We start from the raw sequence: 115,343 nt of genomic DNA, 5'->3' as shown, positions 1-115,343 counted from the left end.
CCGAGGGCTATCGCGTGCAGACGCTGATTCCCTGGGGCACGCCGATCAATGGCGACATCCCTGAATTCGCCTATGACAACAGCGGCGCCGAGCAGGCCCAGCAGATCGGCAGCCACCACGACGGCATGCACTTCTTCCCCATCGAGGGCAGCTCGACGGATGGCCTGCTGGTGCTCAACCATGAATACGTCGAACCGCGCTACCTGCACGCCGCGGCGGCCGGACTGGCATTGAACCGGGATCAGTTCCTCCAGAACGACGACGGCTCACGCGACGCCGACCAGGTACTCAAGGAACTCAACGCCCATGGTGTCAGCATCGTGCGCATCCGTCAGGACGACAGCGGTCAATGGCAGGTCGTGCGCGACGCGTTCAACCGTCGCGTGACCGGCCTCACGCCCATGCACCTCGCCGGTCCGATAGCCGGCACGGCGCATGTCCAGACGAAATACAGCCCGGACGGCAGCATGGTACGCGGCACGCTCAATAACTGCGCGCATGGCGTCACGCCCTGGAACACCTATCTCGCCGCCGAGGAAAACTGGGCCGGCTACTTCGCCAACGCGGATACCGAGATCGACCGCCGCCAGACCCGTTACGGCATCGCCTCCCGCAGCGAGGGGCGCTACCAGTGGCACCGCGCCGACAGCAGCGCCGACGAATTCGTGCGTTTCGACGCCAGCAGCCATGGTGCCTCGGCCCATGACGACTACCGCAACGAGCCTCATGCCTTCGGTTACATGGTCGAGATCGACCCCTTCGACCCGGACGCCGTACCGATCAAGCATACCCACCTGGGGCGCTTCGCCCACGAGGGCGTGGTTTTCGCTCCCGCCGTCGAAGGCCAACCGGTGGTCTGCTATTCCGGTGACGACGCGCGCTTCGAGTACATCTACAAGTTCGTCTCCCGTCGACCTTACCATGCCGCGACGGCAGACGGCTCGCTGCTCGACGACGGTACCCTGTACGTTGCCCGGTTCCACGAGGATGGCAGCGGTGAATGGCTGGCGCTGGCTCCGGGAGAAAATGGCTTGACCCCAGAAAACGGTTTCGAGGATCTCGCCGACATCCTGGTCAATACCCGCAGCGCCGCCGACCATGTGGGCGCGACGAAGATGGATCGCCCGGAATGGGGTGCCGTCGACCCGGTGACCGGTCAGGTCTACTTCACCCTGACCAACAACACCAGCCGCGAGGCTGGCCAGGAGGACGCCGCCAATCCGCGCGCCGACAACAGCTTCGGCCATATCATTCGTTGGCGGGAAGACACGGCCCATGCCGCCGAGCGTTTCGAGTGGGATCTCTTCGTCTTGGCCGGGGACCGGAGCGACAGCCGTGACCTGTCGGGAGACACGCTGGGTGAGGAAGCCATCTTCGCCAGCCCCGACGGCCTGTGGATCGATCCGGATCGCCGCGTGTGGATCCAGAGCGACATCGGCGAGTCGGACATGAACCGGGGGATCTACGAAGTGTTCGGCAACAACCAGATGCTGGCTGCCGACCCGGACAGCGGTGAGATTCGCCGCTTCCTGACCGGCCCTATCGGCCAGGAAATCACCGGCGTGATCACCACCCCCGATCAGCGCACCATGTTCGTCAACGTCCAGCACCCCGGCGCGACCACCAGCGAGGAAGGTTTCGCCGCGGGCCGCCATCTCAGCCATTGGCCGGATGGCGGCGACGCCCTGCCACGCTCGGCGACCCTGGTCATCACCCGCGAGGATGGCGGCATCATCGGCGCCTGAGACAAGGCCGGCGTATCATGCAACGCCCTGTGAACGACGCGGCCCCGCCGAGGCGGGGCCGCTTGGCGAATGCAATCCACCTCTGACTCGCTTCTCGTTAGAAATGCCACTCCAGATTGAAGGAAAGTGCGTCGGTATCCACGCCTGGGTACTCAGGTCGAAACCGGTAGTCAGTGCAATATCACCAACGGACCCGAAGCCCAGTGGCTCGTCGAATACTTTGCCGTATTGCAACTAGTGACGATAGACCAGACCGTATAACGCGCAGTGGAGACGGGACGCCAAATTACGCTAAAGTAGAGTGCATGCCTGCTCGAAAGTCAGCCGAACATTACGGGACCGCAGCCTTTCCTCGTCGCCATATCCTATATTGCATAAAAAGTTGCTACGGTAACTGGGGTAGGTCTCGGAAAAGAAGAGACTATCCACTAGATCATTATCGAAGCCCGACAAGGGCCCGACATCCAGGCCAAGGGCTCGCGCAGCCAGAATGAAATACCCTCCCTGAAGGCTGCTATTGCGAAATGCCGTCTCCTCGCGATATGGTTCATTTCCCACAAACCATGTCTTGGCGTCGACATGAGGATAGAGGACCGGAAGATGATCGTGAAAGCGTCGGTCATAAGCCAGAATGGCAGTCACTGGAGACCCTTCTACTTTGCATCGATTTCCCTCATTCAAAGCCGGCATCAACCTCCCCTTGGCCTCCTGTGTGCGTAGAAACAAAATTCTCAGAGGACTACTGTTGACACTGGTCGGCGCCAACTTCACCAATTCATAAATCTCGCGCAGGACAGCATCGTCCACTGGCATATTACGCCAACAGGAATAGGTTCTCGCCTCGTGAAACAATTGATTCAGCGCCGCCTTACTCAATATATTGGACATCATGTCACTCACTCTCCATTTGTCAATATCGATAGGCAAGATAGGTAGAAAGTACGGGGAACAGCACTAGAATCAGCAGCACTGCCAACATACAAAAGAAGAACGGCGCCACCCCCTTGAATATCTCCATGACCGGTACTGTCTTGTCGTTAAGAGCCGCCTTCACCGTGTAAACTGAAATACCAAATGGTGGAGTGATCAGCCCTATTTCCACCGCGACCACGGTAATTACTCCGAACCAGATCATATCCATCCCGAAAAACTGGGCAATAGGCAGTACGATCGGCAACACGATCAGCATGATCGATACGGGATCGATGATGCAGCCCATTAGAATAATTACCAGCAGATAGAGAGCCAGGAAGTGATAAGCAGTCAGATCCATGGCAGTGACCCACTGGGCAATGGTCATCGGAAAACCAGTCAGCGCCAGCATGCGGCTATACAGCGAGGCCGCCAGAATCAAGAATAGGATCGAGACAGCCACGTGGCCGGTTTCGCCCAACACTTGATAAAGCTTGGCAGGACTCAGCCGGCGCTTCATCAGTGCCAGCAACAGCGCACCAAAGGCTCCCACCCCCCCTGCCTCGGTCGGGGTAAAGAACCCTGAATAGAGTCCTCCCAACACCAGTGTCATCAGCCCTAGAATCGGGACTAGCTTGAGGAATAGAGACAGTGGGGTCTCCTCCACCTCGGCGGACTCCTCCTGAGCCAGTGTCGACTTGTCCTGCATGATGAAGCGTGGATGTAGATACGGCAGCAGCAAAATGACCACACAGAAGATTACCGCCAGCAGGATGCCGGGAATGATGCCGGCAATGAACATGCGTCCTACTGACTGCTCAGCCAATACGCCATAAACGATCATCAGCAGCGACGGGGGAATCAGCATTCCCAGCACCGAGCTGCCGGCCACCACACCGACCGCGAACTTGGGGGTATAGCCATGTCGGCGCATTTCCGGCACCGCCACCTTGGTGAACACGGCAGCCGAAGCCACACTGATGCCGGTAATCGAAGCAAATATGGCATTGGCACCGACCGTGGCCACACCAAGCCCGCCACGGATCTTGCGCGTCAGCCACTGGAAGACGTCGAAGGTGTCGCGGCCGACGCCGGAGATCACCACCAGCATGCCCATCAGTACGAACAACGGAACCACGCCATACAGATAGCTGCTGAGTGAGTCATTGGCTGCTGCGGCCACCATACGTGTCGCCAGTTCGGGACTGCGCAGCGTCGAGATGGCGATGAACGAGGCCAGCATCAGGGCGATGCTGATATGCATGCCAAAGTAGATCAACGCCAGCATCAGGATAACCGCCACCACTCCCACTTCGATGCCGGTCATGGGGTTTCCTCCCCGTCCTCGGGCGAGCCGCCCTTGATAGCCCATACCAAGGATCGACCGCCATATAGCAGGTACTGCACCACGGTGATCAGCGCACAGGCGATCACTACCAGACGGATTGGCCATACCGGAAACGTGAAAACCCCCTCCACGCCCATAAACTGATGGCGCTCCCAGGCGCGCAGAAAGGTCGGCAGAGTCCCCTGGTAGACCACCATGAGCATGTATGCTCCGGCGAAGAAGAACAGCGACTGCAGGCCGTGCCCTAGTCGTGGGCGGCGCTCGGTGAAGCCTTGGATGAAAATGTCCGCCTGCGCCATGCGTCCATGACGCAGGGTGCTGGGCAGTTGCAGAAAGACGATTATCACGATCGAGGCTGCCACCATCTCTGCCACGCCAGCGATCGGCTGGTTGAACAGGTTTCGCGACAGCACATCGACCACGATCATGGCCATGATGGAAAAGATCAACAGCGACCCTACGGCACTCAAGCCGTCCACTAGATAACCGAACAGGCTATTGTGTTGCCCATGGCCTAGCCGACGCCCTAGCAAAAGGGTCTTGAAGGAAAACGTCATTGCTTATGACTCCTCAGGACCGGCCAGTCGATGCTGGCTGGGCCATTGCTAGACTCAGTTCTGGTCCCAGCTCAGTTCCGGCTCATGGCCCCGTTCACGCATAGCGTCCATATAGGTGCTGAGGAGTTCACGCGCTGGCAGGCCACGTCCTTCATTGCGCTCAACCCACTGCTGAGCGAGGTCTGGCATGCTATCGATCCACTGCTGGCGTTGCTCGTCGGATAGTGCATTCACCTGTACTGGAGTGCTCTGCTCGGCCCCCAGCTCCACCATCCGTTCAATCGAACTTCCATAGCGTTCGGCCATGTCACGGCCATGAGCCCGGGTATACGTCTGCCCTGCTTCGATGAGTGCATCCTGTACCGGTTCCGGCAAGCTATCCCAAGCGAACTGATTGATCGCCAGCCCCCCCGAGAACACCACTCCGAGATTGACTTGAGTGATATAGGGCGACACTTCATAGATGCGAGCCGAGAGATTACCCGTGGCCAGCCCGACCACTCCTTGCGAAACGCCGGTCTGAATATCGGTGTAATAGCTGGCTAGAGTGCCATCCACGGGCGCCGAGCCCACTGGCTCCAGCCACACTCCCAAGACACCCGGGGCGGAAATGCGTGCGCCTTTGAGATCATCCAGGCTCTCCACCGGGAAATTGGTGTAAATATCATAGGTATCTGACGCAGTGGCCCCTAGGAACACCACATCGTGCTCTTCCCATTCAGCCCGGAGTTCCGGCACCGAGCGCACCAGTTCGTTCATCACATCGAGCATCAGTTCAGGGTCACTGGTGGTGAACGGGGTATAGGCGCTGATCTGGGAAAGCGGCATTCGCGACGGCTCCATGTAGCTGAATACCCAGCCAATGTCGGCGATACCATCCTGGATCGAGGTGAGCGTGGCATTAGTGCCATAGAGCTGGCCTGCATAGGCTTCCGTCCATTTCACCTCATACTCACCTTCCTCCGCCAGAATCTCATTGACCTTGGGAATGAACACGTCGGGAATCATGCCCACCCAAGGGATGGTGGTCGGATGACTGGAGCCGATCGTCAGGTCGATGGTCTGCACTGCCGAGGCCGTGCCAGGCATCAGAGTGGCCGATAGCAACAGCGTGCCGAGGGCAGTGACAGGGAGAAAAGCGGTATGAACGGTGCGGGCCTTGCGTTGAAAGGTTGTCATGATATGGCGTCTCTTTTTTATGGAGGTTGTTGTTATCGTGAACTGTGAACTCAAGAATCGATGGGCGACTCCGGCAGACGTGATACGCCTGGAGAAAGGTCGAAATCAACGTCAAGGGTGCAGTAGCGCCCTCTCACATCGGGATCAGGAGCCTGTCCATCGTCATGCATGGGGAAGTCCATGGCGAGGTCGGCACTGGTCACGCCGAACACGCAATCCGACTCGATGAATAGATCGTCCTTGGGGAATATCTGGGTCACCAGAGTCTGATGATCCTTGGCCGATACCGCGAAATGTAGATGTGCCGCACGGAAGGGATGGCGATTCTGCGCCCGGAGCATGTCGCCCACGATGCCATGTGTCGGTATCGGATAGCTGGCCGGTCGAATGGTGCGGAAGTGATAGCGTCCCTGCCCATCGGTACGGAACTTGCCGCGCAGATTCATAGGTGGCTGGGAGTCATCCTGGTTCTCGTAGAGCCCTTCGGGAGAAGCGTGCCATACCTCCACTAGCGCCCCCGGCAGCGTCATGCCATCACGGCTCTTTACCATGCCTGAAACGAACAACGGAATATCGCCTTCCTTAGGCGTATCCCGCGAGATGTTGGTACCCAACGTATACTCCGGGTCCTTGCGGCTATAGAAAGGCCCCAGTAGCGCCGGTGATATCTGATCCACGGTACGCGCCTGGTTGAGGATCATCACCAGGGTGGAGAAACCCAGCGCATCGGACATCACCATGGTCTCGTTATGCCGATCCCTGGTCAGGTGGCCCAGACGAGTCACCGCATTGATTGCGGCCATGAATTCCTCATCGTTCAATTTCACATCGCACCCGAAAGCGTGCAGATGCCGCACCAACGATATGAGGATCTCGCGTAGTCGCTCGTCCTTGGTGTGACTCATCGCCTTGAGTACGATCTCGGTGATGTCGTCGGGAGTCTTAGGGATGCCGTGCGGGACAATGTCATCTTTATTAGGTAGTTCGAACATGACTCTCGCTCCTCAACAGGCCTGGGCACGAACTGCAGCAGGCCAAATATTATTGATTGTTCATATTCCGCATCATGTCAGGTCGTGGCCATCAGTCGTACCATCACGAATCACGTCGTAACGCCTTGACGATCTCCTCGTGATGCTCATCCAGCAACGGAGGTGCCACGACCTCTAGCGGCCTGACGCCATCGTAAGATACCGGCGAACGAATCGTTCGAAAGGTGCCACCACCAGGGTGCTCAGTACTCACCTCCAACTGCAGATGCTTGACCTGCGAGTCGGTCAGCACCTCATCGACGTCATACATCGGCGCATGGGGAACATCCTGTACTGCGAGACGCTCGCACCATGCATCGCGCTCGTACATCAGGAAGACCTGTTTGAGCACACCGATCATCTCTTCCTGATTGTCGATACGTCCTTCCCGGGTGGAGAAGCGTGGATCCTGCAACAGCTCCGGATGATCCATCGCGTTCGCCAGGCCTTGCCAGAATTTCTCTGGTGACGACATGTGCAGCGCTACCCATTTCCCATCGGCGCACTCCATGACGTAGGACTGAGATACTTGAGGGCGACTGTATGGACCCATCACCTCGTTTTCCGACAGGTAGTGAGTAAAGGCATCGAGATTGAAGTGACACATCGCCTCGAGCATGGAGACATCCACTCGCCGCCCCTTTCCGGTGCGGGATCGCTCGAACAGCGCACCCAGAATGCCGTAGGCAGCATAGAAACCCGACAGTGCATCTGCCATGGCCGGCCCCACCACGCGAGGGTTCTCGGGATTGATCAACAGCTTCAGAAAACCACTGGCAGCCTGGGCGACGGTGTCGTAGCTTGGTCGGTCGGCATGAGGTCCATCATTGCCGAAGCCGCTGATAGCGCAATAAATCAGACTTGGATTGAGTTCACGCAACCGCGCCTCCCCCGCCCCCAGCCGCTCGGCGGTGCCCGGGCGAAAATTCTGAATGTATATGTCAGCCCCACGGATCAACGCATCGAAGGTTTCCAGATCCCTTGCTTCCTTGGTATTAAGAGCAATGCTGCGCTTGTTGCGGTTGTAGGTCTGGTAGTGGGGGCTATACAGGCCTCCCTTGAAGGCTCGGAAAGGATCGCCCTTGCCGGGCATTTCGACCTTGATGACATTGGCTCCCAGGTCGGCCAGCAGCATGCCGGCAGCGGGCCCGGTGATGAAGGTGCCCTGTTCAATGACGGTGACACCCTCGAGTACCTTGATCATGGCTCTCTCCTTCGCACTGCTTAACTTTTGAAACCCGCTGGCACCACACCGGTATACTCCAGCTGCTGCGTAGCCTGGTAAGACAGCGCGAAACCGCAGGGCCGCTCCGACTCCTCGAGCAGGTGTGCGATCAGGCCCGCTGCGCGCGCCAATATCGGCACCCCACGCAGCGCCTTGATGGGAAAATCGACCCCCAGTAGTACGGCAGGAATGGCCGCAGACACATTGAGCTTGAGCGGCTTGCCTATCACCTCGAAAATCGCCGCCTCCACGGCCTCGGCGATCTCCACATAACGCATGTCGGCACCCGCCTCGCGGGCTACCGCGAACAGCGCCTCAACGCGTGGATCGCGTTCCTTGTGCAGGGGATGACCGTAGCCAGGGATTGACTGACGGGAAGCATGCAACTCCCCAACCACCCGCACGACCACCTCGTCGAGCGGCACTCCGTCATCGACCTGTCGAGCAATGCCATCGAACAGCTTGCCAGCCGTTTCCGATGCGCCCAGGATCACCGAACCGCAGCCCAGAATGCCTGCGGCTACCGCGCCCTGTAGCGCATCCGGCGCCGCGGCATACGTCATGCGACTGGCCTGTACGCTAGGCACGAAGCCATGTTCGGCAATGGCCACTAATGTGGCGTCAACCACGCACCGACGCGTCGCGTCCGCCGGCTTGCCGGTTAGCAGGAACAGGAAGTAGTCGGTAAATGAGGTCTGCCCAATCAGGTCCTGACAAAGGTTCTTGCCACGTACCACGATAGTGTGAGCATCCGAGGTACTAATGGCGGTTTTTGGTGTTGTTTCACGCCCGATTTTCATGCTGTTACTCCACAGTGGGTAAAAAGCGAGACGGGGCGAAAATAAAAGTGCCGTGCTCGCAAAGTGCGTAGCACTGACCATAGAGCTCGTTAACAATGCTTGAAAATGATAAATTCACATGATTACAATCGATGCCATCGATTGATCGTGGCACCAGCGGAGTCCCATCTCATGGAACTACGGCATCTGAGGTATTTTCTGGCGGTGGCCGAAACGCTCAACTTCACCCGTGCGGCAGACAAAGTGCATGTCACCCAATCCACTCTGTCGCATCAGATTCGCCAGTTGGAAGAAGAGTTGGGGCAAGAACTGTTCGCCCGGGTGGGAAAACGGGTAGTGACTACCGAAGCGGGGCAGACATTCTATGAACAAGTGGTGCCGATCCTGCGCAAGATCGACCAAGCGGTGGGGTCACTCAAGGAGGTGCCTCACGACCTGCGTGGCGAGTTACGTATCGCCGCCACCCACAGCTTCAATGTACAGCTGATTCCTTTATGCCTATCGGTATTCATCCAGCGGTTCCCGCTGATCAAGGTAGTGGTGGAAGAACTGTCCGGCGACCGGATTAGTGAAGAGTTGATTAACGGCAACCTGGATCTCGGCATTTCCTATCGCCCCTCTGTCCCACGCGGTCTACGCTTCGAGCCGCTTTACAACGAAGAACTCAAGCTGATCACGGCCAATGACCATCCACTGGCCGACCGCAAACGGGTGCGCATGGTAGAGCTCAATGGTCTACGCATGACCCTGCTGACAACCCTCTTCTCCACACGTCAGATGCTGGACGAATGCTTTGCCGCTGCGGGTGCCAGACCACAAATCGTCGCCGAGCTCAACGCCATCTCGCCAATGATCGAGCTGGTCCGGCGCACCGATTTGTGCAGTATCGTAGCCGACAACGCGCTCAAGGATGAGCCCAGTGTGCGCATCATTCCGCTGGAAAACCCCACCCCGGTACGCACTCCGGGGCTGCTATGGGCACAACAGGCCGACCGACCTGCCGCCAGCCGCTTCATGGCGGAAACGATTCGCCAATTGGTGATGCAAGGCCAAGCGGGTGCCGACAAGACATCCCGCAAGCATTCCCCCGGCATATCAAGCACCTAAACCAATGGCAGAGCCGAGCTGTGGGGCCAGGCCGCGTTACTCGAAACTGAAACGCGGTGCCGGCGCCCCGGGCAGCAAGGCCACACAAGTACGCACCTTGTCGAGCAACTCGGCGTGAGTGGGCGCCAGCAGGTTGACGTGCCCCAGCTTGCGCCCGAGCCGCTCGCTCTTGTCGTAGCGATGCAGGTGGGCGTCCGCTATCGCCAGAATAGCCGCAGGATCGCCCTCGCGGCCGATCACGTTGATCATGCAGGTCGGCATTCGCGCACGAGTATCGCCCAGCGGTAGTCCCTGGATCGCGCGCAGATGATTCTCGAACTGACTTGTCACCGCCCCATCCATGCTCCAGTGGCCGGAGTTGTGCACACGGGGCGCCATCTCGTTGGCCAGCAGGCTGCCATCGCGGGCCTGGAACAGTTCGAGGGTCAGCACGCCAACATAGTCGAGTTCGTCAAGCAGCGCACGGATATAGCCATCGGCGGTCAGCTGCACACTGTCGTCCAGGTCCGGCATCGGGGCGATGGAGTAACGCAGGATACCGTCCACATGGACGTTCTCCGCCATGGGGTAGAACACCACCTCCCCATCGCGGCCACGCACGGCAATGATCGACACCTCGCGCACGAAGTCGATGAAGGATTCGACGATCAGTCGCGGATGTCCGATGCTGCGCCACGCTTCCTGGGCTTCGCTCGGGTCACGCAATACCGCCTGGCCCTTGCCGTCATAGCCCTCGGTGACCGACTTGGCGACCACCGGGCAACCCAGCTCATGCGCGGCGGCCTCAAGTTCGGCGGCGCTCTCCACCAGGCGATAGGCCGGCGTCGGAATGCCCAGGCGGTCGAACAGCGCCTTCTCCCCGGCACGGTTCTGGCAAACACGGATTGCCTCGCTGGAGGGATAGACCGGCTTGACCTCCTCGATCGCGCTTACCAGTTCGACCGGCAGGTGCTCGAATTCATAGGTGACCAGGTCCACCTTGGCCAGGAAAGCGTCGAGATGACGGCGGTCGGTGTCGATCAGGACCTCGCCGATGCCCGCACTGGGATGACCGGTCGTATCGAGAAAGGTAAAGCGGTTGGCCAGCGGATAGCCCGCCAATGCCAGCATGCGGCCCAGTTGGCCGGCACCCAATACACCGATGTTCATGGCGCTCTCCTCATTCTCTCTCTCGGGCCTCAGTCGTCTCGCCATCAGGGCTGGGGGCGGGGGTCGGGATGATCGAGCACCGCCCGGGTCTGCTCGGCGCGGAACGCTTCCACCGCCGCACGCACCCCGGCATCGTGCAAGGCAACGATCTGCGCCGCCAGCAGGCCGGCGTTGGTAGCCCCGGCCTTGCCGATGGCCAGGGTCCCCACGGCGATGCCGCCAGGCATCTGCACGATGGAAAGCAGCGAGTCCAGTCCCTTGAGTGCCTTGGACTCCACCGGCACGCCGAGGACAGGCAGACTGGTTTGGGATGCCACCATGCCCGGCAGGTGGGCGGCACCACCGGCTCCGCCAATGATCACCTGCAGGCCACGTTCGGCCGCGCCCTTGGCGTAGTCGAACAGTAGATCCGGCGTCCGGTGGGCCGACACCACACGGGTTTCGTAGGGCACACCCAACCGCTCCAGCATCGCCACGGCGTGCTCCATTACCGGCCAGTCGGACTTCGAGCCCATGATCACGCCAACGCGTGGTGATTCCTCTAACGGTTGCATGGTTCCCCCGATCATCAACGGCTCTTCATCAGTATGCCCGGACAGGACCCGAGCCCACCTGAAAACCGCGCAGCATACCGCCATAACCCGGATGATGAAAGCGACACGTCCGGATACGCATGTACCCGTGCCGCCGCCCCGGGACGAGAACGCCTGGCTGCCAAGGCAGCCAGGCGTCGATGGAAGTGATTCATATCCTCACATCGGGTCCGTTATCTCACTGCCATGGCGACGACAGCTGACCCAGTTGATCGCCAGAACGACCACGATGGCCAGGAACCCCGCCATTTCGGTATACGGGCTGGGGAAGAACACCCCGACCGTCCCCGCCGCCAGAATCAAACGGGAGAGGATGTTCATGCGTGTGAACAGATACCCTTCCAGGCAGGCAGCAAACGCCAGCAAGGCCGCCATCGCGATCACGCCATTCCAGACGACCACCGGCACCGGCCCGCCGATGATGATCTCGGGGTTGTAGACCATGAACAGCGGGATCAGGTAGAGCCCCTTGGCAAATTTCCACGCCTGGAAGCTGGTAGCCATCGGCTTGCTGCCCGCTATCGCGGCGCCAGCGAAGCCGGCCAGCGCTATCGGTGGTGTCACGTTGGAGTCCTGGGAGTACCAGAAGACCACCAGATGCGCGATCAGCAGCGGAATGCCGAATTCGGCGGTCAGCGCAGGACCAACCAGCACGATCAGCACGATATAGCTGGCGGTGACCGGCAGGCCCATGCCCAGTATCAGGCTGGCCAGCACCACCATCAGCAGCGCCAGCAGCAGGTTACCGCCAGAGAAGGCCATCATCATCGATGAGAACTTGAGGCCAAGGCCGGTCAAGCCCACCACACCGACGATGATACCGGCCACGGCACAGGCCATGGAGACCGCCACGGCATTGCGCGCGCCAAGCTCGAGCCCCTGGACCAGCTTGACCAGCCCGGCCCAGATCATGCGCCTGGTGCTGGCAAAGGTCACCGCCTGGCCCTGCCGTGGCGCGATGAAGAAGAACCACAGCGCATAGCGCAGCACCGCCACGGCGACCATGGTCACCACGGCGTAGTAGCCCACCCGCATCGGGGACATATGCATCATCAGCAGCCACACCAGCACACCCAGCGGCAGCAGGAAGTGCCAGCCGTCGCGCATCACCTGGCGCATCTGCGGCAGTTCGCTCCTGGTCATGCCTTGCATGCCCTGCTTGAGCGCGATGATGTGGACGAACAGGTAGACGGTGGCGAAGTACATGATGGCCGGCAGGATGCTGATCTTGACGATCTCGATGTACGGCGTGTTGGTATATTCGGCAATCAGGAAGGCGCCTGCCCCCATCAGGGGGGGCATGATCTGCCCGCCGGTGGATGCCGCAGCCTCGATGCCGCCGGCCTGGTGGGACTTGTAGCCCAGCCTCTTCATCAGCGGGATGGTGAAGGCCCCCGTGGTCACCACGTTGGCGATGGCGCTGCCCGAGATCGACCCCATACCCGCCGAGGCCAGCACGGCCGCCTTGGCCGGGCCACCCCGCTGGCGCCCGGTGGCAGCATAGGCCATGTCAATGAAGAACTTGCCGGCCCCGGTGCATTCGAGAAAGGCGCCGAACAGTACGAAGATGAAGATATAGGTGGCCGCCACACCCAGCGGCAGGCCGAAGATGCCCTCCTGTCCCAGGTAGAGCTGTCCCATGACCCGGTCCAGGCCGTAGCCGCGGTGTTCGAGAATTCCCGGCATCCACTGGCCAAGCCAGGGCAACTCGCCGCGCGGGCCGGCAAAGGCATAGAGAATGGCGATGGCGCCGATCACCGTCATGCCGAAGCCCACGGCACGGCGACTCGCCTCGAGCACGGTCACCACCGCGATACAGGCGACCACGATATCGGTCTGGTTCCAGAAACCGGCCCGGGAGATGATCTCATCGAGATAGAAGAGCAGATACCCACCGGTAATCATGGCCCCGACGAAGAACACCAGGTCGATGATACCGCCTGCCACCCCGCGCTTGCGGTTGGGGCCGAAGGCCGGGAACATCAGGAAAGCCAGCATCATGATCAGCGCCAGGTGAATACTGCGCTGATAGAAAAGCCCTAGCGGTTGAATACCCGCCGAATAGAGTTGAAACAGGGAAAGCCCCACCGCCACGATGGTAATCAACCACAGAACGAATCGGGGCTGAATGGCGTTACCGCCCGGCACCACCACCGGTGGGTTTATGGACTCGCTCATGAATTCCTCGTCAGACGTCGTCTGGCTTGCTCAGGTATCGAGCTTGGTTAGTTGGATGGTGACCCGCTGACCGGCTGCCTGCTCGCTCAAGCTGAAACGATGTGCTTCGTCGCCAAGTTGCCACAGCAGTCGATGATCGACCTCGCGAGAGCCTACACGAAGCACATAGCGATTACCGGGCACGGGCTCGTTGATGTTCTCGATCCAGTAGCCACCCTCCCCGTCGGAGACCTGTTCGCCGCGCCCCGGTGTGTGGCCAAGCCCCGCGGCAAAATCCGGCTGATGGCTACGCTCGAGTTCCATGTTGCCGGCGTGATGGCGGTAGCAATCAAGCACGGTGAACTGCTTGACCGAATGGTTCCACCCCAGACACCAGCGCGCCCCTTCGGCCATCGCGACCTGAACAAGCACCTCGCCGTCCTCGGCCAGCACTTCGAGCCGAGTGCCACTGCCCGACGACGCCAATGCACTGTCCGATAGACAGCCGCTGACGAACAGCACACACGGCAGCAGGGCGAACAACGTGGTTCGCCCTGCTGCCAGGTACTTCTGCGCCGCACGATGCAACACGGTCAACCCGCTGACATCACTCGCTTGACCGATATCACGGACGCAGGTCGTCCGGAATATCGGCCTCGATTTCCTCGAAGTAGCGGATGGCACCGGGATGCAGCGGCACCGGGGTGGACTCCATGGTGAATTCCACGGTGGTGTCGTTGGCCGCCGGGTGCACGGCGATCAGGTCGTCGGTGCGCTCGAACAGCAGCTTGGTCAGCTCATAGGCCAGCTCTTCATCCATATCGGAGTTGACGACCAGCACGTTGGGAATGCTGATGGTCTGTACCGCCTCGTCCATGCCGTCGTACATGCCGGCACGTAGTTCATAGGCGGCAAATACCGGCTCTTCTTCCCGAGCGTTGTCGATCTCCTCGTCGGAGAAGCCGATCAGACGAATGTCGCGGGTCGCGGCCAGGTTGAGGATGGAACTGGTGGGCGGCCCCACGCTCCAGAAACCGGCATCGATGTCGCCGTCACGAATGGCATCGGCGGTTTCGTTGAAGTTCAGGCGCTGGGGCGTGAAATCCTCATAGGTGATGCCGTTGGCTTCCAGCAGGGCGCGGGCGTTCAGCTCGGTGCCGCTACCGGGAGCACCGACGGAAACACGCTTGCCCTTGAGGTCTTCCAGCGACTGGACGTCGGAGTCGGCCAGGACGACCAGTTGCACGGCATTGGGATAGACCGAAGCCAGAGCGCGGGTATTCTCGATCTGACGGCCTTCGAAATCACCGCTGCCGGACCAGGCCTGGTAGGCGGTATCGGCCAGCACCAGGGCCAGGTCGGCGTCACCGCGCATGATCAGGCCCATATTCTCCACCGAGGCACCCGTGACTTCCGCGGTCGCGCTGGCGCCCTCGATATGCTCGTTGATCATCTCGGCGAAACCGCCACCGATCGGATAGTACACACCACCCGTACCACCAGTGGCGATAGAGAGCTGCTGGGCGACAGCCAGCGGGGCCGCGGCCAGTAGCGAAGCTGCTACTGCATACTTGAGAGCGCGCATGGAACTCCTCCGTCCTGAGAGCCGGACTGTTTGTGATTGTGAACTCGTCTTCTTGACCATGCCTGGCAAACCCAGACACACCAGAAAGCTAGCATGGCCCCACACCGGGGGGCCACTTCATACTTTCTACGTTCGGGCAAAGTTTCGGAATTCCACAAAGGTCGGGCCCCCATGCCGCCGGCGCACCGCCACTTGCAAAACCCGCAAATCGATACTGGCAAAAACCCGAAAAAGCCCCCATGATGTACCTGTCGCAATCGCCCTATGGAGCATCATGAGTACGGCATATCGCACGACAAGCGCGGATCTCGACCCCCCGCGAAGTTGCCCTGGCCTCGATGTCAGGGATCTGGAAAAACGTACACGCCTCATGCGCATCGTGACCCGGCTGATCGCCGTGTCGGACCTGGGTTGCCGCGAGATCGCTCGCCGAGCCGGACTACCGACACAGAAGATCAGTGACCTGCTGGCCGGGCGCCTGGAGCACCTCTCGCTGGATGAACTGCAGCTTCTCTACCGCACCATCGATCCGGAAGGCGCCCCGCACTAGCTTCCGCGACACACCGGACCCATACCGAACGCCTCGTCCATGGGACGGGGCGCTTTCTTCCTGTCTTTCTTTCTGACTTTACCGGCAATGGCTGTTCATACCAAAGCCGGGCCGCCCAGCGCCTCACTCCGCCAGGTCGGTCACCGCGCCGGTGCTGGCCGAGCTGACCGTGCGGGCGTACTTGGACAGCACCCCTCGGGTATAGCGCGGTGCCGGCTGCCGCCAGCCTGCTCGACGCTGCGCTAACGCCTCTTCGCTCAGCGCCACCTCGATGGTATCGGCCTCGGCATCGATGGTGATCGTGTCGCCATCCTCCACCAGTGCCAGCGGGCCCCCGTCGAAGGCCTCGGGCGTCACGTGGCCCACCACGAAGCCATGGCTGCCGCCGGAGAAGCGGCCATCGGTGATCAGCGCCACGTCGTTGCCGAGCCCGCGTCCCATGATCGCCGAGGTGGGAGTCAGCATCTCGCGCATGCCGGGCCCGCCCTTCGGCCCCTCGTAGCGGATCACCACCACGTCGCCGGCCACCACGCCGCCGTCGTTGATGCGTGCCTGGGCCTCCTCTTCGGAGCCGAACACCCGCGCCGTGCCGGAGAAGCGGGTGCCCTCCTTGCCGGTGATCTTGGCCACCGCCCCTTCCGGCGCCAGGTTGCCATACAGAATCCGCAGGTGGCTCTCGGCCTTCAAGGGCTTGTCCAGCGGCGCGATGATCTTCTGTCCCTCCGGGTAATCGGCGACCCCGGCCAGGTTCTCGGCAAGGGTCCGCCCCGTTACCGTCAGGCAGTCGCCATGGAGCAGCCCGGCATCCAGCAACCGCTTCATCAGCGGCTGGATGCCTCCGATCTCGACCAGTTCGCTCATCATGTAATGCCCGCTGGGTCGCAGGTCGGCGAGCACCGGCACGCGCTTGCCAATGTCGGTGAAATCCGCAAGGCCAAGCCCCACCCCAACCGTGTTGGCCATGGCGATCAGGTGCAGCACGGCGTTGGTGGAACCGCCGAGAGCGATCACCACGGTGATGGCATTCTCGAAAGCCCGCCGGGTCATGATGTCCGAGGGCTTGATGTCACGCGCGAGCAGTTCGAGCACGGCGGCCCCGGCCGCTTCGCAGTCATCGTGCTTGGCCTGGGAGACGGCGTTCTGGGCCGAACTGCCCGGCAGGCTCATGCCCAGCGCCTCGATGGCCGATGCCATGGTATTGGCGGTGTACATGCCACCGCAGGAGCCGGGGCCGGGGATCGCCGTCTCCTCGATCTGCTTGAGCTCGATCAGGTCGATATCACCACGGCTATGGGCGCCCATGGCCTCGAACACCGACACGATGTCGGTGTGGCCCTTGCCGGGCAGGATGGTGCCGCCGTAGACGAACACGCCGGGACGGTTCAGCCGGGCCAGGCCCATCAGGCAACCCGGCATGTTCTTGTCGCAGCCACCGATGGCCACCAGCCCGTCGAAGCCCTCGCAGCCGGCCACCGTCTCGATGGAGTCGGCGATCACTTCCCGCGACACCAACGAGTACTTCATGCCCTCGGTGCCGTTGGCGATACCGTCGGAGATGGTGATGGTGTTGAAGATGACGCCCTTGCCACCGGCCGCATCGGCACCATTGCTGGCGGCCTCGGCCAAGCCGTTGATATGGCTGTTGCAGGGGGTGAGGTTGCTCCAGGTCGAGGCGATGCCCACCTGGGGCTTCGTGAAGTCTTCGTCACTGAAGCCCACGGCACGCAGCATGGCACGGCCGGCGGACTTGCCGACACCATCCACCACCGCGGCGGAATGGCGGCGACGGGGGTCTTCGGGCGTATCGCTCATGGTGGACTCCTCTGTAGATCGATCAGGGTGATCTACAGAGGGTGATCTCCCGAAGCCGGCATGGCAACACCTTGGCCAGACAACCCTTCCATCAAAAAATGCTGATAGGCATACTGGACAACTGGCTGTCGCCTTGCCACGACACAGCTGTAGCCTTGACGGGACACCGAGAACGAACCAATGACTTATAACGAAGCCAAGGAACACGCCCCCGGGCGGCTGCACGCCATCTTCGCCGACCCCTACACCGCTTTCGACAACCAGGTGATCGAACGGCAGCTGCACCTGCGGGTCGCCATCGATGTCCTGTTGCTGCAGCCCATGGCCAGAGGTCGACTCACGCTGAGAGTGATACATGGTTGGGAAAATGGTGGCTTCGAGCCAGCCGACCTGAAGCACAGCGACCGCCCCATCGGCTCACTGGAAGATCTCCGCCGGGTGACCGAGCACTATCGACAAGCCTTCGAAGCCCTGGAACCGCCTCCCCGGGACGAAACATCGCTGTTGGCCGAGCCCCTGGCCAACGCCATCGACGCCGCCGAAGCCAAGGGCCAGGCGGTGGATGAAGAGACCCGCACCATCCCCGCCCGCTGGCCTGCCTTCGAACATGGCCTCGCCCTCTACACCTTCTTCAAGGTCTATCACCGCCTGACCTATGGCGAAGACGACACCTACCGCTCGGCCCACTGCCTGACCCCGGACGGAGTTCGCGAGATTCATGAATTCCACTTGGAAGAAGGTGAATTCGCCGTGGCTGCACCGGCCGAAGGCTCAACGGACGATACGGTGCTGATCCTGCACAAAAGCCAGCTGAAGCCGGTGTTGCAGTTGCTGGAAGGGCGTCAGGCAAACGCCTGAGCCTGGTTTACGCTATCGCACCAGTTATTTCTTCTCCCTTGGCACGCGCCCCATCAGGTAGAACTCTTCGTTGGGCGGGGTGCCGGTCAGCGTGACCAGGCGATTGGAAAGCCCGAAGAAGGCGGTGATGGCGCCGATGTCCCAGATGTCGTCCTGGGTGAAGCCGACCCCGAGCAGCCGGGCCTGCCATTCGTCGGTGAGCTCGCCCACGTCCAGCCCGCAGTGGAAGGCGAAGTCGAGCATGAGCCGGTGGCGCTCGCCCAACGGGGCCGTGCGGTGGTTGACGGCGACCTGGTCGGCCAGCAGCGGGTCCCTGCTGTAGATGCGCACCAGGGCGCCGTGGGCCACCACGCAGTAGAGGCAATGATTGCGGGCGCTGGTGGCCACCACGATCATCTCTTTCTCGGCCTTGGTCAGCGTGTCCGACTCCCTCTCCATCAGCGCGTCATGGTAGGCGAAGAAAGCGCGGAACTCGGCCGGGCGGTGGGCCAGCATCAGGAACACGTTGGGCACGAAGCCCGCCTTCTCCTGCACCGCCAGCATGGCATCACGGATATCCTCGGGCAGGTCCTGGATCGATTCGGGAATCGGGAAGCGGCTGATGGGGGCGGGCATGGCTGGGCTCCTGGAAATCTTGTCGATATCGGTCGCGAAAAGCCCAGTTAACGTCAACGTCAAGCCATTGTCCATGCTCCTTCCCGCCGAGGCATTTCGAGAGTCGGGCCTTTTCAAGCAGGGCGCGGGAGATGACACGATCGCGGCCACAGGCCATGGTCAAGGTCGTCAACGCAAGCGACCCCGCCGGAAGGCGGGGTCGCGCTCGAAGCACTGGCTTCGATCAGCTCAGCGAGATGGTACTGTTGATGCCGCTGGAGACGTTCTCCGGCTCGAACCAGCGCGCGGTGACGGTCTTGGTCTGGGTCCAGAAGGCGATCGCCTGCTTGCCGTTGGGGCCCAGGTCGCCCAGCTTGGAACCGCGCGAGCCCGTGAAGCTGAAGTAGGCCACGGGCACCGGGATCGGCACGTTGATGCCCACTTGCCCGACGTCGATATCGCTCTCGAAGCGACGCGCCACCCAGCCGGAATTGGTGAAGATCGAGGTGCCGTTGCCGTTGGGGTTGGCGTTGATGAACTCGATCGCCTCGTCCAGGGTGTCGACGCCGACCACGCAGAGTACCGGGCCGAAGATCTCTTCCCGGTAGATGGTCATGTCGGCTTTCACATCGGCAAAGACGGTGGGGCCGACGAAGTTGCCGTCCGGGTAGCCCTCTACCTGGCAGCCACGGCCGTCGATCACCAGCTTGGCACCTTCCTGCTCACCGGCATCGATCAGGCGCACCACGCGATCGCGGGCAGCCCGGGAAACCAGCGGGCCGAGATCGGCATCACGCTGGGTGCCGGGCCCGACCTTCATGTTGCGCGCCCCTTCGACGATGTCGTCGAGCCACGTCTTGGCCTCGCCCACCAGCACCACCACGGAGTTGGCCATGCAACGCTGTCCCGCGGCACCGAAGGCGGAACCCAGCAGGTTGTTGATCGCCTGGCTGCGGTTGGCATCGGGCATGACGACGCAATGGTTCTTGGCCCCCATCATCGACTGCACGCGCTTGCCCGCCTCGCCGGCACGGCGATAGATGTGCGTGCCCACGTTGGTGGAACCGATGAACGAGACCGCCTTGATGTCGGGGTGATCGCAGATCTGGTTGGCCACGTCCGGGCCGCCGTGCACCACGTTGAGCACCCCGGCCGGCACGCCGGCTTCGTGGGCCAGCTCGACCAGACGCATGGTGGAACTCGGGTCCTGCTCGGAGGGCTTGAGCACGAAGGTATTGCCGGTGGCGATGGCCAGCGGGAACATGAAGCACGGCAACATGATCGGGAAGTTGAAGGCGGTGATGCCGGCGCCCACGCCCAGCGGCTGGTTGAGGGTATAGACGTCCACTTCGTTGGCGGCGTTCTCGGCCAGCTCGCCCAGCTGCAGCGAGGTGATCGAGCAGGCGTGTTCCACCACTTCCAGGCCGCGGCCCACTTCGCCCTCGGCGTCGGGCAGGGTCTTGCCGTGTTCTTCGGTGATCAGCGCGGCCAGTTCGGCGGTATTGTCACGGATCAGCGCCTGCAGCTTGAGCATGATGCGCATGCGCTTGCCCAGCGGCACCTTGCGCCAGGTCTTGAAGGCCTCCTTGGCGCTGGCGACGGCGCGGTCGACCTCCTCGGCGGAGCAGAACGGTACCCGTGCCACCACCTCCTGGGTCGCCGGATTGACCACGTCGCGCCACTCCTGGCTGGTGGACGGGACGGGCTTGCCGTCGATGTACATCGGAATCTCGCGAACGGACATGATGCGTGCTCCTCTCTCGTATCTTTTGCTTGTCATTGTGATGGTGTGAGTCGAACGGCTGCCCGAGGGCAGGCATTAGACTTTATGTGTATAAATACACCAATAAGCGTGTCGTCGAGTCTATCCAGAGGTCGGATTGCCTGACAACGGGTACTCAGGCACATTGTTTGTGCATTACCGCACAACCATGCTGCGCCCCGGGAGGTTTCCTCATGCTCGACTGGCAGGACATTCAGATCTTTCTGGAAGTCGCCCGCAGCGAGCGCCTCACCGATGCCGCCCGACGCCTGGGGCTGGACCACTCCACCCTGTCACGGCGTACCCGGCGTTTCGAGCAGAAACTCAATACCCAGCTCTTCGAGCGTAGCACCCACGGCTACCATCTGACCGAAGCCGGACAGCAATTGCTGGCCCATGCCGAGGAAATGGCCCGCCATGCCTTCGAGGCCGACGAGAGCCTCACCGACAAGAACCATCAGCTCAGCGGCCAGATTCGCCTGGGGGTCACCGAAGGCTTCGGCACCTGGGTGATCGCACCGCTGCTCTCCGTGTTCTGTGAACGCCACCCCGGCATCACGCTGGACCTGCTGGCGCTGCCACGGGTGGTCAACCTGAGCCGCCATGAAGCGGACCTCGCCATTACCGTGGAGCGACCGGTCAGCCCCGGCATGGTAACGTCGCGGCTATGCGACTACCGCCTGCGGCTCTACGGCAGCCGCGGCTATCTCGAGCGCCACGGCACGCCATCGAGGCTCGCCGAACTCGGCCGGCACCGGCTGATCGGCTATGTGGACGACCTGATCTTCAGCGAGCAGCTCAACTACCTCGACCCACTGCTCGACCCCGCCGTGGTCGGGCAGCCAGGGCCACACTTCTCGATACGCAGCACCAGCGTGACCACCCAGCATGCCGCCGCCCTTCGCGGCGCCGGGCTCGCCGTGCTGCCCTGCTTCATGGCCAAGACCAGTGAGGGACTGGAAAGTGTTCTGGATGACGAGGTCGCCATCGTGCGCCAGTTCTGGATCACCGCACGTCAGGAGCAGCGGCGCCTGGCCCGAGTGCGGCTGCTGTGGGACTTCCTGCGCGAAGCGCTGGAGGCCAACCACGCCTTCCTCATGGGAGAAGCACGGAAATTGGTCATACCCGCGACTTGAAGTTCAGGCGGCGTCGCCCCGCAGCAATTGACGCGCCGCCTCGCGACCGGCAATGGCGCCCATCACCACGGCGCTGAGCAGGCCGTTGCCCGATAGATAGCCGCTGTCGTTCGACCCCGAGACGCCACGCGCCGCCCCACCGGCAGCGAACAGGTTGGGGAAGACGCCCCCCTCCTGCCCCATCACCCGTGCGCTGGTGTCTATCTCGAGGCCACCCTGGGTATGGAACAGCGCCCCGGTCACGCGAATGGCATAGTAGGGAGGTTCGAGCAGGGTCTCGGGCGAGAAACCGCGCCCGAAGGAATCGCCCCCGCCATCCTCGGCCAGCGCACGCATCTCGGTAAAGGTATCGCGCAGGGCATCCAGCGGCAGATCCAGCCCCTTCGACAGCGTTTCCAGGCTGTCGAAGGCTCGCACCGCTCCGGCGATGTGCGCGTTGCGGTAGTCCTCGAACTCCCGCGCCGTCTGATGGATACGGGCATCGAACAGGTTCCAGGCGACCTGGCCGGGCTGGGCCAGCACCTTGGCCGCCTGCTCCGAATAGCCGCCGTGCTCGTTGGAGAAGCGCCGCCCTTCCAGGTTGACCTGAATACCGCCACGCATCATCAGCGCCCAGCTGATCAGGGTCTGGTGCGGCGTGGCCAGAGAGCCATGTCCCTGACAGGCGCCAAGGTCCTTGAGGCTCACCCCCATGGCCTCGCCCCACAGCAGGGCGTCGCCCTGGTTGCCTTCATGGCCATGGTAGAGGGCATCCTTCAGCGACGGCAGGTAGCGCGCCACCAGTTCAGGATTACCGCCATAGCCGTTACAGGCCAGGATCAGCACGTCGCAGCCGATGCTCTCGCGGCTGCCGTCGGGGCGCTCCAGGGTGACCCCACGTACCCGTCGGGCGTCATCCACATGCAGGTCGATCACCCGCGCCCGGGTGAGAATATCGACGCCCGTCGTCTCGGCGGCCGTCAGCAGGCACCCCATCAGCTCCTCTCCGGTTCGCCGCGGCGTGGCATGCATGCGCATGCGGCTGTGGCCGGGGTAGAGAAAGCCATCGACCAGATCGAACGGCACGCCGTGGGTGTCGGCGAGCCACTCCACCACCCGCCCCGAGTAGTCAGTTAGCGCCTGCACGATGGCCGGATCGGCCTCGTGGCCGTTCTTGGCCTGGATATCGCTCGCCATCAGTCGGGGGGAGTCGTCCACGCGCTTCTCGGCCTGGAAGCGGGTTCCGGCGGCGGGAATGAAACCCGAGGACATGAAGGTACTGCCCCGGGGCAGCGCATCCCGCTCCAGCACCGCCAGTTCGATACCGCACTCCCGGGCGGCCAGCGCCGCCACCAGGCCGCAGGCTCCCGCGCCGATGATCAGCAGCGGCAGGTGCGCCTCGAAGGTATCGCCCTCGCGAAGGGCCACGATTCCCATCAGCGTGTCTCCCTCACGCCGGCGCTCTGGAAGGCATCGAGGATCTCGCCGGCCGGCGCCTGCCAGACCTCGTCATGGCCGGTGATATGAGCCAGCACCTCCTCGAGGCAGCCGATACGGTGGGGCTGCCCCACCAGCCAGGGGTGCAGGCTGAGCGCCAGCATGCGTCCGCCCTGCTCTTTCGACTCTTGCAGCAGGAAGTCGAAGGCATCCTGGACCTGCTCGACCCAGGAATCCTCCGAATGGAGGTTCTGGCACATCACGAACTGGTCCTCGATCTCGGTGGAGAGCGGCATCATGGCAAGCGGCCCGCTGTCCGTGGCGAAGGCGTAGGGCATGTCGTCGTTGACCCAGTCGGCACAGTAAGCGATGCCGTTCTCGGCCAGCAGGTCAGGCGTGTTCCAGCTCTGGGAGCGGGCCGGGCTGAGCCAGCCGCGAATGGGCTGTCCGGTAAGCCGGTGCAGGGTCTCCACCGAGCGCTTGACGATGGCGGCCTCCTCGTCGCGGCCCTGGCCGCCATGGTGGAGATGGTCCATGTTCCAGCCGTGGCAGAGGAACTCTCCACCCTGGGCCTTGAGGCGCTCCAGCAGGTAGGGCGTCTGCTCGGCCAACTGGGCGTTGATGGCGAAGGTGGGCCGCACCTCGAAGCGCTCGAAGGCTTCCAGCAGGCGATAGATACCCACCCGGTTGCCATAGTCGCGTAGCGAGTAGTGGCGCAGGTCCGGGTAGGGCATGGTCATGCCGTTGGGCACCTTGAAGGGCACCCCGCGCTGGTTCAGCGGATAGAACTGCAGGGAGACGTTGATCCACACCGCCAGGGACTTGCCGCCCGGCCACTGGACCGGCGGCCGCTTGGCCAGCATCGACCAGTCGTAGCGGTCGTGGTCGTAGCCGTGGCGACGCCAGGGATAGGTGAGGTAGTCCTGGTCGAGAGACATGGGCCTAGCTCCTCCTGGCCGCGGCGGCCCTGGCATCGATGTCGCGCAGGGCCTCGTCATAGTGGTGGTCGAGATAGTGCTGGGCGATCTCGCGGCCGGTCGCCACCCACACGTCGCCATGGCCGGTGATGTATTCCAGCGCTTCCTCGAAGGCCTTGATGCGGTGCGGGCAGCTGATCTGGTAATTGTGGGTGGGAATGCACATCACCGTGCCCGACTCGGCGCCTTCGGCGTAGAGCCGATCGAAATGACGCTTGAGCATCTTCAGGTAGTGGCGTGGCTCCACCCTGTTCACCGCGTAGACGATGGTGTCGTTCATCTCCAGCGAATAGGGCATGGAGACGAAGCGGCGTCCCGAACGCAGCCGGATCGGCGTGGGCTGATCATCGTGGAACAGGTCGCAGGTGTAGAGGCCGGCCTCGTCACCGAACAGCTCCTGCCCCACCTCGGCGAACAGATCCAGCGTCCGCTCCGAGTGGGAGAGCGCCGGCGCCAGGTAGCCGGCGCACTTCTGGCCGGTGTGACGGTGAATGGTCCCGATGCCGTCGCGAATCATCTCCCGCTCCTGGGCCTCGCTCATGCCATAGGTGTAGCGGGTGTTGTAGATACCATGGCTGAAGAACTCCCAGTCACGCTCGCGGCACATCTCGATGATCTCGGGATGGTGCTCGCACAGCGCCACCGACAGCGACACCGAGCCGCGAATGCCGTACTTGTCGAGCAGGGCCATCTGGCGCTGGTGACCGACCCGGTTGCCGTAGTCGCGAATGGCGTAGCCGGGCACCGACGGGTGCGGTGTCGGCCACGGCTTGCGCTGCGGGTTCAGGGGCGGATCGAGCTCGTAGTATTCGATGTTGGGGGCCACCCAGAAGGCGACCCGAGCGCCACCCGGCCAGGTGATCTTCGGGCGATTCTCGTAGGGCCAGTAGTCATAGGCGCCAAGCGTTTCCTTCATGTTGCACACTCCTCTTCCACTCGCGCGGCAGGTGGTCAAGCCCGCTCGGCGCTACGCGACTCGAGCCAGCTCAGCACGTCCGCCACCGGCATCACGTCGGCGTACTTGAGGTGCAGGTCGGTGAGGTTGGCATAGTGGTAGCTCTCGTGCTTGTCGGCCACGCACTCCATCGGAACGATGGTGCGATAGCCGCGAGAGAGGCTTTCCACCGCGGTGGCGCGGATGCAGCCGGAGGTGGAGCCGCCGGTGACGATCACCGTATCGACCTGATGCCACACCAGCAGCGACTGCAACGGGGTCTCGAAGAAGGCCGACGGCATCCGCTTGGTGTAGACGACGTCGCTCGGGTCGATCTCCGCCCGCTCGTCGAATTCGGCGCGCTCGGAGCCGTACTTGATGTTCTGCAGCGAGTCGGGGGTATCGGTGCGCGTGCCCCACACGCCCGCATCCTCGGCGGAGTCGAGGAAGGCCACGTGGGTCCATACCACCGGCCAGCCCAGTTGGCGGAACGAACGCGCCAGCCGGTTCACGTGGTCGAGCTGGTTGGGGTCGGTTTCGTAGGCGGTCTTGTAGAGGTCGGTACGGGTATAGGCCTTCTGGGGATCGACGTTGACCAGCACCGCCTTCCTGCCGAAGCCGAAGGGGACTCGCTGGGGGTTGGCCATGACCTCGTGAAAGAGCTCCTTGGCGGTCTTGTCGGTGGTGATCATGAAACATCTCCTGAGCGAAAACGGTTGAACGAAGCGTCAGCGGTTGACCACGACATCAATGGCTGCAATGGCCATCGTATTTCTGGCCCAGCTCCAGCATCGACGTTGTCCCGAGGTAGTCGTTGAGCTGCCGGAAGTCGAGCATGCGGTCACGGAAGGCGTCCGTGGTGCCATCGCGGCGCAGGGTAGCGAAGAACTGGCTGGCCATGTGGGTGACGGCACGCACCAGGGCACCCGGAAAGATCACCAGCGAGAAGCCCTGCGCCTGCAGCGCCTCGGCGTTCTGCAGCGGCGTATCGCCCCCTTCCACCATGTTGGCCATGATCGGCACCTGGCCGCGGAACTCCCCCATGATCCGCTCGATGTCGGTATCGCTGCGGATGCCTTCGATGAACAGCATGTCGACCCCGGCGTCGCGATAGGCCCGCGCCCGTTCCATGGCGCCGTCGGCGCCTTCCACCGCCAGGGCGTCGGTGCGGCCGATGATCAGGGTCCGGTCGCTTGCGCGGGCGTCCAGTGCCGCCTTCAGCTTTCCGACCATCTCGCCGGTGGGCACCAGGGTCTTGCCGCGCAGGTGGCCACAACGCTTGGGGTAGGTCTGGTCCTCGAGCTGGATCGCGTTGGCACCGGCTCGCTCCAGCATGCGCACGCTGCGCATGACGTTCATGGCATTGCCGAAGCCGGTATCGCAGTCCACCACGACGGAGAGGCCGGTGCGCTCACGGATGTGCGACATGGCATCGCTGATCTCGGTGAGGCTCAGCAGGCCGATATCGGGGCGCCCCAACTGGGTATAGGCGAGACTGGCACCGGAGAGATAGACGGTATCGAAGCCCGCCTGTTCGGCCAGCGAGGCGCCCAGGGCGTCATAGATGCCGGGTGCGACGACGATATCGGGGGCATTGAGCTGCGCTTTCAAACCGGAACGTGTCATGACAAGAGAATTCCTTGGATGTCGGTAAGTCGGTAGGGCTGCCGCATGGCCTCACGGGCCCGCCAGCGTCAGGTCACGACAGGCATGGGCTGTTCTCCGTCGGGTTGTTATCGTTATCGTTCATGGCACATCAAGCTGTACTATGCATAATACATTTCTATGTCTACTTGGCTATCGACGTCAAGTTTCTTGGAACGAGTCAGGATATGCGCGATGAACAAGAATCATGCGACCTCCGTGGGCGGCACCAAATCCCATCGCATCTTCCTGCTGCTCAAGGATGCGATCCTCAGCGGGCGCCTCCCCGCCGGCAGCAAGCTACCCGGCGAGAACAAGCTCGCCGAGCAGCACGGGGTCTCCCGCGTTACCGTTCGGCGCGCCATGGAGGCGCTGCGGGAGACGGGGCTGGTGGACCGCAGGCCGGGCCTGGGCACCGTGGTACTGGAGCAGCCCCTCGACGCCACGGTGATGACGGCCAGCGTCTCCAACCTGCTGCCCAACATGGTCAAGATGAGCCAGGCATCCCGGGTCAGGCTGCTGGAGTTCTGCTACGTGAAACCGCCGGAGTCGGTGCGGGAGAGCCTGGGCCTGCGTGACGGCGAACGCGTGCAGCGCTCTACCCGGGTGCGCATGGCCGACGACAAGCCGTTCTCCTATCTGGTTACGCACGTACCCGAGCACATCGCCCTGCACTACAACGAGGCCGATCTTGCCAGCATGCCGCTGTTCGCCCTGCTGGAGCGCAGCGGAGTGCTGGTGGACCATGCCTCGCAGACCATTTCCGCCACCCTGGCCAGCCACGACGTGGCCACGGCGCTCGATGTCTCGGTGGGCTCGCCGCTCATTGCGCTGACCCGAGTGGTCTATGACCAGGAGGGGCGCGGCGTGGAGCACCTGGATGCGCTCTACCGGCCCGACCGTTACCGCATCCAGATCGACCTCAACCGTACCGGCGACGAGGAGGCCCGCTACTGGGAGCCGATGCCCCCCGCGGCGCGGCAGGCCCGGCGGAAGCGCTCCCGCAAGGCGTGACCTGGCAGATGCACCAATGTCCTATTATTAATACATTTAAAGAAAAGAAAAAAATACATTTGACCTGTGGCATGGTGCTGCGCTAGTTGTATTTACAACACTGACTTGTATTTACAGCACTGACACGAATGCACCGGATGCCGGCCTCGGCGAGCCAACCGACCATGACAATGCCAACGACCCTGTTCGACAAGGTGTGGGACGCCCATGAGATCCACCGCAGCGAAAGCGGCCAGAGCCTGCTGTGGGTCGACCGTCACTTCGTCCACGAAGGCTCCTTTCACGCCTTCGACAAACTGCGTGAGCGAGAGATGTCCGTGGCGCGCCCCGACCTCACCTTCGGCATCGCCGATCATTACGTGCCGACCCTGACACGCAGCCTCGGCGATATCGGCGATGACAAGATCCGCGGCATGATCGAACAGCTGGCAGACAATACCCGAGAACGCGGCATCACCCTGTTCGGCCTCGATGACCCGCGCCAGGGTATCGTGCACGTGCTCGGCCCCGAGCAGGGGCTGACCCAGCCCGGGCTGCTGATGGTATGCGGCGACAGCCACACCTCCACCCACGGCGCCTTCGGCAGCATCGCCTTCGGCATCGGCGCCTCGGAGGTGGCCCACGTGCTGGCCACCCAGACCCTGTGGCAGAGCCGCCCGAAGCAGATGCGCCTGACCATCGAGGGCACCCTGGCTCCCGGCATCACCGCCAAGGACATCGCACTGACCTGGATCGCCCGGCTGGGGGCCGACGGCGCCCGCGGCCATGCCATCGAGTACGCCGGCGGCGCCATACATGGGCTCTCCATGGAAGCGCGGCTGACGCTGTGCAACCTCTCCATCGAAGGCGGGGCCCGCTGCGGCATGATCGCCCCTGACGAAACCACCTTCGCCTATCTGCGCAGCCGTCCCTTCGCCCCTCAAGGGGAGCGCTGGGAACAGGCGCTGGCCTACTGGCAGACCCTGAAGAGCGACCCCGAAGCCCGCTTCGATCGCGACGTGGCCCTGGACGCCGCCGAGATCGCCCCCACCGTGACCTGGGGCGTATCGCCGGAAGAGGCGCTGCCCATCGACCAGCGCGTGCCGGATCCTTCAGCCCTGCGCGACGAAGGCAGGGTGCACCAGATGCGCGACAGCCTCGACTACATGGGGCTGTCACCGGGCCAGAAGCTGACCGACATCGCCATCGACCGGGTGTTCATCGGTTCCTGCACCAACGCCCGCATCGAGGATCTGCGGGCCGCGGCCGACATACTGAAAGGCCGCCGCAGCAAGGTCCCGGGCATCGTCTCGCCCGGCTCCACCCAGGTGAAGCACCGGGCGGAGGCCGAGGGTCTCGACGAGATATTCCGGGCCTCCGGCCTGGAGTGGCGCGAGTCCGGCTGCTCCATGTGCGTAGGCATGAACGGTGACCTGGTGCCCAGCGGCGAGCGTTGCGCCTCGACCACCAACCGCAACTTCAAGGGCCGCCAGGGGCCGGGGGCCAGAACCCACCTGATGTCGCCCGCCATGGTGGCCGCCGCCGCCGTGGCCGGCCACCTCACCGACATTCGCGAGCTGTGACGGGAGTCATTGTGATGGAACCGATCAAGATCATCGACGCCCCGGCCTGCCCGCTGGCGCTGGCCAACGTGGATACCGATCAGTTGATCCCGGCCCGCTTCATGAAAGAGCCGCGCAGCGTCGGCTACGGCCGGTTCCTGCTGCATGACCTGCGACATGACGAGAGCGGCGATCCCCATGAGACATTCATCCTCAACCACCCGGAGGCCGAAAAGGCACGGACCCTGGTGGCGCGGCGTAACTTCGGCGCCGGTTCAAGCCGGGAAGCGGCCGTCTATGCCCTGGTGGACCACGGCTTTCGCTGCGTGATCGCACCGAGCTTCGGCGACATCTTCTCCTCCAACGCGGTCAACAACGGCTTGTTACCGGCCACGGTGAGCGAGGAAGACGCCGAAGCGCTGCTGGCCGCGCTGGGCGATACCCCCGGACAGCTGCGGGTAGACCTGGAAGCGCAGCGCATCACCGTCGGTGGCCTCTCCGTGGGCTTCACCATCACCCCCACCTGGCGCACCAAGCTGCTCAACGGCTGGGACGATATCGACATGACTCGACAATACACGGACGCGATCCAACGGTTTGCCGCCGACTACACCCGGCGGCACCCCTGGCTCGACGTGACGCCACCCCAGCCCGAGATCATCTCCCGGGGATAATGCTGACAACGCCCTCGAACAGGGCGCCCAACAACCGGCAACACGATCACCCGCTGTTCACAAGGAGAATAACCATGAACAAACCTCTCATCGCTTCCCTCGGCCTTGCCACCCTGCTGGTCTCCGGCCATGCCCTGGCCGTGGACCGCATCAGTGCCGTTCACGCCTTTCCCCCATCGCTGATCTACACCGAGAGCTTTCTCGAGTTCGTCGACAAGGTGAACGAGCGCGGCGAAGGCGTGGTACAGATCGACGTGCGCGGAGGTCCCGAGGTGATCGGCCTCTCCGAGCAGCCCGATGCGGTACGCAACGGCGTGGTCGACATGGCCTACACCGCGGCGAGCTTCTACGCCGGCACCGTGCCCGAGCGCGACGCCATGGTGGCCTCCAACACCAACGCCATCTACGCCCGTGAGAGCGGCGGCATCGACCTGCTAAACGAGATCCACCAGGAAAAGATGGGCACCTATTACCTTGGCTGGTTCGACAGCGGGGTGAGCTACAACCTCTACACCATCAACGAGCCGCGCCTGGATGACGAAGGCAACCTGAGCGTTTCCGGCCTGACCCTGCGCAGCAATCCGGTCTACGATGCCTTCTTCCAGGACTACCTGGGTGCACAGCCGATCAGTCTGCCCACCACCGACGTCTACGCGGCGCTGGAGCGCAGCGTGGTCAACGCCACCGGCTGGACCCGGATCGGCCTCAAGGATCTCAACTGGGATCGCTTCCTCAACTATCGCATCGATCCCGACTTCTTCTCCACCGACATGGGCGTGATCGTCAACCTGGACAGCTGGAGCCGTCTCAGCGACGAAGCCCAGCAGATCCTCCAGGAGGTGGCCATCGAGCACGAGCGCGAAAGCGCCGAGCGCTTCGAGACCCTGGCCCAGGAACAGCAGGCCGAGCTGGAAGCCGACGGCATGGAGGTCTTCCGCCTGGAGGGAGAGGCCGGCGAGCGCTTCTCGGAAGCCGCCCGTGAAGCCACCTGGGAGCGCATGCGTCGACAGATGGAGCGCCACCCCATGGGACTCGAGCACTATGACGAGTTGATCGAGAAGTTCAACGACCTCTGAAGCATGACGGACCGGTCACCCGATGGCCGGCCCCTCTTCCCGTTCCCGCTCGGCTTCCAATCGAGCCCTGGATGATGCTATGCGATACGCGATTCGCGCTTACCTGCTGGCGCTCAACGGGATGGCCCTGCTGGCCGCCATCATGCTGGTGTGGCTGATGGTGGCCATCGTACTCTCCGTGGTGATCCGCAACCTCGGCCTGCAGCCTTCTGCCTGGTTCTTTCTCTCCACCGAGTACGCCATGTTCTACCTGACTCTGCTGGGGGCACCCTGGCTGGTGAGGCACAAAGGGCATGTGCATATCGAACTGCTCACTTCGATCCTGCCGCCGCTGGCTCTGCAGGTGCTGAGCCGCCTGGTCGCCCTGCTGTGTGTAGCGGTCTGTGCAATCCTGGCCTGGAAAGGCTATGACCTGGTGATGCTGAACCTTCAGCGCAGCGACTACGATGTGCGCGCCTTCTTCGTGCCGAAGTGGATTCTCACCATCGCCTACCCGGTGTGTTTCTCCATGATGGCCATCGAATTCGCCCGCTTCGCGGTGGGCCGAGAGATTCTTCACAGTGGCGAAGCGGGGATCAAGGAATAATGGAATGGTATCTGGCCCTGGCCTTTCTCCTGGCCCTCATCCTCGGCTTCATGGCCGTCGGCACGCCTATCGCGCTGGCGTTCCTGGCCGCCAACGTCATCGGCGCCTGGTACTTCATGGGAGGGCAAAGCGGCATCATCCAGATGCTCAACAACGGCTTCGGCGCCCTATCGAGCTTCAGCCTGGTGCCAATTCCGCTGTTCCTGCTGATGGGCGAGCTGTTCTTCCGCACCGGGCTCGGCATGAAGATGTTCAATGCCATCGACCAACTGATGGGGAAGGTTCCCGGCCGGCTCTCCTATGTCACCGTGGTAGGCGGCACCGGATTTTCCACCCTGAGCGGCTCATCGATGGGCTCGACCGCACTGATGGGCTCGCTGCTGGTACCCGAGATGGAACGGCGCGGCTACAAGAAGCACATGGCCATCGGCCCCATCCTGGGCACCGGGGGGCTGGCGATCATCATTCCGCCGTCGGCGCTGGCGGTGCTGCTCGCCACACTGGCCAAGATCGATATCGGCGCCCTGCTGATTGCCGGCATCGTGCCCGGGCTGCTGCTTGCCGGTCTCTACATGGCGACCATCTGGATCCAGACCCGACTCGACCCGTCGGCCGCCCCGGCCTATGACCTCGAACCGATTCCCCTCCAGGCCAAGCTGAGGCTGATCCTCACCGACATCCTGCCGATGATCAGCGTGATGATCCTGATCGTGATGCTGATGCTGACGGGTTTCGCCACTCCGTCCGAAGCGGCGGCCTTCGGTGCGCTTGGCGCGATCATCCTGGCCTTCATTTATCGCTGCATGAGCTGGGAGGCGTTCAAACTGTCGGTTACGGGGGCACTGAAGGTGACGCTGATGGCCTACCTGATCGTGTTCGGCTCGGCCACCTTCAGCCAGTTGCTGGCGTTTTCCGGGGCCTCCAGCGGCCTGATCCAGTGGTCCACCGGCTTTGACCTGGCGCCCATCCTGATGCTGCTCGCCATGTTCGCCGTGCTTCTGGTACTCGGCACCTTCATGGAGCAGATCTCCATCATGATGCTCACCGTGCCGTTCTTCTTCCCGTTGGCGCAGGTGCTGGGCTTCGACCCGATATGGTTCGGCATCATCGTGCTGTTGGCGCTGGAAATCAGCTTCTCCACGCCGCCGCTGGGACTCTTGCTGTTCGTGATGAAGGGGGTGGCGCCCAAGGGCACCACCATGCGAGAGATCTATTCGGCGGCGATCCCGTACATCCTCTGCTCGATGCTGCTGGTGGCCATCCTGATCGTGTTCCCGGCGCTCGCCACCTGGCTGCCCGGCATGATCGGCTAGCGAGAAACAGGCCCCCGCAGGAGTTGCTGGGCCCCGCTCGGTCGCCTCGGGGAGGGAGCGAGGCTCAGCGAAGCGACGGATCCATGAAGACTCGGGCAAACTGCCTGAACTGGTCGAGATGATCGCGGCAGATGGTGAAAACCACTTGCCAGTTAACGGATTCGTAGTTGTGCACCACGATGTTGCGAAAGCCGACCGATTTTCTCATGTTATCGGCAAGCTCCTGGCTGATCACGCTTCGCCCGGCGAGCACCTCGAAGCTCTGCCCCATCGTAATGGGGGACGTCAGCTCGTGGTGCTCTGCGATCCAGTGCGAAGCGATGTCGACGCAGAGCTGAACGGCACGGGTGAGATTGAGCGCCAGGATGTCCTGAGCATCGACATCCGCTTCCAAGGCCTCGACGCTGCTCGGACAGCGACTCTCGAGCCGCATGACGCAGTGACGCAGTGACTCCAGCTTCTGGTTGATCAGGAATTGATCCATGCCGCCTGCCTCGCCTTGAGGATTCTCTGCTGCAGCGGCACGAAATCCTCGTTGTCGATGATGTTGCGATAGACCAGCCGAGCCCAGGCCGAATCGCTGCCTTGCAGACGAACCCCCGAGGTGACGATCTGTGTCAGCAACGGCTGGCCAGCCGTCTTGAGATCGACCAAATCCACAGGGCGGGAGCACGCCAGGGCCAACGCCTCGATCAGGGTGATCTTCTTATCGCTGGTCAGCGGGTGCGGCGCTTCCACCGCAAGGTCGAGGTCGCTGTCGGGCCGGGCGCGTCCTTTGGCGAGCGAGCCGAACAGCACAACCTGTTCGATCTCATCGAATGGCGCAAGCGCCCGAAGGATTGCCTGGTGAAGCTCAGTGTCCTCACGACTACGCGTGGAATGCATGTCACGGCCTCGAAACATCAGATACGGCTAGTGTACTCCCAAGAGCAGCCACCGTGCATGGAAGCGAGCTGAATCACCTGATGGTATGAGACAGCCACACTCAGGTCACTGCCCCGCGCGGCTGAAAGTGCGGTGCCCAATACTCGCCTTCAGCCAGCACCTCGCGCAGATGCCAGGCTGCCCGGCATGATCGGCTAGGCAAATTCACGTGCCACAGAAGGTACGGAAGACCCGTTCGCTAGGCGATGCCGGCAGGGTATAGGCCTCGCAACCGGCCTGCTCCTCGTAAGGCTGGGTGATCACGGCAAGCAGCGCCTCGAAAGGAGCGAAGTCGTCCTCGTCGATGGCGGCTGTCAGTGCCTGCTGGACCCGGTGGTTGCGCGGGATATAAAGGGGGTTGACGAGCCGCATCCGACGGACGCGATCGGCGGGGGCCAGCGTCTCCTGGGCCAGGCGCGCGCGCCAGCGTTCGAGCCATCCCTCGATGCCTTCCACACGCTCGAACAGTTCGAGAAGCGCCGTATCTCCCGCCGAGGAGCGGGCGCAATCGCAGAGCTGCCGGAAGGTCAGGGTGAAGTCGGCATGCCCCTCCTGCATGACGCCCAGCAACGCTTCGATCAACGCCTCGTCGCCTCTCTCCTCACGCTCCATGCCAAGCTTGGCACGCATCACCGCCAGCCACTCGCTCTCGTATCGGGCGGGGTAGGCCTGGAGCGTCTCGGTGGCGAGCTCCACCGCGCGCTCCTGGTCATCGTCGATCAGCGGCAGCAGTGTCTCGGCCAGCCGCGCCAGGTTCCACTGGGCGATCCATGGCTGGTTGGCATAGGCGTAGCGCTTGCCCTCGTCGATGGAGCTGAACACGGTCTTGGGATCGTAGGTTTCCATGAAGGCGCAGGGGCCATAGTCGATGGTCTCGCCCGATACCGTGGTGTTGTCCGTGTTCATGACGCCATGGATGAAGCCCACGCCCATCCACTTCGCCATCAAGGCCGCCTGACGGGCCTGAATCGCCGTCATCAACGCCAGGTAACGTTCGTTGCCGGACAGTCTTCCCAGCTCGGGGTAGTGACGTGAGACCACATGATCGGCCAGCTCACGCACGGCCTCGGTATCGCCGCGGGCAGCGAAGTACTGGAAGGTGCCGACCCGGATATGGCTGGCCGCCACCCGGGTCAGGATGGCGCCGGGCTCGGGCAGGCCTCGCATCACCCGCTCCCCGGTGGTCACCGCGGCCAGGGCACGGGTGGTGGGGATGCCCATCGCCTGCATCGCCTCGCTGACCAGATATTCCCGCAGCACCGGCCCCAGGGGGGCACGGCCGTCGCCACCCCGGGAGAACGGCGTACGTCCGGCCCCCTTGAGCTGGATGTCACGCAGCCGGCCGGCCCGATCGGTGACCTCCCCCAGCAGCACGGCACGGCCATCGCCCAACCGGGGCACGAAGCCACCAAACTGATGCCCGGCATAGGCCTGTGCCAGCGGTTCGGCACCGGTCGGCACCACGTTGCCGGCAAACCATACCGTGGCCTCTTCCCTATCGAACGCATCCAGGTCGAAGCCCAGCTCCTCGGCCAGGGATCGGTTGAACGCCACCAGGCGTGGCGAGGCCACGGGAACCGGGTCGAAGCGCTCGAAGAAGCGTCCAGGCAAGCGGGCGTAGCGAAGGGTGAAGGAGGGAAACATGATGGCTCCGATTGTCGGCTGGGCCCACAAGACATGGTGTGAGGCTATACCCTGATCAGACAAGGCATGCCCGTCAACATTCCACCCCGGATCCAGATGAAAGTGGTGCCGAGGCGATGCCGGTCACGGGCTCCAGGTACCAAGGCTCCCAACACCGCTACTTTCTAACCTATAATCACAAGAATGGCTTTCCTGCATCATGAAACGCACCAACCGTGAGCGCACCCGCTGTCATGACAGCCACCAGGCCGCCCCCTTCCCCTGAAACACCACGACCAACCGACAAGCCTGACCCATGAGGAGACGTTAGGAATGAGCCTGTCCCCGCAACAGATTGCCGATGTCCGCTGTCTGGCTTTCGATGTCTTCGGCACGGTTGTCGACTGGCGCAGCAGCGTGATCCACGAAGGAGAGGCTCTGGGCAAGGCCCGGGGGCTGGAGGTGGACTGGGCCGCCTTTGCCGATGCCTGGCGTGCCGGATATGCCCCCTCCATGCACCGGGTACGCCAGGGTCGACTGTCCTGGACCTCGCTGGACCAGCTACATCGCATGACCCTGGACCGCCTGATTCAGGAATTCGGCATCACCGGGCTCACCGAAGCCGACAAGGCGCATTTCAATCGTGTCTGGCACCGCCTGCAACCCTGGGAGGACGCCGTGACCGGCATGGAGCGCCTGCGCGAACGCTTCATCCTGACCACTCTCTCCAATGGCAACATGGCCCTGCTGGTCAACATGGCCAAGCATGCCGGTCTTCCCTGGGACTGCATCCTGTCGGCCGAGCTGGCCCGCCACTACAAGCGCGACCCCGAGGTCTACCGCATGGCCGCGCGGCTTCTTGACCTTAGCCCCCAGCAGATCATGCTGGTGGCCGCCCATCAGGACGACCTCCAGGCCGCCCATCGTGAAGGATTCCATACCGCTTTCGTGATGCGCCCGCTCGAACACGGGCCCGATGCCGAACCCGATCTCAGCATCGACCCGGCCTTCGACTATGTGGCCAGCGACTTCCACGACCTGGCCGATCAGTTGCTGGGGCGCCGCGGCAATCCTTGACGGTCCGCAGCGTCAGGTTGTGGTCCTGGAAGCATCCAGTTTCTTGACGCTGGCGATGAAATCACTGAACCGCTCGCCCTGGATCAATACATGCTCGCGCAGCGCCCGCTCGGCGAGCTCCGCCGCCCCCTTCTCGATTGCCGCGACGATCTCGCGGTGCTCACCCAAGGAGTTGCTCATCCGCTGGCGCACCTGCAGTTGCAAACGCCGATAGGGCTTTAGGCGCTGTTTGAGTCGGCGCGCCTCGTCGGCCAGAAAGGCGTTGTGGCTCGCGGCATAAATGCACTCGTGAAAGGTCTCGTTCTCATAGTAATACTCGTCGGTGTCCCCTGCCTGGGCCGCGGCCTCGCAGCGCTGGAAGGCATCGCGTAGCGCGACGAGCTCCTGCTCCGTGATACGGCGTGCCGCCAGGCGCCCGCACATACCCTCCAGCTCCGCCATCACTTCGAACATCTCGATCAGTTGATCGATGCCGACCCGGGCGACGAAGGTACCCTTCTTGGGCGACACCGTGACCAGGCCACTGGCCACCAACTGCTGGATAGCCTCGCGCACGGGCGTACGGGATACGCTGAACTCGCTCCCCAGGGCCTCCGGGTCGAGGCGCTCCCCGGGCGTTCGACGCCCATTGATGATGTCATCTTCAAGCGAATCTCTAAGTCGCTGTGCATTCGATCGCTTAACGCTGCTCACACGTCACCTCCATCACCTCGGCTACCCGTTTACCTTTCGCATGTGCTGCTGTCTGGCACGGCGATATTGACAACAATATATATGAAGTCTATTGATATATATATCAGCCAGTCTGATAAACACTACGTGGCTGCTTAAACCATACAAGAACAATCCTTGGAGCTTCACATGACACGCCACCTCAAGCCTGCCGCTACCGCAGTGCTCGGACTTGCCATCGCTTTCAGCGGCGCCGTCTCAGCCGACACCGTGCTACGCGCTTCGCACCAGTTTCCCGGCGGACAGGGCGATGTCCGCGACGAGATGGTCCAGTTGATGGCCCGGCATGTTGCCGATGCGGATGTCGGCCTGCAGATCCAGGTCCATCCCGGTCAATCGCTGTTCCGCGCCAACGAGCAGTGGGGTGCGCTGGTCCGAGGACGCCTGGACCTGACCCTGTTGCCGCTGGACTACGCCAGCGGTCGCCATCCGGAATTCTCCGCCACCCTGATGCCCGGCCTGGTTCGCAATCATGACCATGCCCGACGCCTCAACGACTCCGAGTACATGGACATGATCAAGGAGGTGATACTGGATGGCGGAGCCCGTGTACTGGCCGATTCCTGGCTGGCCGGCGGTTTCGCTTCCAGCGAGCGCTGCATCACGTCACCTGACACCATACGCGGTCAGAACATACGCGCCGCAGGACCGGCCTTCGAGCAGATGCTGGAGGCCGCTGGCGCGTCGATCGCCTCGATGCCTTCCTCCGAGATCTACACCGCCATGCAGACCGGTGTACTGGAAGCGGCCAATACCTCGTCGATGTCGTTCATCTCCTTCCGTCTCTACGAACAGGTCGAATGCCTGACCGAGCCCGGGGACTATGCCTTGTGGTTCATGTATGAGCCGATCCTGATCTCCGAGCAGGTCTGGCAGGGCCTCAACGAGGAGCAGCAGGAAGCGCTGCTCGAAGCAGGCCAGGCAGCGGAAGACTTCTTTGCCGCCGAGGCGGCCGCTCTCGACCAGAAGATGGTCGAGGTTTACGAGGAGAACGGCATAGACGTCGTCAGCATGTCCGAGGAAGACTATAACGCCTGGCTCGAGATTGCTCGGGAGACCTCCTACAAGAATTTCGCCGAGAGCGTTCCCAACGGCCAGGCCATCATCGACGCCGCCCTGGCAGTCGAGTAATCGCCTGAGTGACCCACGGCTGTTCGGCCACCCACCGGGGTGGCCGCCTTCCAATCGCTCCCGAGGGAACCATGGCTTCCACGACTCATGAAATCACCGCGCGGAGCGGGCTGATCGGCGCCTATATCCGCCTGATGGACCGTCTGTCGCGCATTACCGCCTATCTGGCAGGCATCATGTTCATTGCGGGCGTCGTCGTCATCTGCCAGATGGTCTTCATTCGCTACATACTGGGCATGAGCACCAGCTGGCAGACGGAATTCACCGTCTTGTCCATAACCGGCGCCATGCTGTTGGGCAGCCCATACGTGCTGATGACCGGCGGCCACGTCGCCATCACCCTCCTGCCCGACGCGCTGGGCGGCACAGTGCGCAAGCTGATGAGGCTAGTTGCCGCCCTGTTCGGCCTCGCCTTCTGTGCCGCCCTGGCCTACGCCTCCTGGATCTATGTGTGGGAAGCCTGGGAAGGCCGCTGGACCACCGGTACGGTATGGAACCCTCTCCTCTGGCCGGGCCTGCTGCCGATGGCCGTTGGCACGACGCTGCTGACGCTGCAGTACATTGCCGAAATCCTGCGTGGGGAGGGCTGAGCATGGACCCGATCACCATGGGTATCATCGTTGCCATCGCCCTGATCGTGCTGATGGCGATCGGCACGCCCATCGCCTTTGCCCTGGGCGGCGTCTCGCTGATCGCGCTGATCTACGACCGCGGCCTGCCCGAGCTCACCTATTTCGGCGAGACCTTCTTCGACCGCATCGCCGAGTTCGGCTTCGTGGCCATTCCGATGTTCATCCTGATGGGCGCCGCGGTGGCCTCCTCGCCCACCGGCCGCGATCTCTACCGCTCTCTGGACCTGTGGATGGGCCGGTTGCCGGGTGGGCTGGCCGTATCCAACATCGGCGCCTGCACGATCTTTTCCGCGCTCTCCGGGTCCTCGCCGGCCACCTGCGCCGCCATCGGCAAGATGGGCATCCCCGAGATGCGCAACCGCGGCTATCCCGACGGTGTCGCTGCAGGCTGCATCGCCGCCGGAGGAACCCTGGGCATCCTGATCCCCCCTTCGGTGACGATGATCATCTACGGCATCTCCACGGAAACCTCGATCGGCCGCCTGTTCATTGCCGGCGTCATACCGGGCCTCATGCTATCCGGCCTATTCATGATCTGGACCATGGTCGCCTGTCATCTGGCCGGGGGCCACTACAACCCACTGGCACGAACCGCCGAGAAGATGGCGCAGAACATCAAGGCCAACGTCGACTCCAACGTCAAGGCGATGATGCGAGTCCTGCCCTTTCTGGCGGTGGTAGGCTGCATTCTTTTCGCACTCTACGGCGGAGTGGCCACTCCCTCCGAGGCCGCCGGCGTCGGTGCCTTCCTCTGCCTGGCTCTGGCCATCCTCATCTACCGCATGTGGCAAGTGGGCCCCATCAAGCTGATCATGCGCGACTCGCTGCGAGAAAGCGTGATGATCATGATCATCATCGCCACGGCCGAGGTGTTCGCCTACGCGCTCTCCTCGATGTTCATCACCCAGACCGTAGCGGCCGCCATCGCTGACCTCGAGGTCAACCGCTGGGTGTTGATGGGTGTCATCAACCTCTTCCTGCTGGTCGCCGGCTTCTTCCTGCCGCCGGTCGCCGTGATCGTGATGACCGCGCCGATCCTGCTGCCGATCATCCTGGCTGCGGACTTCGACCCCTACTGGTTCGCGGTGATTCTGACCATCAACCTGGAGATCGGCCTGATCACCCCACCGGTGGGACTCAACCTGTTCATCATCAAGGGCATCGCGCCGGACATCTCGCTGCGCGACATCCTGATGGGCAGCCTGCCCTATGTCATGTGCATGGTGCTCGGGATCATCCTGCTGTGCTTCTTCCCGGGCATCGCACTGTGGCTACCGAACCTTGTCATGGGCTGAAGGAGTCATGTCATGAACATGAGCTTTCTGCAGGAGCTTTTCAACAACATCACCCAGCGCGACGCATTGCTATGGAGACGCCAGGGCGGCTCGGCGACCCCCGACCACACCCAGTTGCTCGACGCCTGCCGTGGCCTGCTGGAAAGCGACGGCGAGGCCTCCAGCATCAGCCTGGCAAGCCGGGCGCTGGCGATGTACAACCAGTTGGACGAGGCGGAGCGGACTCGCTTCTTCGAGGGCCTGGCCGATGACTTCGCCGCCGAGCCGGCGCGTATCGACGAGGCTTATGCGGCCTACCGCGAAACTCGCGACAACCCCAGCCTGCAACAGCTGTTCGACGCCTGCGAGCCACGCCGTCAGGAGCTGTTCCGGCGACTCAACCTGGCCAGCAACGGCACCTATGAACTGGTGCACATGCGCGAGGGCCTGCTCGGCCGGCTGCGCGAGCGCCCCAGGCCCGATGCCAAAGAGCTCGGGGCCATCGATGCCGATTTCTCCCACCTCTTCGCCTCCTGGTTCAATCGCGGCTTCCTGGTGCTCAAACGCATCGATTGGCATACCCCGGCCGCGATCCTGGAGAAGATCATCCGCTACGAGGCGGTGCACGAGATCCAGGACTGGAACGACCTGCGCCGCCGCCTCGACGCACTCGACCGCCGTTGCTTCGCCTTCTTCCATCCGGCGATCGGCGACGAACCGCTGATCTTCGTCGAGGTGGCCCTGCACAAGGGACTACCGCAGCAGATCCAGCCGATCCTGGCCGGAGAGCATCGCGAGATCGACGACCCCGAGGCCGCAGACACCGCCGCATTCTTCGGCATCAGCAACTGCCAGACCGGGCTGCGCGGCATCTCCTTCGGCAACTTCCTGATCAAGCAGGTGGTCCAGGAACTCAAGCAGGAGCTGCCGCAGCTCAGACATTTCGTGACGCTCTCCCCGGTACCGGGATTCGCCCACTGGCTCACGGAATGTCGCAACGACGAGAGCCTCCCGGCATCACTGCGCACCCCCCTGGCCGAACTCGACACCCCCGACTGGCATCTCGACCCGGGGCTCAGCGAGCGCCTGAAGACGATCGTCAAGCCCCTGGCCGCTCGCTACCTGGTCGAGGAGAAGAACGCTCGGGGCCTGCCGCTCAATCCGGTGGCGCGCTTCCATCTGGGCAACGGCGCAGAGCTGCATCGCATCAACTGGCTCGGCGATATCTCGGCCAAGGGTCTGCAACAGGCCGTCGGGCTCATGGTCAATTATCTCTATGTTCTCGACGACATCGAGCGAAATCACGAGAATTATATCGCCAAGGCCACCGTGGCCTGCTCCGGCGAGGTCCGCGACCTCAACCGCCGTGCCAGGAAAATGGCCAAGGGAGAAAATGCCAAATGAGTCATAACCTCTTCGAGACCTTCGCTGCCCGTATCCGCGACCGCGGCGACGCCGACTTCATCACCACCCGCGAAGGGCGCCGCTATAGCTACGCCGATACCCTGGCCGCCAGCGCCCGGCTGGCCGGTGCCCTGGTCGAGCTGGGCGTTGCCCCCGGTAACCGCGTCGCCGTGCAGGTCGACAAGAGTCCCGAGGCGATACTGCTCTATCTCGCCTGCCTGCGCGTGGGAGGCGTCTACCTGCCGCTCAACACCGGCTACACTGCCGACGAGATCCGCTACTTCCTCGCCGATGCCGAGCCGGCGCTGTTCGTCTGTCGCCCGGCCGCCCTCGAAGAAGCGCGTGTCGTGGCCGCCGACACCGGGTGCCCGGCGGTGGAAACGCTCGGCACTGACGCCGACGGCAGCCTGATGGAGAAGGCCGAACGGGCCACGCCTCGCCATGACATCGTCGAGCTTGGCAAGCGGGACCTGGCCGCGATCCTGTATACCTCGGGCACCACCGGGCGCTCCAAGGGCGCCATGTTGACCCACGACAACCTGGGCTCGAATGCGACCACCCTGGTCAAGGCCTGGCGCTTCAGTGCCAAGGATCGCCTGATCCACGCCCTGCCGATCTTCCATACCCACGGCCTGTTCGTCGGCTGCAACGTCACCTTGATGGCCGGCTCGAGCATGCTGTTCCTGCCGAAATTCGACGCCGACGTGATCTTCGAGGAGCTGCCCCGTGGCAGCGTGATGATGGGTGTACCGACCTTCTATACCCGTCTGGTGCAAGACGAGCGCCTCACCCCCGAGGTGACCGCCAACATGCGCCTGTTCGTCTCCGGCTCGGCCCCGCTCACCGCCGAGACCCACCAGGCCTTCGAGGCCAGGACCGGCCATGCCATCCTCGAGCGCTATGGCATGACCGAGACCAACATGAACCTCTCCAATCCCTACGACGGTGAACGCCGCGCCGGCACCGTGGGCATGCCGCTGCCAGGCGTGGAGTACCGCATCACCGACCGCGAGACCCATGAGCCGGTACCCCAGGGCGAGATCGGCATGCTCGAGATTCGCGGCCCCAACGTTTTCATCGGCTACTGGCGCCTGCCCGAGAAGACCCGCGAGGAACTGCTCGACGACGGCTTCTTCGTGACCGGCGATCTGGCCACGGTGGACGAGCACGGCTACGTGCATATCGTCGGCCGCGCCAAGGATCTGGTCATCTCGGGCGGCTACAATGTCTATCCCAAGGAGATCGAGCAGTTGATCGACGAGCTGGAAGGTGTGGTGGAATCGGCCGTAGTCGGCCTGCCCCACCCGGACTTCGGCGAAGGCGTCACCGCCGTGGTAGTGCCCCGGGCGGACGCCGACCTCGACGAAACCGGAGTGCTCGGGGCCCTGCAGGGCAAGCTGGCCAAGTACAAGCAGCCCAAGCGGGTATTCTTCACCGACTCCCTGCCACGCAATACGATGGGCAAGGTGCAGAAGAACGAATTGCGCAAACAGTACCAGGACATCTATCGCTGACGGCTTCGCCCATCTTGGCCAAGGCCCGGTCGGTTGCACACCGCAGCCGACCGGGCCTTTCGCTTTCCTTGTCTTGTCTTGCCTTCCCTTGGCTAAACCACCAGAGGCGTCACGAAAAAGGCGATCACGAACGCCGTGGCCAGCCTTATCACGATGCCCAGCACGGCGGCCCCCATCGCCTCGCGCTCGCTCAGGTCAGAGCTTTCCGCCCAGACCACCGGAACCTGCCCGAAGATGGCCGACAGCGGCAGCCCCGATGAAGCCAGGACGAACGAGCCGACCACCAGGGAGGGGTCGATCTCCCCCGCCATCGCCTGCAGCTGGCCCATGGCAAGCGTCGGGCTGACCAGGATCGACAGCACCCCCGTTTCCGGATGAATGTTCAAGAGCAGCATGACGCTACCCAGCGCCGACTCTATCGTCGTCCACACGCCGATATAGTCCAGTACGCCGATCACGGCGAACACCAGTGCCACGGCGGGGATCAGGATCAGCAGCAGCAGTTCCACCCCCTCGCGGGCGGCACTGAACATGGTCGGCAGGAAGTCGCGCTCGGGCGTGAAGGTGGGCAGGTTGCCGATCTCGACCCGCTTGACGTCGCGGTAGATGACTTTGGAAAGCAGGAGCGGGGAGAGTATCAGCGGCAGGAACACCGCCAGCAGCACCACGACAAAGACATTCACCCCGGCGAAGGTCAGCGCCATCATCCCCAGCATGAAGGTGGAGAAGGATTGCTGGGACTGCACCATGGTGGCGATGGCCAGTTTCTGTTCATCCCTGGTGGCGCCGGCCTGCTTCAGGATGGGCCCAGAGATCTTCCCGGCCGCATTGATATCCCCGAAGATGTTGTACACGCTGGGAATGATGACGGCGGGGTTGACCCCGATGAGCTTCATGGCGGGAACGAAGATGCGCACCAGCGCATCGGTAAAGCCAAGCCTTTCCAGCAGCCGCCCGATGATGACGCTGACGATGATCGCCGTACCCACCACCCCGGTCAGGAACACATCGACGACAACCGGTTGCACCGACTCCATGATGGAATTGAACAACCCCGACAGGCTTGCCGGCGAGAACATCAGCAATAGCAGGCAGATACATAGCAGTACGGTGCCGACCACTTCGATCCTCTTCCACGCTCTCTTGCTTTCGGAAATACTGGCTTTCTTCGAATCAGGGGTAGTAACGGAAGTTTTCATGGCAAGTCTCTTTTGTTATTGGACGATGTCTTGAAAGCACCGGATCGTCACACTTCGCTCATGGCATTCTTGCCGAGCAGGTGTCGGGCCGACATCTCTTTCGCATAGGTTTGCATGGCCGTATTGCCTACCTTTTTCACGGGAGTGGAAGTGACTCGGTCCCTGAACAGCACGACCTCCACCCCTTCGAGCAGCGTGTCCAGGGCATAGGCCAGGGGCAGGCCATTTTCGAGAATTTCCATGACATGACAGTTCCCCACGATGAAATTCAAGCCCAGTTCATCGGCGGTCTTGATCAGTTCATGTCCGGCATAGACGCGACTGATGGAAGCAACGACGGTATCGATACCGGCGTTCTCCTCCACCGCCTGCCTCAGGTTCTCGGGAGAGAAGCCGGTATGCGGGAAGATGTGCAGGATGTTTTCTACCCGGCTGTCGCGGGCGCCGAGATGAATGAACCCCTTGGTCTCGACACTGGTTTCGCGAATGTCATCGATACCTCGCACGAGGCGCTCTTCCGCCAGCAACGCGCGATCCTGCTCGAGCGCCATGTAGGCATCCAGCCGATCGAGGATATCGCCGAGGGTGTCGACATCGGGAAGGGCCCTGCCGACGAACATGATATTGCCATGGACACCACCGTAGGAAATGCTTCCCTTGACCACCTTGTGGCCGTGCAGGAAGGGAATTCCCGGATGCAGGCCATGGAAGGCTTCGTGGCACTCGAGTCCGGCTACATCGTAGAGGTCCAGGTAGTTCTTCAAGGTCACCCCGCCACAGCTGGCGGCATCCGCGATGGGATGATGCGCCACCACGGCGTCGACTCCCGTGGCGCCCGCCAGCTCGATGACCAGCTCCGTCATGGTCATGCAGACGGCCACCTTCCTGACGACCTTGTTCGGGTCGCCATAGATCAGGCCGGGAATTTCCAGAACGGACTTTCCATGGATGCCCGATGACTTCAGGATCACGAACGGGTGGTCACCACGCTCCACCTCTTCCATGGACGAGACCGTCCTACCACCGGTAATGACATGCAATGCACCCACAATATCGACGACTTTAGCCATAACCTCTCTCCTCCACACAAAAAAAACCGCCAGCGCAACCCAAGGCAGTATTGCCTTGGGCTGGGCTGACGGTTCCTGAGCACTCACGCGCGTCGGCGCGAGTTCACACAACCAGTCAACGTATCGTCACAAGATTTGCGGATTATTCCCTGGAAGCTGACGCACCTTCATGGCATCAGTCAGAGGTAATCGCACACATCTTTTTTCGTTACCACCACCGTAGCCGAAAGCTCGGCTTTCGCGTCATAGTCCTTGAAAAGGGACACCACATCGAAGCCATACTTGGCTTCCAGAAGCGTCTTGAATTCTGTCTTGAACCCCTTGATCAGATAATGATCCGCCAGCTCGCTGACATTGCTGTTCAGTTCACTGAGATACCCCAGTGCCGGCACCCGCTTGTGCATGGCGATGATCACCAGCTTGTCGCCGAACACGTTCACCTTCTGCCGAATCACGCCGATACCAAAAATCCGGTTGTTGATATCGTTGTAGTCCTTGATCAGGCTCTGCTTGAAATCCCCCAAGGATGGCATGTCCAGGTCGACCTCGATGCGTTTCGTCAGTGGTAGCGTATGGCTCGGTCCTGAAACCGGCCATTCACGCTTGCCGACAGGTGCTCGGCAAAGGCACGGCAAAACCTTGGTATACCATTTGCACTTGAAGGATCAGACTAGGCAAGCAAAAAATATCTGTCAACAAGAAAAATCGATTATTTACCATGATGTGACGCGGAGTCGAGCCCGGCGCTCCAACAGAGAGACTCGCCACCCAGGAGAGACAAGCCGCTGTCGGAGGCAGCTTTAGCTCGCGACCGCGGGGTTGCCCGGGCCGGCGATCATCGCCATGGGGCGGCCTCCGCCAAGGCGCCTGCGGCGCCAGTCGCGACGCAGAGCGGCGCTCCAACAGGGTGGAAAAAGCAGACGGCGTCGAGTCGTCGAGCCGGGCGCTCCAACAGCGAGCCAGGAGGAAAAAAGGCGTATCAAGGGAGACAACCTGGCACGCCAGGGCCTTCAAAGCGTTCGCCACCCTTGATGTGGCTGATGGCTCCACCCGCAGCCAAGAGTACCCGCTGACGCCCGGTCAGGTCGTGACGAAGGGTGATATCCCCCTTGCCGACGATCTCGGCGACGAGCTCCGGCCCTGCAGCCAGTTGGGCGTGCAGGTTGCGAATGGCCAGGCATCGCCCTGCTCGAGACGCGCGGCGTCGGCCTCTTCGATGAAGCTCAGCGGCAGGGCCCCGAAGCAGATCAGGTTCTGCCAATGGATGCGCGCGAAGCTCTTCGCCAATACCACTTGCAAACCCAGGTAGCGCGGCACCAGGGCGGCGTTCTCCCGGCTGAACCCCTGGCCATAGTTATGGCCGGCAACGATGGCGTGGCCACCATGCTCGCGGGTCGCTTCGGCACGGCGGACATAGTCGGCGTCGATGGCCTCGAAGGTGAACGGGGCCGAAGCATAGACGCTGCTCCAGTAGGGCATCACCCGCCGGCCGGCCGGCATGATGTCGTCGGTGGAGACGTTGTCGCCCGCGACCAGCAGTATCAAACGGTGCCGATATCGGCATCTGTGCCATGCTTTCCCATGGCTATGGGCTGGGCATCGGTGTGGTGCCCAGGGGTGCCATTCGACAATACGTGGGTGGACTCCGCGTAAAGGTACTGTCGATTCGCGACGACTGGGCACGACGCAAGCTCCGCATATACGTCAAGGATATCGATCGGCTCTCGATGGCAGCCAAACTGTTCGTCGACCATCTCATCGAAATGTCGGCACAACAGGAGAGTCTTGGCGTATAGAGTGGCAAAAGCCTCGATACTTGACTTCGCAGTCGCAGCATAAAAAACGTGTGCTGGCTGCTTTCTCCATTCGCGATGGCAGCGTCATGATTTGCCAATACACAAGTGCCTCGACAGGAGGTATCAATAGAGGAATGACAACAAGCATCAGCCATATCGAGCCGGGAAAACGACTGCAACGGACCGGATAAAGGCTCGAAACGATCAGGGATGATGACGACGCAAGCAATGACAAACAAGCAATGACAAAAATGCTTCCTTAACAAGACGAGGATATAACAATGAAGCACTTCTCCATGAAGGCACGCCACCTGCTTCCTGTCTCCCTTCTGGCACTTGGCAGCCTGGCCGTTACCGGCGCCCAGGCCAACACGTCCCTGAACATTGGCGCCGTGCCAACCGGCACCGGCTGGTTCTTCGGTATTTCCGAAGGCGCCCGGGTGATCAGCGCCAACACCCCCTACGAGATTACCGTGCGCGAGACCGGTGGTACCCGCGAGAATGCCATACGCCTGGCCCGCGGTGAGCTCGACCTGGCCTTCACCGAAGCCCTGGTCGGTTACGAGATGTTCAATGGTATCGGTCGCTTCGAGGACACCCCGAACCCCGAGGCCCGCCTGCTTTACTGGATCGCCCCGTCCACCATGCACTGGGCGGTACGTCAGGACAGCGGTATCGAAACCTTCGAGGAACTGAACGGCGAACGCTTCAACCCCAGCAGCATTGGCGGCGGCGGCGAGTACATCACCGAACTGGTCTTCGGCATCCTGGGGATCGAGCCCGACTTCCAGCGCATGCGCATCGACGATGCCGCCGAAGGCGTAATCGATGGCCGCCTCGCGGGCTTCAGCTACAATGGCGTGCCGCCCATCCCGGCTTTCACCGAAGTACACTCCTCACGACCGCTGCACCTGTTGTCGCTCAGCGACGAGCAGGTCGGCATGGTTACCGAGGAACTGCCGTTCCTGGCCAGCACCGTGATCCCCGCCGACACCTACCGCGACATGCCCGAAGCCACTTCGCTGGGCATCTACATGGGCGTGGCCGCCAACAGCAGCCTGGATGACGATGCCGTCTATGACATGACCAAGGCATATTGGGAAAACCATGAACAGGTGGCGGCTTCCTTCGCCCCCGCCGATGGTGTGACCCCGCAGACCGTCATCGACAACGCCACCTTCCCGCTACATGCCGGCGCACTGCGCTACTATCAGGAGATAGGGCTCGATATTCCCGAGGACATCATTCCCCCCGAAGCGCAGTAATACACAAGGCTTTGTCTGAAAAGTCGGCGAGCGAAGGCCAGACAAGGCAAAAATCGGCGAGAAGACGGAGTTTACAGGGTGTAAATGAGTACTTTGAGCCGATTTTTAACGCCGTCTGGCCGAGCATAGCCAGTTTTCGGACAGAGCCCAGCACTCCCCGCGGGCTCCGGCCTATGGGGCAATGTCAATGCCACTACCCTGACGCGCTGCCCGAGGCCCTCCTGCCATCCGGCGGCGCGGGAGTCACCCGATGGACACCCCTGAAAACTCAACAGTCGTCGAGAAATATTCGGAAGATTCTGGTAAGCGCCAGCTGTCGGGCTTCTGGTTCCTGGTAACACGCCTGGCAGCAGTGTCCATGGCCCTGTTCCATCTCTACACCGCCCTGACCGGGCCGGTGAACACCCAGAATGCCGTCCATCTGCTATTCGCGCTGCCGCTGATCTTCCTGGCCTACAACTGCCGAGTTCGTGACGCCAACCGGATCCCCTGGTACGACATCATTCCCATCGTCCTCGGCATCGCCGTGAGTGCCTACTACGTGATGCACTTCGACCGCATCATCTACCAGTTGGGCTATCTGATGCCCACCACGCTGGACCTGTTCTTCGGCATCGTCGCCATCCTGCTGTTGCTGGAGGCGTGCCGTCGCGCCATCGGCCTGGCTTTCCCGATCCTGGTGCTGATTGCCCTCTCCTACGCCTACTTCGGACATCACCTCCCCGGAGTCTGGGGCCATGGTGGTTTCCGCTGGGACGACCTGGTGGCCACCTTTTACATGAGCCCCACCGGGGTCTACGGCAGCCTGATGCGCACCTCATCGACGGTGATCGTCATTTTCATCATGTTCGGTGCCCTCCTGGTCACCACCGGTGGCGGCGACACCTTCATGCGCCTATCAAATTCCGTCACCGGACGCATGGCCGGTGGCCCGGCCAAGGCCGCCACCCTGTGCAGCGCGCTGTTCGGCAGTATCAGCGGCAGCACCGCCGCCAACGTTGCCACCACCGGCGTGTTCACCATCCCGATGATGAAGAAGAACGGCTACAGTGCGCGCTTCGCGGCCGCCACCGAGGCCTCGGCCTCCACCGGTGGCCAGATCCTGCCCCCGGTCATGGGCGCCGCCGCCTTCGTCATGGCCGACGTCATTTCGGTCAGCTATCTGGAAATCATCAGTGCCGCACTGATCCCGGCCCTGCTGTTCTACCTCGCCATCTGGATGAGCGTTCACTTCGAAGCCAAGCGCCTGGGCCTCAACCCGATGCCCAAGTCGGAACGCCCAACCCTGCGCCAGGGCCTACTCAATATCGAAACCCTGGTGATCCCGCTGGCGGTACTGATCACCCTGTTGGTGATGCGCTATACCCCGACCACCTCTGCCGTGGCCGCCTACTTCACCGCCATGGCACTCTACCTGTTCTCCTGGCGCAGCCCCGGCACCTTCAGGGAGCGTGTGACGAAGCTGCCCGCCGCCCTGGAGGCCGGCGCCATGACCGCCGCCATGATCGCAGTCATCATCGGCGGCGTGGCGATCATCGCCTCGGTCATCAGCCTGACCGGCCTCGGTCTCAAGGTCTCGTCGGTGATCCTGGCGGTCAGCGGCGGCGACGTGCTGATCACCCTGCTGCTGGCGATGGTGGTCGCGATCATCCTCGGCATGGGCCTGCCCACCGTGGCAGCCTACATGCTGGCCGCCTCCGTGGTCGCCGCGGCCTTCATCCAAGCCGGGCTGCCTAGCCTGTCGGCACACCTGTTCATTCTTTACTTCGCCATCCTCTCCGGGGTCACCCCGCCGGTGGCACTGGCCGCCTACATCGGCAGCGCCATCGCCGGCTCACACTGGTTCCGCACCGCGCTGACCGCGACCAAGATCTCGCTGGGCGGTTTCCTGATTCCCTACATGTTCATCTACCATCCGCCCTTGCTGGGTAACGGTACGGCGCTGGAAATCACAGTTGCCGTGGGCTCCAGCGTACTTGGTATCATCGCCCTGGCCGCCTCGACCATCGGTTTCTTCCTGCGGCCCTGCTCGTGGCTCGAACGTGGCCTGTTGCTGGTGGCGGCGCTGACGCTGATCAACGGGCGGATGATCACCGATGTCGTCGGTATCGCCCTGATCGGTAGCCTGTTCGCCTGGCAATACCTGCAGATCCGCAACACCCTGAGTACGGCGACTGACACCGCTACCCACAAGGAGCCCGCACGATGAAGATCGTGATCCCCGACGACTATCAGGACTGCGTTCGCACGCTGGACGCCTTCAGCAAGCTCGAGGACCATGAGGTCACGGTGTTCAACGACACCGTGACCGACCTGAACACACTGGCCGAGCGCTTCCGCGACGCCGAGGCACTGGTGCTGATTCGCGAACGCACCCCGATCACCGCCGAACTGCTGGCGCGTCTGCCCAACCTCAAGGCGATCAGCCAGACCGGCGGCGGCGCGGCCCACGTGGATATGGACGCCTGCCGGCGGCAAGGCGTCACGGTCATGGCCGGCACCGGTTCGCCCCATGCCGCCGCCGAACTCACCTGGGGGCTGGTACTGGCCGCCATGCGCCATATTCCCGAGGAATCAGCCAATCTCAAGGCCGGCCGCTGGCAGCGCACCCTGGGCACCGGACTCAAGGGCCGCACCCTGGGTATCTTCGGCTACGGCAGGATCGGCCAGCTGATGGCCCGCTACGGCCAGGCCTTCGAGATGAACGTGCTGGTATGGGGCCGCGAAAGCACCCGGGCACGCGCCGCCGAGGCGGGTCTGGCGGTGGCCGCCAGCCAGGGGGAGCTGTTCGACCGCAGCGACGTGCTCAGCCTGCACCTGCGCCTGAACGCCGGCACCCGCGGCATCGTCACCGCCGAGGATCTTGCCCGCATGAAACCCAGCGCCCTGCTGGTCAACACCAGCCGCGCGCCGCTAATCGAGGCCGGTGCCCTGGAGGCGGCCCTGCGCGCCGGTCGTCCCGGCCGGGCCGCGGTGGACGTATTCGACGAGGAACCAGTGGCCCGCCACCCGCTACTCGATCTGCCCAACTTCCTGGCCACGCCGCACCTCGGCTACGTGGAAAAGGACAGCTACGAGCTCTACTTCGGCGACGCCTTCGACAACGTGCTCGCCTTCGCCGCCGGCAAGCCCGCCAAGAACCTTGCCGAATGAACTGAAGCCGGAGCATGGAGAAATGCCAATGCGAATCACGCGAGGACAGCCTCGATCCAAACGGCCTCGCCCATGAAGTGATCACCGCCTACCGCGAAGAGCAGGCCGGAGGCTGAGCACCAGCCAATGGCCATGACAGCAACACGAGAACAACAGGAGAGATCGCATGACACGCCGCTCGTTCTTCACCCACCGTTACACACCGCTGGCCGCTGCCGTGCTGGCCGCCAGCCTGGCCGCGCCGGCCGTCGCCTCCGAGGCGGTCAGCATCGGTGTGGCCCCTGCCGCCTCGGGCTGGTACTTCGGTTACTCGGAACTGTCGCGCATCGTCAGCGCCGACTCGCCACTGGAGGTCTCGGTGCGCGAAACCGGCGGCTCCCGGGAAAACACCATCCGCCTTGGCCGCGGCGAGATCGACCTGGCGCTGGTGGACGCCCCGGGTGCCCACGAGGCCTACAACGGCGAGGGCCGCTATGAGAACGACACCATGGAAGGGCTGCGAATGGTGCTGTGGGTGGCACCATCCACCATGCACTGGGCGGTGCGTCAGGACAGCGGTATCGAGACCTTCGAGGATCTGGATGGCGAACGCTTCAACCCCAGCAGCATCGGCGGCGGTGGCGAATACATCACCGAGCTGGTGTTCGACGCCCTGGGCATCGCCCCGGACTACCAGCGCATGAGCATGAGCGATGCCGCCGACGCCGTGGTCGACGGGCGCATCATCGGTTTCAGCTACAACGGCATCCCGCCCATCCCGGCCTTCACCGAAGTGCACTCCTCACGGCCGCTGCACATCCTCTCGTTCAGCGACGAGCAGATCGAGACGGCCACCGAGGCGCTGCCGTTCCTGTCCCGCGCGGTGATCCCGGAGGGCACCTATCGCGACATGTCGGAAGCCACCACGCTTGGCACCTACATCGGCATCGCCGCCACCGACAGCCTCTCGGAGGAGGCCGGCTACGAGTTCACCCGCGCCTACTGGGAGAATATCGAAAGCCTGGGCAACACCTTCGCCCCGGCAGAGGGGATGACCGCCGAGATATCGGTGGAGAACACCACCACGCCGCTCCATGCCGGCGCCCTGCGCTACTATCGCGAGATCGGCATCGACGTGCCTGACGAACTGGTGCCGCCGGAAGCCCGGTAACTATTCCAGCGACCACGACGCGCCACAGATGCCAACGGCGGGTCATGATCCGCCGTTGGCGTTCCCGCGAGTGCCCGAGGCCTAGCGTGGAGCGCCGCCCGAAGCCGAGGGCTCCGGCCGTGTCACCAGCCATGCGGCCACCGCGACCAGCACCGCCACGATCGCCCAGCGCAGCCACCCTTCACCCAGGTGGATGATCAGGAACAGCGCACTGGCCGAGATCATGCCCACCGCCACGAACTTGGCCCGCCGGGGTATTGCCCGTTCCCGCTCCCAGTCATTCAGCAACGGGCCGACATAGCGCCGCGAGCGAATCCAGGCCTCGAAACGCGGAGAGCCCTTCGACGCGCAATATACCGCCGCCAGCATGAACTCGGTGGTCGGCAGCAGTGGCAGAAACAGCCCCAGAAAGCCGACCCCGAAACTCAGGGCGGCCAACCCCACCCAACATATCCGCACCAACGTCATCGGCTCGCCCCTCCCCTTGCCAAATGTGTCACATAAAGGAGTAACGAGTGAGAAGTGCCTATCCATCACATCAGGAGGCCAACAGTGCCGCGATGACACCGAAAGCAAGCAGAATCAACATACCGCCGCAGACTCTCTCCAGCCACGGCAGCATGCGGGAGAAGCTCCGCAACACCAGCGGATTGCCGATCATGGCCGCCACCAGCAGATCCCACAGCAGCACGATGCCGAACATCCACGCGCCATAGGCCACCTTCCAGGCCGCGCTGGCGTAGGGGCCGCTCAGCATGGCGGCCATGCCAGCCAGTTCGGCGAGCGAGGGGGTGTCCATCCGTTCGTGCCGCAGGAAATCCATTACCGGCGAAAGACGGCCATGAATGGCCGGATCGCTCGACGGAGTGGCGACCGGCTGCCCGTGAGCGCCATCGCAGTCACCGATGAATCCGATCAGCGCGGCTTCCTTGTCATGTACGCTCGCCTCCGAGAACAGCAACGCATTGAGGCGGCAGAAGCGGGTATACACCCAGGCATCGTTGGCCAAGCGGATCGGCTCGCCCTGCATGTCGACCGGGCGTGCCTTGGCCCCCTCCTGCCTCACCGAGTACAGCCATTGCGCATCCAGGTGCAGCATCTGGTAGCTCCACGCCTCCTCGGGCATCGGGTTGCAGGCATGCACGCGCCGGGGCGGCACGAATACCACCGCCCCGGCGTGGAGAGTGGTCAATCCATCGCCCGTGCCGGAGAACACGCTGACACCATGATCGACCGCACCGATGGAATAGGTCGGATGGCTATGCGGCCGGTAGCATGCCCGGCTGTGGCAGGCACGCCGGCTCTCGACGTAAGGCATGGCGGGATCGCGCCAGAATTCGGTGCTTGCGTTCATCGATCACCTCCCGATAACGGACGGCCTGGGCATGCCGTGCTCCGATTGAATTGAGAATGAGAATCAAGAAATGTTAGTATGCATCCACCGTGCGCGCCTGCACCCCAGCCCGCGACCACCTTCGGGAGGATGCCACCTTGGCCAGCAAAGCCAGCTACCGTTTCTTCGATCTCACCCTCTCCCGACGCACCCAGGTCAGTCCCTCCCTGGTGTGTTTCACGTTCACCGGCCCCGAGCTCGACCGCATGGCCGCCCATGCGCCGGATCAACGGGTCAAGCTGTTCTTTCCCCAATCCGACGCGGCGCGAACCGCCCTGAACGATGTCGCCGACCAGGGGCTTGCATGGTACGACGCCTACCGTGCCTTGCCCGAGGCCCGGCGCGCACCCATGCGCACCTACACCATTCGCGCCCTGCGTTCCGAACCCGCCGAGGTCGACATCGAGTTCGTGCTGCATGGCGACAACGGCCCGGCCTCGCGCTGGGCGATGACGGCGCGCCCCGGCGACCGGCTCACCATCATCGCCCCGGACGCTTCCTTCGAGGGCGAATCCGTCGGCTTCGAATGGAAGCCGCCGCGCCACCTGCGACGCCTGCTGATCGTCGCCGACGAAACCGCGTTGCCAGCGGCAACGGGCATCCTGGAAACCCTGAATACGCAGCCCTCTCGCCCCCGGGTCGAGGCCCTGCTCGAAGTCCCGCTGAGCGCCGATATCCAGCCGATCGCGTCCACGGCCCATCTGCACTGGCTGCCGCGCGACAGCCAGCCCGGCTGCGCCCATGGTGAGCTGCTGGCCCGTGCGGTGCGCGACATCGACCTGCGCGAGGTGATCGAGGCCATGGGCGGCAAGCATCCTCCTTCCTCTCATGACGACGCTCCCGACATTGACGTCCAACCGCTCTGGGAAACCGCCGAACTGGAGGAGAACGACGCCTTCTACGCCTGGATCGCGGCGGAATCCAAGGCTGCGGTCGCGATACGCCGCTACCTGACCGACGAATGCGGGCTGCCCAAGCGCAACGTTACCTGCATGGGCTATTGGCGCCTGGGGAAGGTGGTCGGCTAAAGTGACAGAAACAGCCCCAGGAGGCCGACTCCGAAACTCAGGGCGGCCACATCAGTCTCTTGGCTATGTGGCGTCCCGAGCACACCCGGCATTGGCAGCGTAGGGTGTGCAGAAATCAGGGGGTCATTACAAGGAGGCCAACAGTACCGCGATGACACCGAATCATGGCGCCCGTTAGCCATCCGTGCCAAAATTCAAGGGTTACACAAATGAGAGGTTTTCCCATGGATCTCCAGAAAATTGAGGATGAAGCCCTCCACCTTCCGAAGGAGGAGCGGGCACAACTGATCCAGCGATTGGTCTTGAGTCTGGAATCTCCGTCGGAAGAAGAGCTTCGGTCCGACTGGTTGCTCGAGACTAGGCGTAGGGCAGAAGAACTTGATAGCGGATCAGTTCAGGCCGTGCCTGGTGATGATGTTATGAGGAAGGCTCGAGCACTGATCAGATGAATTATTCCTTTCACCCGGCAGCGGAAGCCGAGTTCCTGGAATCAGTCGGATATTACGAATCGAAGGTTCCTGGATTGGGTGGTGCCTTCATAGAAGAATTCGAGGCCTTGGCCATGGTGATTGGCGAATCACCAAAAGCTTGGCAAGTTGAACTTGAGCCAGATATTCGCAGAGCCCCCCTTCACCGATTTCCATTATCCATCATTTATCGAGAAAATATAGCGGTTTTCAGATTCTGGCTGTTGCCCATGGCCGGCGACGTCCGCAATACTGGCTGGGAAGGATTTAACAACCAGCGCCGTAATCATTCTTCGGGTTAGCATGGCCTAGACTGATTTCCCACTAGCAGGCCCCCTGTCGTTTAACTAAATCTGTGATAAATTTACGGAAGGATTAGTTAAGAGCAAGGAGAAAAAGCGATGGGCTATATCAGACTCGAGCCGGAGCAGGCGCGAGTGTTCATCAATGCCAGACAACATTGAAGTGGCCGATAGGAAATCCCGGCGATAGAGTCTGAAGGTCAGCCAAGTGTAACCACTACTTTTAACAGGGTTTGACATGAGACAAGACAACTACACCGATGTATTACAAGACAGTGAGATTCCAGACAATATCTCCAAAGAAAAAATGATATTGCTGCTCGATAGCATGGTCAAGGATATTTTTCTTGAGACGTTTACACGGGCTTTTGGAAAGCCAGACAAAACCGTCAAAGAAAAGATTTCCAAAGCCCATCTTGCCGAAGTCAAGGAATGGATCCCCAATATCGTGGATGCTCAAGAACCGAGTGATGTCTTTGTATCATCGCTTGAGCGAGCGATTGCAAAATTTGGTGCTGATGTCATCAACCGTAAACATGATGGCCGCGCGAGAAAGTCGCCCGATACCGGGCACGTTTACGCGCCCCATCCAGATCTGGGTGCCGGACGTGCGTTCCGCTGCCTTCCAGGCGGAAGCCCACCGACAATCCCAAGCGGTGGCCACCAGCCGCGACGCCGCGGGCGACCAAGCCTTCATCGACTCGCTCTCGGAATGGGACGACTCGCCATGGAAAAGCGATGAATGAAGCGCGGTGAAATCTGGACCGCCTCCGGCGGCAACACTTCTGCGGGCAAGCCGCGCCCGGTCGTGATCGTGCAGGACGACAGCTTCGACGCCACGGACTCCATCGTCATCTGTGCCTTTACCACCAGCCCAACGGAAGCCCCACTGTTCCGCCTGCACGTGGAGCCCAGTTCTCTCAACGGGCTACGCACCCCCTGCCGCTTGATGGCAGACAAGATCACCACCCTGCCGAAAGCCAAACTCGGCAACCGCATCGGCCGGCTCGACGATGAAGACATGGTGAGACTCAACCAGGCTCTGCTGGTCTTTCTCGGCCTTGCCGCATCGCCCCGGCGACGCTGACCCCGCCAACATCCTGACCCAGCGCCGCCGGAAGCAGTGGCGGAGTACTTCGCGGGCACGCGCACCGTCTTCGACCTGCCCCTCGATTACATCGGCGCGCCCTTCCAGTGCCGAGTCTAGGAACAGTTGAGCCGCATTCCCTATGGAGAAACGTGCGTTACGCGGAGTCGCGGCGGAATCCAAGGCTGCGGTCGCGATACGCCGCTACCTGACCGACGAATGTGGGCTGCCCAAGCGCAACGTCACCTGCATGGGCTATTGGCGCCTGGGGAAGGTGACTCTCACCGCCCCTCTTCACGCCGTAGTTCAACGACCCAGGACCCGACAATTACCCAAAATACCCCGCCACCCGTTCGATATCGCCGTCGTCGAGCACGCCCGCCTGCCAGCGTAGCGACAGCCAGGCGAGCAGATAGTCGTAGCGGGCGCGGGCCAGGTCGCGCAGTGCCTCGTAACGCTCGCGCTCGGCGATCAAGGCATCGAGGTTGGTGCGCTCGCCGCCGAGAACGCTGCGCCGGGTCGCCTCCACGCGTCCCGTGGCGGCCTCGACGGCATCGCGATAGGCGGCGATACGACGCTGGCTGCTGCGGGTCATGCGGTACTGGCGTTCCAGGTCGGCGAGCAGGTCCAGGGTCGCGGCGTCCAGCTCATGGCGCGTCCGCTCGAAGGTGCTGTCCGCCTGGCGGCTGGCCGCCACCACCCGGCCACCGGCATACAGCGGCACGTTGACCTCGACGCCCACGCTGTCGGTGTCGTAGCGCTGGCCGACCACGTTCTCCGAGTCCGAGTCGGTGATCTGGCTACGCGCGAACAGTCGTACAGTGGGCAGGTGCCCGGCACGCTGCCGGTTGAACTGCTGACGCGCCGCATCGAGCATGCTGCGCTGGGCGGCCAGCTCGGGGTTGTGCGCCAGCGAATGCTCGCGCCACTGCTCCAGCGTCACCGACTCATCGTCCAGCGTCATCGATTCATCACCCACGTCGATGTCCTCGCCACGCAAGGGGGCCAGCGACGATGAGATGACCGTCGCCCCGGTCAGTGCCCGCAGGGCATTGCGCGCATCGAGCAGGCGATCCTCGGCCTCGATCAATCGCGCCTCGACGATACGCGACTGTGCCTCGATCTCCAGTTGATCGGTGCGCGTGCCTTCGCCACGCTCGACGAAGCGCTGGCTACGCTGCGCCTCCTCCTCCAGGGAGCGCCGGTGCGCCTCGGCCAGGCTCACCTCGTCCTCGGCATACAGCACCTCGGTATAGGCTTGCAGCACCCGCACCGCCAGCGCCTGGCGGGCCCGCTCCAGGGTCAGGCCGGCGGCCTCGGCACGCGCCCGGCCTTCCCGGTACTGGGCGAAGGCCGCGGCATCGAACAGCGGCTGGGTCAGGGTGAAACCGGACGTGTAGCTGGAGTAGTCGAGATCCTCGGTCGTCTCGCCCAGCGGCGTGCTCTGACGCACCTCCGACCAGTTGCGCGCCCGCGTATAGCGATAGTCCAGACGCGGCAGCAGTGCCGCACGCCCCAGCACCCGCTCCTGCTGACCGGCCGCGCTTTCGCTCTGCGCCGCCAGCCAGGTGGGATCGTGGCGTAGCGCCATGTCATAGACCTCACGGAAATCCAGCGCCAGCGCCGGTGATGCAAGGCCGCCGCACCACAGCGCCAGCCATGACGTCGCCCATACGCGCCATACCTGATTCATGCATCCCCCCAGGCGGTGCGTGCCCTATCCATCAGCGGCTTGAACAGGTAATTGAGCAAGGTGCGCTCGCCGGTACGCACGAAGGCCTCCACCGGCATGCCCGCCCTCAGCGGCTCGCTGCCCAGCACCTGCAAATCCTCCGCCGCCACCTCCACGTAGACCCGGTAGTACGGCAAGCCACTGCGCTCGTCGACCAGGCGGTCGGCGGAAACCTGCGTCACCTCGCCCGATACGCGCGGCGTGCGGCTGCGCTCGAAGGCCGTGAACATCAGTTCCACCGGCAGGCCGGCATGCACCCTGTCGACCTGCTCCACCGGCAACTGCCCCTCAACCAATAAAGGCTCGCCCTCCGGCACGATCTCCATCAGCAAGGCGCCGGGCTGCACCACTCCCCCCTCGGTATGCAGCGCCAACCCCACCACGATGCCCGACATCGGTGCCCGCAACTGCGTATGCGCCAGGTCGAAGCGCGTCGTCGCCAGGCGTCCGGCCAGCTCCTGCCCGCGCAGGCGGGCCTGGGCCAGGGCATCGCGAACCTCGCGCTGATATTCGTCGCGGCGCTGGGTCGTGCGCAGTTGCAGCTCGTCGATCTGGCGACGGGTCTGCTCTAGCGTGCCGATATCGGCGGCGATGTCACTCTGGAGTTGGGCATACGAGCCCTCGACCTCGAGCAGCCGGTTGCGAGGAATGTAGCCCTCGCTGGCCAGCTCGCGCAGGTTGTCGCGCTGCTCGCCCAGCATCTCCAGGCGAATGCGTTTCTGCACCAGCGAGGATTCCAGGCCCGAGGCAAGCGAGCGCTGCCCCGCCAGGTTGGCCTCGATACCGCCCAGTTCCGACCGCAGCGCGGCACGCCGGCTGGCGAACAGCTGTCGCTGCAGCTCCAGCACGGTCAGCAGCTCCACGTCAGCGGTGGACGCCAACCACTCGGGATACTCGATACGCTCATGGCCATCGCGCTCGGCCTCGAGGCGCGCGGCTTCGGCAAACGCGGCACCGTGCTGCACGTTCAAGGTATCCGCCTCGCTGCGCAGCCGTGTCGCGTCCAGGCTGACCAGCGTCTGGCCCCGGGTCACGCTATCGCCCTCGCGTACCCACAGCCGCTCGACGACGCCGCCGGTGGGGTGCTCCACCGCCTGTCGGTTGCCCGATACCACCACGGTGGCCGGCACCGCCACGCCATTGTCCAGCGGTGCCAGCGCCGCCCAGGTCAGAAAGCCGGCAAACCCCAGCAACAGCAACCAGCCACCGAGGCGCCTCGGCCGGCGCTGACGACGCTGGGCCAGCGCCTGCCAATCGGGCGTCGTCGGCTCCATCGTGGGGCGCAACGTCTTGCGCTCGTCGAGAGTGCTCATGCACGCCCTCCCTGGCCACCCACGGCAGCCGTCTCGACGCTCTTATCCCTCGGGTTGGCGCCGTCCTTCGTCGAGGCATCGCCCATGGCGTAGGTGCCGTTCATGGAACCGTTCATGGAATAAGGACTCTGCGCCATCAACGTCGGGCCGCTCGCCGCCGGCTGACGCGACGCGGCAATCGCCTGCAGTACCTCCTGGGTCGCCCCGAACTTGTGCAGGCGACCTTCACGCAGCACCAGCAGATGCGTGGTGGCCTTGAGCACCGTGGGGCGGTGAGTGATCAGCACCACCGTGACGCCACGTTCGCGCAGCCGGCCCAGCGCCTCCAGCAAGGCCTTCTCGCCGGCCTCGTCGAGGTTGGCGTTGGGTTCGTCCAGCACCACCAGCGCCGGTGGGCCATACATCGCCCTGGCCAGGCCGATGCGCTGGCGCTGCCCACCGGACAGCCCCTGGCCGCCATCGCCCAGCGGCGTGTCGTAGCCCTGCGGCAGGGCCAGGATCATCTCGTGCACGCCGGCATCCTTGGCGGCGGCGATCACCTTGTCGGCATCGGGCTCGGCGAAACGCGCGATGTTCTCGGCGACGCTGCCGGCGAACAGTTCCACCTCCTGGGGCAGATAGCCGAGATGCGGCCCCAGCCGGGCCTTGTCCCAGCGCTGGATCTCGGCGCCGTCGAGGCGCACCGTGCCGATCCTCGGCGTCCACACCCCCACCAGCAGCCGCGCCAGGGTCGACTTGCCGGAGCCAGACGGGCCGATCACGCCGAGCACCTCGCCCGGCGCCAACCGGAAGCCGACCTGCACCAGCGTCGGCACCTTGCCGCCCGGCGGCACCGCGCTGAGCGGCTCCACCGTCAATTCACCGCTCGGCGCCGGCAGTTCCATGCCGGGCCGGCGCGGCGGATGCGCCTCCAGCAACGCCACCAGCCGCTGGTAGGCAAGCCGTGTCGAGGACCACTGCCGCCAGGCACTGATCACCTGATCGATGGGCCCGAGCACGCGTCCCATCAGGATCGAGCCGGCGATCATCGTCCCCGGGCTGATCTGGCCCGCCACCGCCAGCCACGCACCCAGCCCCAGCACCAGCGACTGCAGCGCCACCCGCAGGCTCTTGGAGAGGGACGTGATCAGCGCCGTGCGCTCGCTGGCCAGGCCTTGCAGGGCCACGAAGCCACCGTGCAACCGGAACCAGCGCCGCGCCAGCGCATCCAGCATGCCCATCGACTCGATCACCTCCGCATGGCGCAGCTGCGCCTCGGCGCTGGCACTGGCCTGGACCGACAAACCGCCCGCCTCGCGCAGCGGCGGCTGGGACAGACGTTCGTTGAGCCACGCCAGGGCGATCAGCAGCAGCGCCCCGACCAGCGCCAGGCAGCCGATCCAGGGGTGGAACAGGAACATCACCAGTAGATAGAGGGGAAACCAGGGGGCATCGAAGAAAGCGAACACCGCATTGCCGGTGATGAACTGGCGCAGCGAATCGAGATCCCGCGTGGCCTGGCCGGCCTGCGCTCCCTGCCCACCCAGGCCACGCTCGAAGGCCGCGCCATAGACCCGCTCGCCAAGCCGGGCGTCGAGCCGCTCGCCGATATGGATCACCGCCAGGCTGCGCACGTACTCCAGCGCGCCCATCAGCGCCAGCAGGCCCACCGCCATCAGCGTCAGCAGCAGCAGCGTGGTGGTATTGCCCGAGGCCAGCACCCGGTCGTAGACCTGCAGCATGTAGAGCGGCGGCACCAGCATCAGCAGGTTGATCACCGCGCTGAAGGTACCCACGCTGCGAAAGCCGCCGCGATAGGCGCCCAGGGCGGCGCGAATCTCGTTACGCGGCTGGCCTTGCGAAGGATTCATCGTTGGTGGCCCCCGAAAAAGTCGTCAAGACACAACGAACCGCCGTCAAGGCGATTCGCATGAAATCGTCATCCACTCATCTCGGGTCACGTTTTGCGTATTTATATGGTTGTTATGCTTGACACCGCGCCAGCGGTGGTGAAAATGCCCAGACACCGCGCCCCGGGCGCAAGGCCCGTGGCGCGGTGATACTTCTCTTTCTTGGCAAGGGGTTTCCCCTTGCTTTTTTTATTATATGGCGATGCTCAGGCAGCCAGGGCCAGGTCGAAGTCGCTGACTTCGGTCACGCCAGTGACGGATGCCGGCCCAGCCAAGCCGGCAAGCTCTAGCTCGGCGAAGGTGGAGTCAACCGTCAGGTTGTAGTCGGCGAGGATATCGTTGATGACATCCGCCAGCGCATCCGTCTCGCCTCCCATCAGACCCCATACCACTTCGTGGACGACATTAGCCTGGCCCTCGCTCAGCTCCCCGAACAGGTCGAGGCCGCTGATGTCGAGATAGGTCTCGCCAAGGGCGAAGTTGCCATCGCCTGTTTCGTCCCACTGTTCCAGCCCGGTACCGAACTCCAGGGAGTCCAGCGAGCCATACAGGGTATGGAAAGGTACTCCACCGAACAGCGTGTAGGTCAACTCGCTGCCCTCCGCCGCACCGGCGATAAACGAGAAGTCCTCGATATCATCAAGCTCGGAGACAATAGCGTACTGGGTGCCAGACAACGGCCCCGGGAAGGTATCTTCGCTATTGAACCAGCTGTTGAACTCATGCCCGTCCTGGGCGAAGAAGTCGCTGAAATCGGCGAAGAAGTCCGCCAGGGTGCTGGAAGCGGTCAGATCACCGCCGTACTCTACAAAAAAGGACATGGTTACATCTCCTGTGTTGCCCTATTGAATGGAGCATGATGCTCCGCCATTCTGACCACCGGATACAGCTGTCCGGTGGCCGGAATTCTGGTGTCCGACTCCATCAGAAGCGATACTCGACCCCCGCGATTACCGTACGCCCCGGCGACGGGCTTAGTACTTGCACGTCGCCCATGGGGATGCCGTAGGCCTCGTCGCGCAGGTTATCCACGGCCAGATTGAGTCGTAGATTGTCCGTCGGGGCATAGACGGCATAGAAGTCGGTGACGTTATACGGCTGAATGGTGCCATCACGAGTGGAGTTATAAACGCCTACATCCGAGAGCAACTGCTTATGCCCCGAGGAGTAGCGATGGCGCAGCCCGAAGTCCAGGCGCTGGTCAAAGGCTCGGGCACCCAACTGTAGTGTATAAACCTGCCGTGGCGGCTTGGGGTAATACCATAATCCAACACTATTGCATGTTGTTTCATATCTTGGGTTGTTCGAGGGTTGGCAGCTGTTTTCGCCGAGAGTATTCGCGTCATAAATCAAGTTGGAAGACATATCAGTATCGGTATAGCTTGCCCGGCCATACACCCTGCCGGTGTCGTAGCTCAGCTCGATCTCGAATCCCTCGCTGTCCACTGGCGAATCGACATTGACAAAGCCCATCAATTGAAGCGAAGTCAGACAATTTCCATTGGCTCTGGGCGGGCATACCTGTGCCATGCCCATAAAGTCTTTGGTGCGGGTAGTGAAGTAGCTGATGTTGGCGCGCAACCGGTCGCCATCGAACAACAAGTCATCGAAGATCAGGTTGCTGCCTACCTCCCAGGTGTCCGAGCGCTCCGGGTTGAGATTAGTGTTAGGAAAGACCCGGGTCCCATCATTGACATAGCGATGATCGCCACCCACCAGGGCCTGGGTGATCGTCGGTGGCCGCCAGCTCTTGCCCCAGTTGGCATAGAGCTGCCAGTGTTCTAAGGGCTTGACCGCAATGCCAAAGTTGGGCGAGAAGGCGCCATCTGACGCATCGGCTTCGGCGTACTGTTCGCGCTGGCCGACTGGTAAAAGCGGGTTTTCGTATTCCGTTTCTCCTTTCAGCTTATAGTGATCGTAGCGTAAGCCGGCTTGCAGGGTAAGCCAGTCATTATGCTCGAAGCGCAGTGCGCTGAAGGCGTTGCCGAGCCAGCGCTCCCCGTCGGGGTTCATGCGCTCAAGCGAGCCGGCATAGTCGATATTGGTCTCCCGCGACCCGGTGGCGCTGGGCGAGGTCTCGTCTTTGCTGAGGTCGACACCATAGTTCCAGGCCACGTCGAAGCCGGGAATGGCGAAGCGGGCGTTGTTCTCCGCGGTCAGCCCGTAGGTCTCGGTGCGGGTACGCGAAGCGAAGCCACCGGGCATAAAGGGCAAGGCAGCGTCTGGCATGCCTTCATTGCGGTCGGGAAGCTCCTGATCGTTGCGTGTATCGACGTAGTAGAGCTGGGTATCCACCGCGAGCCAGTTGCTGTCCGGGCGCCATTCGTGGCCAAGGGTAAAGGTGCTGGTCTCGACCCTGTTGCTGGTGGGGAAAACTTCAATGTCATCAGGGTGACTATAACCAAGGCTCGATGATGCCGTATCGAACTCGAACTCACTGCGCAGCGCGCTCAGGCGCAGGCGCTGGGTGTCGGTGAGGCGTAGGCTGCCCTTGAGCAGACCGCTGCGCCGCTCCTGGCGTGTAATCGCGACGAGATCCCCTTCGTTGCCGAAGCTGTCATTGCGTGGATTGTTGTAACTATAATTTACTCGCCCGAACTGTCCGCGACTACCGGCCCTGAACTCACCGCTGCGCATCTGGCTATAGCCAGCCAGCAGTTCGGCGTCATTCCTGGCCCTGAGCGCGCCCACCACACTGCCATTGAAGTCATTGCCCTGGCTGTACTTGCCCACCCCGGTCGAACCGCGCAGCCGGACGCCTCTGTCTTCCCCTGGAGCGACGATGTCATTGACGTCCACGGTGCGGAAGTTGGCGCTGCCGGCGAGCGTGCCGCCGCTGCCCAGCGATGCGGAGGGTCCTTTCTCAATGGTGACGTCGCCGATGAACTCAGGGTCGATGAAGGCTTCGCCGTTACGCTGCTGGTGGCCACTGATCGCATAGTTCTGCCGGGCGCCGTCGACCATCATATTGACGCGGCCAAAATCCTGCATGCCGCGGATGTTGAGCGCCAACCCCGGTGTCTGGTAGTTCATCGAGGCGTTGACCCCAGACGTCTCCTGCAGGATTTCCGCGATGTGTCTTGGCGGGTGCCGGTCGATCTGCTCGCGGGTGATCACACTGACCGAGCGCGGCTCCTGGTAGACCCAGTCGTCACCGATGCGGTCGGCCTCCACTGTCAGGGTATCCAGGCCGACCTGATCGCCTACGGTGGTCATCGTGGCCGGCTGCGGCTCGACAAGTTCGGCGGTGCGTTCGTTGCGGTATTCGATGGCAAGCCCGCTATCGGCCAGCAGCCCCCGCAGCGCCTGGTCGGCGGTCATCTCGCCGCTGAGGGCCGGCGCCGTGCCGTCGATGGCCCGGGCATCCGGCCTCAGCACGGAAATGTTGGTGATGCCGGTGAATTCACCCAGCGAGTGGAGCAGCGGCTGCTCCGGCAGGTCGAAACGGTAGACCTGCTGGGCCGGCTGTTGTGTGTCGCCGGCGTTACGCCCGGCCTCCGCCCCCGGCGGTTGCGACTGGGCCTGGGCTTCCGTTGCCAGCATGGCCAGCAGCACGGCCATGCCAACCTGCCCTAGCCCCCTGCGCTGTAAAAGTCCCTTACTCTCCAGTACGGAGGCGCCCCCTGCACCTCTCGATCGTTTGTCGCCCTTGCGTTGCATATCGAGTAAAGCTCCTCTCGGACCTCATGCGAATGATTATGTTTCTCACATAAGTACCAACGTCCGGGCGCTTTACTTTCCTCAAGAAATTTTTCGCCGACTGTTTTCACTGCCCTTGTCCAACGCTCATGGACACCTCGATAGGGGATGATCCTTGCCAATGGGGCCCCTTGTAGAAGCCTCTACGGCAGCGTCACGCTCGAAGCATGGAGAAGGCCCGCAACCAAGCCGTCTGTGCTGGGGGCCTTATCCGTGTGGTCAGCTCGTTGCTCATGCATCGCATGCGCCTGAAAAGCACAAATGGTCTTATATGACCATTTTTATGCTATAATTGGTCATATCCAACCATTATGTAAATTTTCAGGAGGCGACGGAATCATGTCCTTCGTGCATCTGCTCTATTCACCGGCGGAGCTGGCCCGAGACGTTGGTAATAACGCCAAGGCCCTGCGCCTATCGAAGAACCTTTCGCGCAAGACGCTGGCCAGAAAATCGGGCGTTTCGGAGTCAACGATCAAGCGATTCGAGATGACTGGAGCGATCACTTTGGAAGCAATGATCCTTCTGGCAGCCAGCCTCGATGAACTGACGGCAATCTCAAAGCTCTTCAAGCCTGACCACCCCAACACATACGAAGAACTCAAAAACTCCAAGCGCAAACGGGGGACGAAATGAAACCCAAAAAACTGCAACACACGGAGTCCCTGACGGTGTTGAAAAGTGGAGTCAAGGTTGGAGAACTTTACAGAGCTGAAGGTAGAGGGATCTATTTTGTCTACGATCGGGGCTGGCTAGCGACTGGATTCAACCTCTCACCGCTGACCATGGATTTTAACGACAAACCCCAGTTGGCTCGTGATCCCTTGCTCTTCGAAGGCTTGCACGGCCCATTTTCGGACTCGCTCCCCGATGGCTGGGGGATGTTGCTGATGGATAGATTTTTCAACGGCGCCTTCGGCGACGGCACATCGTACAGTGACCGCGCTGGATCGGCTCGCCTATATGGGGGATCGAGGCATGGGCGCATTCGACTATCAGCCCAGGGCCGAGAAAACAAGACTCACTGGCACGGTAGACTTGGCGCAACTGTTTGAAGCGTCCATCGAAGTGCAGCAGGGGGAGACGGCTCGCCTCCTCACCAATCTTCGCCTGGCAGGGGGCTCACCAGGTGGCGCTCGTCCAAAGGCGGTTGTTGCGCTGTCGCCTGATAAAACCCATGCGACCTCTGCCTTCAGCCCACTTCCTGAAGGCTATGCACAATGGATCGTGAAGTTCAGGGCTCTGCATGAGCCCGCCGAAACCGGCGGAATAGAGTTCGCATATGCCGAAATGGCGAGGGACGCAGGCGTCCAAATGGCCGAATCCAGCATTTTGAATCTCACGATGCCCGATTGTCCTGGATGGCGTACGTAAAGACTTCGAGAGGCCCTAGGCCAGCCGGAAGAGACAGGAAGCGCTCAGGTGTGGCTGGTACTGGCCGCAAGGCCCGTGGCGCGGTGTTCGAACGTGTGAAACAAAATCATTATCAGATTTTCATCCCGATATTATGCGCATGTCATGTCACACCCTTAGCCTTCAGCCCCAATAATGATCGAACGGGGCCGTACACATGGCACAGAGCGTCAAGCTTTCGGGCATCACGAAGACCTATGCCGCCCATACCGTCCTGAACGATGTCTCGCTCGATATCCAGCCGGGCGAGTTCCTGACGCTGGTCGGTGCATCAGGATGTGGCAAGTCAACCTTGCTGCGCATCATCGCCGGCCTCGAGGAAGCCGACCGCGGCACCATCTCCATCGGCGAACGCGACGTGTCGCATCTCGACCCACAGAAGCGAGACGTGGCGATGGTGTTTCAGAGCTACGCCCTCTACCCGCACATGACGGTGGGCGAGAACATCGCCACCCCGCTGCGAATGTCTCGGCTGAGTACCTGTGCCCGCTGGCCTCTCGTCGGCATGGCCACCCCGGGCCGACGCGAGGCCCTGGCATCTATCGGTAAAGACGTACGCGCCGTGGCCACGCAGTTGCAGATAGAAGCATTGCTCGGCCGCAAGCCAGCCCAGCTCTCAGGAGGACAGCGCCAGCGCGTAGCCCTGGCGCGGGCCATGGTTCGTCGTCCAGCCGCCTTTCTGATGGACGAACCGCTCTCCAACCTGGACGCCAAGCTGCGCGTGCACATGCGCACCGAGCTTACCGAATTGCACCGCCAGCTAGGCGCCACCTTCATTTACGTCACTCATGACCAAGTGGAGGCAATGACCATGTCTGATCGTATCGCATTGATGGCAGACGGCAATATTCTGCAGCTCGGCACGCCGGACGAACTCTACCACCGACCGGCCAGCCTGCGTGTGGCGCAGTTCATCGGCTCGCCGACGATCAACTGCCTCGAGGCGATTGTCACCAATGGCGTGGTGCAACTGATAGGCGTGCCAGTGGCCAACCTGCACGAGGCGGAGCATCGTAGCGTGACCGTGGCGGTACGACCCGAGGCACTGCGACTGCACGCCGAGCCAGGTGACGTGACTCTGCAGGCGACCGCACACCGCTTAGAGCATCACGGCGCCGACTGCTTCCTGCTCGCCATGCAGCATGACCAGGAGCGCATGCTGCATGCCCGCCTCTCCCCGGCCGAGGCGAGCGGGGTCGCCATTGACCAACCGATCAGACTGCATTTCCGCCCGGCGGGGGCGCACTTCTTCGCCGCGGATGGCCTGCGTATCGAGCCACCGTTCGACGAATCAGCGGCGCAGGCCATCACGCAGCGGCAAGTCGGGATGTCGGCATGAGCGCCGCCGCCGATACCTTGCCCACCGAGATACGTCAGGCTGAGCCACTGCTGTCGCGCACGCGGCGGCGGCAACTCAAGGGTTTCGCCTTCGTTTCCCCGGCGACACTGCTGCTGCTGCTCATCTACATCGTGCCGCTGATCACCCTCGTGGCATTGAGCCTGACGGACTATCGGCTGGGCGCCATGGCCACCCAGTTCATCGGCCTGGACAACTTCACCAATGCCTTCTCGGACCCGGTCTTCCGCCGCGCCTTCACCAACACGCTGCTCTACGTGGCGATCGTGATTCCCTTCGGCGTCGGCATCGCGCTGCTCGTCGCCACGCTGATCCACAGCCGTATCCGTACCCGGTCGTTCTACGAGGTCGTCTATTTTCTGCCGGTGACCTCGACGCTGGTAGCAATGGCGACGGTCTGGCAGTTCATTCTGCATCCGCGCCTCGGCCCCGTGAACGCTGCGCTGAAGTCCCTTGGCTTCGGGGAGTTCGCCTTCCTGTCGGATCCCGTACTGATCATCCCGACACTGGCCGTCATTGGTGTGTGGCAGATCGTTGGCTTCAACACGATCCTGTTTCTCGCGGGACTCTCCGCGATCCCACGTGACCTCTACGACGCTGCCCACGTCGACGGTGCGACGCGGCCCCTTGATCGCTTCCTGACGGTAACCTGGCCGATGCTCGGCCCCACCGTCATGTTCGTCGCGGTGACCACCTCTATCACCGCCTTCAAGGTGTTCGAGACCGTCGCGGTATTGACGCGTGGCCGGTACGGCTCCGAAGTGCTGCTCTACTCGCTCTACCTGGAAGGCTTCGAGTATTTCCAGATGGGCTACGCCGCCGCGCTGACACTGATCTTCCTTGCCTTCGTATTGTTTCTTTCGATTGGGCAGGCACTGCATCTCGACCGCAGGGTTCACTACTGATGAGCGACAAGACCGGGTTCCTGGCCCCGAGTACGTACAGCCGCTTGCTGCCACATGCCGTGCTGATGACCGGTGCGCTGTTCATGCTGCTGCCCTTCTACTGGATGCTGCTGACCTCGATCCGGGCGCCGGCGGAGATTTTCAACGTCAGCCTGTGGCCGATCCCGCAATCCTTCCACGCCCTGGAGAATTACGCCGCGGCCACCCAGACGGTGCCGCTGTTTCGTTTCATGCTCAACGGCGTCATCGTTTGCCTGGGCATTCTTGTGGTGCAACTGCTAGTGGCCATCCCAGCGGCCTACGCCCTGGCAAAGCTGCCATTCCCCGGCGCAAAGCTGTTCTTCTCCCTGGTTATCGGTGCGCTGTGCGTACCGATGCAGGTCCTGGCCCTGCCGCTCTTCATCGGGCTCGCCTGGGCCGACCTGCTCAATACCTATTTTGCGCTGATGGCCCCCTTCCTGCTGTCGGTCTTCGCGATCTTTCTCTTTCGCCAGACCTTCAAGTCCTATCCCGACGAGATCATTCAGGCGGCACGACTCGACGGAATGAGCGAGATGGCGATCTGCTGGCGCCTCGTCGTGCCCTCGGCGCTGCCGGCGATCGCGGCCTTCGCCGTGTTCTCCATCGTGGCGCACTGGAACGACCTCTACTGGCCAATGATCGTCATTTCCGACATGCGCCTCGCCCCGCCACCGCTCGGCATGCTGTTCTTCGCCGACGCCGAGTCCGGCACCAATTACGGCGCACTCATGGCCGGGGCCGCGGTACTGACCTCGCCGCTCGTCATCTGTTTCCTGCTCGCACGCCGCCAGTTCATCGAAGGCATCACGATGACCGGCGTGAAGTAGGCATTGTGCTCACCCTCGCATGGAGACTTCCCCCGATGAAACTTCGTCATTTCGCCGCTGTGGCCGTACTGGGCTCCGGTCTGGCCCAGACGGCGGCCGCCGAGACCATCACTCTCGACGTGCTGCACTGCCATGCCAGCTTCTCCCGCTTCCATCAGCCGATCGCCGATGCCTTCATGGCCGAGAATCCCGACATCCGGATCAATTTCCTCGCGCCCTGTGCCGGGTATGACGAGGGGCACCAGCAGATGCTGCGCTTCGCGGTGACCAACAATCTTCCCGATATCTATTTCTCCGGCTACCACCTGCTGGGGGAGCTTGCCGAGACGCTGGCCACGCGCAGCCAGATCATCGACCTACAGCCTTATCTCGACGCCTTGGGCGAAGACTACATCCGCGATAATTACGATCCGAACATTCTGTCGCTCGGTCGGATCAATGGCACGCAATACGGTCTGCCAGTCAATGCGTCCTCGCCGATCATGTACTTCAATGCCGACCTGGTGCGTCAGGCCGGCGGCGACCCGCAGAACATGCCCGATACCTTCGAGGAGGTGCTGGAACTGGCGGCCGACATCGACACGCTCGGCGACAATATCAACGGCATCGGTTACGACCTGCCGGGCTGGCCGGACGACTGGCTGTGGCAGGCGATCATCTATCAGCAGGGCGGCACGCTCTTCGACCCCGAGGCGAAGAAGGTAGGCTTCGATAACGAGATCGGCCTGAACGCCCTGACCCTTGCACGCCGTTTCGTCACCGAAGGCGGCATGGAGCCGCTCGACTGGGATCAGTCACGTCAGCAGTTCGGCGCGGGCCTGACCGGCATCATCTTCTCCACGCCGGCCCACCTCCAGACCATCGAGGGGCTGGTCGGCGACCGCTTCGAGTTGGGCACCACGCTCTTCCCGATCGATGACAAAGAGAATGGCGGCATACCTACTGGCGGCAACGCCGCGGTGGTGCTGGCGCAGGACGAGGCCAAGCGCGAGGCGGCATGGAAATACGCTCTCTTCACGACTGGCCCAGAGGCACAGACGATCGTCGTCGAAATCGCTGGCTATCTGCCGACCAATCTGCGCGCCCTCGGCGACGATTACCTGGCGCCGCACTACACCGCCAACCCCAACGCCAGCACGGCGGCCCGCCAGGCCGACCGCTCACGGCCCTGGCTAGGCTATCCGGGTGGTGAATCCGTTCGCATCTGGCGGGCGCAGCGCGACATCATCGGCCAGGTGATGCGCGGTGAAGTGTCCCCGGAGGACGGCTTGGCGCGCATGGTCAGCGAGACCGAAGCGCTGATGAACTGATTGCCACCGTGGTGGGGACCATCAACGGTCCCCGTTTCCCTGACATGACTTGAAGCGTGCCCCCTTATGAAGATCATCCAGATCACCGACACCCATTTCGTGCCGCCCGGCAGAACCCTCTACAATCTCGATCCCGCCGCCAGCCTGCGGCGCATCGTCGCCGACATCAACGAGCGCCACGCCGATGCCGACCTCGTCGTCATCACTGGCGACCTGGCCAATGACGGGGACGAGGATGCCTACCGGCTGCTGCTCGACACACTGGCACCTCTGCCGTGCGAAGTACGCCTGCTGCTGGGCAACCATGACGACCGGGGCAGTTTCCGTCGAGTGTTCCCGGATGCGTCAGTCGATTCGCAGGGCTTCATCCAGTCCGCGCTCACCACGCCGGACGGCGCACTGCGACTGCTCTTCCTCGACAGCCACGAACCGGAAACCACCGGCGGAAAATATTGCCCGGCACGTCTCGGTTGGCTGGCCACCGAGCTGGCCAAGACGCCAGACGTACCGGCAGTGATCTTCATCCATCATCCGCCCTTCGACGCCGGGTTCGCCCATTTCAAGCATATCGGCTTTCATGACCCCGAGCCGCTGATGGAAGTGTTGCGCGCCCATCCCGCCGGGATACGCCACCTGTTCTTCGGGCATATCCACATCTCGCTCTCCGGCATCACCGAATGCGGCATCTCCTACACCTCCGGGCGCGGCGCCAGCCACCAGTTCATCGTCGAGCCCAAGAACCCGCGCCCCTGGTGGTCCGCCGGCACGGGCCCCAACTACACCGTCATCACCCAACGGGGCGGAGGACTGCGCGCCATGCACGTGGATACCCTCGACGCCCAGCCACTGGCGCAGGCGAACGAATGCCTGGGGCCTTGAATGCGCCCTTCTCACCGATACGCCCGAATTGCCAACTCCGAAGGGAGCACGCTGCTGGCCAGGCAAATACCGGTCATCTGTCAATGAGCGCCTGACATCGATCTCGGCACGGCCATCAAGTGCTGACGTGCTCTCGATGCCCGGTAGCGCCCACTGTGGTGGCCATTGACACCATCGTTTCTCTTCCCATCTAGGCTTCAGTCCCAGCCCTCTTCACGCCAGTCTGCCATGGACCTCGTTGCCATGGAGCAGTCGATCTCAATCATTATTGTTAAATATTCTCATTAGTATTATCATTCCTATCCGTTAACCGGCACTTCCCTGTTTCGCCCTTACTCGTCTCCGCCGACATGCGAGACGGTCAACGCCTGCTATCGGAACTCGACACATGCCTTCCATCGCCTCTCCCTATGCACTTTCCACGCTGTCCGTCGCCATCGCGCTGGCATTCTCGCCTCCACTCGCCGCACAAACGTCCGGAAGCGAAGAGGAAGAGAGCACCACCTCCCTCGACACGCTCTACGTCACCGCCGAGGCCATTGCCCGCCAGGCGTTGGGTTCCTCGACCATCACCGCCGAGGACATCGAGCGCCGCCCACCCGCCAACGACCTGTCCGATCTGATCCGCACCATGCCCGGCGTCAACCTGACCGGCAACAGCGCTTCCGGCCAGTACGGCAACAACCGCCAGATCGACCTGCGCGGCATGGGCCCGGAGAATACGCTGATCCTGATCGACGGCAAACCGGTCGGCTCACGCGACTCGATCCGCATGGGCCGCAGCGGCGAACGCAACACCCGCGGCGACACCAACTGGGTGCCGGTCGAGGCGGTGGAGCGGATCGAAGTGCTGCGCGGCCCGGCGGCGGCACGCTATGGCTCCGGCGCCTCGGGCGGGGTGATCAACATCATCACCAAGCGCCCGACCGACGAGTTCAGCGGCTCGCTGAGCCTGTACGGGAAGATGCCCGAACACGGCGAGGAAGGCAGCAGCCAGCGCGCGGGCTTCACCTTGAGCGGCCCGCTGGCCGACAGCCTGTCGTTCCGCCTGTACGGCAACGTCAACAAGACCGACGCCGACTCCCTCGACCTCAACGCCGATCACGCCACCGGCAGCACGCCACCGGCCGGCCGCGAGGGCGTACGCAACCGCGACGTCAACGCCCTGCTGCGCTGGGACGTCGATGCCGACCATGTACTCGAATTCGAGGCCGGCACCAGCCGCCAGGGCAACATCTACGCCGGCGATCGCGCGGTCAGCGGGACTGGCAGCGACCTGCTGACGGAACTGGCCAATGCCGGCGAAGAGACCAACCGCATGTACCGCAACACCGCCGCCATCACCCACCGCGGCACCTGGGGCGACAACGCCTCGCGCCTGAGCCTGGCCTTCGAGGGTACCAACAACTCGCGCCTCAACGAGGGGCTGGCCGGCGGCGCCGAGGGCAGCATCGACACCACCGACGAGTGGTCCACCTCGCGCCTACGCAACTACAGCCTGGACGGCGAGGTGAACGTGCCGACCACCCTGGGCGGCGTCGAGCACGTCTGGACGCTGGGCTTCGAGCACCGCGAGAGCCGGCTCGAGGATCCATACTCGGTCATGGGCGCGATCAACTGGGGCGGTGCAATTCCCGGTGTCGATACGGAGAGTCAGGACGGCAAGGCCGACGCCACGCTGAGCGCTGCCTTCGTCGAGAACAATATCTACCTGGGCGAGCGCTGGACCCTCACCCCGGGCCTGCGCTTCGACCACCATAGCCAGTTCGGCCACCACCTCAGCCCCAGCCTCAACGCGCAGTTCATGGTCAGCGATACCGTCATCGTCAAGGGCGGCGTGGCGCGTGCCTTCAAGGCGCCGAACCTCTACCAGTCCAATCCCAACTATCTGTATTACACGATGGGCAACGGCTGCCCGTACGGCTATACCGGCAACCAGGGCGGAGGCTGCTACATCCTCGGCAACGCCGATCTCGATCCCGAGACCAGCCTCAACAAGGAAATCGGCATCGAGTGGGCCGACCGCGGTTACCACGCCTCGCTGACCTACTTCCACAACGACTACAAGAACCGCATCCAGGCGGGCCTGGACGAGGTCGGACGCACCGCCGCCGACAACGGCGGCGTGTTCCAGTGGGAGAACGCACCCAAGGCGGTGGTCAGCGGGTTCGAAGGCAACCTCAGGGTTCCGCTGCTCGGCGACAGGGGCCGCACGCTCAGTTGGGACAACAACCTCACCTACATGATCGAGAACGAGAACCAGGAAACCGGCCAGCCGCTGTCGATCATCCCCCGCTACACCCTCAACACCTCCCTCGACTGGCGGCCCACCGACGACCTGTCGCTGCTATTCACCGGCACGTTGTATGGCAAGCAGGAACCACCGACACAGACGATACTCGGCGGCCCCCAGTCCGGCGAGGCGCTGAACGAGCGCGACCCCTACAGCGTGTGGGGGTTGAGCGCCCATTACTACCTCACCGACAACGTCACCCTCGGCGCCGGCATCGACAACCTGTTCGACAAGCGCCTGTTCCGCGAGGACAACAGTGGCGGGGCCGGCGCGTCCACCTACAACGAACCGGGCCGCGCCTATTTCCTGTCGATGAACGTCGGTTTCTGAGCGCCCGGAGAGCTTGCCTGCATGCACCCGAGACGATCCGCCACGCCGCGCGCACTGCGCGCGGCCCTGCTCACCGTGTTCACCTTCGCCCTGTGCAGCGGCGCCTCGGCGCAACAGAGCGATCCCGACCGGCGCATCGGCCATACCGTGCTCGACGAATCGCCGGAGCATTATCGGTTCGAGTCGTTCACCGTGGACAGCGCGGACGCTCAGCGTCGCTGGCGGGTGACCCTGGGAATTCCGCATCGCCCCGTGCCGGCCACGGGATTCCCGGCATTGTGGATGCTCGACGGCAATGCCGCGCTGATGGAGTTCGATGCAGCGCTGCTGGAGGAACTGGCGGCGCAGCCGGAACCGCAAGTGCTGGTATTCGTCGGTTACGACAACGACCGGCGCATCGACCCCAGTCGCACCCGCGACTACACCTTCGCCGCCGACAGCCGCGAGAATGCGGACACACCGGGGGAGCGCCGCGGTGGTGGAGCGAACGCCTTCCTCGAGATCATCGAACGACGGATACGCCCGGAGCTGGCACGCCGGGTCGCGACCGACCCCGGGCGGCAGACGCTATGGGGGCATTCACTGGCCGGGCTGTTCGCGCTGCATACGCTGTACACGCGGACCGGCGCGTTCCAGACCTATGCCGCCGGCAGCCCGTCGCTGTGGTGGGCGGACGGTGCGATGCTCGGCGACCCCGAACGCCACTTCATCGCCCACGGCGCCGGCCATCCCGCCCGCGTACTGCTGAGCCTGGGCGGCGGCGAGCGCGCCCGCGACACCAGCCACCGCGACATGAGCGACCCTCGGGTGCGGGAGCACCTGCGGCGCACCGCCGCCGCACCCTCGGATGCCACCGCCAATCTCGCCGGGCGATTACGTCAGGTTCCCGGCCTCGAAGTGGACTACCGCGAGTTTCCGGAACTGACTCACGGCCTCACCTTCCGCGCTTCGCTGATGGCCACGCTGCACACCGTCGCTGGCGTGGCCGACCGCAGCGATACACGGGGAGCGATACGATGACGCCGATCCCTCACGGGCCCATTGCCCTCGACGTGCCCTACCCCGACCACTTCCATCGCGAGACCATGCCGCTATGGCTGCACGCGACGGTCACGGCGCTGGGATACGCCGCCCCCGACATATCGACGCCATATACCTGGTGCGAGCTGGGCTGCGGCGGCGGCCTGAACGTGTTGCTGGCGGCGGCGACCAATCCGTCCGGGCGCTTCGTCGGCATCGACGTCGACACCGGGCAGATCGAGCGCGCCCGCGGGATCGCCAGGGACGCCGGCATCACCAACGTCGCGTTCATTGCACGCGACCTGCGCGATCCCGGCGGTGACGCCGCGGACGCGGAGGCGCACTTCGACTTCATCGTCACCCACGGGGTCTGGGCGTGGGTCGCGGACGACGTTCGTCAGGGCATGCTCGAGTTCGTTCGGCGCCGGCTGAAGCCGGAGGGCATCGCCCATGTCGGCTACATGACCCACCCGGGAGCCTCGTCGCTCGCCGCGCTCGGCAAGCTGATGCGTGAGTTCGCCCGGCATCTTCCCGACAATGCCGCCGACAAGGCCAGGGCGGCACTGGCGTTCGTGCGCCGGCTGGCCGATGCCGGCAGCGGCTATCTCGCCGAGCACCCGGGCATCGCGCGCCAGCTCGAGGCACTGGAACATGAAGACCCCGCCTACCTGGCGCACGAATTCCTCGTCGAGAGCTGGCAGCCGCAACACGTCGCCGACACCATCCGCGCCTTCGCCACCATCGATTGCGCCTATCTCGGCAGCGCGACGCCGGTGGAGAACATCGACGCGCTGTCGCTGCCCGGCGATGCGCAGGCGCTGCTGCGCGAGCTGCGCTCGGTGCCGCTGGCCGAAACCTTCAAGGACATCGCCCGCAACCAGAGCCTGCGCCGCGACCTCTACCAGCGTGCCCCGGCAGCGCTGTCGCCGGAGCGCCATCTGCGGGCGCTCGACACGCTGCGGCTGGCGGCCCTGCCCGGGGCTCCCACCGCGGGAGGCCTCACGTTCGACACCCGCATAGGTCGCGTTCCCGGCCCCGCCGAGCTGTTCGATCCGGTACTGCGAGCGCTGGCGGAGGGACCGCACGACTTCGCGCAGTTGCGTGCACTGGCGGCGTTCCGTGACGCCCCCGGCCTGCTCAACCAGGTGGTGCAGATGCTGCTGTGGTCCGGCTGCGCCCACCCGCTGCGCGCGGACGATGCGCAGGCGACGGCGGCCGGTGCGCTCGACGCCCTGCTGCGCGAGCCGGGCCGCATCGTCGGGCCGGGCGGCTGGCGTCCCCTGCCCCGATTCGGCACAGCGCTCATTGGCAGCCAGCCATGAAGCGCGTCGCCTGCACCCGCTATCCAGGCATCCGTCATGACGATGCCGACCCAGGCAGCTCTCATCACAACCCCGTCGCAACCCTCGTCACAACCCTCCGCCGTGCCCCGTCCGGCTCATCGACCCATGGAGAGAGTCCCATGCAACCACAGTGTCATCCCGATCGCGCACCGCGCCTGGCCATGCTGGCCCTGGCGCTCTGCGCCTTCACCACGTCAGCTTCCGCGCAGGACTTCGACGCGCCCGATCCGGACTTCCGCGGCAACGTGCGGCCCACCACGCCGCTGATCGTCGCCGGCAGCGAGGTCGAATTCATCGGCCGCGACTTCACGCCGGGGCAGGAAATAACGCTCTCGCGAGGCGATACCGTGCTCAACCCGGAGCCCTACGTCGCCGACGCCGAGGGCGGCTTGAGCGGCACGTTCACGCTGCCGGAGGACGCCGTGCCGGGACGCCACCCGATCGTGCTCAGGGCGTCCAATCCCTCGGCCGCGCGGATCGTCGAGCTGAAGATATCCCCCCAGGTGCCGCTGTCGGGCGAGGATCGCTTCGACGTCGCCGAGGCGCCGCTGCCCCAGGGCCTGTATCAGACCGCCTACAGTGCCGGAAGCGACGCCCTGTTCGTCACCTCGGCCGTCGGCCGACCACCGGTCACCGAATCGGCGCTGCTGAAGGTCGATCCGCACACGCTGGAGGTCCTCGCCCAGGCCACGCCGGAGCAGGTGCCGGGATACGACGACCAGCGGGTGTTCGCGACATACGGCGTCGGCGTGGACGACGCCAACGACAACGTCTGGATCACCAATACCCGTGAGGACACGATCTCCGTCTACCGCCAGTCCGATCTGTCGCTGGTCAAGCAGTTCGACATCGGCACGGTGCCGCACTCCCGCGACGTGATCGTCGACACGCAGCGCGGCAAGGCCTACGTCTCGGCGACCGGAGAGAACTACATCTCGGTGTTCGACGCCACCTCGCTCGACTTCATCACCAACATCGAGATCGCATCGGCGCTGCGCGGCGAGAGGTTCGTGCCGATGAGTCTGGAACTGGACGAGGAAAGCGGCCGGCTGTTCACCGTCAGCCTCAACACCCCCGAGGCCGTGGTCATCGACACCGAGAACGACAGCGTGGAGAAAGTGGTCCGGCTGGCCAATGCCAACAGGGCCTCCGGCGTGGCCTACGACGCCGAGAGCGAACGGCTGCTGGTCGCCTCGCAGGGCTCCGACAACCTGCTGTACGTCGACCTGGCGTCGGGTGAGATCGTGCATGACGTCCCGGTCGGCGCCGGCCCGCTGAACGTGGCCTTCGACACCGCCACCGGACTGGCCTACGTCAGCAACCGTGCGTCCGGCACCGTCACCGTGCTCGACCGCGAGGGGCAGATCGTCGCCAACCTCGACGGCGGCACCTTTCCCAATCACGTGCATGAGGACGGCAAGGGCAACGTGTTCGCGGTCAACAAGTCACGCGGCGAAGACGATCCACAGGGCGATCATATCCGCCGGATCGCGCCCAGCGCTCTCCAGTAGGCCCAAGACAGACGAACAGGCCGCCAGGGATAACCCTGGCGGCCTGTCCACAGTAGTGGCCACTGCCAAGAAGACAAGCTACCCACTAGCGCAACAACGCCAGCGAGCCAGCAAGATCACGCCGTCAGATGAGCTTGCCATGGTTACAGAGGCCTGGTTGAACGTATCATGCCGCGCTGACGGCATGCACTTCCAGATTGACCTTGAGCACCTTGCGAACTGCGCCGACAATCGCGGCCAGGTTATCCATGCTGGGGTTTCCAGACGGGGACAGCATTCGATGCAAGCTCTTGCTGGGCTTGCCAGTGTCTTCGGCTAACCCCTCGAACCCTACCGTCGCGTTAACTAGACCGCGCAGCAGCAGACGTGCTGTATCAGGTTCGCCATTGAGAAACAAGGTGATTGCCTCATCCAGCATGGCTTTGGCAAAGTCCGGGTCGCACTCGGCACGCGCGGCAATAGTTACCTTGAAATCTCGGGTCAGAGCCATGCTCGCTCTCCTTCTTTACTTCGCCTTTCGATTACGTCGCTTGTACTCATCGCGAAGCGCTTTGGCATTCTCAATATCCGCTTGCTGCCGTTTCTTGGTGCCTCCACCGAATAAGATGATCATCTGCTCCCCTTCCCTGGCCAGATAGATGCGATACCCAGGCCCCCAGTCAATACGGTACTCCCGATCCCCTCGAACCACTTGATGTTTGAGGTGTTACCCATCGACATACGGTATACGGCAGTAGCCACTTTTGCGGCGGCCTGGGCATCAAGCTCATCGAACCACTCCCGGTAGGGACTGGTGCCGTCGTTTCGTAGAAACTCTTGAAGCTTGATTTTCATTTTCAATGGTAACTTATAGGTTACTTCTTAACAGCAAGACCGAGGCCCGGTTCGCCGCGCTGGCTGACTCAGTCCTCTTATCACGAAGCTGATAAAACAGATCTCGGCACGGCCATCAGATGTTGACGTTCTCTCGATGATCGATAGCGCCCACTGTGGTGGCATATGAATTCGCTTGAGCATGTAGTGGACTCGTCGGACTGCTCGAAGGACTATCGCACCGAGCGTGTTCGACGACGATCAGCAGCGCCACCGACACCGCGAGACCGTATAGGCCAAGCAGCGCGCCCATGACGATCAACAGGGTGAGAAAGGCCATGCCAGGCCATCCATTGGCCAAGCCATACGTCAGCATCGACAGACCGGCCACTACCAGGAAGAAAAGACAAGCCGCCCACCAGCGCAACAACGCAAGCGAGCCAGGCAGCAGCATGGCGACGAGCGTCGCCATGCCCCACCGAATGGTGTGTTTCATTGCTGTTTCCTGCGTACCTTGCAATCGTTATCGGAGGTTGCGACGCGCATGGTCATGGGCCGCAACCGATGCTTCAGCCCATGCGAGTGGCCGCCAGGGCCTCGACATGGGCAAAGGCGTCTTGAGCGCCCTTGATCGCAATCCGTTGCTGTTCTTCGGTGAGCTCTATGGCATCGAGTTGCGCGGTGAATTGACGCCAGTGGGCCCCACGTCCCGAATCGCTGGGCGCCAGGTGCCTGGCACCGAATTCCCGAGTCAGTTCCAGCGCGGCGGCGTACTTGAGCAGGAAAGCCGCCCCCAGGTTGGAACCTTCGTTGACGTAGAGCCAGCCCAGCGCTTCGGGCAGAGTCGCTATTTCAGGCCCTTGCGGCCCATCCAGGGCCTCGGTATCAACGCCGAGATCCTCGCAATCCTGCTTGATGGCGGGGAATCGGCAGCGTTCCGGCAGGTCGGTGATCCACTCGGCAAGCGCGGGATCGTGATAGAGAGATGCGGTGTGCCGCTGGAAGCGATACTGGACCTTCAAGAACGCCATGTACCCCTCACGGCTGGCGAACGGCTGCAGCGCCATGATGCCTTGGTCAACGCGCTCGTGGTGGGCGTGAGTCGCCTGCTTCAGGCGCTTGCTGAGTGGCAGTATCGTCGCCATGCCGGGGGCTTCGATTATCGTGTTCATTCCATTCCTCGTGATGGTTGGCAGGACAAGCACGGTCATGTGCGCCTGGACCCCTATCTGGGCGAGCCGCGCATGACCGCATCTCGATCATGCAACGGTCGACCATTTCACACAGGGTCTATGAAAAGAACGTGCGACCAGGGGAAAACCCGTAACGATTATCATTTACCACCTTATGCATCGCCAGGCAAGCGCAACCAGACGAGCCCGCCGGGAACCCGCCGCACCTCGACGCCCAGGGCGCTGTCGAGGGCATCGAGCAGAGCCGTGGGGTCATCACCGGGAAAGCTGCCGGAAAGCCTCAAGGAGCCAAGCCGATCACCGTCGAACAGCACCCGCCCAGGCAGCATGCGCTCCAGTTGCGCGACCACCTCCGCGATACCGGCCTGATCGAAGACGACCTGCCCCCGGCGCCAGGCAAACTGGACCCAGGCATCGATGTCGCTGGGTACGCCGAGCATGCCATCGCTGACCACGATCTGCTGGCCGGCATCCAACACGATGCTTTCGGCATTTTCCGGAGAGCGGTCGCCGGATACCGCGACCCGTCCCTCCTCCACCGTGACCTTGACCTGCTCGCCATCACGCTCGACGGCAAAGCGCGTGCCCACCACCTTCACCAGGGCGTCTCCGGCAACGACATGAAAGGGCCGCGCATCCTCGGAGAGAACATCCACCCACAGCCGCCCGCGGCGCAAGGTCAGCTCACGCATGTCTCGGGCCATGTCGATATCGAGCGCGCTATCGGCGTCCAGAAACAACCAGGAACCATCGGCCAGGCGCATCTCGTGGGACTGCCCGGGCACGGTGGAGACATCCGCCATCATCCGGTCCGGCATGCCGGGGTCGCGCCATAGTCCGGCGCTCACGAACAGGGCCAGCAGCAGCGCGCAGGCCACCGCGACCCATGGACGTCGACGCCGTACCGCCCTGGTGTGTCGCTGGTGCTCACGATGGCGTTCCCGCTTCACCCATAGGCAGGCGGGCGCTTCGACGTCTTGCCACAGCGCCCCGGCATCGGCGTAGGCCATGGCGTGGCGCTCGTCGCGGTCCAGCCATTGGCGAAACGCCAGGCGATCTTCCTGGGTCGCGCTATCGTCCTTGAGCCGCAAGTACCATTCCATGGCGATATCGATGGTTTCCTCGTCGAGGTGTGGTCGCGTCGATGGGGGCTTCGATGTGGATGCCAAGCCTGGTTCTCCTCGGTCCACTTCGGTGGCGTAGACCGGCTCGTCTCTAGTGATGGTATTGATAGAACAACGGCTCACACGACAGTTTTCCTCATTTGTCATGCTGCCGTGCTCGCCATTCGCGGCAGGCGCGCATGGCACGCATCATGTCCTTCTCCACCGTACTGACCGATACCTTCAACTGCTTGGCAATGGTGGCGTAGGTTTCGCCTTCCACCCGATTGAGCAGGAAAATACGCCGCGTGCGCGCCGGCAAGGCATCGAGCACTTCCATCAGGCCATGCCAACGCTCGATGGTGCCGGCGATGTCCTCGGGTGTCGGCTCGTCGTCATGGCGCTCCTGTTCCTGGTCTTGCGTCTGTTCTTCATGGCGCTGGCGAACCTTCTGGGCACGCAGGTGATCCAGCGCCAGATTCTGGGCGGTGCGATACAGCAGGCCAGTGGTGTCATCTCCGGGCGGGCGACGCCAGAGCTTGAGGAAAGTGTCCTGGGCAAGATCCTCGGCTGTGGCGTCGTTGTCGACGATTCGCCTGATCCGCTTGACCAGGCGCGAGCGTTCGCCCAGGAACATCTGCAGCAGGGAGTGAGGAGGTTTGGTCATGGCGACGTTATTGGAGAAGGCACCTTGGCACCGAGAGGGGGCGCATCGAAGGCGTATCATCGCCAAACTGCTATTGATTATCAATGTTATTTGGCCGGGTGCGCAGGACCAGTGTGGTGAATCAGACGTTGGCGACACCTGTTGCCGCCAGGCAGGGGCTCTTGCCGGGAGCGGGACCGACCGGCCCCGTCATTTGTCCGACGACAGCAGGTCATGAACCTTGCAGATCAGGCTACCGATCGGGCGGGGTTTCGGCGGTAGCAGGCGGTCGCGGGCATAATCCGCCACCGCCGTGGCCGGGTCGCTTTCCGCTGTCAGCACCGCTTCGATGCCGCGCTTTCGCATCTTGCCGATGAAGCTGTCACCGGCACTGGCTCCAATCACGGCCTTGCAGTTCCCCAACGGATGGGGCTGCCGATCCTTGTAATGATGGAAAATCAGTTCCTTCGGCAGGTCGATGCGCTCCACCTCGGTCACCAGAGGCTCACCCAGAGGTGATTCGGTCACCTCATACACGATCCACCGGGCACACTTGCCGATGTGACCGGCAAGGGTGACGCCATTTCGGCTGGCTGCTGCAATACGCATGAACCTCTCCCGACATATCGACATTGTCTTCTGAACCCCGACCTCGCACAGCGGGTGGCCGAGACGTCTATGAGCCCCCTTCACCTGAAAGCCCGGCATGCGTTGGAATCGCTGAAGGTTACCGTAAAGGCCACATTGGACCGCAAGAAAAAGCCGGGGCAGTATGCTGTCGTATGGCACAAGGATCGCATCGAATATTTAGCACCATTCGCTGCCGCCGCCAAGTCCACTCCCCTTCAGCCCGGCTTCATGGTCGTTCACGGCAACCGCCCGGAGGACCTGCGCGGCGTGGCGGTGGAGTGGATGAAGCGCCACCCGATGCTCGAAGACCTCCAGCACATGGGTAAACGCCTGCGCCTTGCCATCCCATACATAGCGTAGATGCAGGCCTTGGACAGGAATGCTCAACGCCGGCGGGCTTGGCCGCAAGCAGTGGCTGCTGGCCCACGAGGCGGGCGAGGTGCCGCTCGGTCCGATCTGACCCCATCAGCGGGTCACGATCAACAGTCCCACCAGCAGCACCGCGCCGCCCACCACGAAATTGAGCGTCAACGGCTCGCCGAGCAGCAGAGCACCGAATAGCACGCCGAATACCGGCGACAACAGCGAGAAGACACCCAGTTGCGAAGCCAAGTAACGCCGTAGCAGTGCGAACCAGAGCAGCAGAGCGGCAAACGAGATGGCCAGGGTCTGGAAAGCCAGGCTGGCGACCGCCGCCCCGCTCAGCTGGATGCGGCCGAGATCACCCAGCATCGCACTCACCGGCAACAGCAGTAGCGCGGCGATGGCGAGCTGGTAATACAGCGTTTGCACCGGCGGCGCTTCGGAAAGGGAGGAGCGGCGTATCACCAGCGTGGTCAGCGCCCAGGAGAGACCGGCCAGCAAGCCAAGGATATCGCCGCGCAGGATATCGGCGGCATGCTCGATATCGGTGTCGGGGGCCATGGCGAATGCCATCCCGCAGAAGGCCAGCCCAACGCCCCACCACTGGCGCCGCGTGAGCTGCTCTCCGGGCACCAGCAAGTGCAACCCCAGGGCGGCAAACACCGGCGCCGTATAGAGAAATACCGACATGTGCGATGCCAGAGTGTAGGTCAGCCCCCAAGCCACGAACACGAACTCTGCGCTAAACCCCAATCCTACCAGGATGCCGGGGCCCAGGTGCGCGCGCATATCGGCAAAGCGAATGCCTTGCCAATGCACCAGGGCCGCCACCAGCAATGCCGCAAAAGCAGAGCGCAGGGCAATCTGTGCCAGCGGCGAGATATCAGTGGCGACCATCTTGATCGCCACCTGCTGAAAGCCCAGCGCCAGGCAGAACACGATCATCAAGGCACTCGCCTGCAGGTCCAGGTGGCAACGCACCGCCGCGCAGCACTCTGATGACACAGCATTACTCAACTGCTTGGTATTCTGCATGTTCCCCCCTCGGTGGTAATTGGTGCTCAGTTGAGCATTTGCCACCGGAGGCGCCAAACGATTAATCTGCAGACCAAGGATCAGGAAAACTCACCCTATGAAGATCGAACGCCTGCCGCTGAACGCGTTGCGAGCCTTCGCCGAAGCGGCGCGTGCGGAGAGCTTCAAGAGCGCCGCCAGTCGCCTGGGCGTGACCCCCGGTGCGGTCAGCCGGCAGATCAAGCAGCTCGAAGCACGCCTGGGGATTGCGCTCTTCGCTCGGCACGCCAATGGCGTGCAGTTGAACGAAGCAGGACGGCAACTGGCCCGGGATATCGATAGCGGCCTCGAGCGTATTGCCGCCGGGGTCACGGCCGCACGCGAGCGCGCCCACCAAGCGCCCCTGCTGACACTCAGTGCACCACCCTCCTTTATGCAGCTGTGGTTACTTCCCCGTTTGGCGGAGTTCGACGCCAAGTTGGGTGGCCTCGATATCTCCCTGGATGCCAGCCAGTCGCTCACCATGCCCGCCTGGCAAGGCGACGGCGCGCGCCTGGCGATTCGCTACGGCCGTGGCCCCTGGCCGGGCGTGACGAGTCATCGCTTGTTTGGCGATGAACTGTTTCCCGTCTGCGGCCCGTCTCTGTTGCAACAGGACCAGTCCCTGCGGGAACCCGCCGATCTGGCCAGCCATACCCTGCTGGATGTCGGCTGGGAGTCGCGGCAGGGAATTGCCTTTCCCGGCTGGAGAGAGTGGCTCAAGGCTGCCGGCGTCGGCGACAGGGTCACCCCGCCACAGCGCTGCTATTCGCTGTTCGGCCTGGCCCTGGATCAGGCCATCGCCGGGCGCGGCGTCATGCTCGCCAACCACCCCATCGCGATGGATCGCTTGAAGAGCGGTATCCTCGTACGCCCCTTCGGCGAACACTACGTTCTTGCCTCGCCCATGACCTACGACCTGCTGGTGCCCGCCACCGGCGACGCACCACCCGCGGTCGCTCGCTTCATCGAGTGGCTGCTGGCCGAAGCGGCCGCCTTCGACCGGGAGACGCTGGGCGGCAAGGCGGACTGAGCCCGGTCACGCAGGCCTTTCCAGCCCGAACAGATCGCTCGTGCGGGCATAGTCGCTGCCCGCCATGCGCCCGATGGGCTTGAGCGCTTCCACCGAGACGTGGCGGCCATTCCATATGGCATCGTCGATGTGGACCGACACCACCTCCGCCAGCACCAGGCAGCCCGCCATGGGCTGGTCGCCGAAACGCACGATCTCGCGCAGCCGACAGCCGAAGGCCGCCGGGGCAGCCGCCACTCGCGGCACCGACAACCCCGGCATGGCGACCTTTTCCAGGCCCGCCAGGGCGAACTCGTCCTCACCCTCCGGCAGGCTGGTACTGGTGATATTCATCGCCTCCACCAGCGCCTCGCCGCTGATATGCACCACGCACTCCGGCACTTGCTCCAGGTTGCGGATGGTGTCCTTGGGCTGCCCTTCGCCATTGAGCAGCGGCGAGAAGCCCAGCACCGGCGGCGCCACGCTCACCACGTTGAAAAAGGAGAACGGCGCCAGGTTGGTGTTGCCGTCGCGATCCCGGGTCGACACCCAGGCGATGGGGCGCGGGCAGATCGTGCCGCAGAACAGACGATAGATGGCCCCGCTGCTCAGCGGCGCCCCTTCCAGCAGATAGTCGCTCATGGCTAGCCTTTGCTGTGGTCGGTGAGGTCTCCCATCCTACACCGCTCGACAAGTCCCTCAATGCGGCACCGCCATGCCCGCCACCCGCGTCGGGGGCTAGCGCCAGCGAAGCTTTCATTTCACGCACCTCCTCACCGGGAGGCCGGCCGAAGTAGTACGTCCGAGAATCCCACACCTGTTTAGAATATGACAGGGAGCCCAGTGCTCCCTTCTTGGTTCACGAGGCCGGAGCGAATCCATCCACTCATCTCATCCGATGCTCGGAGACCTCCAGCACATGGGTCACGGCCTGCGCCTTGCCATCCCACACATAGCGAAGATGCGGCCCCTGGACGGGTATGCTCAACGCCGGCGGCCGCAGCACCGCCGCGCACTCATGCCCCGGGTGCCTGACGCTGCGGTAGAGAATGCCCCAGGCCTCTTCCGCCCGGAGACGTGAAGCGAACGCCTGCCCCCGGGAATAGGTGGCCGGGTCCGGGTCGTGCAGCTCGGGGTAACCCACACGCACGTCATGCAACGCCTGGGTAATGGTGTTGATATAGGTCCGCATGGTGATTTCGACGCTGGCCTCGCGGGTTGCCGCCAGAAACTCGGCCATGTGATGGCGGGTCTCGGCAATCGCCGCGTCCAGCGTGCTGGCGCAGTAGTAGATCCCGTAGCTACCGTCGGTGAATCGCGATGGCCGTCCGATGTGAGTAAAGGCCGCCATGATGGGAGAGGAACCGGGGCCTGCGACACGATCATGGGGCGGCACGCGATTCCATTGTCCGGCCTCTTCGAGCAGCCCGTCGTTGGTCATCGCCTCGATGGCGAAGGCCAGTTCCAGATCTTCCGGGTCCAGGGTGTCCTCGAACACGGCGATGGGCGGGTAGGCGCTGTTGACGATGCGAAAGCCATTACGCCACTCGGGAAGGCATATCGCCGTCGCACTCACCCCCGCACGCCATCCAGATAGCGCCGGGTATCGGCCAGGTCAATGACGCGCCCGTGCAGCATGTATTCGAGGGCCGACTGCCCATTGAATGGCGGCGCGACATTCGCCTTGCGCACCCATTCGTAGGCCTTGTCGGGGCTGCTGCTGAAGAGGAGACGCAGCGCCTTGTGGATCCCCATCAGGTAGGAGATACGCTCCAGGGTGTCATGGGGTAGACGCACCTGGGGCAGCTTCTTGTACTTGTGGTAGGTGGTGTTGCCGATACCGCCCAGCAGGATGCGCTGCTGGGCAGGTGTGCAGCCCCACAGCGCCATGACGTTGAAGAAGAACTTCAAGGCCACGCGGCCGGCCTCGGGACTGGCCGTATCGGGGCGTTCGAGCAGCTGTTCGGCGTTCATGGGTGGCTCCTGCAAACAAGCTATGCGCATATGAATTATAGAGGGGATTTTATTCGTATGCGAATCATGCTTGATCGGCACATTCAATCTCAACCATCGAGACGAAACAGGCTTCACCACCGAGGGAGAGTGCAACTCACCCGTATCGCGTGAAGTAAGGAGCCTGAAATCCCTCAGCGCCAGGCGAGCCGGATACCCACTTATGCCGCCCCCTCTTCCCGCGACGAAAGGCCAGGCCGAACGGCGCCCTCCTCACTGGCGCCTAACCCGTGGTTAAGCTGCCCGAACGGCACATGCACCGATGGCAGAATATCGCTGGTGGCTGAGAGATGAGACGCCTGGTCGTCGAAGAAGATGTGCGGTTTGATGATGCCGAGAACGTGCTCCTTGGCGATACCGCCGAGAAAATAGGCCTCATTGACGGTCACTCCCCAACTGCGCATGGTATGAATGACCCGCTCATGGGCCGGCGCGTTGCGGGCGGTAACAATAGAGACCCTGACCTTGGGGCGATACGCTCCCTGCGTTTCCTCTTCTCGCTGCTTTTCCAGCATCTGGATGTAGGCCAGCTTGCGCAGGAAAACGGCCAGCAAGCCCGCCTCGGGCGGCACCTGGGCATTGGCCCGCTCATACTCGTGAAATGCATCGATCCCCTGCTGCTGGTAGATGGTTTCAGACTCGTCGGTGACCAGCACGCCATCGAAGTCGAAGGCGATTCGCAGTTCCTCCTCATCGGTCAGGTCGAGATCGCCCGACGACAGCACCTGCCCCGCCGGGTGTCCCGCCAGGATCGCCTGGTCGACGTCCTGGCGATTGGCGGACAGAAACAAGCTGATGTTCAACGCAGGAATGAAGCGGTGGGGGTAGCGCCCCTGGAGAAAGATGGCCCGCGTAATGCCCAGCTCATGATGCTCGATCGACTTCATGACCCGCAGCCCGGTTTCCGGATCGTTGCGCGAAAGCAGCACCACCTCGATGGGCGGGTTGTCCGGGCTCAGTTCGTTCAATGACAGCAGACGCTTGATGAACGGGAAGGCAACGCCGGTGCTTAACGGCTTGTTCTCATTGTCGCGCTGATAGATGCGATAGGACGCTTCCCCCTGCTCGCGGAAGACCCGATCGGATTCCTCCAGATCGAATAGAGCGCTGGATGCCAGCCCGATTACAAGGCGTTCGCTGAGATCGTAGGCCAATGGTCGTCCCTGATAAAGAAGTGCAATGCACGATCTCAAGACCATGCCTCAGTGTTCATGATCAAACAAGCGCCTATCTGTATAAGCATTTCAGCTTGGAACCGCATGACTGTAAAAGCGTAAACCTGTAAAACTGCAAAACTGTATTTATGTACGCACCAAGGACCCGCCATGCCGCTCTCCAGCTCTTCGTCGCTTCAGCCCGGCTTCATGGTCGTTCACGGCAACCGCCTGGAGGACCTGCGCGGCGTGGCGGTGGAGTGGATGAAGCGCCACCCGCTGGCGCCGCTGGAGAACGAGACGATCCTGGTGCAGAGCAACGGCATCAGCCAGTGGCTGAAGCTGGCGCTGGCCGCCGACGAGCGCGACGACGGCACCGGTGGCTCGGGCATTGCCGCCGCGCTGGACATCACCCTGCCGGCGCGCTTTCTATGGCAGGCCTATCGCGCGGTGCTGGCCCATGGCGAGGCAACGGGTGAACACGATTCCGCAGCGGTACCCGTCACATCGCCCTTCGACAAGTCCCGCCTGCTGTGGCGGCTGCTGCGCCTGCTGCCGACGCTGATGAACCGCGACGAGTTCGCCCCGCTGCGGCAGTTCCTCGCCCATGACGATGACCTGCGCAAGCACTACCAGCTCGCCGAGCGCCTGGCCGACCTGTTCGACCAGTACCAGGTGTACCGCGCCGACTGGCTCGACGCCTGGGGGCGCGGCGAGGACGTGCTGATCCCCGCCAGCGGCCAGGCCCGGCCGCTGGACGAGACCCAGCGCTGGCAGCCCGCCCTCTGGCGCACGCTGATCGAAGACGTCGGCGACGGCGGCATCGACTCCAGCCGCGCCATGGTGCACCGGCGCTTCATGGAAACCGCCCGCCATCTCGACGGCAACGACCACCCACCCGGCCTGCCGCGCCGGGTGATGGTGTTCGGCATCTCCTCGCTGCCCCAGCAGACGCTGGAGGCGCTGGCCGCCATCGCCCGCTGCTGCCAGGTGGTGCTGTGCGTGCACAACCCCTGCCAGCACTACTGGGCGGACATCATCGAACACAAGGATCTTCTCCGCGCCGAGCGCTACCGCCAGCAGCGCAAGGAAGGCATGCCAACGCGCCTCGACGTGCTCGGCCTTGGCGACGCTGACGCTAATGGCGACGGCGGGAGCCCGCTGCACCTGCACGCCCAGCCGCTGCTCGCCGCCTGGGGCAAGCAGGGCCGCGACTACCTGCGCCTGCTGGACGAACACGACGACAGCCAGCGGTACGAGGGGCTGTTCGCCGCCGAGTCGCTGCGCATCGACCTGTTCGAGCCCTTCGTGAATAGCCGGGGCCAGGCGCGCCTGCTCAACCAGCTGCAGGACGACATCCGCGAGCTGCGCCCGCTGCACGAGACCCGCGAGGCCTGGCCGGCGGTGGACCCGAGCCGCGACGACTCCCTCGTCTTCCACGTGGCGCACAGCCCCCAGCGCGAGATCGAGATTCTTCACGACCAGCTGCTCGCCGCCTTCAGCGCCGACCCGGCCTTGCGCCCGCGTGACGTCATCGTGATGGTGCCGGACATCGACCACTACGCACCGCATGTCCAGGCGGTCTTTGGACAACTTGATCGTGATGATCCACGCCATGTTCCCTACACCCTCTCCGACCAGGGCAGCCGCCACCGCCTGCCGCTGCTGATCGCCCTTGAAGCGCTGCTGCGCCTGCCGGAGCTGCGCCTCTCGGTGAGCGAACTGCTCGACCTGATCGACGTGCCGGCGCTGCGTACCCGCTTCGGCATCGACGAGAACGACCTGCCGACCCTGCGCCGCTGGATCGAGGGCGCCGGCATCCGCTGGGGCCTGCACGGCAGGCAGAGGGCGAGCCTCGACCTGCCCGCCGGCATGGAGCAGAACACCTGGGCCTTCGGCCTGCGCCGGCTGCTGCTCGGCTATACCGTGGGCGAGGCCGCCAGCGGCCCCTGGCAGGGTATCGAGCCGTTCGATGACATCGGCGGCCTGGAAGCGCAGCTCGCCGGGCCGCTGGCCACCCTGCTGGAAACCCTGGAACGCCAGTGGCACGCCCTGCGCGAACCCACCGACGTGAACGGCTGGGCCCAGCGCCTGCGCCAGCTGCTCGAGGAGAGCTTCAGCGGCGACGACGCCCGGGACAGCCTGATGCTGGCACAGCTGGAACTGGCGCTGCAGGCCTGGCAGGAAAGTGCCGAAGAGGCCGGGCTGAGCCGCGAGCTGCCGCTGTCGGTGGTGCGCGAACACTGGCTGGCGCAGATCGACGAACACAGCCTGTCCCAGCGCTTCATGGCCGGAGCGGTCAACTTCGCCACCCTGATGCCGATGCGCGCGATTCCCTTCAAGCGCGTCTGCCTGCTGGGCATGAACGACGGCGACTACCCGCGCAGCCATCCGCCGATGGACTTCGACCTGATGAACGGCGACTACCGCCCCGGCGATCGCTCCCGCCGCGAGGACGACCGCTACCTGTTCCTGGAAGCGCTGCTCTCGGCCCGCGACCAGCTCTACGTGAGCTGGGTGGGCCGCAGCATCGTCGACAACGGCGAGAAGCCGCCCTCGGTGCTGGTCGGCCAGCTACGCGACCACCTCCAGGCTGGCTGGCAAACCGCTGACGGCAGCGACCTGCTCGACGCGCTGACCACCGAGCACCCGCTGCAGCCGTTCAGCCGCACCTACTTCCCCACCGAAGCGCAGCAGGCCGAGCGCAGCGTTTCAGCCCGGCGGCTGTTCACCCATGCCCATGAGTGGCGCGAGGTGCACGCCGACGCCCCCCCGGTCGAGCCGTCCGACCCGCTCGGCGAGTTCGCTCAGGAGAGTCCGCTGACGCTTATCCAACTCGGCAATTTTCTGCGCGATCCGGCCAGGGCTTTCTTCAACACCCGGCTCAAGGTCTTCCTCGACAAGGAGGACCTCACCAGCCTGGACCATGAGCCTTTCACCCTCGACGGCCTGGGCAACTGGCAACTGCAGGACCAACTGATCCAGGAACAGCGCCGCGCCATCGACGAGGGCCGCCCCCGCGAGCCGGCCATGCTCGCCGCGCTGGACCGCCTGCAGGGCCAGGGCGTGCTGGCCATGGGCGCCTTCGGCGAGCGCATGCGCGAACAGCTCGTCGAACCGATGGAGGAACTGTTCGAGGCCTACGCCGAAGCGCTGGAGTCCTGGCCCCATGCCATCGACGAGCCGGCGCCCATCCACCTGGCCGTATCGCCGGGCCTGCTGCTCGAAGACTGGCTGGACGAGCTGCGCCGGGACGCCGAGGGCAACCGCTGCCGCCTGCTGCTGTCCACCAGCAGCCTGATCAAGAAGAACAAGTACCACTGGCACCACCTGGTGCGGCCCTGGGTGGCGCATCTATCCGGCCATTTGAATGGCGAGCCCCTGACCACGCGGCTGCTCTCCAAGGCCGGCCACGTGACCCTGCCGCCCCTCGACCCCGAGGACGCCCGCACGCAGCTGCACGAACTGATTGCCGCCTGGCGGGCCGGCATGCAGGCCCCGCTGCCGCTGGCCATGGGCACCGCCTTCGTCTGGCTGAGCAAACTGGGGACCCCCGAGAGCACGGCCGACGACGACGCCTGGCACGCCGCCCGCAAGACCTACGAAGGCGACGACTTCAACGCCGGCGAGGTGAGCCGCAATCCCTACCTGGCCCATCGCTGGCGCAGCTTCCGCACCCTTGTCGAGGCCAATCGCAACGGGCCAGACAGTTTCGCCGCACTGGCCGAACGACTGCTGAAGCCCGTACACGACGCAGTCAAGGGAGGCGGCCAGTGAACACCATCACCCGGCTCGACCCACTCGAGTTTCCTGATAAGCGCTGATTTGTACCTTAACGACCGAACAGCCCACCTTCCTGCACAGTGGCTCGCAGCCTATGCATGAAACGTGTCATCAGTGGCGTCACGACATCCTTGCGATGCATGAAACCGATGCCCATCCCGGGAATCTCCTCATGCACCTCGCGACGAGAGATATGTTCGCCTTCCAGCGACCAGGGACGAAAGACCAAATCCGACAGGATGGTCACACCTTGCCCCATGGCCACGAAACTTCGGACGGCCTCGATGGAATGGCTGCGCAGTACGATCTCCGGACGCCGGATCTGGCCTGACCAGTATCGCTCCCAGGTTCTGACATGCTCATCCATCTCCAACAGCACGAATGGATAATCGCAGACATCCTGCAACGTGATCCGAGTACGACGTAGCAGGGGATGACCGGCGGGGGCCCAGAGTTTTCTCGGCGTATCGAACAAGCGCTCGCAGTGCAAGGCCATCGACGGCCTGATGTTATCGATGACCATCAGGCCCAAATCAACCTCTCCCCGCAGCAGCCGTTCCTCCAGGCTGCCGATAGTGTCCTCGATCACGTGTAACTGAATACCGGCAAGCGCATCGAGCCGCCATCGCACCAGGCGAGGCAGCATGTATGCCGAGATCGTTTCCGTCACCCCCAACGTCAAGGTGCCTTCCGGCTCATCCTGTGGAGCCTGCAACCTCTCGCGAGCCAATTTCGTTTCGCGGAGCACGCGTTCGGCATGTTGCTGCAGCATACTGCCGCTCTGTGTCGGCAACAGCCCCTTGGCATGGCGCGTAAAAAGGCTACATCCAAGATCCTGCTCCAGGGCTTTCAAGGATGCCGACATCGAAGGCTGGGAAATATGGCAGCGTTGCGCGGCCTGAGAGAGCGTGCCGGTTTCGATAATGGCCAGAAAGTGGCGAAGTTGCTGTAATGTCATATAGACCAAGCCTATACATAAGCATCATTAATACATATTAGTTTTAGATAGACTCGTAACGCTACGGTAGAGGCAAATCTGAATGACGCCTCGACATATGCCAATAACAACATCTATCCCCGGCTACTGCACCCTGTGCCGCTCACGTTGCGGCACACTCAACCATGTTGCCAACGACCGGCTGATCAAGGTCGAGGCCCTTGAGGGGCACCCCACTGGGCGCGGCACCTGTGCCAAGGGTCGCGCTGCCCCCGAGCTGGTCGACCATCCCGACCGCCTGCTCTATCCGCTCAAACGCACTCGCCCCAAGGGCAGTGACGATCCAGGCTGGGTACGAATCGGCTGGGACGAAGCCCTGGACGAGATCACATCGCGCTTGAGTGAGCTGCGCGACCGCCATGGCGCTGAAAGCGTCGCTTTCAGCGTTACCACACCCAGTGGAACACCAATGTCGGACAGTATCGAGTGGGTGGAGCGCTTCATCCGCCATTTCGGCAGTCCCAACACCATTTACGGCACCGAGATATGCAACTGGCACAAGGATGTGGCGCACACCTTCACCTTTGGCAGCGGCATGCCCAACGCCGACTACGCCAATGCCCGCCTGGCCATTTTATGGGGCCATAATCCCTCCCACGTGTGGCTGTCCCAGGCAGGCGAGCTGGGGGCAGGCCAACAGAACGGTACCCGCCTACTGGTCATCGACCCACGGGAAACCGCCCATGCCCGCCAGGCCGACCTATGGCTGGCCCCACACCCCGGGAGCGACGGCGCCCTGGCACTGGCGATCGCCAACCAGCTACTGATCTCAGGGCATATCGATGAGGACTTCGTGCGCCGCTGGAGCAATGCGCCCTTTCTCGTGGATGATGACACCGGCCGCTGGGTGATGGATCCACGGACACCAGGCTGCTACCTCGCCTGGGACCTCGAGCGACAAATGGCGGTCGCCATCGACACGCACAAGGAAATCTCACGGCAGCAAGCCAAGGGCCTGGCCCTTGAGGGCATTCGCCACATCCGCCTCTTCGATGACTCATTGGTCCGCTGCCGTCCCGCCATGGACCACTATCGCCAGGCGTGTGCAGCCTGGCCGTTGGATCGGGCGGCTCGCGAAACGGGGCTGAGTGAGAGTTCGATACTGAAAGCCACGGCGTTAATCGCCAATGCCGGCCAGCACGTCGCCTACCACGGCTGGACAGGTATCGGCCAGCACACCAATGCCACCCAGACCGAGCGCGCCATCGCCACCCTCTACGCGCTGACCGGCAGCTTCGATCGCCCTGGCGGCAACCGCTTATGGGCGACACCCGCCATCAACCGTATCAACGACCACTCGCTGCTTGACGAGACCCAGCGCGCCAAGGCCCTTGGGCTTGACGAACGTCCACTCGGTCCAGCAGCCAGCGGGTGGGTGACGGCAGAAGCCGTTTACGATGCCATAGAGCATCGGCGCCCCTACCCCGTTAAGGCGCTATTCGGCTTTGGTGGCAACTTTCTCCTCTCGCAACCCAATCCTCAGCAGGGTGAACGTGCCCTGCGACAGCTCGATTTCCACGTACACTGCGACCTGTTTCACACGCCGACCAATGCCTTCGCCGACATCTTGCTGCCCATCAATACCCCATGGGAACGCGATGCCCTACGCATTGGATTCGAGATCAATGCCGATGCAGCCTGCCACGTGCAGTTTCGGCCCGCCATGGTCAGTGCGCGCGGCGAATCTCGCGCCGATTACCAGGTTGCCCTCGACCTGGCCTGTCGCCTCGGCATGGCTGACGACTTCTTTGGCGGCGATATCGAGAAAGGGTGGCAGCACATGCTGCAGCCGTCGGGACTCGACCTCGATACCCTTCGCCGCTCGCCTGTCGGCGTGTCACTCCCCCTGACACAATCCCCCGAGCGCCACACCCATGTCGACGACCAGGGGAGCACGCGCGGATTCGACACCCCGACCCGGCGCGTCGAACTCTATTCGCAACGCTTGCACGACCATGGCTACCCAGCCGTCCCGCAACACCTTTCACCACGCACGACCGATACCAGCAACTGGCCGATGACACTCGTGACCGTCAAGAATGGCCTCTACTGCCACTCGCAGCAGCGTAACCTGGTTTCTCTGCGTCGCCGGGCACCCGACCCGGGGATGACACTCTCGCCCACCACCGCCAAGCGCAAAGGACTTGTCGAGGGCGGCCGGGGCACGCTGGTCAGTGAACATGGAGAGGTCACGCTGCGTGTCGCCGTTGACGCCAGCCTGCGCGACAACCTGGTCATCGCCGATTACGGCTGGTGGCAGGCCTGTGATGACCTGGGCCGTTCGGGTTACTCCCCGCATGGCCATGACTCGGTCAATATCAATGCCTTGATCTCATCGGCGAGACGCGACCCGTTGAGCGGTTCCCTGGCGTTACGCAGCGCGCCCTGCGACGTGCGGCAAGCCACGGAGCACACCGACTGGAGCGGATATCGCAGCATGCGCATCAGCAACCGCCGTCGCGAGACCGAGGACACGACCTCACTGTGGCTGGAACCGGTCGATGGGGGCCTGTTGCCGGCCTACCTGCCGGGGCAGCATGTCACCCTGCGTTTCAATGTCGCCGGGCAGGAAATCGTACGCAGCTACTCATTATCGGGCGCAACCCACCACCGAGCACAACCTGCCTACCGCATTACCGTCAAGCGCATCGCCGAGCGAGACGGCCAGCCAGCAGGCGTCGTCTCGCACCTGGTCAACCGCGAGTTGAGCGTCGGCGACCGCGTCGAGATACGGATGCCGTCGGGCCACTTCACCTTGCCCCGGCGGCATGATCGTCCTGTGGTGCTGATCGCCGGCGGCATCGGCATCACGCCGTTCATGTCTCTGCTGGAAAGTCTCGCCCGGTCAGGCGCCGAGCACATGCCAAGGATCACCTTGATCCATGCCAACCGCAACAGCCGACAACACGCCTTCAAGCAACGCCTGACACAGCTCGCCCAGAAGCTACCCCGTCTAGACGTCGTCACCCTCTACAGCGAGGCAAGCGACGCAGAAGCGGCACGCGGCGATTGCCAGCATATCGGGCATATCGGTCCGGACATACTGGAGCCGACGTGGCTAACGCAGCGTGCGCGCTTCTACCTATGCGGACCGCAGGCCATGATGGATGACCTACGCCAATGGCTGGAGCATCGCGGCGTTCGGCCCTTCGAGATTTTCCAGGAACGTTTCGTCACTCCACGACGCGAGATGGTGGCTCCCGCCCGCCCTCGCACGGTTCGCTTGCAACGTTCACAACGCGAATATCTGTGGCAACCGGCGCAAGGCACCCTACTGGAAAGCGCCGCGACTCATGGTATCGAGCTACCGAGTGGATGCCGTGTCGGCCAGTGCGAAAGCTGCGCCTTGTCACTCATCGAGGGCCAGGTCCATTCCTTTGTCGAAACACCCTTCCTGGACCCGCACCAATGCCTGACCTGTCAGGCGATTCCGCTTTCCGACATCGTGCTTGACGCCTGAATAACAACATTTCCACGACACGCCGCCTCGACCATCCATGCCGCCTCCGGCGGTATGCATCACCCCATATGCAGAGGAAACAACAATGCTAAAACTCTTTACCAGTGGCTGCGTGAAGCTATTCGACCGCTACCTGCCCGACCCCCTGGTTCTGGTGGTCATCATAACGCTGCTCGTCTTCGTTGCAGGCATGGTCATCGAGACTCAGACACCCGTCGCCATGCTGGACCATTGGATGGGCGGATTCTGGTCGCTGCATACCTTTGCCATGCAGATGGCATTGATCCTGGTGACCGGGTTCATCGTCGCCAAAGCCCCGCTATTCACACGCTTGGTCGCCGTCATCGCCAATGTCGCGCATACCCCCGGGCGTGCCATCGTGCTCGTCACCCTCACCTCGCTGATCATGACCTGGATAAACTGGGGCATAGGGCTGGTGATTGGTGCCATCCTGGCGCGTGAACTGGCCAGACGGGTTCCCGATGTCGACTACCGCCTGCTGATCGCCAGCGCCTACTCGGGTTTTCTGATCTGGCATGGCGGGCTTTCCGGGGCGGTTCCCCTGACTCTGGCCACCCCTGGCCACTTCCTGGAAGAGAGCATCGGCCTCATTCCCACCAGCGAGACCTTGCTGAGCCCCTTCAACCTGGTGCTGGTTGCGGTATTGCTGGTGGTGCTCCCGGTCACCAACCGATTAATGATGCGTGGCATCGATCACCCCGTCACACTGCAGGATCACGAGCCCGACGTTGGTACCGCGGCACCGGTTGAGCATGACCATCGGAGTGACCGTCCCGCCGAACGGCTGGAGCGCTCCCCGTGGCTGGCCCGGCTCGTCGCCGTGATGGGTTTTGCAGCCATCTCCATGTACATCATCGGCGGTGGTGGCGGCCTCAACCTGAACGTAGTGATCTTCGTGCTACTGTTCGTCGGCATCATGCTGCATGGCACGCTGCGCAACTTCCTCGACTGTCTCGCCGACGGCATCAAGGGCACCAGCGGCGTGCTGATCCAATTCCCCTTCTATGCCGGCATCATGGGCATGATGAGCGCTTCGGGCCTCGCCTCGCGAATGGCGCAGATGTTTGTCGATATCTCCACGGCCGAGACATTACCGGTGCTGAGCTTTTTGTCGGCGGGCATTATCAATATCTTCATCCCCTCCGGCGGCGGTCAGTGGGCGGTGCAAGGCCCCATTCTGATGGAAGCGGCCCAATCGCTGGGCGCCGATTTGCCCAAGGTGGCGATGGCATTCGCATGGGGCGATAGCTGGACCAATATGATACAACCCTTCTGGGCCTTGCCCGCCCTTGCCATTGCCGGCCTGAAGGCCCGGGATATCATGGGCTTCTGTGCCATCATCCTGCTGGTGTCGGGGGTGCTGATCGCAAGCGTGCTGCTGATTGCCTGACACCCCAACGTTCCTTCCATAAGCACGGACCTATACCACTGCCCGGCACGTAGCCGGGCGGTGGTAATGCCAATGAGATGCCTGCCAAGTAGAGGAAAGACCCCGCCTAGTGCACCATATGAGCTTGCTCGCGTTTTTTGAGGACGCCCATGTCTCTTGCCGCTGACTACCTTCCTCCTACGATCACTCAACTCGACCCACTCGAGTTTCCGCTGCACGGCAGCCGCTTGATCGAAGCCAGCGCCGGCACCGGCAAGACCTTCACCATCGCTCTGCTCTACGTGCGCCTGGTGCTGGGCGCCCGCTCGCCCGGCGACGACGCCGCCTTCGAACGCCCGCTCACACCACCCGAAATCCTCGTCGTCACCTTCACCAACGCCGCCACCCAGGAACTGCGCGAACGGATTCGCACACGGCTGGTGGAAGCGGCGGATGTTTTTTTACAGGCGCGCTCTACACAGGCGCCCGAAGCCGCGCCCGACATTCTACAGGCGCCCGAAACCGCGCCTGACACTCTACAGGCGCCCGAAACCGCGCCTAACATTGCCGACGCTTCGGGTAGCGGAGGTCATTCGGCAGGGATGCCGAATGTAGCGCCCAAGGATGGGTTCACAGCGCCTCCGCGAAATCCTGCTGACGAAGCAACTGGCGAGACTGGCCAAGGGGCACCTGGGACAGGCCGTAGCGAGGGTCTTGATCCACTTCTCATCGCCCTGCGCGACCAGTATGCCCCCGCCACCTGGCCCGCCTGCGCCCGGCGCCTGCAGCTCGCCGCCGAATGGATGGACGAGGCCGCCGTCTCGACCATCCACAGCTGGTGCTACCGCATGCTGCGCGAGCATGCCTTCGACAGCGGCAGCCTGTTCTCGCTGGACCTGGAAACCGACCAGACCGAGCTGGAACTCGAGGTGGTGCGCGACTACTGGCGCAGCTTCTACTACCCGCTGGGCAACGACGAACTCGCCGCCGTGGTACGCCACTGGGACTCCCCCGAGGCGCTGCACCGGGCGGTGCGCGGCTTGATGCCCGAGTGCGGGGCGTTGGCGAAAGGCGCCCCACCCCCCGGCGAAACCGTGGCCCGCGCCCAGCGCGAGACCGCCGAGCGCCTGGCCGAGCTAAAGGCCCCCTGGCCCCAATGGGCCGACGAGTGCGAGGCGCTGTTCGAACAGGCCGCCAGGCAGAAGGCCTTCAAGGGGCAGAGCTTCAATGCCCGAAGCCGCGCCAACTGGCTGGGCGCACTGCGCGAATGGTGCCAAGGCGATGCCACCTGGCCCGGCCTGACCGACGCCGCCTGGAAGCGCCTGACGCCACAGGGCATGGCCGATATCTGGCTCAAGGGCGAGCCGCCTAACCACCCCGCCCTGGCCGCGCTGGAGGCCCTGCAGGACGAACTCAACGCCCTGCCCGACCCCTACGCCGACCTGCTCACCCATGCCGTGCACTGGTGTCGCGCACGCCTCGACCGCGAGCAGGAGCGCCGCGCCGAAATGGGCCCCAACGAGTTGCTGACCCATCTCGACCGGGCGCTCGCCGGCCCCAACTGCGAGGCACTGGGGGCGCAGATCCGCCGTCAGTTCCCGGTGGCCCTGGTCGACGAGTTCCAGGACACCGACCCGGTGCAGTACCGCATCTTCGACTGCGTGTACCGCATCCACGAGAACGGCCGCGGCTCTTCTCACAACACGGGTGTCTTCCTGATCGGCGACCCCAAGCAGGCGATCTACGCCTTCCGCGGCGCCGACATCCACACCTATCTGCGCGCCCGCCGCGACACCGAGGGCCGCCACGTCACCCTGGGCACCAACTTCCGCTCCAGCCAGGCGATGGTCGAGGCAGTCAACCGCTGCTTCGAATTCGCCGAAGCGCATCCGCCTGGGGCCTTCCTGTTCAAGGAGGCGGACGGCGGCAACCCGGTGCCATTCGTGGCTGTAGCAGCGAAGGGCCGCAAGGACGCACTCACCCGCCAGGGCCAGCCGCTGCCCGCCATGACCCTGTGGCAGCTCGACAGCGACGAGCCGCTCTCCAAGACCGCCTACCACGGCGTGATGGCCGAGCGCTGCGCCTCCCATATGGTCGAGCTTCTCAGCGAGGGCCAAAGTGGCAGCACCGGCTTCCAGAATGAGCAAGGCGAACTCCAGCTGCTCAAGCCCTCCGACATGGCGGTGCTGGTCAATGGCCTGGGCGAGGCACGGGCGATCCGCCAGTCGCTGGCCCGGCGCGGGGTGAAGAGCGTCTACCTCTCCGACAAGGACAAGGTGTTCGCCTCGCCCATGGCGCCACAGCTGGAAGCCTGGCTGCACGCCTGTGCCGAGCCCGACGATGCCCGCAAGCTGCACACCGCCCTGGCCACTCCGGTACTGGGGCTCGATATCGCCACGCTGAATCATTTGAACGAGGATGAGCTGGCCTGGGAAAGCCGGGTCATGCAGTTCCGCGACTACCATCGCCTGTGGCAGCGCCAGGGGGTGCTGCCGCTGGTGCGGCGGCTGATCAACGACTTCGCCATCGCCACGCAGCTGCTGGCAAGTGGCCCCGCCAGCGAAGGCGAGCGCTTGCTAACGGACCTCCTGCACCTGGGCGAACTGCTGCAGCACGCCAGCCAGGAACTCGACGGCGAACACGCGCTGATCCGCTTCCTCGCCGAAGCCATCGCCAACCCCGAAGGCCACGGCGATACCCACAAGCTGCGGCTGGAGAGCGACGCCGACCTGGTGCAGGTCATCACCATCCACAAGTCCAAGGGGCTGGAGTACCCGCTGGTGTTCCTGCCCTTCATCTGCGGCCACCGCCCCACGAAGAAAGACGACGCACCGCTACGCTGGCACGACGCCGAGGGCCGGCTGCGCATCAGCCTGGAAGCCGACGACGAGATGCTTGCCACCGTCGACCGCGAACGTCTGGGCGAAGACCTGCGCAAGCTCTACGTGGCGCTGACCCGCGCCCGCCACGCCACCTGGCTGGGCATGGCGCCGCTCAAGGGGCTGGAAGGCAGCGCCATCGGGCAAGTGCTTACCAACGGCGCTGCCATCGCCACCGCTGATTTCGGCGCTACCCTTGGCCGGCTCAAGGGCAGCTGCCAGGCCATCCGGATCGAACCGGCGCCCCAGGCCCACGCCCGCGTCGTCAACCTGGGCAGCGCCGAGCAGCCCCTCGGCGAGGCGCGGGTTCCCCAGCGTGCCGCCCGCGAACACTGGTGGATCGCCAGCTACTCAGCACTGCGCCTCTCGGCCGACGGCGTCACCCTTGCTCCTGGCCCTACCCCCCCAGTGAGTGCTGACACACTCTACAGCGCCGCTTTTCACAGTGCCCCGACCACGGCACACACCGTGCCAGCCGGTTCCCTTAAGCCGATCTCCGAGCCGGCCACCTCACTGGAGGCCACCGCGCTGGAAGTGATCGAGGAGCCGCATGACAGCGGCCGGAGCGAACCACTGCCCTCCCTACACAGGTTCCCAAGGGGCCCTGGCCCCGGCACCTTCCTCCATGGGATTTTAGAGTGGGCCGGCAGGCAGGGTTTCGCCCGTGCCGCCGCCGACCCCGCGGCCCGGGAGGACGCCCTGGCCCGGCGCTGCAACCTGCGCGGCTGGTCCCAGTGGCTGCCCACCCTGCACGAGTGGTTCGGCGCCCTGCTTACCGCCCCGCTACCACTACCGGAGACGAAGGGTGAATTCCGGCTCGACTCACTGACCAGCTACCAGGTGGAGATGGAGTTCTGGTTCGCCGCCAGCCAGGTCGACACCCGCCACCTGGACGCCCTCGTAAGTGCTTACACACTCCCCAGCCCGTATAGCAACGTAGATACCAGTCTGCCGCGCCCCGCGCTGGATGCCGACACCCTCAACGGCATGCTCAAGGGCTTTATCGATCTGGTGTTCGAGTTCGAGGGGCGCTACTACGTGGCCGACTGGAAATCGAACCACCTGGGGCCGGACGACGCCGCCTACAGCCCCGAGGCGATGCGCCTGGCCATGGCCGAGAAGCGCTACGACCTGCAGTTCTCGCTCTACCTGCTCGCCCTGCACCGGCTGCTCAAGGCGCGCCTGCCGGGCTACGATTACGACCGCCACATCGGCGGCTCGCTCACCGTCTTCCTACGGGGTACCAACGCCGAGAGCCGCGGCGTCTACGCCGAGCGCCCGCCCCGCCAGCTGATCGAAGCGATGGACACGCTGTTCCAAGGCAGGGGCACCGCCGCCACCGCGCCGACCGACACGGAGACGCCGGCATGACGAAACGCAGGAAAGGCGACATGCACGACGCCACACCCGATATGTTCGAGGACCTGCTCGGTGAGGCTTCCGACACCGCCCCTGACAGTGCCCCCAGCGCTCAGGACGACGCTCAGCCGGAAGCCCGGGATGAAGCACTCAGCAACGTCGACTCGCTTATCGCCCTGCTCGACCGCTGGGTGGAACACGGCTGGCTGCGGGCACTGGACCGCGCCCTGGCGGTGTTCCTGCACCGTGAGGTGGGCGACGCCTCTCCCCTGCTGCTGCTCGCCGCGGCGCTGGCCAGCCACCAGTTGGGACGCGGCCATGTGTGCCTCGACCTGGCCGCCACCCTGGCCGCCCCGGACCTCGCCCTCTCGCTTCCCCCGGAAGGCGACGACCTGAGCGACCCGCCGCCGCTGCCCGGCGACGTGCTCGCCGGGCTCGACCTCGTCACCTGGCGCGCCGCCCTGGACCACCCGCCGCTGGTCGCCGACGGCCGCGACGACCAGCCCGGCAACACCCCGCTGGTGAAGTTCGAAAGCCCCGACAGCACCCGGCTCTACCTGCGCCGCTACTGGCAATACGAGCAGGATATCCGCCACCACATCTCGGCAAGACTGGACACAAGCGACGCCCCCTGTAGGAGGACGGCTCTGCCGCACGACGGCGCCGACAGGCGCCCCGATAACGCCACCGACCCTGCCGATGCTCCCTGTGGGAGGACGGCTCTGCCGCACGACGGCACCGACAGGCACCCCGATAACGCTACCGACCCTGCCAATGCACCCTGTGGGAGGACGGCTCTGCCGCACGACGGCGCCGACAGGCGCCCCGATAACGCCACCGACACTGCCGATGCACCCTGTGGGAGGACGGCTCTGCCGCACGACGGCGCCGATAGGCGCCCGGATAACGTCACCAGCACCACCACTCTCGCCGCCGCTCTCGACTCGCTATTCCCCGCACCCCCGACCGGCCCCGGGCCCGACTGGCAGAAGGCCGCCTGCGCCCTGGCCACCCGCTCGCGCTTCGCGGTGATCACCGGCGGCCCCGGCACCGGCAAGACCACCACCGTGGTCAAGCTGCTCGCCCTGCTTCAGGCACTCGCCATGGGGGAAGGCCAGCGCCCGCTGCGCATCCATCTCGCCGCCCCCACCGGCAAGGCCGCCGCCCGGCTCAACGAATCGATCGCCGACCAGGTTGCGCGCCTCGATCTGACAGGCTTGAGTGATGCCCCCGAGACGCTGCGCAGCGCCATCCCCCAGCAGGTCACCACGCTTCACCGCCTGCTCGGCTCCCGACCCGACACCCGCCACTTCCGCCATCACGCCGGCAACCCACTGCCACTGGACGCACTGGTCATCGATGAAGCCTCTATGGTGGATATCGAGATGATGGCCGCCGTGCTCACCGCCATGCCGCCCAGGGCGCGGCTGGTACTGCTCGGCGACAAGGACCAGCTCGCCTCGGTGGAAGCCGGCGCCGTACTCGGCGACCTGTGCCAGCGCGCCGAAGGCGGCCACTACACCCCGGCCACCTGCGACTGGCTGGAGAGCGTGATCGGCACGCCGATACCCGAAAAGCACCGGGACGCAGACGGCCAGCCGCTGGACCAGGCCATCGCCATGCTGCGGGTGAGCCACCGCTTCGATGCCAAGAGCGGCATCGGCCAGCTCGCCGAAGCGGTCAACCGCCCGCTCGGTGTTGGCCACGACCACAAGGAGAAGAAACGCGCCGTGCGCGAGATCTTCGGCACTGATGGAAAGTCACGCTACGCCGACATCGCCCGCCTCGCCCTGGCGGACGCCGACGACACGGCATTCGACCGGCTGGTGGTGAACGGCAACCCGGCCGGTTTTATCAACAACGGCGAAGGCCGCCACGACCGGCGCGGCGAGCTCATCGCCCCGCCCCGCGGCTATGCCCACTACCTGGAAGTGATGCAGGCAGCGCGCCCCACCCAGCCCTTCTTTGGTGAAGGCGAAGCGCGCCAGCCCTATGACGACTGGGCCCGCCAGATACTCGCCGCCCACGGGCACTTCCAATTGCTATGTGCCCTGCGCAAAGGCCCCTGGGGTATCGAAGGACTGAACCCGCGCATCGGCCGCGCCCTGCGCCGCGCCAGCTGGCTCAAGGCCAGCGACCTGGAGCTGGAACAGGGCTGGTTCGAAGGCCGCCCGGTGCTCGTCACCCGCAACGACTACGGCCTGAGGCTGATGAACGGCGATATCGGCATCACCCTCGGCGTGCCCGAAGCCCGCAGCGAAACCGAACCGCCCGGCCGCACCCTGCTGCGCGTCGCCTTCCCCGCCAGCGACGGCAGCGGCGACATCAAGTGGGTGCTGCCCAGCCGCCTGCAAGCGGTGGAAACCGTATTCGCAATGACGGTGCACAAATCCCAGGGCTCAGAATTCACCCACACCGCCCTGCTGCTCCCCGACGCCCCCAACCCCATCCTCACCCGCGAGCTGGTCTACACCGGCATCACCCGCGCCCGCGACTGGCTCACCGTGGTGGAAACCGGCCGCGGGATGCTGGATGAAGCGGTGACGAGGGAGGTAGTAAGGGTGAGTGGGTTGATCAGGCAAAGTGTCAGGTGAATACCATTACTGTACACGCCAGCCTATCTGGTACCTGCAACTTGCTTTATAGCCGAAACAACGTATTCAATGTTGTTTTTATTTATTCCAGAAATATTTATTCGACCTATTTCAAGCATGTAAATATTATAGACTTCTTTCAGTCTTCTTATTTCGTTAAGATTTAGCAATATTGTTGAGAATAAGCCTTCCCCTCTAGCTGCGCCAAGAAATATTTCGCTGCAACCCTGTTCGCTGCTTTCTCGGACGAGCATTTTTCTAGCACCCTTGACTCTAGTCGTCATGCGTTCAAGCTCAGCTGCCCATATTTGATAAAGCTCATTGGATGACAATACTTCATTAACTATAGAAGCGCCATGGATAGGCGGACTAGAGTAATTCACCCTTGCTAAATTAGACGCATGTAGTTTTATTTTCGAGCAATGGTCTTTGTTCTTTCCCAATATAACTAGGGCGCCCACTCTATCTCGATATAGGCCAAAATTCTTGGAGCACGAATATGCTACAAACATTTCGTCCAGTTGCTCGGAAAACAGGTTGACGCCATAAGAGTCCTTGTTTAGATTATCTGCTAGCCCATGATACGCCATGTCAATAATAGGAAATATCCGTTTTTCTTTAACTATTTCAAGAAGATGCATCCACTGATTGTTTGTAAGGTCATATCCTGTAGGATTATGACCGCATCCGTGGAGCACCAGGATATCTTCAAATGGAATTTTACTAATGCTTTCAATCATGCAGTCAAAGCTAAACTCGCCTTTCTCATTTAGATAAGGATAGCTTCGAATATTCACGCCCAAGTGAGAAAATATACCTCTGTGATTTTCCCATGTTGGATCGCATATCCATACAATTCTTCTTGGGCTGTACGACTTGATTAATTCAGCGGCAAGCCTGACAGCCCCTGTCCCACCGACGGTTTGAGCAGCTGTAACTCGTTCTTCAGCGATGATTTCAGGAGCGTCTTTATACAATAGACTTATTATTTTATTGCAATATCCGTCAAGTCCGACGGAGCCCTTGTAAACCTTATCTTCTGCCTGTGAAACTAAATATTTCTCAGCAATCTTTACCGACTCCATTATAGGGGTTATACCATTACTGTTTTTATACAGCCCAATACCAAGATCAACCTTTCTTGGATTTCTGTCTTCTATAAATTTTTCGCTAAGAGATAATATCGGATCTGGAGAAATCCATTCAAGGTTATCAAACATGTTCTATTTCCCGGCTTTAGATAGGGTTAATATGAGAAATTAAATAAACACCCCACTCGCCGATCAGGCTATATCTCCCGAGAGACAAGTGGAGGAATTTACTATTAAATTATTTACTTTAATCAGTTGATTTCGCCAGCCTACTTGCCTCTTCAATTATAATATCCTCTTGACTGGCCACTAGCCTTCTCTTGGCTAGTCTCTCGCAAAGCTCAAATATATTCACGCCAAAATCAGAAGATATCTTCTGTATATAAGGACCATATCCTGTAAACAGGCCGTACATGCCGGTCATTATGTTAATTGTTTTGATATCGGGTATTCTAGCAATGATATTTCTCTCAGCGTATGAGGATAAGTCTATCAGGTCTTGGAATTTTAAGTTCATTGAGTAACCATACCGCTCTAGCACAGCCACAACGGCTTCAAGTTGTGCGTTTCCGGCCCCTGCACCGAACCCTTTAATTGTTGCATCAATAATTGATGCGCCTGATTCTGCTGCTACAACAGAATTTGCAACAGCAAGACCAAGATTATTATGTGCATGATAGCCAACTTTTACACTTAAGTTGTTTTTCAGAGTTGAAACCTTTTCACCAACAATATCGGGAGTTGAATATCCAGCACTGTCCATAAGAATAATTCCATCAGCTCCAGCTGATTGCATACCTAGCGCTTCATTTAGAAGCCTATCAGCATCAGCCATATGAGACATAATCAATACACCAAATACTATTTTTTCTTTTCTTTTTAAATATCCAATGGATCTATACGTTATATTACTCTCTGTACAGTGGCTGGCGACTCGAAAAACATCAACTCCTATATCAATTGCCATATCAAGTTCAGAGTGCTTCCCAACTCCCGGCACAAAGTGAATTCCAAGCATAGATTGTTTGCATTTCTCTCTTGCGACTTTCAGCATGGCCTCATCACCAACTTTTGAGATGCCAAATGCACTAGAGGATGCCCCTAGCCCATATCCATGCCCAACCTCTATAATATCTAACCCAGCACGATCAGCCCCTTCACAATACTCAGCGATTTGATCGATACTAAGTTGATGCTTTACGGCATGATTACCGTCTCTAAGTGAGCAGTCGCTAATTAATATACTGTTGTTTTTCATGCGTATTCCTCTTCGTGGGTTTCAGAGCTGAAAGATGATTTATCTATAATATAGCGCCTCTCTGCAATGACTATTGCTGCAGAGTTAATAATGTCAAGGTTTCCTGCGTGCCCAGGCAAATAATCACCACTTCCATGAACTTGAACAGCAACTGTCACACTTTCATCTTTAACTAGCGGCTCAAGAACTAAGTTGTAGCCTGGTACGTACTGCTTTACACTTTGGATGATTTTTTTTGTATATCTTTCAAGTGCTTCTTTATCTAATCTTGAGCAATTGGCATACAAGGTTGTCTGCATGCATACTTGAGGAATGGCTGGATTTATATTTAATATCGCTTTAGACACATCCGACCCGCTAAACCTTCTAAGTGCAAACTCAGTTGTGGTGACATATTCATTGAGATTTTCTCTTGTTGCCAAGCCAGCACTATCAGAGGATATGCTTGATATAACTTCTACATAATTGACTTTCTTACATGATTTTCTGAGAGCATGGACAAGTGGTAGGCTTGCTTGCCCGCCACAAGTTATTAAGTTTATATTTCTACTTTTTTCCAAGGATGACAAATTGATAACTGGGACACAAAGATCTCCAATCTTAGCGGGGGTGAGGTCTATTGCTAGTTTATTGTACTTTTTGAAAATCTTTTCATTTTCTAAATGCGATTCGGCAGAAGTTGCATCAAAAACAATGTCAAAGTCATTGAAGTTTTCTTCAAGGAACTCAACACCTCTGCTTGAGACTACAACTCCCTGTTTTAATGCTTCGCGAATACCCGGACTATCGTCTCGGCGTCCCACAACAAATCTTAAATCTAGTTTGTTTGATCTGAGTGCTTTATACATCAAATCAATCCCAATGCTTCCTGTCCCGATGATTGCCACTCTATTTGAGTTTTTCATAGTCACTCCATGTTCTACTTGAGAAAAGGTTCATGCCCCTAAGGCAAGTTCAAGGTAGTTACATAGTGTGAGTTTTTCAATGTTTAACCGATTAACGTTGATTTATCGTCTTACAGAAAACAATTAAAAATCAATAAGTTGAAAACAATAACACAAACTCTATTTAAAATTCACCAAGATGCATGATTAATTTAATTTTATTTAAATATTAATGCACTTAAAATGTCACGCTTTCTGGAGACGGGATCGCAACGACCTCGATCATCCTAGTATCATTTTTATAAGTTCTTCTTCAAAATTAATCGCACGATCAGTTCCGTAGCCACCGAGCAGGCGGTGTACCTCATCACAGAGGCGGTCAAACGAGAAGTACGCACTCAGCGGCAGCCATGCATACTTCATTTTCCGCCACAGAATCTCAATCAGGTTCAGCTCCGGCAAGTAAGCCAATAGGTAGACCAAGTGCACACGATGCGATATCCACTCCACAATCTTCCCTCTGTAGGTTATGGAGCGATGCATGCTGGCACTCTTGAGCGCCACGACAGCGAAGGTATCCGGGTCTTTCTGGACCACAAACCGGTCGAACGCTTCGATGACCGTCTTGGTTGTCTCCGGTTCGGTGGTGGTGTGGGAGCCCCCGGCTCGGCTATGTGAGTACGCGGTCACCTCGCAGGGCTTATCGTTGAGCCCATCGAGGCCCGACGCTTCCCACTATGTTTGAACCATCGTGTACAGCATCGCGGCGAACCTGCAGTATCTCACTGATTTGGTTGATAGTATGGCCTTGGTCACTCAGCAGTGATAGCGTGCGCACGCCGACGTAGGGCACGCTTCTCGCCTTAGTGATAGGCCGAGTTTAGCGTCTGCTGTTCAAGTTCAGTTAGAGGGGCAACAATGCGCTCGGCCATGGTTTCCATCCGTGTCAGATCCTTATATGGATACTACACGAAAACTTTAGAACAAGAACTTAACAAAGGCACGGTTAGTTTTAGGAAGCTGCTTCGGTCTTTTTATGCTCCGGGGTCGGAGTAAATTAATATGACGCTAAGAAGCAATTATTTGTGGGAGAAAAATATAGTATCATGATCTCGTTTTATCCTGTAGCGTTCAGACAATTCAGCAATGCTCTATGCCGCTGCGGATGTGCTACCACCAAGCTGTTCCACTTGGCAGGGGTGGGGTTGCCGGTGAGATCGGTCACCATGCAGCCTGTTTCTCGTGCTATGACGATTCCAGCTGCAACGTCCCAGAAATCAAGTCGTGCGCCTTGGGACCAAAAGGCATCAAAGCGCCCTAAGCCAGTATAGGCGATCTCGAGTGCTGCTGAACCAGGGCTGCGGATGCCGGCAACCTGCGGCATTAGAATAGTGAGCTGTTTTAGGGCGGTCGCGCAGTCGCCTTTATCGTTATAAGGCAGACAGGTACTCACCAGCATCTCGGTAAGTGGCCTGGCTATAGGTCTCACGAGCCGCTTGTCATTGAGGAATGCGCCAGTACCGACTCCTGCCCAGAGCATTTCGTTCAGCAGTGGATGATAGACGATACCGATCAGCAGCTCATCCCCTTTAGTGACGGCAATAGAAACCGAAAAGTGAGGAACCCCGTGTAGAAAGTTATTGGTGCCGTCGAGGGGATCGACGACCACGGTGTAGTCACTATCGGAGCCAGCCGTAATACCGGTCTCCTCGCCGAGAAAGGCAATGTTGGGAAAGGTACTGTGAATACGCTTGATGATAGTGCTCTCGGCAGCCTTATCGTAGTGGGTGACGAAGTCAGATGCCCCCTTGCGCTCAAAGGCGACACGACCGTCCTTCCGATAGCCCTCGCGCAACAGGGCACCAGCTTCGAAAGCTGCAAGCTTAGCAGTTTCTAGCAAGGCTTTTTCTCTCTTGAGCATCATGCTTCTCCTTAATGGTATTACTGTTTGATTGTCAGGCCAATCTAGAGTATTAAGAGGGCAGAAAATATTAAATATAACTTAATTACCTCATCACTGGGCGCTAAAGCTGAGACGCAGGTTTGTGTTACCCTGACCGTCCCCTTCCTCTAGGCTGGTTTCGCCAATGTAATCCCAACTGGCAAGGTAGCGATGGCGTTACGATATGTCCTGTCAGTTTCTCAGAGAGCCGCATTCTTTTGCTCTCCCAATGGGTAGTCGATAGGGCACACTGTTAGCACCCGCCCACTGACTCACCATGTCGTATCAGGTCCAGGATAATGATGTTGTGATCAGTGTGTCTTTCACTCATGAGCGCTTAGATGATGGCATGGCGAACCCGGGATGCGATCCATTCCGAGATGAGCACGATACGGCCGGAGAGGCGGGTCAGCTCAGTGTCGCCCATGCGTATGCTACCCAAGGTGGGCTCGGCCAAGCGGTTTACGCAGCGAATTAGGATGCTCATACCACCCCTCAGAGGGGCCGGTTAGGGCCATCATCTGCCCGGCTGGCAGAGTAAGGTCCATATCGGTGAACGCATGGTCCCCAATAGGGTAGCGGCAGACCTGAGACAGACTCAGCATAGGGGTTTCTCCCTGGACAAAGCGGCAAGCGGCTAGGAAGTTAGGCTTCCCAGCCGCTACATGATGAATTGCCGGACATTAGCAGTCGTAGGTTACACCATTCGCTTCGGCGATGGTGCGAATAATTTCCCAGCGCTCTGCGTAGTTGATGGGTATAAACTGGCTTTCGCCATTGTTAGAGAATTCGGCTTGTAGGGGGGAACCTTCCCAATCGTAACTGAAGAACGCCTCTTGGACTTTTTCTTGAAGCTCTGGGTGCAAGTTATGAGTGGTGCCATAGGGAGTTGTGGGGAACGTTGCGGAAGTATATATTACCTCATAGTCATTCTCGTTAATGACACCTCGCGCCTTCATTCGAGTAATAACTGAGTTTGCAATGGCAGCTGCTTCATAGTCCTTATGGATCACGCCAAGGATTGAATTCTCATGAGTGCCAGCGAATGGGGTATCAAAATCGACTCCAGCTTCCATTCCAAACTCGGACTTGATGATCGCAGAAGGGGCACGAAAGCCCGAGTTAGAAGTCTGTGAGGTGAAGGCAAGTTCCCTGCCTGCTAGGTCTTCTACGGTTGTGATACCGCTGCCTGGATACGTAATAACTTCCATTTCATAACCAAAACTACCGTCATCACCTGCCATCATGGCAAATGGACGAAAGCCACCGCAATTCACTGCCATCGGCACGCCACCCGTATTGAATCCAGCAACGTGTACGCGCCCAGCACGTAGGGCCTCCTGCTGGGCAGCGTTGGACTGCACTGGAAAGAACTGCACTTCTTTGCCCGTCACCTCACCGAGGTGGTCGAGAAAATCTGACCAAACTTCAGCGTAGACGGCCGGATCTTCCACAGGAGTATAAGCGAATACCAAGGTATCAGGATCGGTCCACTGGTTTTCATCTGTAGGAATATCGGCAATCATGTCTCCATCTATATCAGAATAACGTGATGATAAATCAGCGCTGGCTTGAAGGGCAGCAGTGGATAGTAGTCCAACGATGGTAGTTGCTAGCAGCTGGCGAGGTATAGTAATCATTTCAATCTCCATTGGGGATAATAAAGGCCGTTGAGACGCAATTACTCTGACGCCGTGGCATGACACCCCTAGGTCAATAACATGAAGATGCGATGAACAAACGATGAAGCAGGGTTTTCTAGATGAAATCTAGAATGATCCATGTGGTAGATAGGGATATTCATCTCAAAACCAACCGACAATTACTGGGGTCAATTCATAGTGAACAGTGGAGATATAAAACAAATATATAAATAACTGTTCTTGTCAGCTGTTTTTATTATAGCTTGAAAGGGCAATTGCCGCCAGTATAAAGGAAGCGCCAAAAATTCTATTCATGACTTTCATCCTAGCTCCTGAGGTTATAAAAACCTTAAACTGGCTCGCCAGCGCTGCGTAGCAAAACATCACGATAAGATCGACCACAAGAAGAGTTGTTCCTAACACTAATAGTTGGAGAAGATATGAATAGGACGAGTTAGATAAAAACTGCGGCAGTAGAGCAACAAGGAAAACAGTGGCTTTGGGATTAGTTAAGTTAATCAGAGTTGATTTCCAGAATAGCTTTTTGCTACTTTCTTTCCTGCACTCAATTACGTCCCATGAGGTTCTTGTATTCCATTTTTGAACTCCCAGCCACATTAGGTACGCAACTCCCGCCCATTTTATAAATGAAAATGCCACCGTGGATGATGCGAGCAATGCGCCTAGACCAACAGCGACAACTAATATTTGGGCTGCATATCCAAGCTGCAATCCTAACACTGTGGATACTGAATAGCGTAATCCATAATTTATGCCGCTATTCATAGTGTTTACAGCCCCTGCTCCAGGAGATAAACTCACTACCACTGAAGCTGTTAGAAAAGCAAGCCACATGCTTATACTCACACCCTTCTCCTCCTATGGACACTTCGATGGTTTATGCTAATATCTAAGCTTGATGCTTTTATTTCACTTTTATGAATTTTTATTTAAAGAATCCGGAGCGCTAGCTGCTTGTAAAATCTCTATGGAAAAAAGAAGGCAAGGCTTGTTGCCTCTCAGGATGTTTACGCATCGTTCATCGAGCAACCGACAAGCCGGTGTGCCTCGAGCAACTACGGCGACGCCAAAGTTTCACCACCACGTTCAGTGAGACCTGATATAACGAGGCTGTAGAAAAACCCAAACCCGGGTCGATCCCACCGCCTGGTTCTTGATTTTTTGTCACGATCGCCAAAGAATCCGTTACCTGAGTTCCTGTGCATGGTCAGCCGTTTTGGCATCAACAAGCTGCCAAAGGCCGGCTCCATGGGCTTCCCGAAGCCCCTCTATTGGCCCTTTTGCCCCTGGCATCAGGCGGGCAACTGTCCATCGTTCGCCAACTTCTCGATGTTATGTACTAGTACTACAGCCGTAGCTAAATTTGACTACACTGCATGATATTGAATCCTAACGTTTTCGTGGATGAGATATGCCGTCACTAGAAACCGCCATTGTCGACCGCTTCGATGACCTGGCCCAACGACTTGGACCGCTCTTTCCTCGCTCGGAAACCCGCGAGCGGGCCATGGGATATATCAAAGGATTGCTCAGCCGATGTGAGCGCAAGAATGGCTGGCAACTCGCCGAATGGTTGGGCGATGTGTCTCCTGATGGCGTCCAATACCTGCTGGATCGGGCGCGCTGGGATGCGGATGACGCGCGGGATAGGCTTCGCCAATGGGTCATCGAGTTGCTGGGCGATCCTGAGAGTGTGCTGGTGCTGGACGAGACCGGCTTCATCAAGAAAGGCCAGCACTCCGTCGGCGTACAGCGCCAGTACAGTGGCACGGCCGGGCGTGTCGAAAACAGCCAAATTGGGGTCTTTCTTCTCTACGCCAGTCCTGCTGGGCATGCGTTCCTGGATCGCGCCCTGTACGTGCCCAAGTCCTGGACCGAGGATCGCCATCGTTGCCGGCGTGCCGGGATTCCCGATGACGTCGAATTTGCCAGCAAACCGGAGCTTGCTCGTCGCATGCTGGAGCGTGCCCTGGATCACGGCACGCCGGCCTCCTGGGTAACAGGAGACAGCATCTACGGAGGCAATCGCCGCCTGCGCTTCTGGCTCGAGCAGCGATCGCAACCCTTTGTTCTGGAAGTGGCTTGCAATGAACCCTTGTGGTGGAAGAGCTTCCAGTACACCCGGGCTGATGAGAGCATGGCGGCCCTGCCTGATGATGCGTGGCAGACCTTGTCTGCCGGCGCTGGCAGCAAGGGAGAACGATGGTACGAGTGGGCGTTGACACCGTTGATGCGCCTCCAACTCAACGAGGAGGATCGTCGTTGGGGGCATTATCTGCTGATCCGACGCAGCCGCTCATAGCCGGACGAGCGGGCCTACTATGTGGTCTTTGCCCCGCGAGAGCAGGCATCGATTCATACCTTGGTGCGGGTTGCCGGTCAGCGTTGGAAAATCGAGCAAGGCTTCCAGATAGCCAAGGGGGAATGTGGGCTGGATGACTATGAAGTTCGGCGTTGGGGCAGTTGGCATCGCCATATCACCCTGGCGCTTCTGGCGCACGCTTTGCTGGTCGCCATGCGGCAGGCCATTCCGCAGGAAAAAAAACACCGTGACGCGTATCGCCTGGACCTTACCTGAACTCCGGCGATTGATGAATCGCTGGTTCATGCGGGGAAACCAGACTTTATCACACATGCTGCTCTGGTCGAACTGGCGACGACGGCATCAGTACCGCGCCTGGCAATGCCATTGTCGCCACCAGTACCTACGGATGATGAAGGCTC

The 115,343-nt window shown here is 62.0% G+C and carries 101 protein-coding genes and 2 pseudogenes (1 of these 103 running past the window's edge); 48 read left to right on the top strand and 55 right to left on the bottom strand.

Annotation, left to right across the window (positions count from 1 at the left end; all coding sequences use genetic code 11):
• A protein-coding gene (locus C1H69_RS19855; protein WP_102655115.1) for a PhoX family protein crosses the window boundary here: on the top strand, positions 1–1,745 show its 3' portion. Its footprint begins 280 nt before the window's first position; 1,745 of the gene's 2,025 nt are visible here — the last part of the coding sequence; the start codon falls outside the window, past its left edge; its stop codon occupies positions 1,743–1,745.
• 291 nt (positions 1,746–2,036) lie between these two features.
• On the opposite strand, the gene C1H69_RS19850 is transcribed toward C1H69_RS19855, so the two are convergent.
• From C1H69_RS19850 to C1H69_RS19820, 7 genes are all read right to left on the bottom strand, one after another.
• The gene (locus C1H69_RS19850) at positions 2,037–2,636 is read right to left on the bottom strand and encodes a malonic semialdehyde reductase (RefSeq protein ID WP_205738562.1); all 600 of its coding nucleotides are present in this window, start codon (positions 2,634–2,636) and stop codon (positions 2,037–2,039) included.
• A gap of 19 nt (positions 2,637–2,655) precedes the next feature.
• Positions 2,656–3,984, bottom strand: coding sequence for a TRAP transporter large permease (locus tag C1H69_RS19845; protein WP_102655114.1), 1,329 nt, complete (start codon positions 3,982–3,984; stop codon positions 2,656–2,658).
• On the bottom strand, positions 3,981–4,562 hold the full coding sequence (locus C1H69_RS19840; protein WP_102655113.1) for a TRAP transporter small permease subunit: 582 nt from the start codon (positions 4,560–4,562) through the stop codon (positions 3,981–3,983). The genes C1H69_RS19845 and C1H69_RS19840 overlap by 4 nt, the downstream gene beginning before the upstream one ends.
• Before the next feature lie 54 nt (positions 4,563–4,616).
• The gene (locus C1H69_RS19835) at positions 4,617–5,741 is read right to left on the bottom strand and encodes a C4-dicarboxylate TRAP transporter substrate-binding protein (RefSeq protein WP_102655112.1); all 1,125 of its coding nucleotides are present in this window, start codon (positions 5,739–5,741) and stop codon (positions 4,617–4,619) included.
• A 50-nt stretch (positions 5,742–5,791) separates the two neighbouring features.
• A complete protein-coding gene (locus C1H69_RS19830; RefSeq protein ID WP_102655111.1) occupies positions 5,792–6,733 on the bottom strand; it encodes a dioxygenase family protein in 942 nt (313 codons plus the stop codon).
• A 103-nt stretch (positions 6,734–6,836) separates the two neighbouring features.
• Positions 6,837–7,976, bottom strand: coding sequence for a CaiB/BaiF CoA transferase family protein (locus tag C1H69_RS19825; RefSeq protein ID WP_102655110.1), 1,140 nt, complete (start codon positions 7,974–7,976; stop codon positions 6,837–6,839).
• Positions 7,977–7,996: 20 nt separating this feature from the next.
• The gene (locus C1H69_RS19820; protein ID WP_102655109.1) at positions 7,997–8,797 is read right to left on the bottom strand and encodes a citryl-CoA lyase; all 801 of its coding nucleotides are present in this window, start codon (positions 8,795–8,797) and stop codon (positions 7,997–7,999) included.
• Positions 8,798–8,968: 171 nt separating this feature from the next.
• Here C1H69_RS19820 and C1H69_RS19815 point away from each other — a divergent pair, with 171 nt between their 5' ends.
• Positions 8,969–9,904 (top strand): LysR substrate-binding domain-containing protein, encoded by a 936-nt coding sequence (locus tag C1H69_RS19815; protein ID WP_102655108.1) that lies wholly within the window; start codon positions 8,969–8,971, stop codon positions 9,902–9,904.
• 36 nt (positions 9,905–9,940) lie between these two features.
• Here C1H69_RS19815 and C1H69_RS19810 read toward each other — a convergent pair whose 3' ends face one another.
• The 5 genes from C1H69_RS19810 to C1H69_RS19790 form a co-directional block, all read right to left on the bottom strand.
• Complete coding sequence (locus C1H69_RS19810) at positions 9,941–11,053, bottom strand: 5-(carboxyamino)imidazole ribonucleotide synthase (protein ID WP_102655107.1); 1,113 nt, start codon at positions 11,051–11,053, stop codon at positions 9,941–9,943.
• Positions 11,054–11,097: 44 nt separating this feature from the next.
• Positions 11,098–11,607 carry a 5-(carboxyamino)imidazole ribonucleotide mutase gene (gene purE / locus C1H69_RS19805; RefSeq protein ID WP_102655130.1) on the bottom strand — a complete coding sequence of 170 codons (510 nt, stop codon included), beginning with the start codon at positions 11,605–11,607 and terminating at the stop codon, positions 11,098–11,100.
• Positions 11,608–11,805: 198 nt separating this feature from the next.
• A complete protein-coding gene (locus tag C1H69_RS19800) occupies positions 11,806–13,824 on the bottom strand; it encodes a TRAP transporter permease (RefSeq protein ID WP_102655106.1) in 2,019 nt (672 codons plus the stop codon).
• Between the two features lie 30 nt (positions 13,825–13,854).
• On the bottom strand, positions 13,855–14,346 hold the full coding sequence (locus C1H69_RS19795; protein ID WP_422666914.1) for a DUF1850 domain-containing protein: 492 nt from the start codon (positions 14,344–14,346) through the stop codon (positions 13,855–13,857).
• An 82-nt stretch (positions 14,347–14,428) separates the two neighbouring features.
• A complete protein-coding gene (locus tag C1H69_RS19790) occupies positions 14,429–15,388 on the bottom strand; it encodes a TAXI family TRAP transporter solute-binding subunit (RefSeq protein WP_102655105.1) in 960 nt (319 codons plus the stop codon).
• Between the two features lie 274 nt (positions 15,389–15,662).
• Between C1H69_RS19790 and C1H69_RS19785 the strand changes: the two genes are divergently transcribed.
• Complete coding sequence (locus tag C1H69_RS19785) at positions 15,663–15,938, top strand: XRE family transcriptional regulator (protein WP_102655104.1); 276 nt, start codon at positions 15,663–15,665, stop codon at positions 15,936–15,938.
• A gap of 123 nt (positions 15,939–16,061) precedes the next feature.
• On the opposite strand, the gene ilvD is transcribed toward C1H69_RS19785, so the two are convergent.
• Positions 16,062–17,750 carry a dihydroxy-acid dehydratase gene (ilvD, locus tag C1H69_RS19780; RefSeq protein ID WP_102655103.1) on the bottom strand — a complete coding sequence of 563 codons (1,689 nt, stop codon included), beginning with the start codon at positions 17,748–17,750 and terminating at the stop codon, positions 16,062–16,064.
• 180 nt (positions 17,751–17,930) lie between these two features.
• On the opposite strand from ilvD, the gene C1H69_RS19775 reads away from it, so the two are divergent.
• Complete coding sequence (locus C1H69_RS19775; protein WP_102655102.1) at positions 17,931–18,608, top strand: hypothetical protein; 678 nt, start codon at positions 17,931–17,933, stop codon at positions 18,606–18,608.
• A 24-nt stretch (positions 18,609–18,632) separates the two neighbouring features.
• On the opposite strand, the gene C1H69_RS19770 is transcribed toward C1H69_RS19775, so the two are convergent.
• Together C1H69_RS19770 and C1H69_RS19765 are read right to left on the bottom strand one after the other, a co-directional pair.
• Positions 18,633–19,223, bottom strand: coding sequence for a peroxidase-related enzyme (locus C1H69_RS19770; RefSeq protein ID WP_102655101.1), 591 nt, complete (start codon positions 19,221–19,223; stop codon positions 18,633–18,635).
• Positions 19,224–19,446: 223 nt separating this feature from the next.
• Positions 19,447–20,946 (bottom strand): CoA-acylating methylmalonate-semialdehyde dehydrogenase, encoded by a 1,500-nt coding sequence (locus tag C1H69_RS19765; protein WP_102655100.1) that lies wholly within the window; start codon positions 20,944–20,946, stop codon positions 19,447–19,449.
• A 212-nt stretch (positions 20,947–21,158) separates the two neighbouring features.
• Here C1H69_RS19765 and C1H69_RS19760 point away from each other — a divergent pair, with 212 nt between their 5' ends.
• Positions 21,159–22,100 carry a LysR family transcriptional regulator gene (locus C1H69_RS19760; protein WP_102655099.1) on the top strand — a complete coding sequence of 314 codons (942 nt, stop codon included), beginning with the start codon at positions 21,159–21,161 and terminating at the stop codon, positions 22,098–22,100.
• Between the two features lie 3 nt (positions 22,101–22,103).
• Here C1H69_RS19760 and C1H69_RS19755 read toward each other — a convergent pair whose 3' ends face one another.
• Genes C1H69_RS19755 through C1H69_RS19735 form a run of 5 tightly spaced genes read right to left on the bottom strand, consistent with a single transcriptional unit; the run spans position 22,104 to position 27,053 of the window.
• The gene (locus C1H69_RS19755) at positions 22,104–23,516 is read right to left on the bottom strand and encodes an FAD-dependent oxidoreductase (RefSeq protein ID WP_102655098.1); all 1,413 of its coding nucleotides are present in this window, start codon (positions 23,514–23,516) and stop codon (positions 22,104–22,106) included.
• Positions 23,516–24,454, bottom strand: a complete 939-nt coding sequence (locus C1H69_RS19750; protein ID WP_102655097.1) for a polysaccharide deacetylase family protein — start codon at positions 24,452–24,454, stop codon at positions 23,516–23,518. The genes C1H69_RS19755 and C1H69_RS19750 overlap by 1 nt, the downstream gene beginning before the upstream one ends.
• A gap of 4 nt (positions 24,455–24,458) precedes the next feature.
• A complete protein-coding gene (locus C1H69_RS19745; protein ID WP_102655096.1) occupies positions 24,459–25,409 on the bottom strand; it encodes a polysaccharide deacetylase family protein in 951 nt (316 codons plus the stop codon).
• 35 nt (positions 25,410–25,444) lie between these two features.
• Positions 25,445–26,119: an isochorismatase family protein gene (locus C1H69_RS19740; protein ID WP_102655095.1), complete on the bottom strand. Its 675-nt coding sequence runs from the start codon at positions 26,117–26,119 to the stop codon at positions 25,445–25,447.
• Positions 26,120–26,174: 55 nt separating this feature from the next.
• Positions 26,175–27,053 carry an isocitrate lyase/PEP mutase family protein gene (locus C1H69_RS19735; protein ID WP_102655094.1) on the bottom strand — a complete coding sequence of 293 codons (879 nt, stop codon included), beginning with the start codon at positions 27,051–27,053 and terminating at the stop codon, positions 26,175–26,177.
• Between the two features lie 213 nt (positions 27,054–27,266).
• On the opposite strand from C1H69_RS19735, the gene C1H69_RS19730 reads away from it, so the two are divergent.
• From C1H69_RS19730 to C1H69_RS19705, 6 genes are all read left to right on the top strand, one after another.
• The gene (locus C1H69_RS19730) at positions 27,267–28,085 is read left to right on the top strand and encodes a GntR family transcriptional regulator (protein ID WP_102655093.1); all 819 of its coding nucleotides are present in this window, start codon (positions 27,267–27,269) and stop codon (positions 28,083–28,085) included.
• A gap of 164 nt (positions 28,086–28,249) precedes the next feature.
• On the top strand, positions 28,250–29,647 hold the full coding sequence (gene leuC, locus C1H69_RS19725; protein ID WP_102655128.1) for a 3-isopropylmalate dehydratase large subunit: 1,398 nt from the start codon (positions 28,250–28,252) through the stop codon (positions 29,645–29,647).
• 14 nt (positions 29,648–29,661) lie between these two features.
• Complete coding sequence (gene leuD, locus C1H69_RS19720; RefSeq protein WP_102655092.1) at positions 29,662–30,300, top strand: 3-isopropylmalate dehydratase small subunit; 639 nt, start codon at positions 29,662–29,664, stop codon at positions 30,298–30,300.
• 74 nt (positions 30,301–30,374) lie between these two features.
• On the top strand, positions 30,375–31,376 hold the full coding sequence (gene dctP, locus C1H69_RS19715) for a TRAP transporter substrate-binding protein DctP (RefSeq protein WP_102655091.1): 1,002 nt from the start codon (positions 30,375–30,377) through the stop codon (positions 31,374–31,376).
• A gap of 79 nt (positions 31,377–31,455) precedes the next feature.
• Positions 31,456–31,962, top strand: a complete 507-nt coding sequence (locus tag C1H69_RS19710; protein ID WP_102655090.1) for a TRAP transporter small permease — start codon at positions 31,456–31,458, stop codon at positions 31,960–31,962.
• Entirely contained in the window at positions 31,962–33,275 is a 1,314-nt protein-coding gene (locus C1H69_RS19705) for a TRAP transporter large permease (RefSeq protein ID WP_102655089.1), read from the top strand. The genes C1H69_RS19710 and C1H69_RS19705 overlap by 1 nt, the downstream gene beginning before the upstream one ends.
• A 64-nt stretch (positions 33,276–33,339) precedes the next feature.
• On the opposite strand, the gene hepT is transcribed toward C1H69_RS19705, so the two are convergent.
• The 3 genes from hepT to C1H69_RS19690 all read right to left on the bottom strand — a co-directional run bounded on the left by hepT (position 33,340) and on the right by C1H69_RS19690 (position 35,843).
• Positions 33,340–33,759, bottom strand: a complete 420-nt coding sequence (gene hepT / locus C1H69_RS19700) for a type VII toxin-antitoxin system HepT family RNase toxin (RefSeq protein ID WP_102655088.1) — start codon at positions 33,757–33,759, stop codon at positions 33,340–33,342.
• Complete coding sequence (gene mntA / locus C1H69_RS19695) at positions 33,744–34,160, bottom strand: type VII toxin-antitoxin system MntA family adenylyltransferase antitoxin (RefSeq protein ID WP_102655127.1); 417 nt, start codon at positions 34,158–34,160, stop codon at positions 33,744–33,746. Before mntA ends, hepT begins: the two co-directional genes overlap by 16 nt.
• 204 nt (positions 34,161–34,364) lie before the next feature.
• Complete coding sequence (locus C1H69_RS19690) at positions 34,365–35,843, bottom strand: protein adenylyltransferase SelO (protein WP_102655087.1); 1,479 nt, start codon at positions 35,841–35,843, stop codon at positions 34,365–34,367.
• 312 nt (positions 35,844–36,155) lie between these two features.
• Here C1H69_RS19690 and C1H69_RS19685 point away from each other — a divergent pair, with 312 nt between their 5' ends.
• On the top strand, positions 36,156–36,899 hold the full coding sequence (locus C1H69_RS19685; protein WP_102655086.1) for a haloacid dehalogenase type II: 744 nt from the start codon (positions 36,156–36,158) through the stop codon (positions 36,897–36,899).
• Between the two features lie 12 nt (positions 36,900–36,911).
• On the opposite strand, the gene C1H69_RS19680 is transcribed toward C1H69_RS19685, so the two are convergent.
• On the bottom strand, positions 36,912–37,592 hold the full coding sequence (locus C1H69_RS19680; RefSeq protein ID WP_102655085.1) for a GntR family transcriptional regulator: 681 nt from the start codon (positions 37,590–37,592) through the stop codon (positions 36,912–36,914).
• 168 nt (positions 37,593–37,760) lie between these two features.
• Between C1H69_RS19680 and dctP (C1H69_RS19675) the strand changes: the two genes are divergently transcribed.
• From dctP (C1H69_RS19675) to C1H69_RS19655, 5 genes are all read left to right on the top strand, one after another.
• Positions 37,761–38,762 (top strand): TRAP transporter substrate-binding protein DctP, encoded by a 1,002-nt coding sequence (gene dctP / locus C1H69_RS19675; protein WP_102655084.1) that lies wholly within the window; start codon positions 37,761–37,763, stop codon positions 38,760–38,762.
• Positions 38,763–38,833: 71 nt separating this feature from the next.
• Entirely contained in the window at positions 38,834–39,352 is a 519-nt protein-coding gene (locus tag C1H69_RS19670) for a TRAP transporter small permease subunit (RefSeq protein WP_102655083.1), read from the top strand.
• 2 nt (positions 39,353–39,354) lie between these two features.
• The gene (locus tag C1H69_RS19665) at positions 39,355–40,689 is read left to right on the top strand and encodes a TRAP transporter large permease (RefSeq protein WP_102655082.1); all 1,335 of its coding nucleotides are present in this window, start codon (positions 39,355–39,357) and stop codon (positions 40,687–40,689) included.
• Between the two features lie 12 nt (positions 40,690–40,701).
• A complete protein-coding gene (locus C1H69_RS19660; RefSeq protein ID WP_102655081.1) occupies positions 40,702–42,072 on the top strand; it encodes a malonyl-CoA decarboxylase in 1,371 nt (456 codons plus the stop codon).
• On the top strand, positions 42,069–43,586 hold the full coding sequence (locus C1H69_RS19655; RefSeq protein WP_102655080.1) for a malonate--CoA ligase: 1,518 nt from the start codon (positions 42,069–42,071) through the stop codon (positions 43,584–43,586). The genes C1H69_RS19660 and C1H69_RS19655 overlap by 4 nt, the downstream gene beginning before the upstream one ends.
• A 92-nt stretch (positions 43,587–43,678) precedes the next feature.
• Here C1H69_RS19655 and C1H69_RS19650 read toward each other — a convergent pair whose 3' ends face one another.
• From C1H69_RS19650 to C1H69_RS19635, 4 genes are all read right to left on the bottom strand, one after another.
• A complete protein-coding gene (locus C1H69_RS19650; protein WP_102655079.1) occupies positions 43,679–44,785 on the bottom strand; it encodes a hypothetical protein in 1,107 nt (368 codons plus the stop codon).
• A gap of 47 nt (positions 44,786–44,832) precedes the next feature.
• Positions 44,833–45,855, bottom strand: a complete 1,023-nt coding sequence (locus tag C1H69_RS19645) for a Nif3-like dinuclear metal center hexameric protein (protein ID WP_102655078.1) — start codon at positions 45,853–45,855, stop codon at positions 44,833–44,835.
• A gap of 179 nt (positions 45,856–46,034) precedes the next feature.
• The gene (locus C1H69_RS19640; RefSeq protein ID WP_102655077.1) at positions 46,035–46,388 is read right to left on the bottom strand and encodes a Na-translocating system protein MpsC family protein; all 354 of its coding nucleotides are present in this window, start codon (positions 46,386–46,388) and stop codon (positions 46,035–46,037) included.
• A 547-nt stretch (positions 46,389–46,935) separates the two neighbouring features.
• The gene (locus tag C1H69_RS19635) at positions 46,936–47,400 is read right to left on the bottom strand and encodes a hypothetical protein (protein ID WP_240610021.1); all 465 of its coding nucleotides are present in this window, start codon (positions 47,398–47,400) and stop codon (positions 46,936–46,938) included.
• A 26-nt stretch (positions 47,401–47,426) separates the two neighbouring features.
• Here C1H69_RS19635 and C1H69_RS19630 point away from each other — a divergent pair, with 26 nt between their 5' ends.
• The 5 genes from C1H69_RS19630 to C1H69_RS19605 all read left to right on the top strand — a co-directional run bounded on the left by C1H69_RS19630 (position 47,427) and on the right by C1H69_RS19605 (position 53,219).
• On the top strand, positions 47,427–47,651 hold the full coding sequence (locus tag C1H69_RS19630; RefSeq protein WP_102655076.1) for a type 2 periplasmic-binding domain-containing protein: 225 nt from the start codon (positions 47,427–47,429) through the stop codon (positions 47,649–47,651).
• Between the two features lie 281 nt (positions 47,652–47,932).
• Positions 47,933–48,916: a TAXI family TRAP transporter solute-binding subunit gene (locus tag C1H69_RS19625; RefSeq protein WP_102655075.1), complete on the top strand. Its 984-nt coding sequence runs from the start codon at positions 47,933–47,935 to the stop codon at positions 48,914–48,916.
• A gap of 250 nt (positions 48,917–49,166) precedes the next feature.
• Positions 49,167–51,125 carry a TRAP transporter permease gene (locus tag C1H69_RS19615; RefSeq protein ID WP_102655073.1) on the top strand — a complete coding sequence of 653 codons (1,959 nt, stop codon included), beginning with the start codon at positions 49,167–49,169 and terminating at the stop codon, positions 51,123–51,125.
• A complete protein-coding gene (locus C1H69_RS19610; protein WP_102655072.1) occupies positions 51,122–52,069 on the top strand; it encodes a D-2-hydroxyacid dehydrogenase family protein in 948 nt (315 codons plus the stop codon). The genes C1H69_RS19615 and C1H69_RS19610 overlap by 4 nt, the downstream gene beginning before the upstream one ends.
• A 166-nt stretch (positions 52,070–52,235) precedes the next feature.
• Positions 52,236–53,219, top strand: a complete 984-nt coding sequence (locus tag C1H69_RS19605; RefSeq protein WP_102655071.1) for a TAXI family TRAP transporter solute-binding subunit — start codon at positions 52,236–52,238, stop codon at positions 53,217–53,219.
• An 81-nt stretch (positions 53,220–53,300) separates the two neighbouring features.
• Here C1H69_RS19605 and C1H69_RS19600 read toward each other — a convergent pair whose 3' ends face one another.
• Both C1H69_RS19600 and C1H69_RS23950 read right to left on the bottom strand, forming a co-directional pair.
• On the bottom strand, positions 53,301–53,687 hold the full coding sequence (locus C1H69_RS19600) for a YbaN family protein (RefSeq protein ID WP_102655070.1): 387 nt from the start codon (positions 53,685–53,687) through the stop codon (positions 53,301–53,303).
• 70 nt (positions 53,688–53,757) lie between these two features.
• Positions 53,758–54,573, bottom strand: a complete 816-nt coding sequence (locus C1H69_RS23950) for an AraC family ligand binding domain-containing protein (protein ID WP_102655069.1) — start codon at positions 54,571–54,573, stop codon at positions 53,758–53,760.
• Positions 54,574–54,710: 137 nt separating this feature from the next.
• Here C1H69_RS23950 and C1H69_RS19590 point away from each other — a divergent pair, with 137 nt between their 5' ends.
• The 6 genes from C1H69_RS19590 to C1H69_RS24475 all read left to right on the top strand — a co-directional run bounded on the left by C1H69_RS19590 (position 54,711) and on the right by C1H69_RS24475 (position 57,890).
• Positions 54,711–55,640 (top strand): siderophore-interacting protein, encoded by a 930-nt coding sequence (locus tag C1H69_RS19590; RefSeq protein ID WP_102655126.1) that lies wholly within the window; start codon positions 54,711–54,713, stop codon positions 55,638–55,640.
• Between the two features lie 224 nt (positions 55,641–55,864).
• Complete coding sequence (locus C1H69_RS19585) at positions 55,865–56,089, top strand: addiction module protein (protein WP_102655068.1); 225 nt, start codon at positions 55,865–55,867, stop codon at positions 56,087–56,089.
• A complete protein-coding gene (locus C1H69_RS23330; protein WP_133155000.1) occupies positions 56,086–56,409 on the top strand; it encodes a type II toxin-antitoxin system RelE/ParE family toxin in 324 nt (107 codons plus the stop codon). Before C1H69_RS19585 ends, C1H69_RS23330 begins: the two co-directional genes overlap by 4 nt.
• Before the next feature lie 238 nt (positions 56,410–56,647).
• Positions 56,648–57,151 (top strand): hypothetical protein, encoded by a 504-nt coding sequence (locus tag C1H69_RS24280; RefSeq protein WP_240610020.1) that lies wholly within the window; start codon positions 56,648–56,650, stop codon positions 57,149–57,151.
• On the top strand, positions 57,152–57,496 hold the full coding sequence (locus C1H69_RS19575) for a type II toxin-antitoxin system PemK/MazF family toxin (RefSeq protein WP_102655067.1): 345 nt from the start codon (positions 57,152–57,154) through the stop codon (positions 57,494–57,496).
• Between the two features lie 142 nt (positions 57,497–57,638).
• Positions 57,639–57,890 carry an SIP domain-containing protein gene (locus tag C1H69_RS24475; RefSeq protein ID WP_102655066.1) on the top strand — a complete coding sequence of 84 codons (252 nt, stop codon included), beginning with the start codon at positions 57,639–57,641 and terminating at the stop codon, positions 57,888–57,890.
• Here C1H69_RS24475 and C1H69_RS19560 read toward each other — a convergent pair.
• The 5 genes from C1H69_RS19560 to C1H69_RS19540 all read right to left on the bottom strand — a co-directional run bounded on the left by C1H69_RS19560 (position 57,825) and on the right by C1H69_RS19540 (position 65,991).
• The gene (locus C1H69_RS19560) at positions 57,825–59,189 is read right to left on the bottom strand and encodes a TolC family outer membrane protein (RefSeq protein WP_102655065.1); all 1,365 of its coding nucleotides are present in this window, start codon (positions 59,187–59,189) and stop codon (positions 57,825–57,827) included. The genes C1H69_RS24475 and C1H69_RS19560 overlap by 66 nt on opposite strands.
• A complete protein-coding gene (locus C1H69_RS19555; protein WP_102655064.1) occupies positions 59,186–60,541 on the bottom strand; it encodes an HlyD family type I secretion periplasmic adaptor subunit in 1,356 nt (451 codons plus the stop codon). Before C1H69_RS19555 ends, C1H69_RS19560 begins: the two co-directional genes overlap by 4 nt.
• A complete protein-coding gene (locus C1H69_RS19550) occupies positions 60,538–62,391 on the bottom strand; it encodes a type I secretion system permease/ATPase (RefSeq protein ID WP_102655063.1) in 1,854 nt (617 codons plus the stop codon). Before C1H69_RS19550 ends, C1H69_RS19555 begins: the two co-directional genes overlap by 4 nt.
• Before the next feature lie 245 nt (positions 62,392–62,636).
• Positions 62,637–63,251 carry a heme acquisition protein HasA gene (locus tag C1H69_RS19545; protein ID WP_102655062.1) on the bottom strand — a complete coding sequence of 205 codons (615 nt, stop codon included), beginning with the start codon at positions 63,249–63,251 and terminating at the stop codon, positions 62,637–62,639.
• Positions 63,252–63,354: 103 nt separating this feature from the next.
• Positions 63,355–65,991, bottom strand: a complete 2,637-nt coding sequence (locus tag C1H69_RS19540) for a TonB-dependent receptor (protein WP_165789544.1) — start codon at positions 65,989–65,991, stop codon at positions 63,355–63,357.
• Positions 65,992–66,468: 477 nt separating this feature from the next.
• On the opposite strand from C1H69_RS19540, the gene C1H69_RS19535 reads away from it, so the two are divergent.
• From C1H69_RS19535 to C1H69_RS19485, 12 genes are all read left to right on the top strand, one after another.
• Positions 66,469–66,765 (top strand): helix-turn-helix domain-containing protein, encoded by a 297-nt coding sequence (locus C1H69_RS19535; protein ID WP_102655060.1) that lies wholly within the window; start codon positions 66,469–66,471, stop codon positions 66,763–66,765.
• Positions 66,762–67,184 carry a HipA N-terminal domain-containing protein gene (locus tag C1H69_RS24655; RefSeq protein ID WP_205738560.1) on the top strand — a complete coding sequence of 141 codons (423 nt, stop codon included), beginning with the start codon at positions 66,762–66,764 and terminating at the stop codon, positions 67,182–67,184. The genes C1H69_RS19535 and C1H69_RS24655 overlap by 4 nt, the downstream gene beginning before the upstream one ends.
• Positions 67,108–67,503 carry a HipA domain-containing protein gene (locus C1H69_RS23940; RefSeq protein ID WP_240610019.1) on the top strand — a complete coding sequence of 132 codons (396 nt, stop codon included), beginning with the start codon at positions 67,108–67,110 and terminating at the stop codon, positions 67,501–67,503. The genes C1H69_RS24655 and C1H69_RS23940 overlap by 77 nt, the downstream gene beginning before the upstream one ends.
• Positions 67,504–67,699: 196 nt before the next feature.
• A complete protein-coding gene (locus tag C1H69_RS19525; protein WP_102655059.1) occupies positions 67,700–68,881 on the top strand; it encodes an ABC transporter ATP-binding protein in 1,182 nt (393 codons plus the stop codon).
• Positions 68,878–69,804, top strand: a complete 927-nt coding sequence (locus tag C1H69_RS19520; RefSeq protein WP_102655058.1) for a carbohydrate ABC transporter permease — start codon at positions 68,878–68,880, stop codon at positions 69,802–69,804. The genes C1H69_RS19525 and C1H69_RS19520 overlap by 4 nt, the downstream gene beginning before the upstream one ends.
• On the top strand, positions 69,804–70,652 hold the full coding sequence (locus C1H69_RS19515; RefSeq protein ID WP_102655057.1) for a carbohydrate ABC transporter permease: 849 nt from the start codon (positions 69,804–69,806) through the stop codon (positions 70,650–70,652). Before C1H69_RS19520 ends, C1H69_RS19515 begins: the two co-directional genes overlap by 1 nt.
• A gap of 35 nt (positions 70,653–70,687) precedes the next feature.
• On the top strand, positions 70,688–71,962 hold the full coding sequence (locus C1H69_RS19510; protein ID WP_102655056.1) for an ABC transporter substrate-binding protein: 1,275 nt from the start codon (positions 70,688–70,690) through the stop codon (positions 71,960–71,962).
• Between the two features lie 66 nt (positions 71,963–72,028).
• The gene (locus tag C1H69_RS19505; protein WP_102655055.1) at positions 72,029–72,841 is read left to right on the top strand and encodes a phosphodiesterase; all 813 of its coding nucleotides are present in this window, start codon (positions 72,029–72,031) and stop codon (positions 72,839–72,841) included.
• Positions 72,842–73,229: 388 nt separating this feature from the next.
• On the top strand, positions 73,230–75,464 hold the full coding sequence (locus C1H69_RS19500; RefSeq protein WP_102655054.1) for a TonB-dependent siderophore receptor: 2,235 nt from the start codon (positions 73,230–73,232) through the stop codon (positions 75,462–75,464).
• Between the two features lie 21 nt (positions 75,465–75,485).
• Entirely contained in the window at positions 75,486–76,484 is a 999-nt protein-coding gene (locus tag C1H69_RS19495; protein WP_102655053.1) for an alpha/beta hydrolase, read from the top strand.
• A complete protein-coding gene (locus C1H69_RS19490; protein WP_102655052.1) occupies positions 76,481–77,806 on the top strand; it encodes a class I SAM-dependent methyltransferase in 1,326 nt (441 codons plus the stop codon). Before C1H69_RS19495 ends, C1H69_RS19490 begins: the two co-directional genes overlap by 4 nt.
• Positions 77,807–77,946: 140 nt before the next feature.
• Entirely contained in the window at positions 77,947–79,338 is a 1,392-nt protein-coding gene (locus C1H69_RS19485) for a YncE family protein (protein WP_205738558.1), read from the top strand.
• A 166-nt stretch (positions 79,339–79,504) separates the two neighbouring features.
• Here the strand turns inward: C1H69_RS19485 and C1H69_RS19480 are convergent, their stop codons facing one another.
• The 6 genes from C1H69_RS19480 to C1H69_RS19450 all read right to left on the bottom strand — a co-directional run bounded on the left by C1H69_RS19480 (position 79,505) and on the right by C1H69_RS19450 (position 83,702).
• On the bottom strand, positions 79,505–79,828 hold the full coding sequence (locus tag C1H69_RS19480) for a helix-turn-helix domain-containing transcriptional regulator (protein ID WP_102655051.1): 324 nt from the start codon (positions 79,826–79,828) through the stop codon (positions 79,505–79,507).
• Positions 79,829–80,287: 459 nt separating this feature from the next.
• Positions 80,288–80,647, bottom strand: a complete 360-nt coding sequence (locus C1H69_RS19470; RefSeq protein WP_102655050.1) for a hypothetical protein — start codon at positions 80,645–80,647, stop codon at positions 80,288–80,290.
• Positions 80,648–80,720: 73 nt separating this feature from the next.
• Positions 80,721–81,323 carry a biliverdin-producing heme oxygenase gene (locus C1H69_RS19465; RefSeq protein WP_240610018.1) on the bottom strand — a complete coding sequence of 201 codons (603 nt, stop codon included), beginning with the start codon at positions 81,321–81,323 and terminating at the stop codon, positions 80,721–80,723.
• A 173-nt stretch (positions 81,324–81,496) separates the two neighbouring features.
• A complete protein-coding gene (locus tag C1H69_RS19460; protein ID WP_165789543.1) occupies positions 81,497–82,513 on the bottom strand; it encodes a FecR family protein in 1,017 nt (338 codons plus the stop codon).
• Positions 82,514–82,604: 91 nt separating this feature from the next.
• Complete coding sequence (locus C1H69_RS19455) at positions 82,605–83,114, bottom strand: RNA polymerase sigma factor (RefSeq protein WP_165789542.1); 510 nt, start codon at positions 83,112–83,114, stop codon at positions 82,605–82,607.
• A 189-nt stretch (positions 83,115–83,303) separates the two neighbouring features.
• Positions 83,304–83,702: a NifB/NifX family molybdenum-iron cluster-binding protein gene (locus C1H69_RS19450; protein WP_102655047.1), complete on the bottom strand. Its 399-nt coding sequence runs from the start codon at positions 83,700–83,702 to the stop codon at positions 83,304–83,306.
• Positions 83,703–83,771: 69 nt separating this feature from the next.
• Here C1H69_RS19450 and C1H69_RS23935 point away from each other — a divergent pair, with 69 nt between their 5' ends.
• Positions 83,772–84,083 carry a hypothetical protein gene (locus tag C1H69_RS23935; RefSeq protein ID WP_205738557.1) on the top strand — a complete coding sequence of 104 codons (312 nt, stop codon included), beginning with the start codon at positions 83,772–83,774 and terminating at the stop codon, positions 84,081–84,083.
• A gap of 105 nt (positions 84,084–84,188) precedes the next feature.
• On the opposite strand, the gene C1H69_RS19440 is transcribed toward C1H69_RS23935, so the two are convergent.
• Positions 84,189–85,121: a DMT family transporter gene (locus C1H69_RS19440; RefSeq protein ID WP_102655045.1), complete on the bottom strand. Its 933-nt coding sequence runs from the start codon at positions 85,119–85,121 to the stop codon at positions 84,189–84,191.
• A gap of 97 nt (positions 85,122–85,218) precedes the next feature.
• On the opposite strand from C1H69_RS19440, the gene C1H69_RS19435 reads away from it, so the two are divergent.
• Entirely contained in the window at positions 85,219–86,172 is a 954-nt protein-coding gene (locus C1H69_RS19435; protein ID WP_102655044.1) for a LysR substrate-binding domain-containing protein, read from the top strand.
• Between the two features lie 6 nt (positions 86,173–86,178).
• Here the strand turns inward: C1H69_RS19435 and C1H69_RS19430 are convergent, their stop codons facing one another.
• The 4 genes from C1H69_RS19430 to C1H69_RS19415 form a co-directional block, all read right to left on the bottom strand.
• Positions 86,179–86,793, bottom strand: coding sequence for a flavin reductase family protein (locus tag C1H69_RS19430; protein WP_102655043.1), 615 nt, complete (start codon positions 86,791–86,793; stop codon positions 86,179–86,181).
• Positions 86,794–87,037: 244 nt separating this feature from the next.
• Entirely contained in the window at positions 87,038–87,727 is a 690-nt protein-coding gene (locus tag C1H69_RS19425) for an RES family NAD+ phosphorylase (RefSeq protein WP_240610017.1), read from the bottom strand.
• Entirely contained in the window at positions 87,724–88,125 is a 402-nt protein-coding gene (locus C1H69_RS19420; RefSeq protein WP_102655042.1) for an antitoxin Xre-like helix-turn-helix domain-containing protein, read from the bottom strand. Before C1H69_RS19420 ends, C1H69_RS19425 begins: the two co-directional genes overlap by 4 nt.
• A 200-nt stretch (positions 88,126–88,325) precedes the next feature.
• A complete protein-coding gene (locus tag C1H69_RS19415) occupies positions 88,326–89,318 on the bottom strand; it encodes a 5'-nucleotidase (protein WP_102655041.1) in 993 nt (330 codons plus the stop codon).
• A gap of 171 nt (positions 89,319–89,489) precedes the next feature.
• Between C1H69_RS19415 and recC the strand changes: the two genes are divergently transcribed.
• Positions 89,490–93,095, top strand: coding sequence for an exodeoxyribonuclease V subunit gamma (gene recC, locus C1H69_RS19410; RefSeq protein WP_102655040.1), 3,606 nt, complete (start codon positions 89,490–89,492; stop codon positions 93,093–93,095).
• 55 nt (positions 93,096–93,150) lie between these two features.
• Here recC and C1H69_RS19405 read toward each other — a convergent pair whose 3' ends face one another.
• Positions 93,151–94,059: a LysR family transcriptional regulator gene (locus C1H69_RS19405; RefSeq protein ID WP_102655039.1), complete on the bottom strand. Its 909-nt coding sequence runs from the start codon at positions 94,057–94,059 to the stop codon at positions 93,151–93,153.
• Positions 94,060–94,141: 82 nt separating this feature from the next.
• On the opposite strand from C1H69_RS19405, the gene C1H69_RS19400 reads away from it, so the two are divergent.
• The 4 genes from C1H69_RS19400 (at position 94,142) to recD (ending at position 105,780) form a co-directional block, all read left to right on the top strand.
• Positions 94,142–97,558, top strand: a complete 3,417-nt coding sequence (locus C1H69_RS19400) for a molybdopterin-dependent oxidoreductase (RefSeq protein WP_205738556.1) — start codon at positions 94,142–94,144, stop codon at positions 97,556–97,558.
• An 85-nt stretch (positions 97,559–97,643) separates the two neighbouring features.
• Entirely contained in the window at positions 97,644–98,969 is a 1,326-nt protein-coding gene (locus C1H69_RS19395; protein WP_102655037.1) for a short-chain fatty acid transporter, read from the top strand.
• 149 nt (positions 98,970–99,118) lie between these two features.
• On the top strand, positions 99,119–103,198 hold the full coding sequence (gene recB / locus C1H69_RS19390) for an exodeoxyribonuclease V subunit beta (protein ID WP_102655036.1): 4,080 nt from the start codon (positions 99,119–99,121) through the stop codon (positions 103,196–103,198).
• Positions 103,195–105,780 (top strand): exodeoxyribonuclease V subunit alpha, encoded by a 2,586-nt coding sequence (recD, locus tag C1H69_RS19385; RefSeq protein WP_240610016.1) that lies wholly within the window; start codon positions 103,195–103,197, stop codon positions 105,778–105,780. The genes recB and recD overlap by 4 nt, the downstream gene beginning before the upstream one ends.
• Positions 105,781–105,803: 23 nt before the next feature.
• Here the strand turns inward: recD and C1H69_RS19380 are convergent, their stop codons facing one another.
• The 8 genes and pseudogenes from C1H69_RS19380 to rhtB all read right to left on the bottom strand — a co-directional run bounded on the left by C1H69_RS19380 (position 105,804) and on the right by rhtB (position 113,465).
• On the bottom strand, positions 105,804–107,000 hold the full coding sequence (locus C1H69_RS19380) for an amino acid aminotransferase (protein WP_102655035.1): 1,197 nt from the start codon (positions 106,998–107,000) through the stop codon (positions 105,804–105,806).
• A gap of 118 nt (positions 107,001–107,118) precedes the next feature.
• The gene (dmpG, locus tag C1H69_RS19375) at positions 107,119–108,129 is read right to left on the bottom strand and encodes a 4-hydroxy-2-oxovalerate aldolase (RefSeq protein ID WP_102655034.1); all 1,011 of its coding nucleotides are present in this window, start codon (positions 108,127–108,129) and stop codon (positions 107,119–107,121) included.
• Complete coding sequence (locus C1H69_RS19370; protein ID WP_102655033.1) at positions 108,126–109,034, bottom strand: acetaldehyde dehydrogenase (acetylating); 909 nt, start codon at positions 109,032–109,034, stop codon at positions 108,126–108,128. Before C1H69_RS19370 ends, dmpG begins: the two co-directional genes overlap by 4 nt.
• Positions 109,035–109,295: 261 nt before the next feature.
• Positions 109,296–109,945, bottom strand: a pseudogene (locus C1H69_RS19365) (helix-turn-helix domain-containing protein).
• A gap of 185 nt (positions 109,946–110,130) precedes the next feature.
• A complete protein-coding gene (locus C1H69_RS19360; protein WP_102655032.1) occupies positions 110,131–110,934 on the bottom strand; it encodes an inositol monophosphatase family protein in 804 nt (267 codons plus the stop codon).
• A gap of 358 nt (positions 110,935–111,292) precedes the next feature.
• Entirely contained in the window at positions 111,293–111,442 is a 150-nt protein-coding gene (locus C1H69_RS24540; protein WP_338066189.1) for a hypothetical protein, read from the bottom strand.
• A gap of 196 nt (positions 111,443–111,638) precedes the next feature.
• A complete protein-coding gene (gene phnD / locus C1H69_RS19350) occupies positions 111,639–112,595 on the bottom strand; it encodes a phosphate/phosphite/phosphonate ABC transporter substrate-binding protein (RefSeq protein ID WP_422666912.1) in 957 nt (318 codons plus the stop codon).
• 246 nt (positions 112,596–112,841) lie between these two features.
• On the bottom strand, positions 112,842–113,465 hold the full coding sequence (gene rhtB, locus C1H69_RS19345) for a homoserine/homoserine lactone efflux protein (RefSeq protein ID WP_102655031.1): 624 nt from the start codon (positions 113,463–113,465) through the stop codon (positions 112,842–112,844).
• A 565-nt stretch (positions 113,466–114,030) separates the two neighbouring features.
• Between rhtB and C1H69_RS19340 the strand changes: the two are divergent.
• Positions 114,031–115,197 (top strand): annotated as a pseudogene (locus C1H69_RS19340) (IS701 family transposase).
• Positions 115,198–115,343 lie beyond the last annotated feature (146 nt).

Origin of the sequence: Billgrantia endophytica (genome assembly GCF_002879615.1) — a bacterium.
In the GTDB taxonomy this organism is placed as follows: Bacteria; Pseudomonadota; Gammaproteobacteria; order Pseudomonadales; family Halomonadaceae; genus Halomonas; species Halomonas endophytica.
The sequence above is the reverse complement of the archived record's forward strand: the minus strand, read 5'-3'. Positions and strand labels throughout refer to the sequence as shown.

Excerpts from the sequence above, each read along its gene's own strand:
- C1H69_RS19640 (WP_102655077.1), bottom strand. The coding sequence starts at position 46,388 with ATGCCATCCTTGGGGGATTTCAAGCAGAGCCTGATCAAGGACTACAAC.
- C1H69_RS19740 (WP_102655095.1), bottom strand. The coding sequence starts at position 26,119 with ATGATCACCACCGACAAGACCGCCAAGGAGCTCTTTCACGAGGTCATG.
- C1H69_RS19550 (WP_102655063.1), bottom strand. The coding sequence starts at position 62,391 with ATGAATCCTTCGCAAGGCCAGCCGCGTAACGAGATTCGCGCCGCCCTG.
- C1H69_RS19545 (WP_102655062.1), bottom strand. The coding sequence starts at position 63,251 with ATGTCCTTTTTTGTAGAGTACGGCGGTGATCTGACCGCTTCCAGCACC.
- recB (WP_102655036.1), top strand. The coding sequence starts at position 99,119 with ATGTCTCTTGCCGCTGACTACCTTCCTCCTACGATCACTCAACTCGAC.
- C1H69_RS19395 (WP_102655037.1), top strand. The coding sequence starts at position 97,644 with ATGCTAAAACTCTTTACCAGTGGCTGCGTGAAGCTATTCGACCGCTAC.
- C1H69_RS19515 (WP_102655057.1), top strand. The coding sequence starts at position 69,804 with ATGAGCGACAAGACCGGGTTCCTGGCCCCGAGTACGTACAGCCGCTTG.
- C1H69_RS19630 (WP_102655076.1), top strand. The coding sequence starts at position 47,427 with ATGCTTTCCCATGGCTATGGGCTGGGCATCGGTGTGGTGCCCAGGGGT.
- C1H69_RS19535 (WP_102655060.1), top strand. The coding sequence starts at position 66,469 with ATGTCCTTCGTGCATCTGCTCTATTCACCGGCGGAGCTGGCCCGAGAC.
- C1H69_RS19835 (WP_102655112.1), bottom strand. The coding sequence starts at position 5,741 with ATGACAACCTTTCAACGCAAGGCCCGCACCGTTCATACCGCTTTTCTC.
- C1H69_RS19815 (WP_102655108.1), top strand. The coding sequence starts at position 8,969 with ATGGAACTACGGCATCTGAGGTATTTTCTGGCGGTGGCCGAAACGCTC.
- C1H69_RS19730 (WP_102655093.1), top strand. The coding sequence starts at position 27,267 with ATGAACAAGAATCATGCGACCTCCGTGGGCGGCACCAAATCCCATCGC.
- C1H69_RS19850 (WP_205738562.1), bottom strand. The coding sequence starts at position 2,636 with ATGATGTCCAATATATTGAGTAAGGCGGCGCTGAATCAATTGTTTCAC.
- C1H69_RS19455 (WP_165789542.1), bottom strand. The coding sequence starts at position 83,114 with ATGACCAAACCTCCTCACTCCCTGCTGCAGATGTTCCTGGGCGAACGC.
- C1H69_RS19615 (WP_102655073.1), top strand. The coding sequence starts at position 49,167 with ATGGACACCCCTGAAAACTCAACAGTCGTCGAGAAATATTCGGAAGAT.
- C1H69_RS19490 (WP_102655052.1), top strand. The coding sequence starts at position 76,481 with ATGACGCCGATCCCTCACGGGCCCATTGCCCTCGACGTGCCCTACCCC.
- C1H69_RS19405 (WP_102655039.1), bottom strand. The coding sequence starts at position 94,059 with ATGACATTACAGCAACTTCGCCACTTTCTGGCCATTATCGAAACCGGC.
- C1H69_RS19770 (WP_102655101.1), bottom strand. The coding sequence starts at position 19,223 with ATGCCCGCCCCCATCAGCCGCTTCCCGATTCCCGAATCGATCCAGGAC.
- C1H69_RS19800 (WP_102655106.1), bottom strand. The coding sequence starts at position 13,824 with ATGAGCGAGTCCATAAACCCACCGGTGGTGGTGCCGGGCGGTAACGCC.
- C1H69_RS19360 (WP_102655032.1), bottom strand. The coding sequence starts at position 110,934 with ATGCTCAAGAGAGAAAAAGCCTTGCTAGAAACTGCTAAGCTTGCAGCT.
- C1H69_RS23935 (WP_205738557.1), top strand. The coding sequence starts at position 83,772 with ATGAGCCCCCTTCACCTGAAAGCCCGGCATGCGTTGGAATCGCTGAAG.
- C1H69_RS19745 (WP_102655096.1), bottom strand. The coding sequence starts at position 25,409 with ATGAAGGAAACGCTTGGCGCCTATGACTACTGGCCCTACGAGAATCGC.
- C1H69_RS23950 (WP_102655069.1), bottom strand. The coding sequence starts at position 54,573 with ATGAACGCAAGCACCGAATTCTGGCGCGATCCCGCCATGCCTTACGTC.
- C1H69_RS19775 (WP_102655102.1), top strand. The coding sequence starts at position 17,931 with ATGACTTATAACGAAGCCAAGGAACACGCCCCCGGGCGGCTGCACGCC.
- C1H69_RS19830 (WP_102655111.1), bottom strand. The coding sequence starts at position 6,733 with ATGTTCGAACTACCTAATAAAGATGACATTGTCCCGCACGGCATCCCT.
- C1H69_RS19765 (WP_102655100.1), bottom strand. The coding sequence starts at position 20,946 with ATGTCCGTTCGCGAGATTCCGATGTACATCGACGGCAAGCCCGTCCCG.
- C1H69_RS19605 (WP_102655071.1), top strand. The coding sequence starts at position 52,236 with ATGACACGCCGCTCGTTCTTCACCCACCGTTACACACCGCTGGCCGCT.
- C1H69_RS19670 (WP_102655083.1), top strand. The coding sequence starts at position 38,834 with ATGGCTTCCACGACTCATGAAATCACCGCGCGGAGCGGGCTGATCGGC.
- C1H69_RS19610 (WP_102655072.1), top strand. The coding sequence starts at position 51,122 with ATGAAGATCGTGATCCCCGACGACTATCAGGACTGCGTTCGCACGCTG.
- dctP (WP_102655091.1), top strand. The coding sequence starts at position 30,375 with ATGAACAAACCTCTCATCGCTTCCCTCGGCCTTGCCACCCTGCTGGTC.
- leuC (WP_102655128.1), top strand. The coding sequence starts at position 28,250 with ATGACAATGCCAACGACCCTGTTCGACAAGGTGTGGGACGCCCATGAG.
- dmpG (WP_102655034.1), bottom strand. The coding sequence starts at position 108,129 with ATGAAAAACAACAGTATATTAATTAGCGACTGCTCACTTAGAGACGGT.
- C1H69_RS24280 (WP_240610020.1), top strand. The coding sequence starts at position 56,648 with ATGAGACAAGACAACTACACCGATGTATTACAAGACAGTGAGATTCCA.
- C1H69_RS19470 (WP_102655050.1), bottom strand. The coding sequence starts at position 80,647 with ATGAAACACACCATTCGGTGGGGCATGGCGACGCTCGTCGCCATGCTG.
- C1H69_RS19575 (WP_102655067.1), top strand. The coding sequence starts at position 57,152 with ATGAAGCGCGGTGAAATCTGGACCGCCTCCGGCGGCAACACTTCTGCG.
- recD (WP_240610016.1), top strand. The coding sequence starts at position 103,195 with ATGACGAAACGCAGGAAAGGCGACATGCACGACGCCACACCCGATATG.
- C1H69_RS19785 (WP_102655104.1), top strand. The coding sequence starts at position 15,663 with ATGAGTACGGCATATCGCACGACAAGCGCGGATCTCGACCCCCCGCGA.
- C1H69_RS19510 (WP_102655056.1), top strand. The coding sequence starts at position 70,688 with ATGAAACTTCGTCATTTCGCCGCTGTGGCCGTACTGGGCTCCGGTCTG.
- ilvD (WP_102655103.1), bottom strand. The coding sequence starts at position 17,750 with ATGAGCGATACGCCCGAAGACCCCCGTCGCCGCCATTCCGCCGCGGTG.
- C1H69_RS19560 (WP_102655065.1), bottom strand. The coding sequence starts at position 59,189 with ATGAATCAGGTATGGCGCGTATGGGCGACGTCATGGCTGGCGCTGTGG.
- C1H69_RS19655 (WP_102655080.1), top strand. The coding sequence starts at position 42,069 with ATGAGTCATAACCTCTTCGAGACCTTCGCTGCCCGTATCCGCGACCGC.
- mntA (WP_102655127.1), bottom strand. The coding sequence starts at position 34,160 with ATGCATTCCACGCGTAGTCGTGAGGACACTGAGCTTCACCAGGCAATC.
- C1H69_RS19430 (WP_102655043.1), bottom strand. The coding sequence starts at position 86,793 with ATGAGCGACTATCTGCTGGAAGGGGCGCCGCTGAGCAGCGGGGCCATC.
- C1H69_RS19810 (WP_102655107.1), bottom strand. The coding sequence starts at position 11,053 with ATGAACATCGGTGTATTGGGTGCCGGCCAACTGGGCCGCATGCTGGCA.
- C1H69_RS19520 (WP_102655058.1), top strand. The coding sequence starts at position 68,878 with ATGAGCGCCGCCGCCGATACCTTGCCCACCGAGATACGTCAGGCTGAG.
- C1H69_RS19600 (WP_102655070.1), bottom strand. The coding sequence starts at position 53,687 with ATGACGTTGGTGCGGATATGTTGGGTGGGGTTGGCCGCCCTGAGTTTC.
- C1H69_RS19845 (WP_102655114.1), bottom strand. The coding sequence starts at position 3,984 with ATGACCGGCATCGAAGTGGGAGTGGTGGCGGTTATCCTGATGCTGGCG.
- hepT (WP_102655088.1), bottom strand. The coding sequence starts at position 33,759 with ATGGATCAATTCCTGATCAACCAGAAGCTGGAGTCACTGCGTCACTGC.
- C1H69_RS19525 (WP_102655059.1), top strand. The coding sequence starts at position 67,700 with ATGGCACAGAGCGTCAAGCTTTCGGGCATCACGAAGACCTATGCCGCC.
- C1H69_RS19435 (WP_102655044.1), top strand. The coding sequence starts at position 85,219 with ATGAAGATCGAACGCCTGCCGCTGAACGCGTTGCGAGCCTTCGCCGAA.
- C1H69_RS19790 (WP_102655105.1), bottom strand. The coding sequence starts at position 15,388 with ATGCGCGCTCTCAAGTATGCAGTAGCAGCTTCGCTACTGGCCGCGGCC.
- C1H69_RS19660 (WP_102655081.1), top strand. The coding sequence starts at position 40,702 with ATGAACATGAGCTTTCTGCAGGAGCTTTTCAACAACATCACCCAGCGC.
- C1H69_RS19505 (WP_102655055.1), top strand. The coding sequence starts at position 72,029 with ATGAAGATCATCCAGATCACCGACACCCATTTCGTGCCGCCCGGCAGA.
- C1H69_RS19555 (WP_102655064.1), bottom strand. The coding sequence starts at position 60,541 with ATGAGCACTCTCGACGAGCGCAAGACGTTGCGCCCCACGATGGAGCCG.
- C1H69_RS19500 (WP_102655054.1), top strand. The coding sequence starts at position 73,230 with ATGCCTTCCATCGCCTCTCCCTATGCACTTTCCACGCTGTCCGTCGCC.
- C1H69_RS19540 (WP_165789544.1), bottom strand. The coding sequence starts at position 65,991 with ATGGCCGTGCTGCTGGCCATGCTGGCAACGGAAGCCCAGGCCCAGTCG.
- C1H69_RS24540 (WP_338066189.1), bottom strand. The coding sequence starts at position 111,442 with ATGAGCATCCTAATTCGCTGCGTAAACCGCTTGGCCGAGCCCACCTTG.
- C1H69_RS19820 (WP_102655109.1), bottom strand. The coding sequence starts at position 8,797 with ATGAAAATCGGGCGTGAAACAACACCAAAAACCGCCATTAGTACCTCG.
- C1H69_RS23330 (WP_133155000.1), top strand. The coding sequence starts at position 56,086 with ATGAATTATTCCTTTCACCCGGCAGCGGAAGCCGAGTTCCTGGAATCA.
- C1H69_RS24475 (WP_102655066.1), top strand. The coding sequence starts at position 57,639 with ATGGAGAAACGTGCGTTACGCGGAGTCGCGGCGGAATCCAAGGCTGCG.
- C1H69_RS19450 (WP_102655047.1), bottom strand. The coding sequence starts at position 83,702 with ATGCGTATTGCAGCAGCCAGCCGAAATGGCGTCACCCTTGCCGGTCAC.
- C1H69_RS23940 (WP_240610019.1), top strand. The coding sequence starts at position 67,108 with ATGGGCGCATTCGACTATCAGCCCAGGGCCGAGAAAACAAGACTCACT.
- dctP (WP_102655084.1), top strand. The coding sequence starts at position 37,761 with ATGACACGCCACCTCAAGCCTGCCGCTACCGCAGTGCTCGGACTTGCC.
- C1H69_RS19755 (WP_102655098.1), bottom strand. The coding sequence starts at position 23,516 with ATGGGAATCGTGGCCCTTCGCGAGGGCGATACCTTCGAGGCGCACCTG.
- C1H69_RS19400 (WP_205738556.1), top strand. The coding sequence starts at position 94,142 with ATGACGCCTCGACATATGCCAATAACAACATCTATCCCCGGCTACTGC.
- C1H69_RS19750 (WP_102655097.1), bottom strand. The coding sequence starts at position 24,454 with ATGTCTCTCGACCAGGACTACCTCACCTATCCCTGGCGTCGCCACGGC.
- C1H69_RS19380 (WP_102655035.1), bottom strand. The coding sequence starts at position 107,000 with ATGTTTGATAACCTTGAATGGATTTCTCCAGATCCGATATTATCTCTT.
- C1H69_RS19495 (WP_102655053.1), top strand. The coding sequence starts at position 75,486 with ATGCACCCGAGACGATCCGCCACGCCGCGCGCACTGCGCGCGGCCCTG.
- C1H69_RS19710 (WP_102655090.1), top strand. The coding sequence starts at position 31,456 with ATGCGATACGCGATTCGCGCTTACCTGCTGGCGCTCAACGGGATGGCC.
- C1H69_RS19690 (WP_102655087.1), bottom strand. The coding sequence starts at position 35,843 with ATGTTTCCCTCCTTCACCCTTCGCTACGCCCGCTTGCCTGGACGCTTC.
- C1H69_RS19825 (WP_102655110.1), bottom strand. The coding sequence starts at position 7,976 with ATGATCAAGGTACTCGAGGGTGTCACCGTCATTGAACAGGGCACCTTC.
- phnD (WP_422666912.1), bottom strand. The coding sequence starts at position 112,595 with ATGATTACTATACCTCGCCAGCTGCTAGCAACTACCATCGTTGGACTA.
- C1H69_RS19685 (WP_102655086.1), top strand. The coding sequence starts at position 36,156 with ATGAGCCTGTCCCCGCAACAGATTGCCGATGTCCGCTGTCTGGCTTTC.
- C1H69_RS19735 (WP_102655094.1), bottom strand. The coding sequence starts at position 27,053 with ATGACACGTTCCGGTTTGAAAGCGCAGCTCAATGCCCCCGATATCGTC.
- C1H69_RS19705 (WP_102655089.1), top strand. The coding sequence starts at position 31,962 with ATGGAATGGTATCTGGCCCTGGCCTTTCTCCTGGCCCTCATCCTCGGC.
- C1H69_RS19480 (WP_102655051.1), bottom strand. The coding sequence starts at position 79,828 with ATGGCTCTGACCCGAGATTTCAAGGTAACTATTGCCGCGCGTGCCGAG.
- C1H69_RS19625 (WP_102655075.1), top strand. The coding sequence starts at position 47,933 with ATGAAGCACTTCTCCATGAAGGCACGCCACCTGCTTCCTGTCTCCCTT.
- C1H69_RS19650 (WP_102655079.1), bottom strand. The coding sequence starts at position 44,785 with ATGAAAACTTCCGTTACTACCCCTGATTCGAAGAAAGCCAGTATTTCC.
- C1H69_RS19485 (WP_205738558.1), top strand. The coding sequence starts at position 77,947 with ATGCAACCACAGTGTCATCCCGATCGCGCACCGCGCCTGGCCATGCTG.
- C1H69_RS19645 (WP_102655078.1), bottom strand. The coding sequence starts at position 45,855 with ATGGCTAAAGTCGTCGATATTGTGGGTGCATTGCATGTCATTACCGGT.
- leuD (WP_102655092.1), top strand. The coding sequence starts at position 29,662 with ATGGAACCGATCAAGATCATCGACGCCCCGGCCTGCCCGCTGGCGCTG.
- C1H69_RS19840 (WP_102655113.1), bottom strand. The coding sequence starts at position 4,562 with ATGACGTTTTCCTTCAAGACCCTTTTGCTAGGGCGTCGGCTAGGCCAT.
- C1H69_RS19665 (WP_102655082.1), top strand. The coding sequence starts at position 39,355 with ATGGACCCGATCACCATGGGTATCATCGTTGCCATCGCCCTGATCGTG.
- C1H69_RS19440 (WP_102655045.1), bottom strand. The coding sequence starts at position 85,121 with ATGCAGAATACCAAGCAGTTGAGTAATGCTGTGTCATCAGAGTGCTGC.
- C1H69_RS24655 (WP_205738560.1), top strand. The coding sequence starts at position 66,762 with ATGAAACCCAAAAAACTGCAACACACGGAGTCCCTGACGGTGTTGAAA.
- purE (WP_102655130.1), bottom strand. The coding sequence starts at position 11,607 with ATGCAACCGTTAGAGGAATCACCACGCGTTGGCGTGATCATGGGCTCG.
- recC (WP_102655040.1), top strand. The coding sequence starts at position 89,490 with ATGCCGCTCTCCAGCTCTTCGTCGCTTCAGCCCGGCTTCATGGTCGTT.
- C1H69_RS19420 (WP_102655042.1), bottom strand. The coding sequence starts at position 88,125 with ATGAACGCCGAACAGCTGCTCGAACGCCCCGATACGGCCAGTCCCGAG.
- C1H69_RS19370 (WP_102655033.1), bottom strand. The coding sequence starts at position 109,034 with ATGAAAAACTCAAATAGAGTGGCAATCATCGGGACAGGAAGCATTGGG.
- C1H69_RS19760 (WP_102655099.1), top strand. The coding sequence starts at position 21,159 with ATGCTCGACTGGCAGGACATTCAGATCTTTCTGGAAGTCGCCCGCAGC.
- C1H69_RS19465 (WP_240610018.1), bottom strand. The coding sequence starts at position 81,323 with ATGAACACGATAATCGAAGCCCCCGGCATGGCGACGATACTGCCACTC.
- C1H69_RS19585 (WP_102655068.1), top strand. The coding sequence starts at position 55,865 with ATGGATCTCCAGAAAATTGAGGATGAAGCCCTCCACCTTCCGAAGGAG.